Here is a 115,343-nt window from a genome sequence, read left to right as displayed (position 1 = left end):
TGGTCCGCAGGAAACCCTCGAAAAGCGTCAGCAGGCGGACCAACTTCGTCAGGCGATAGCCCAGTTAAGTCTGGAGCATCGAGAAATTATCGCGCTGAAAGATATGCTCGATTTCAACTACAGCCAGGTAGGTCAAATTCTCGGCTTAACACCGGGTACAGTAATGTCCCGGTTGCATCGGGCGCGCACCCAATTGCGAGAGCATTTCCTAACCATAGGAGGGCGTTTATGAATACGGATTGCGAGGTGCTATCCCCCTTAATTTCCGGACTGGTGGATGGCGAGTTAACCCAACAGCAAGGGCAGCGGATAAATCAGCATCTGGCAAAATGCAGTGCTTGCCGTGAGAGGTACGAGCAACTTAACACGCTAAAAAAACTGACTGGGGATTACTCCCTCATCAGCCAGGACGAACGGCAGCGGGAAATTTTGCGCACTGATCAGATGGCTAACTTGCTCGCCTGGGGTGGCTGGCTGTTGCTGCTCATTGTCGCGATGCTAATGGGTTACGCCGTTATTTTCACCGTTATTCAAAGCGATATGCTCTGGTGGCACAGGTGTCTGGTTGGTTCGCTCACTTTGGGTATTCTCTTGTTATTCGCCAGTGTGCTGCGTCAGCAGCTTAAAATTTTAAAAACGGATAAATTTCGCAAGGTGAATTTATGAGCAAGGCTTTACTGATTCCAGTTCTCACCACAGAAACGGTTCCCGGTCGGGAAATAGAGAGTGCTTTGGGTTTGGTGAGAGGTAATACGATCCGCGCTCGGCACCTGGGTAACGATATCTTAGCTGGCCTGCGGTCTCTAATCGGCGGTGAAATTACAGAGTACACAAAGCTCATTGCGGAAAGTCGCGAACAAGCGCTGGAGCGCATGCTAGTGGAAGCTCGTGAGCTGGGTGCAGACGCCGTTATCAATTTGCGTTTTACAACCAGCACCCTGGCAGCCGGCGCTGCGGAGTTACTGGCTTATGGCACGGCAGTTAAACTGCGAGCGGTCCAGTAAATAAGAAGGGCTGCGGGCAGACAGGCCCTATTAAATGGTCGGAGCGAGAGGATTCGAACCTCCGGCCCCTGCCTCCCGAAGGCAGTGCTCTACCAGGCTGAGCTACGCTCCGATGCGTGCATTGTTACATAAAATTGACGGCCGCAAAATACACTCAAATCAATTTCCTCTCTTCGAATAAGTCACTATTCACCTTGTGTCCCAGACACCACGCCGTTGTTTTGCGCGCTAAGCCTCTGCGCTTATTTCCGCCATGTAATACTTCTGTAAAAAAACCACAGGATATTGACCACGCGCTCTGCAACTGTCGATTTTTTTGTAAGCGGCTGACGTATGAAAAGTGTTTTCCAGGTCTGGGCGCAGCTGGCGTTTGCGGAGTTCGGTTGTAGTCTCTGTCAACTGCGCAAACAAAAGCAATTCAAACCAGTAAATCATCAAGTGGACTTGCGTAGGAGCCTCCATGAAACAAGGCGAGTTTGAATATTCTGTACAAACTGGCGAGAACCTCTTGGCGGTTGCACGGCGCTTTCGTGTAACGCTTAATGAGTTGCTGTCGGCAAACCCCCGATACCGGGCTGATCCTGACTGTGTGCGCGGTGGCGACCGCTTGATTATTCCGACAGCAAAATTGGATGACACCCTTGTACGATTTGGTGATGTTTCTGCGGCAAACCAGACCGATTGTTGCAACTTGCCGTTGGGTGACGTTGATTGGCTGGTGCCAAGCGAGGGGCGCTTGACCTTCGAGCTGGCAGGCAGCGAAATACGTGGGCGCTTTTTCAGCCGCAAACCCCATGTACCTGATGCCACATCGGGCGTTGTTATTGGTCGTGGCTACTGCTTGCGCGATCGCTCCGAGCAGGAAATATTCAATGATTTGCGAGAGGCGTGTGTGGATGCAGTGGATGCGCGCAGCCTGGCCAGTTGTCGGCATTTAACTGGAGCCAAAGCACGTAAGTTTTTGCAGGATATGGGCTACCACCGCATCGAAATCACCCCGGAATCTCAATACCGCTTATTTCATATCTTGTTCAACGAATTGATCGGAGCTGTTTTGCGCATTGCACGCCGCCTGGATGTGGTTGAGAAATACGGGTCAGTAGACTGGCATTCCCTGGACCAGCCAGTGAAGGATTTAGTCGTGGATTTACACTACACAGGTGATTACACCAACGCGACTTTCGAGCGCATTCAGCCTGCATTGGTGAGTGCTAATCGCAACGATCTGCTTCATGTCATCAGCGACCAGTATTACTGGGTCGAGTTGCGTAATACCCCGTTCGAGCGATTTGACGCTCGCAAACGCTATTTGATTAAAGCCGCAGAGGCGCAGACTACTACCGAGAGCACACCTTAATTGGAAAAAGCTATCACTGCGGAGTATCCTTGTCGCCCTTAGTAGCGAGGAGGTCTCAATATGCGTTTTTTACACACCATGATTCGGGTCGGCGACCTGGACAAATCCATTGCTTTTTACACTGACGTATTAGGTATGGAGCTTCTGAGCAAGGACGACTTTCCCGATGGACGTTTTACTCTGGCTTTCGTCGGTTACGGCGATGAAGCTGACAACACCGTGCTGGAGTTGACGCACAACTGGGATACACCCAGTTACGATCTTGGTAATGGTTTCGGTCATCTGGCGATTGGCGTTCCCGATGTTTATGACGCCTGTGACAAGATCAAAGCTGCCGGCGGCAAAGTTGTACGTGAACCTGGCCCGATGAAACATGGCACAACGGTGCTGGCGTTCGTGGAAGATCCCGACGGCTATAAAATCGAGTTATTGACCAGCAAATAGTTTTTGCGCAGCCGAGTGCCGGGTGTTGTGAAAACCCTTCTCATCGATAATTTCGATTCATTTACGTTTAATCTGTATCAGCTGATCGCAGAGGTTAACGGCCAGCCGCCAACCGTCGTACGCAACAACGCCGGCGATTGGGATGCGTTAAAAACGGCGGGATTCGATAACATCGTTATTTCCCCCGGACCTGGACGTGCCGACAGCGAGGTGGACTTTGGCATCTGCGCGCAGGTGATTCGCGAGGCGCAGGTACCGGTGCTAGGTGTGTGCCTCGGTCATCAAGGTTTGTGTCAGACCATGGGCGGGGAAGTGGAATATTTACGCCCGGTTATGCACGGCCGTATTAGCCAAGTATTTCATCAGCAAGACCCGCTATTTGGGCATATTCCCTCACCCTTTGCAGTCGTTCGCTACCATTCGCTGGTGGTGAGCAAAGTACCTTCCTCTCTGCAAGTCATCGCCCAAACAGCCGACGGTGCAAATATGGCCGTGCGACACCGGCATCGTCCGATGTGGGGGGTGCAGTTTCACCCCGAGTCCGTATGTACCGAGTATGGTCGCCAGTTGCTCGTCAATTTTCACAATTTAACCAAAGCCTGGTACGGCCCGGGCTTTGATGCGTCTGCGGCGGCCAGTAAGCCGGCTAAGCCAGCACCAGTCGCCCGATCTGGCAGGGCCCCTCTAAAAGTATTTTTTCGCCGTCTGGCCAGCTGCCTCCAGCCGAGTCTGTTTTTTAAAACCTGTTTCGCTGCAAGCAATACGAGTTTCTGGCTGGACAGTGAATGCTTCCGTTCGCCACAAGGGCGGTTTTCTTACATGGGTGATGCCGCAGGCCCGCAGGCGGAAATACTGGAGTACAGCCAGCAGTCGCAGCTGCTCAGGGTGCGAACTCACGAGGGCGAGAGTGTTGTCGCGACGCCGCTGTTTAGTTATCTCAATGAACAGCTAGCTGAACGTGAGTTACACAACAGTGAACTGCCATTTCCATTTAATCTCGGGTACGTGGGGTATTTGGGTTATGAGATGAAGGGCGACTGTGGCTACCCGGTTGTCCATAGGGCAGATACCCCAGACGCATGTTTATTGTTTGCTGACAGAATCTGTGTGTTTGATCATCAGGCCCAGGCGATTTATCTGGTCTGTGTCGATCTCGAAGAAGAGGGTGATCGCGCGAAACAGTGGCTTCACCAGATGGAGCAACACTTGGCTGCGCTGAGCAAGATTCCGGTTCCAGATGCACCTCACGCGGTAGATAAACACGTGGCTGCAGCAAACGCTCAGTCTGGGCTTTTCGTGCCTGCACACACGGATCAGGCGTACCTTGAACTGATTGCACGGGCGAAGGAAATGCTGCAACGCGGTGAGAGTTACGAAATTTGTCTTACCAACCAGCTTAGTGCTCCTTGTGAGTTTGAGCCCCTGGAGCTTTTCCTGCGGCTGCGTGCCGAGAATCCAGCGCCTTATGCGAGTTATTTGTGTTTTGACGATCTTCAGGTGGTGAGTTGTTCACCTGAGCGCTTTCTCACCATTGATCAATGTGGTCGAGTTGAAACCAAGCCGATTAAAGGGACCCGCCGTCGTGCGAGTACGGCAGCGGCCGACGCGCAGGTTATTGTCGAACTTACGGAAAATGAAAAAGAGCGCGCAGAAAACTTGATGATTGTTGATTTGCTGCGCAACGATCTTGGGCAGGTCTCGAAAGTGGGGAGTGTCTCTGTTCCTGCCCTGTTTACTGTTGAAACCTTTGAAACCGTCCATCAGATGGTGTCGACAGTGGTGAGCGAGCTGGAGGAAGAGCGCACCGCTGTTGATTGCGTTAGGGCCTGCTTTCCCGGCGGTTCTATGACCGGCGCCCCCAAAAAGCGAACGCTGGAGATTCTGGATCAATTGGAAGGACGCGCACGTGGTGTCTACTCCGGTGCGATTGGTTATTTTGCACTGAACGGTTCGGCCGACTGGAGCATCGTGATCCGCAGTCTGGTGTGCCTCCAAGGACGCTGCAGTCTCGGCGTGGGTGGCGCTATTACCGACCTCTCAGATCCTCGGGCCGAGCTTGAGGAAACCCGCATAAAGGCTGAAGCTATTTTGCGGGGCGTTGCGGGAATACTGGGCCGCTGAGCAAGCGAACTTCTTGCGTTCAAGGCATGCCAACGGGCGATTCTCTGCTATACCTTCTACGAGGTGCCGACAAAACTGGCCACGCAGGGACTTACCGTCACGCTTATGAACCAGATATTTATCGCCAACCCCAAAGGTGGTTGCGGCAAAACCACCATCTCCACGCAAATCGCCGGCTATTATGCGAACCTCGGGTACCGGGTGCTGTTGGTCGATCACGATGCACAAAAATCGAGTTCCGACTGGCTGGCCAGTCGACCCGCCCGGTGCTCCTCTATTCAATTGCGCGCCACCACTGTCGAGACTCCGGTATCCGACGGAGAGGCGGAGGTTGTTGTGCATGATATGCCTGCAGCCTGGTCACTGGACCATGTGGCCGATATCATTCACGCTGGCGACAAAGTACTGGTACCCGTGTTGTCCTCGCCAACGGACATAAAAGCCTGTCTGCGATTTTTGATGGAACTGTACCGTTCGGGTATTTTTGAGGCGGGCATTCGGATGGGGATGGTGGCTAACCGCTCGCGGGAGCACACGCGCTATTACAAGATACTCATCGAATTTCTGGAGCGCTTGGAATCGCCATTGGTGGCGAACCTGCGCGACACGCAGAATTATGTCCGCGCGATGGATCGCGGGCTCACAATCTTTGACCTACCGGAGTCCCGAGTAGCCGCTGATTTGGCTCAGTGGCAACCCATTTTCGACTGGCTCGACGTTGCGCCCCCGGCGAACCCTGTACACACCGCGGAGGCGTTAGCGGTCTAGCCTTGCTGCGAACGCGCTGGTCGTTGCGCCCCTAGGCGATTTGACCCGTAGTCCGTACCCGTTTACTGCCTTTGCTCACGACACTCTTGCGAGCAGCGGCGCGTTTTTCGAAGTGGCTATCGATCATATTTTTAATCGCGATCAGCAACCCGGCAATTAAAAATGCGCCCGGCGGCAATACCGCGACCAGAAACCCCGGGTAGCTATCGCCAAAAACATGAAGTGTCCAACTACGTGCTCCCTCGCCAAATAGCAAGTGCATATTCGCAAACAGCGTGCCCGCGCCCAGCACTTCTCGCAATGCGCCGATGACTACCAGCACACACAAAAAACCAGCGCCCATCATCAGTCCGTCCACAGCTGAAGGCAGCACTGGGTTTTTGCACGCAAATGCATCTGCGCGACCGAGTATCGAGCAGTTGGTGACAATCAGTGGAATAAAAATGCCGAGAATCTGGTACAGCTCGTAGGTGTAAGCTTGCATCAGTAGTTCGGTACAGGTGGTGAACGCAGCGATAATCATCACAAATGCGGGCAGCTTGACCGCGTCACTCACCGCATTGCGGATTAAGGATACGGCGATATTTGAACCCACGAGCACAAGCATAGTGGCGAGGCCAAGCCCCAGTGCGTTGACCACAGACCCGGTAACCGCTAATAGCGGGCAGAGACCCAATAACTGAACTAATGCGGGGTTATTTTTCCATAGGCCGTTGATGGTTAGCTCGCGGTAGCTTGCCATTATTTATCCTCCGCTGAGGGTGGTGTGGTGGGCAGTAATTCGGCTTTGTGCTTCTGAAACAGCTGAAGCGTTTGTTTTACTTGCTTCACCACGGCGCGCGGGGTGATCGTTGCGCCAGTAAACTGATCGAATTCACCGCCGTCTTTTTTCACCGCCCAATCGTCGACCGATGGATTGCCCAGTGACTTACCGTTGAATTCCAACACCCAGTCGCTTTTGCGCAAATCGACTTTATCTCCCAACCCTGGGGTTTCTTTATGACTGAGGGCGCGCACGCCGGCAATGGAGCCATCTGCGTTGATACCTACGATCAGTTTTATCGCCCCGCTATAACCGTCGGGGGCTATCGATGGCAGAATCACCGCGATGGGCGCACCCTTCTGGTAGGCGACATTCGCGAGTGTGCCCGGTGGTACGCCGAGGGCTAATGCCAGGTTGGCGGGAAGCGGCAGGCTATCAGCGAGCATGTCGTTGTCATGACGCTCGCGCGGCACGATTTCGAGTAAGGCAGATTCGGCTGCACGTTTTTCCGCTTCAGCAATTCTTGCCTCTGTCGCGGTATAGGTGGTTGCCAGTACACCGGCAGTCGCAAGTGCAAACAACGCCAGCACCAGGCTGTTTTTACTGATGGACTGCCCGATCACTCCTTGTTCCCCCCACGCTTACCGTGCCCGTAAGTTACTGGTTTGGTGTAATAGTCGATGAAGGGGGCGGCAAAATTCAATAGCAGCACAGAGAAGGCCACCGCGTCCGGATAATTACCCCAGTGCCGGATCACGAAAATTAATATGCCGATTAGTGCGCCGTACACCAATCGCCCGCGGTTGCTGACTGCGCTCGAAACCGGATCGGTAACAATAAAAAACGCGCCGAGCATGGTGGCGCCGGAGAACCAGTGAAACAAGGGAGACCCGCCGCTGGCTGAGCTGCCGCCATCATAGAATAGCGCCGCAGACACACCTAATGCCGCCAACATGGCCACGGGGGCATGCCAGGTAAACACTTTTTTATACAGCAGGAATACACCACCCGCCAAAAAGGCGAGGTTTACCCACTCCCAGCCTGCGCCAACGACTGTGCCGTGCTGAAAGGTCGGAGCCTGCTGGTAGACGGTTTCAAGCAGTTGACTGCTGTTTTGTTTTACCACATCCAGCGGTGTAGCCCCGCTGTAACCATCAATAAGGTTACCGAAGAATACTTGCTGTAGGGTTGCACCAATCGATGGAAGCGACTGCCCATCGGCCAGCGTAGACACTGCCGCGGGCCAACGACTCATCTCCAACGGGAAGGAGATCAGCAACACAATGTAGCCCACCATCGCCGGGTTAAACGGGTTGTAACCCAGTCCGCCATAAAGCTGTTTGGCAACGACTATGGCAAAAAAGCTACCAGTGGCCAACAGCCACCAGGGCGAGTAGGGGGGGAGTGCCAGCGCCAACAGGAATGCGGTCACAAGGGCACTAAAGTCACCGAGGTAAAAAGCCAGCGGCCGTTGACGCAATTTCAAAAATGCCGCCTCAAACGCGACACAGAATACGCTGGCCAGTAAAAGGTTGGTGAGTACGCCAACACCAAAATAGGCCACCATGACAGCAATACCCGGCAAAGTTGCCAGGAGTACGGTTTGCATCACCGCGCTGGTGCGACTGACAGCGTGAGTGTGCGGGGAAGTTACTCGGATAAATGCCATAAACTGTTTCAGTTACTCGTTACTGCTTAACTCGGCTGTTGCCTGTTCGAGCTTTTGTTCGAGCTTGGCAACACTGGTGGCAAACGCGTCCAGGTTTTCGTCGTTTTCTTGCTGGGCTTTTGCCAGCCGCGCGCGTGCTTTGGTCAGGCGCGTTTGAAGCGATTTCACCTGAGCAGCGTGCTTTTCTTCGTCACTCATGACGGCCTGCTCCGCAGCACGGGCCTTCGCTTTGGCGATGGCGGCTTGAGCTGCGTCTTGCTCATTGGTCTTTGCGGGGGCGGGTTCATCTGCTGGGGCTTGTTGCAGTTGTGCCAATTCCGCACGGCTGGTTTCCAGTTTTTGCTCCAGTTTCTCAACACCGAGTTTCAGCGCGGCTGCGCTGGCTGAACCGGTCGCCACTGCGTCCCGGTGTTTTTCTCGGGCTGTTTGCAGGCGCTTTTCAATTGAGCTAATGGATTTTTCGAGCTGTGCTGTCGGCGATAGCGCCAGCTTTTGGGTTACGGCGGTGGCGGTAGTATCAACAGTTGTTTGACTGCTGCTGAAGCCATCCAGTTTTTGTTGCGCTTCCTGTACTTTCTGTTCGGCTTGCTTAAGCCGAGCGCTCAGCGAATCTTCTCGGGACTGGTCTGCCCCTTCCGCTTTTGCCGCGTCGAGCGCATTTTGGGCGCGCTCCACGCGGCTTTTAGCACTGCTTAATGCGCGTTCGAGTTTCGCCAGCTCTTTATTGGGATCGACTGCGGTAGTTTTACTTTCAGTAACGGCGTCAGCGACCAGTGGCGGCGTCGTTTTTTCGGCGGTCGCTTTTTTGGCGGCTTCCGCTGCAGCTTTACGGGCTAAACGCTTGGCTTCTTTTTCCGCTTCCATTTGTGCGATTCGCTCTTTGCGCGCTTCAAAACGTAGGCGGGAGCGATCTGACTTTTCTTTCTCTTTATCGAGGCGGCGGATCTCGCCCTTGGACGCGCGGTAGTATTGCACTAATGGAATACTGCTCGGGCACACATAGGAGCATGCGCCGCACTCAATACAGTCGAACAAATTGTGTTCTTTGAGTTTGTCGAAATCTTCGCTTTGCGCATACCAGAACATCTGCTGCGGTAACAGGGACGCGGGACAAGCCTGAGCGCACATGCCGCACCGAATGCACGCTTGTGCTGGTGGCTGCGCAGGCATTTCTTCGTGGCTCGGCGCCAGCAAACAGTTGGTCGTTTTTACCACCGGCGCCAAGGCGTTTTCCATCGTGAAGCCCATCATCGGGCCACCGATGATCAGGCGCGCACAGGCTTCCGGGTTCCAACCATGGTGTTTGAGTACATGAACAATGGGTGTCCCAAGCGGGACTTCAATATTGCGCTGCTGAGCCAAAGAGCGCCCGACAACTGTCGTAATGCGGCTGATCAGAGGTTCTCCGTAGCGCACTGCCCGCCATGCGGCGCGCGCCGTACCAACGTTTTGCACCACGATTCCGATATTCGCCGGTAAGGCCCCGCTGGGCACCTGCCGACCGGTGACAATCTCAATCAGTTGTTTCTCGCCACCGGAGGGGTATTTAGTTGGGAACACCACAACGTTTGCGGAGGTACCCTCGGTGGCCTTGCGCATGGCATCAATGGCTTCCGGCTTATTGTCTTCGATGCCGATTAAGATGTTGGCGGGATCACCCAACAAGTGCGCGAGTAGAAGGGCTCCGGCAACGACTTCATCGGCCTTTTCACGCATGAGCATGTCATCTGCAGTGATGTAGGGCTCGCACTCAGTGCCGTTGAGGATAAGTGTATCTATGGGTTGGTTCGCGCGCGGGTTAAGCTTTACAGCAGCTGGAAAGCCTGCGCCGCCCATCCCGGCTACACCGCCGTTGCGAATTCGCGCGAGGCACTCTTCGCGACTGATCTGGCGATAATCTTCGCAGGGGCTAAGGTCTGCCCACCGGTCCTCGTGGTCGGGTTCGATCACAATGCAGGGGCCGTTCACGCCGGACGGGTGAGGGATCGGGTGGCTCTCAATGGCGACCACTTTGCCAGATGTTGAGGCGTGCACTGGCGCACTGATCAGACCATCTGCGCTGGCAATAATCTGACCCTTTAACACCCGGTCGCCCACTGCCACAATTGGCGTTGCCGGCGCACCCAAATGCTGGCTGAGCGGTAGCACAATCTCATTCGCTAAGGGAATTGTGCCAATAGGCTCTGCTGTAGATTGATGTTTATTCTCCGGGGGGTGTACACCACCGTGAATAGCGAAAATTTGGGATGCACTCATGCCGCGTGCTCCTTTTCTCGGTCGGTAGCGATAAGCTGAGCGGGTTTCGGCATTTCCCACTTCCACTCTGCCAGCCCCTGCTGTACTGGTCGCATTTCGATGCAATCTACCGGGCAGGGCTCCACACACAGATCGCAGCCAGTACATTCTGAGCCGATAACGGTGTGCATTTGTTTGGCCGCGCCCAAAATCGCATCGACAGGGCAGGCCTGAATACACTTGGTACAGCCGATACATTCATCTTCGCGGATAAACGCAACTTTTTTTACATCCGACGCTTCACCGTGCTCGGAATCAAGGTCGGGCGCGTCTACATCCAGCAGGTTTGCCAGGGCTGCAATCGTGGTATGCCCGCCTGGGGGGCACTTATTGATCGCATCGCCTCCAACAATTGCCTGGGCATAGGGCCGGCATCCCGGGTAGCCACACTGACCGCATTGAGTTTGTGGCAGCAGTTCGTCGATCTGGTCGACCAGCGGGTCGCCTTCCACTTTAAATTTAACGGCAGCAAAGCCGAGTACGCCGCCGAAGACTGCGGCCATAAGGCCGAGAGCGATCAGCGCCGCAATAATGGGATGTTGAATCAGAAGCTCGATCATGCGCGGTTATACCAATCCTGCGAAGCCCATAAACGCCAACGACATTAATCCTGCGGTGATCATACCGATGGCAGCGCCTTTAAATGCGACGGGCACGTCGGCGACCGCGAGGCGCTCGCGCATGGCTGCAAATAAGATCAACACCAGCGAGAAACCAACTGCTGCGCCAAAGCCATAAAAGGTGGATTCCAGGAAATTGTGATTCTTGTTGGTGTTTTGCAATGCCACACCCAATACCGCACAGTTGGTGGTGATCAGCGGCAGGAATACGCCGAGGACCCGGTAAAGCAGTGGGCTGGTTTTCTCGATGAACATTTTGGCGAACTGCACAACGGCGGCAATCACCAGAATGAACGAGATGGTCTTAAGGTAAGTGAGCTCGAGCGGCACCAGGACCCAACTGTGAACCATATAGCTACACACAGACGCCAGGGTGAGTACAAACGTGGTTGCGGTGCCCATGCCAATAGCTGTTTCGAGCTTGTTCGAAACCCCCATGAACGGACACAGGCCGAGAAACTGTACCAGCACAAAGTTGTTCACCAGCACGGTACTCAGCATGATCACTGCGAATTCTGTCATCGTAGTCGTGTCTCCGATAGGGGTTACATCACGCGCATACCAGATTCCGCGCCGTCATCGGGTGTCAGAACATAGATGTCTTTACCACCGGGGCCTGCGGCCAGAACCATACCTTCAGACATACCGAATTTCATTTTTCGCGGCTTCAGGTTGGCGACCATCACAGTGCGCTTGCCGATTAACTGGGCTGGGTCGTATGCGCTTTTAATTCCAGCAAATACATTGCGGGTTTCGCCACCCAGGTCGAGGGTGAGGCGCAGCAATTTATCGGCACCTTCTACATGTTCGGCGTTGGCGATAAGCGCAACGCGGAGGTCAACCTTGGCGAAGTCCGCGTATTCGATTTCGTCAGCAATGGGCTCCTTGGCGAGCCAACCTTCCGGTTCCGCTGGCTTGTGCGGCGCTTCTTCTTTACTGGCTTCAATCATGGCGGTGACGTTTTCCGCTAAGACTCGGGTCATTAACGGTTTAAAGGTTTGGATGGTGTGCTCACTCATAAAGGTCAGAGAGTCAGACCAGTCCAGCGTGGTGTTCAAAAATTCCTCGGCTTTTAGTGCTGTTGCAGGCAGTACCGGCTTGAGGAACGTCATCAGGGCCGCAAAGCAATTAACGCCCATGCTACAGACTTCAAGTACCTGCTGTTCTTTTCCGGCTTCTTTGGCCAACTGCCAGGGGGCTTGCTCGGCGATGTACTCGTTCGCCGCATCCGCGAGAGCCATAATTTCACGCATGGCTTTGCCGTACTCGCGATTTTCGTAATGGCTGGCGATGCTCTGCTCGGCAGCGGTAAACTTCTCCCACAGGGCCGGCTCTGCCACTACCGCAGAGAGAGTGCCGCCCGATTTGGCAACGAATTTAGCGGTACGGCTGGCGATGTTAACCACCTTGCCTACCAGATCCGAATTTACCCGGCTGATAAAATCTTCCAGGTTGAGGTCCAGATCGTCCACGCTGTTAGTGAGTTTGCTCGCGTAGTAGTAGCGAAGATATTCGGGGTCCAGGTGCTTGAGGTAGGTTCGCGCGTTGATAAAAGTACCGCGTGACTTGGACATTTTGGTTCCGTCGACGGTTAAAAACCCGTGCACGCAAACTTTGGTCGGCGTGCGGAATCCGGCATCGCTCAGCATCGCTGGCCAGAACAAAGCGTGGAAATTAATAATGTCTTTGCCGATGAAATGGTAAAGCTCGCAGTCGGAATCTTTTTTCCAATAGTCGTCGAATTCCAAACCTTCTGTTTTGTCGCAGAGATTTTTGAAACTGGCCATATAACCAATTGGCGCATCCAACCAAACATAAAAGTATTTGCCTGGGTGGCCGGGAATTTCAAATCCGAAGTAGGGCGCATCGCGAGAGATATCCCACTCCTGCAGACCACTGTCGAGCCACTCAGCCAATTTGTTAGCAACTTCATCCTGCAGGTGACCGGCTCGCGTCCAGTCTTTTAAAAAGTCGCTAAATTCCGGCAAAGTGAAAAAGTAGTGGTCGGAGTCCTTCGCTATGGGGGTAGCGCCGGAAATGACGGAAACAGGATTCAGCAACTCCATCGGCGAGTAGGTCGCACTACAATTTTCGCAGTTGTCACCATACTGGTCGGGTGTTTTACACTTCGGACAAGTGCCTTTAACGTAGCGGTCGGCCAAAAACAGCTGTTTTTCCGGATCGTACGCCTGAGTCACCGAACGTGTGGCAATATGGCCGTTGTTTTGCAGTTGGGTATAAATGTGGCTGGACAGCTCGCGATTTTCTTCCGAATGCGTTGAATGATAATTATCAAAGTCGATTAAAAAATCAGCGAAATCGGCTTGGTGATCAGCGCTTACTGCCGCGATTTGTTCTTCCGGTGTTACGCCAAGTTGCTCAGCTCGCAACATAATCGCTGTGCCATGGGCATCGTCTGCGCATACATAAATACATTGGTTACCACGCAGCTTTTGAAAACGTACCCAAATATCGGTTTGAATGGTTTCTACCATGTGGCCCAGGTGTATGGCGCCGTTTGCGTAGGGGAGCGCACTGGTAACCAGAATTTTTCTTGGGGAAATAGCAGAGTCAGCTGTCATGGGGATCAAATACTTCCGTCGGCACTGTTAAAGATACCCCGGCGGGTGCGCGGGGCGCGCAACTATAGCATTAATTGGCTGATGATTCTTTATTTTGCCCATGCGTGGGGCGAGTTTAACGACCCTCTGCGGCATTTAAAATTGCACACCCGAAGGCAGAGTGCTAATTTGCGCGGCTGCCGTCGGCGAGGCTACTGATACAGGATTCCAGAATGGGGACTATTATGACCAGCGACAAGCTGCAATCGATCTACAGTGAACTAGCCGAAACGTCCGTGCCAGATTTGGCGGGTGTGACTCTGGCGGATATTGTTCAGCTTCAGGAGACAAGCGCTGGCTTACAAGCGCTGCTGCGGTTGGGTGTTTACAATCCGGCATTGTGTGCAAACCTTGAACAGTGTCTCGCTGATATCGGCGCCCGCCATGAGGCCGAAGTCACTACAGCGTGGGTGGTCGATGTACCCGGCTCATCAAGGGCAACGGCGACTGCCAGCCTTGCAAACGTTAAGAACATTGTTGCAGTGGCATCGGGTAAGGGCGGCGTGGGGAAATCGACTACCTCGGTGAACCTGGCGCTGGCGCTAGCTGCAGATGGTGCGAAAGTTGGTTTACTCGATGCGGATATTTACGGCCCGAGCCAGCCGCACATGCTGGGTGTTGGCGATCAACGGCCGCAGATGCACGCGGCCAACGTGATGGCCCCCATTGAAGCGCATGGCATTAAGCTATTGTCTATGGGTAACCTGGTAACCGAAAAAACGCCGATGGTGTGGCGCGGCCCTATGGCCAGCGGTGCATTGCAGCAACTGCTAAACAATACCCATTGGGGGGAGCTCGACTATCTGGTGGTGGATATGCCGCCAGGTACCGGGGATATTCAATTGACGCTTTCGCAATCGGTACCACTGGCGGGTGCTGTGGTGGTAACAACCCCACAGGATATCGCTTTGCTGGATGCCAAAAAGGGCATAGAAATGTTCACCAAGGTGGATGTGCCGGTATTGGGTGTTGTTGAGAATATGTCGACCCATACCTGTTCTAACTGCGGCCACACGGAAGCGATTTTTGGTGAGCATGGTGGCGATCAACTGGCAGCGGAGTATGGTGTTGGTTTGTTGGGACGATTGCCACTGGCAATGAGCATCCGCGCGCAAACAGACAGTGGTCAGCCGCCAGTGGCCGCGGAGCCCGAGTCTGCCGTGGCGGCTGAGTATTTTTCCATTGCTCGTAAAGTTGCGTTGTCACTTTGGCAACTGGCAGCAAATGCCAGTAACGCGGGCCCAATGATTTCGATTACTGACGATTAGATAATATTAGAGAGACGTAGAATGAGCATTAAATCTGACAAGTGGATTCGCAGAATGGCCGAGCAGGAAGGCATGATCGAACCCTTCGAACCTGGCCAGATCCGCTACGATAGCAACAACCAAAAGCTGGTGTCTTATGGAACCTCCAGCTATGGCTACGATGTGCGTTGTGCACGTGAGTTCAAGATTTTTACCAATGTTCACTCTGCGGTGGTCGACCCCAAGAACTTTGACGAGCACAGTTTTGTGGATATCAGCAGTGATGTGTGCATCATCCCGCCCAACTCTTTTGCGCTGGCTCGCACCGTTGAATATTTTCGTATCCCCCGTTCAGTGCTGACGGTTTGTTTGGGTAAATCGACCTATGCGCGTTGCGGCATCATCGTAAATGTCACTCCACTGGAACCCGAGTGGGAAGGTCACGTGACACTGGAGTTTTCCAATACAACACCGTTGCCTGCGAAAATCTATGCGAATGAAGGTATCGCGCAGATGCTGTTTTTCGAAAGTGACGAAATCTGCGATACATCCTATCGCGATCGCGGTGGAAAATACCAAGGCCAAACCGGCGTAACTTTGCCAAAAACCTGATAGGTTTGTTTCTATTAACCTGACGATTGAAAAGATAATCCTATTTATTTAATCGCACACCCTTGAAACACTGGCAAAATGTGTGAATTTTCCAAAATTTCAAGGGTTTACATTGCCCGTCGGGCAATGGTGGTGGTGCCATGCTCCGCCTATTAACTTCGCAATTTTCATTGCCAGGTTAATAATTACAGGATAGTTTTCGACGATTTATTCGCCGTTAAATGACAGGGGCCAAGCCGAGATAAACGATCGACTTGGCCTGTGTACGATTGGGCTGCGCCTAATAAATAGAGGACGGAATAAATTTAGGCTTCGGTTACCCGATAATGGTCAGGAACATCTTCCAGTGAATCGACCACCGAGGTGATATTGCGTAGCAAGCCATCCTGAATACTGTATATCCACCCGTGGACGGCGAGTGACTGGCCGCTGGCCCAGGCGTTCTGCACCACGGGTATATGGCAAACATTGGCAACCTGCTGTTTTACGTTGATTTCACATAAGCGATCCACGCGCTCTTTGTCGTCGGTAATACCATCCAGTTTTTTGCGATTGTTGTAGTACACGTCGCGAATGTTCCTTACCCAGTGGTCGGCGAGACCGTATTGCTGATTTTGCAATGCAGCCTGCACGCCGCCACAGCCATAGTGGCCACAAACGATAATATGTTTTATTTTTAAAATTTCGATCGCGTAGTGGATAACAGATAAACAATTTAAATCGGTGTGCACCACGCAGTTGGCAATATTGCGGTGAACAAACAGTTCACCTGGTAACAGTCCAACAATTTCATTAGCTGGAACCCGGCTATCTGCGCAACCTATCCACAGGTATTCCGGGCTTTGTTGTTTGGCGAGTTTTTCAAAAAATTCTGGATCTTCCGCTTTTATGGCCTCAGCCCAGGCGCGGTTATTCTGGAAAAGCGTATCGAGTTGTTCCATAGTGAGCCCCAGTATAAATCGAATCTGACGCACCCATAATATGAGTAAAACAATCTGATGAGAACCTTTTATTGGCATGATTACGAGACCTGGGGCGCGAACCCAGCGGTTGATCGACCAAGCCAGTTTGCAGGTGTGCGCACTGATGAAAATCTGAACATCATTAGTGACCCGCTGGTGATTTATTGTCAGCCGCCAGAAGATATCTGGCCGCAACCGCAGGCGGTAATGGTAACCGGTATTTCTCCCCAAATCGCGCGGGACAAAGGGTTGCCGGAGCACGAATTTATTGCGCGTATTCACCGGGAGATGGCTGAGCCTCAAACCTGTACGGTGGGCTACAACAGTCTCCGCTTCGACGATGAAGTTACCCGCTACGCATTATTCCGCAATTATTTTGATCCTTACGAACGCGAGTGGCGTAACGGCAATTCCCGCTGGGATATTATCGACATGGTGCGCCTGACCTACGCTTTGCGGCCAGAGGGGATTGAGTGGCCTCTGGTTGAGGGTCGCCCGTCGTTTAAGCTTGAGAACCTGACACAAGCAAATGGCATTGCGCACCAGGCGGCGCACGACGCATTTTCCGATGTGGAAGCGACTATTGCGCTTGCAAAGCTGATCAAGGAAAAGCAGCCGCAGCTATACCAATATGTTCGCGATTACAGTGGTAAGCGCAAGCTGGCGGAGCTGATTGATGTTCAAAGCCGCAAACCCCTTTTGCATGTATCATCCCGGTTTTCTGCCGAGCACGGATGCAGTGCACTGGTAGCGCCTTTGGCGATGCACCCCGTGAACAAAAACGCAGTGATCGTATTTGATTTGTCGGTGGACCCGCAGCCTTTGATTGATGCCTCTGCCGAGGAAGTGTTGCAGCGTTTGTACGTCGCGGCAGATGATTTACCCGAGGGCGTGGAACGCATACCGCTCAAACTGGTTCATCTGAATAAGTGCCCTATATTGGCGACGCCCAAACTACTCGATGAAACAGCAGCAACCCGGTTGAAAATTGATAAATCTCTATCTGAGCAACACTGGCAAAAACTCCAGTGTGCCGATCTAAAATCCAAACTTACGGCGGTGTTCTCGCAAAATGATTTTCCACCGCGCCAGGACCCGGAGCAACAGTTGTACAACGGGTTTATTGGCGATGCGGACAAGCGAACTTCAGTGCAATTGCGGACCGCGACCGCAGCGCAGATACAGCAACACAATTTTGTATTCGAGGATGCGCGCCTGAGTGCGATGGTGTTGCGCTACAAAGCGCGCAACTTTCCCGAAACCCTGAGCGACGAGGAGGCTGCGGAGTGGTCTGAGCATGTTCGCCTGCGGTTGATGGACGGCGGCGACGGGTGCCTTTCCTACGCGGAATTTCAGAGTACGGTGGCAAACCTGCGCTGCGAACACGAGGGTTCCCCCGGCAAGCTGGCGCTGCTGGACGCGCTTGAAGACTACGCCGCCGAACAACTAAACGCCCTCGGTTTACGCGCTTAAGGGTGCGCTGAGGTAGAGGGGTAAAACCCTAAGCATAGATGGTTTTTTTGCTTGTTTGAGCCTGCGTAAAATTCTGTCGACTATTTCATGATTACGCTTTTGTGAAACCTCTGCGGGCAGTAGAATAGCGCGCGTTTGTCACCGCCCCTTCCATTCTCTAGCAGAGGTAATCAACGTGCAATTTCCTGGAGCTCACATTTTATCTGTCGAGCAGTTTGACCGTGCCGACATCGAACGTATTTTTGCGGTAGCGGATAGCATGGAACCTTACGCGTTGCGCAGGCGCGTTACCCGCGTATTGGAAGGCGCGATTTTAGGCAATATGTTTTTTGAACCAAGCACGCGGACCCGAGTAAGTTTTGGATGTGCGTTTAATTTGTTGGGTGGGGAAGTTCGTGAAACCACGGGTTTCAAAAGCTCAGCCATTGCCAAGGGCGAGTCGCTGTACGATACCGCGCGAGTGCTCTCAGGCTACAGTGATGTTATCTGCATGCGCCACCCGGAAGAAGGCTCAGTGGCGGAGTTTGCTTCCGCTAGCCGGGTTCCGGTGGTTAACGGTGGTGATGGTGCGAACGAGCACCCGAGCCAGGCGCTGCTGGATCTTTACACCATTCAGAAAGAGGTGCGGGCGAAAGGCGGGAGCATGGACAGCCTGCGCATTGCAATGATAGGCGACTTAAAATACGGCCGTACCGTACACTCACTCAGTAAGTTGTTGGCACTCTACGATCGAGTGGAAGTCGCTCTGGTATCGCCGCAGGAATTAGCGATGCCGGAAAAATATGTCGAAACCCTGCGCGCCGCCGGCCATAAAGTCACCGTGTCTTCCGAGTTGAGTCAAAGTATCTCCAGCGTCGACATTGTGTACTCCACCCGTATTCAAGAAGAGCGCTTTGCATCCAAAGCTGAGGCCGATCTTTACCGCGGCCGTTTCCGTCTGAACCAGGCGATTTACACCCAGTTCTGTCAGCCCAATACCGTCATTATGCACCCCTTGCCGCGAGATTCGCGGGCAGATGCTAACGAGCTCGATACCGATCTCAATCAGAATCCCAATCTGGCAATTTTCCGCCAGACAGATAACGGAATTCTGGTGCGTATGGCCCTGTTTGCCATGATCCTCGATGTGGTCGATCAGGTAGATAAGCACGCCAGAGACGTGAATTGGTATCACAATCGCGATTTGAATGAATTGGGTTGATTCTAAAGTATTAGGTTGTGAGTTGGGCGAGCTGCTGTGTTCGCCCTAATCATTTTTTGTTGTCGTGAATTTTCACCGCTTATCCCTCTCTTTCACCTTAAAATCACCTTTTTATAAGTTCTCCTTTCTTTTCGGCTAAATAATAGACATAATCGGACTATGTTTTAAGCAAAAAGTGTGAAGTGTGACACCTGCTTGTCACGCCAAGCTCACTAAACTGTTCGTAAATGTAATACGCCGGTCTCGCGCAGGTTGTTAACGCTGAAAGACCCTTAAATATCAAGAACTTGAGGTGAAAGTCATGATAGCCCTTCCAATCCGCCCGCTGTTGGCGACAGTCCTATGCTGTGGGTTCATGCTTTCAGGGAAGACAATTGCGGCGCCAGGACCGGTGGCAGACGATCAATGGTTATTGGCCAAGTATGATGAAAACGGCGATAACATTATTACGGTGGATGAAATATCCGAAAAACGTAAACAGATATTTGAGCGCATGGACGGTGATGGTACCGGCGATGTGTCTTTTGGCGAGTATCGCCAACTCGATCAGGCTAAACGCGAGATGCTGCTGAAAGCGCGATTCAACAAGCTCGACCTCGATCAGGACGGCGTATTGTCTGGTGAAGAATATGTCTCCTACCTGGGGAGCTTCGAACGCTTCGACCAGAATGGTGATGGCAGTATTACCAGCGAGGAAATTGCGTCCCCCGGTTCCGGAGATCGGAGCGGCTGGCTCAGTAAAAAAGTCAAAGAGGATGTCAGTTGTCTGCTGTGGTTTTGCGTGAGAGCCACGCCTAACTAGATCACTCTCGCACTAGCCCTGAGTATGAATATCAAATAAAAATCGCTAAAAGCCCTCAGCCTGAGGGCTTTTTTAGTTCTTCAGTGCTTTGCGCACATGGGCAATGAGTTTGTGCGTGTCCAGCGGCTTTTGAAAACACGCGCTGGCTTTAACCTGGCGGGCAAACTCTATCAGCTCCGACGTCTCAGACGATGACGACAGGAGTACAACCGGGATATGGGATGTATCTGGGTCCGCTTTAAGCTTGCGACAAATCTCAAAGCCGTTCACCCCTGGCAGGTAAACTTCCAACAAAATAATATCCGGGTACCTGTCGCGAGCAAAACGCAGGCATTCCGTCGCGTTGCGCGTAGTGATCAATGCACAGTGTCCCTCCAGCGCTTGATGGATCGTGTGGAGGCTCTGTTCGTCGTCGTCCACCACCAGGACCGTAGCTTCCGGCGAATGCAGAGTGACAGTAGCACGGTTGCGGCCATCGTTTTTGGCTTCGTAAAGTGCCCGGTCGGCCTGACTGATGAGGCGATTCAAGTCAATTGCAGTGGTGAAATTTGTCGTGGTTGAGCCGAGACTCACGGTGACCCGGTCCGACATTTTTGAGCCGCGGTGTTTAATGTGCATCTCTTCCACGGTTTCGCGGATAAGTTCAGTGAGATGCTGGGCGCCTTCAATAGGGGTGTTCGGCAGCAAGGCAATAAACTCTTCCCCGCCGTAGCGCGCGACAATATCGTTGGGCCGATTAAGGCAGCGGTGCAGGGCATTCGCAACCATACGAATACAGCGGTCGCCAGCCTGGTGCCCGTACTCATCGTTGTAAAGTTTAAAGTAGTCGATGTCCATCAGAATAACGGTCACCGGCTGCTGACTGCGGGTGGCGTGACGCCACACTTCGGTGGATTTTTCCTCAAAGGTGCGGCGGTTGAATAAACCGGTAAGGCTGTCACGCTGACTCAATTGCACCAGCTCTTCGTTCAGCCGGTTTAATTCGTTGCGCATGTTGAGGATGCGCTCCATCGCGCGGATTTTTGCGCTTAAAATAACCTGGTTTACCGGTTTGACCAGGTAATCGTCTCCCCCCACGTCGATACCTTCACGCAGGTTTGCGTCTTCAGAGAGTCCGGTGACGAAGATGATCGGCACCCAGTGTTCGCCAAGCCATTCGCGTATCAGCCGCGTGGTTTCAAAACCATCCAGCCCTGGCATTTCCACATCCATAATGATCATGTCGACGGGTGTGGTGTCGACGATCTGCAATGCTTCTTCACCGCTTTTCGCGAGAATGGGGTCGTGCCCGGCGTTGCGAATATAGGTGCTGGTAGCGTGTCGCAGGGTGGGGCTGTCTTCAACGAGCAAGATCTTCATGGGGCGGCGGATGGGCCTTTTGCAAATGTCTGTGTGGTTATCACGGGCTCAGGTGCCCAGTGTTTTCGCCGCCGTCAACGGTGCGCGGAAAGCCTGGCTCCAAAGACGACAGTGTGCCATGTCGGAGGGGCAGGAAACCGGTATAATCGCGCCTTTTGATCGTCGAACCCGTCCGGGTTTGGCTTTGTGATAAACAGTAAGTCTAGTAGTTTAGAAAGAGAGAGCCCGGTATGTCGCAGTTTGACGATATTCGCCCCTATAACGACGATGAAGTGCGTCCTATCCTTGACAAATTACTCGCGGATGGCGAATTTCTGGACACGGTCGCCCGGCTGAAATTACGCGGCGCAATCGGTGGTTTCGCGCGCCTCGCCCGGCCAATGGTCCGACGCCGTCTTGCTCGCGAAGTTTCCGGTGTGAGTAGTGTGCTGGAGTTTCAGCAGCGTGTCGAAGTGTATTTGGGCCAAATGCTTGAACGCACCACCAGCAGCCTGACCTGTTCGGGGCTGGACCAGCTCGATGCGAAGGCGCCGCACTTGTTTATTTCCAACCACCGGGATATCGCGATGGACCCGGCGCTGGTCAACTGGGTTATTTATCACAGTGGCTTCAGCACGTTGCGGATCGCTATCGGCGACAACTTGCTGACCAAGCCATTTGCATCCGACCTTATGCGCCTGAACAAGAGTTTTATCGTTCGGCGCGCGCTGACAAACCGACGCGATAAGCTGGTGGCGGCAAAAAATCTCTCCAGCTACATTCACCACAGTGTACTCAACGACCGCGAAAACGTTTGGATCGCTCAGCGCGAAGGCCGCGCCAAAGATGGGCTCGATCAGACCAATCCGGCACTTATCAATATGCTGGCGATGAGCAAAGACAAAGCGATGAGTTTTGGTGAATTTATTGAAGAAGCCCGTATCGTGCCTGTGGCGGTTTCCTACGAATACGACCCCTGCGACCAGGCTAAGGCACGAGAGCTTTACGAAAAGGCGACGCACGGCACTTACACCAAGGAGCAGCATGAAGATGTGGAGTCTATTGCGCGCGGTATCACCGGGTTTAAAGGGCACTGCCATGTCGCGTTTGGCACGCCACTGAGTGCGTCCTATGAGGACGCAGACCAGGTTGCAGAGGAGATCGACCGTCAAATCGAAGCCAACTATGTACTCCATCCCAGTAACTGTCTGGCGTTTGAAATGCTCGAGAAGCGCACGCCTAAAGTACGTGTGGGGGAGCAACAGCAAGCGTTCGATGGCATTGACTGGAACGCCGAGCGCAGCGAATTTCGCTCGCGCCTTGAAACCTGCAGCGAAAAATACAAAACAACCTTGTTAACGGCCTATGCCAATCCTGTATATAAACGCCTGGGTCTGAAGTAGTGCTGCAAGACGAGATAAAGCGCGAAATTCAACAGGCTTACAGCCGCTTCCTGGAGTCCAAACAGCTCAAGCCTCGCTATGGCCAGAAATTGATGATTGCCGAAATTGCACGCACCCTCGGCAACATTGAGCTGGACGGGGAGGGCGGTCGAGAAAGCGACAATCACGTATGTGTTATTGAAGCGGGTACGGGTACGGGTAAAACGGTGTCCTACTTTTTAGCGGCGTTGCCGATCGCAAAACTGCTGGACAAAAAGCTGGTCGTTGCAACGGCAACCGTAGCGCTCCAGGAGCAGGTTGTCTACAAAGATTTGCCCGAAATACTCCGCCACAGCCAGCTCGAATTCCAGTACCGGCTTGCCAAAGGTCGGGGTCGCTATTTGTGCCTGGCCAAGCTGGACCGGCTGTTGAGTGCCGAAGACGAGATTCAGTTTATTCCTCTCTATGAAGAGGAATCTCAAATGAGCGACAGCGAAGGTAAGCTCTACCAGCAAATGATGCAGGAGCTATCGACCGGTACCTGGGATGGTGATCGCGACAACTGGCAGGAAGAAATTGAACCGTCCACCTGGCAACGTGTGACGACAGATCACCGTCAATGCAGTGGGCGCAAATGCAGTTTCGTGCGCAACTGCAGCTTTTTTCGTGCCCGCGACGAGTTGGATGACGCGGACTGCATTGTTGCTAACCACGACCTGGTACTGGCGGATCTCGCGCTCGGTGGCGGTGCGATTCTGCCGCCGCCAGAGGATACCATTTATATTTTCGACGAAGGTCATCACCTGCCAGACAAGGCCATCAATCATTTCGCGGCCCATACCCGCTACCGCAGTACCATTCGCTGGCTAGGGCAGAGCGAAGGCCAGTGGCCAGGCCTGGTTTCGCCGTTGGCCGAAGCAACTTACTTTTGTAATCTGGCCGACCCTCTCGAATCCACGTTGCGTTCGGTGCGCCACATTATGGAGGGGAACCTCCATTTATTGCAGGCGCTAACTGCGGATATTGACCGCGAGCAATTCAGTCCGCGGTTGCGCTTTCCGCAAGGGGTTGTGCCGCGAGAGCTGGAAGCGGTGGCATGTGATCTGGTTGAAGGTTTCGCTGAGCTCGTACAGATTCTGCAGAAACTGAACAAAGAAATGGATGCGCTACTCGAGGATGACCACCCGTTGGTGCCGAAGGTTGATCTGGAAAACCTCTACCCCCTGTTGGGAACCTGGCTCAGCCGTGCCGAAGCTAACCATGAGTTGTGGGAGAGCTATGCGGATACCGAGCCCAACGAAAAATTTCCTTATGCGCGCTGGATTACGCTGCTTGAATTCAACGAAATTGTGGATTTTGAGATTGTTTCCAGCCCTATCCTCGCCTCGCGTGCATTAGAGCAGAGCTTGTGGTCTCGTTGCTTTGGTGCGGTAGTCACGTCGGCGACGCTTACCGCGCTGAACTCCTTTGACCGCTTCAAATATCGCGCTGGTACCTACGATTCCGCTAATTATGCGGTGGTTCCCAGTCCGTTTGATTACGCCAACCGCGCGCAACTGGTGGTGCCGGAAAAAGCGCTGGAGGCGAACGATCCCGCACATACCGAAAACGTAGCGGAAATGCTGGTGGATATCGTCGATAAAAACGCAGGAACGCTGGTTTTATTCTCGTCCCGTAAGCAGATGCTCGACACCAACGATTTAATTCCGCGTGAATTACGCAAACTGGTACTCATGCAGGGCATCGAAAGTAAGCAGGCTTTGGTGCGAAAGCACAAGAAGCGTATTGATGAAGGGGAGGGCAGCGTGTTGTTCGGGCTGGCCAGCTTTGCCGAGGGGGTGGACTTGCCGGGCAACTATTGCACCCATGTAATTATCGCCAAAATTCCTTTTGCCGTGCCTGATGACCCTATTGAAGCTTCGCTGGCGGAATGGGTGGAAGCAAAAGGTGGCAATGCGTTTATGCAAATCACCGTGCCCGATGCCGCTATAAAACTGGTTCAGGCGTGTGGTCGACTGTTGCGTACCGAAAGCGACACCGGCAAGGTGAGTATTCTTGATCGCCGGCTGCTCACCAAGCGATACGGCAAGGCGCTGCTCAATTCACTGCCGCCCTTCGGCGGTGGCTTGAGGTAATTCACTTTTGCAGATAAATATTTATGACAGACAAAAATACTCAGATTGCATCCCTATTAATGGACATAGAATACGAGCTGCGAACTCTTGGCGTATGGTCGTCTAAACCACCGACACCTGAGCAGTTGGCGAGTACGCAGCCATTTTGCATTGACACCATGACATTCGTTGAGTGGACGCAATTTGTGTTCATTCCCAAGATGCTCTTCATAGTGAACAACGGCGCACCTCTGCCAGACAAGTGCGGTGTTGCGCCTATGGCTGAAGAATACTTTCGCGGTCAGCAGCGGGACATCGCTGGGTTGTTGGGTAGCTTGAACAAATTGGATGAAGTACTCAGCGCCACTTGATCGAGCGCTGAGTATTATCGCTCTGGCTACATCCGTTCCATAACCTCAATGCCAAGAAGGTCCAGCCCGAGAGCAAGTGTTTTGGCAACGGAGGCACTTAACACCAAGCGACTGTTACGGGTATCTTCCGGCACGTCTGATTTGAGTATCGGGCAGGCTTCGTAGAAGGTCATAAACAGGCTGGACAAATCGTATAAGTAGTTACACAAAACATGTGGCAGCGCTTCGCTGGCAACCTGCTCCACGACCTCTGCGAATTGCAGTGTTTTAAGTGCCAGCGCTTTTTCCTGGGCTTCGTAAATATTCAAGTCCGCCGCAAAACTCTCCAGATCCAGGTCGGCCTTGCGGAAAATACTCTTGATTCGGGTATAGGCGTACTGCAGGTAAGGCCCGGTATTGCCTTCGAAGCTGAGCATCGCGTCCCAATTGAATACATAGTCATTGGTACGTGTTTTAGATAAATCGGCATATTTTATCGCGCCAATGCCCACCTTACGTGCAATATCCGCCGCTTCCTGTGCGTCCAGCTCGCTATTGGCGGCGACCACCTGGCTGGCGCGTTCGACCGCTTCTTCCAACAATTCTGCCAGCTTAACTGTACCGCCGCTGCGGGTTTTAAATGGTTTGCCATCTGCCCCCATCATGGTGCCAAACGGATGATGCTCCAGGCTGACCCATTCGTTGACGAAATTCGCCTTGCGAGCCACGGTAAACACCTGCTGCATGTGCAGGGACTGTCGCGCATCAATAAAATACAGAATACGGTCGGCCGCCAGCTCGCCTGTGCGGTAGCGCAACGCTGCGAGGTCGGTGGTGGAATACAAATACCCGCCGTCTTTTTTCTGCACGATAACCGGGCTAGGGTCGCCGTTTTTGTCGGCCAGTTCCTGCAAAAACACCACTTGTGCGCCGTCATCTTCCACTGCCAGGCCCTGGGCTTTCAATTCACTGACGACCGCTGCAAGGTCGTCGTTATAGGCACTTTCACCACGCACATCTTGTGGGCCCAGAGTGACATTCAGCAGGCTGTATATTTCTTCGCTGTGCTTGAGTGAAACCCGTTTAAAGGATTCCCACAAATTCAAAATATGCTGATCGCCAGATTGCAGGCGTACCACATAGTCGCGCGCTTTGGTGGCAAAGGCTGCGTCGGTATCGAAGTGTGCTTTGGCTTTTTGGTAGAAGCTTTCCAGGTCTTTAAGTGCGAAATCTGGTTTGTCGCCATCGCTGAGTTGCGTTTCCAGCTCGGCAATCAGCATCCCGAACTGGGTTCCCCAATCGCCGACGTGATTCTGGCGAATAACCTTATCGCCATTAAACTCCAAGATACGCGCCAGACAATCACCAATGATGGTGGAACGCAGATGGCCTACATGCATCTCTTTGGCGAGGTTGGGTGAGGAGTAGTCGACCACGACAGTCTGTGCTTCTTGCTCGGTTTGCGCCGCGAGGTTAGCGGTACTGGATGACTCCGCCAGTTGGCGCGCTAACCAGGCGTTTTCGAGATGGATATTGATAAATCCCGGGCCAGCGATTTCGACCTTTTCGGCGACACCGGAAAGATCCAGGCTATCGACAATCGATTGCGCCAGTTCTCGTGGATTGGTTTTCATCGCTTTCGCGGCAGCCATGGCCCCATTTGCCTGATAGTCGCCGAAGCCCGGCTTTTTGCTGATGGCCAGGTGAGGGCTGTAGTCGTTGGGTATGCCGACGTCTGACATGGCACTACGGACGCGATCAGCAAGGAACTTGCGAATATTCATAAGCTTGGTCTGGGTTCTTATCACGGAAGCGCGATTGTAACGGGCGTCACATCAGATGCAAGTTAGAGCGCCCGAAAAGCGTGGAAAACTCCTGAAGGGTCAATATATCCCGCTAAACTGAGGTAATATTCTTTGCGCCAGCCCCCCATGCAGGGGAGACCTTATGGGGAGTTCATGGCGAGATCATTATATCCAGGCTGAACGGAGACATTAATGGCTGCACGGAGAAACCATGACTGACTACATCGAGGCTTCATTCCTCAAAAATCACGTTTGCGAAGTGGTGATTAATCGGCCAGCGAAAAAGAACGCCATCAATCTTGCGATGTACGAAGCACTGCTGGAGGCACTCAAACAGGCGGAAGCCGACAACGATATTCGCGTGTTGCTACTCTACGGAGCTGAAGGTAATTTCACCGCGGGTAATGATCTGGCCGATCTCGCCAGTTTTGCCGCAGACCCGGGGAGTATCCTTTCCCCAAATAATCCGGTTGTCAGGTTCATGCGCGCCCTGGATCGCTTTCCGAAGCCCGTTGTGGCGGCGGTTGAAGGCGTGGCGGTGGGAATCGGGGTGACGCTGTTACTCCACTGCGATCTTGTTTACGCAGCAAACTCAGCGCGACTTTCTATGCCGTTTATCGATCTTGGGCTGTGCCCGGAATATGCGTCCTCTGTGCTGATTCCGCGTCTGGCGGGCTACCCGAAGGCGGCGGAATGGATGATGCTCGGTGACGCATTTGGTGGTGCGGAGGCGCAGTCGGCGGGGCTCGTCAACCGGGTGTGCAATGATGCGCTTGCCACCGCGCGACAGCAATGCGAACGCCTGGCACAGAAGCCACCAGCGGCGTTACGTGCAACCAAACGTCTGCTGCGCCAGTCTCATGGCGAGCTGGACGGCCCCATGCAGCGGGAGCTCACCGAATTTGGCGCAGCGCTCAAGGGGCCAGAGTTTGGCGAAGCACTTAAAGCTTTCTTTGAAAAGCGACCACCAGATTTCTCCGAGTTCAGCTAATCGTTCAATCTAAGGAAATTATAATGACGAATATGATGGATTTTAGCGGTAAAACCGTAGTGGTTGTGGGGGGCACCAGTGGGATAAACCTGGGGATAGCCCGCAGTTTTGCCGCCGCTGGCGCGCGTGTCGCGGTTGCCAGTCGCGATCAGCAAAAGGTCGATAATGCCGTCGCTGAATTGACCACGCTCGGTGTGGCTATGGGATTTGCGGCGGATGTCCGCGACGAAGCTGCCGTTGCCGAGGGTTTTCGTCAGGTCGCGGACAGCTGGGGTAGCTTCGATGTCCTGGTGAGCGGCGCTGCAGGCAACTTTCCCGCGCTCGCGAATGGCATGTCCGCGAACGGATTCAAATCGGTGGTGGAAATCGATTTGTTGGGTACTTTTCATGTGACCAAAGCCGCCTATCCTCACCTGCGTAAACCTGGCGCGAGTGTTATCAATATTTCCGCCCCGCAAGCTTTCCTGCCAATGGTGGCTCAGTCGCATGTGTGTGCTGCCAAAGCCGGGGTCGATATGCTGACGCGAACCCTGGCGATGGAATGGGGGCCGGAGGGAATTCGGGTTAACAGCGTTGTGCCCGGACCAATTGCCGGTACTGAGGGTATGAAGCGCTTGGCGCCGACGCAAGAGCTGATTACACAGGCGACTCACTCGGTTCCTTTGAAGCGGTTAGGGACGCCTGATGATGTCGGCAATCTTTGTCTCTTTCTTAGTTCAACCATGGCCAGCTACATCTCGGGTGCCGTCGTGCCTGTTGATGGCGGTTGGTCTCTCTCTGGCGCCTCAGGGCTTAGCGCCACCCTGGGCGATTTGATTCTGCAGATGTCTGCTGGCGCGCAATGACATCCCCTGAACCCCCTGCTATGATCCGCGCTTTGTTTTACTATTCACGTGGCAATTATCGTTGTTAGAAATAGGCGGTGCATAGAAGCGTCGCCACGCAGGGGACATCATGTCGCAAAAAGTAGAAGAGCTGATTTTAAAATTCAGTTGTGATGATCAACCGGGAATCGTCGCTTCCGTTGCGAGTTTATTCTCGTTGCAGGGGTTCAATATTCGCGAGTCCTCGCAGTTTGAGGACGTGACCACCAAGCGCTTCTTTATGCGCACCTTGCTGGAGTCTGTAGAAGGCCCTAAAAGTTTGCACGATGTGGAATCCGCATTTCACTCAATTGCTGATCGCTACCGAATGGATTGGTGTTTGTGCGACGGGCGCAAAAAGGCCAAAGTCCTGATTGCGGTTTCGCAGTGGGGGCACTGTCTCAATAACCTGCTGAACAGTTGGAAGCGCGGTACCCTGCCTGTCGAGATTGTGGGTGTTGTGTCCAACCACGAAGAAATGCGCTCGCTCACTGAATGGTACAGCGTTCCTTATCATTATTTGCCCGTTACCAAAGAAACCAAACGGGAGCAGGAAGCGCAAATTCTCAAAGTGATGGGCGATGCTGGTGCCGAATTACTCGTGCTCGCGCGCTATATGCAAATTCTCTCCGATGACTTGTGCCGCGCGCTCGCTGGGCGTGCCATTAATATTCATCACTCGTTCCTGCCAGGCTTTAAAGGTGCCAAGCCCTATCACCAGGCCTATGACCGTGGGGTGAAGCTGATTGGCGCTACCGCGCATTACGTCACTGCGGAGCTGGATGAGGGGCCGATTATCGAGCAGGCAGTTGAGCGTGTTACCCATGCAAATTCACCCGAAGAATTGGTAGAGCTTGGCAGAGATACAGAGGCCGTGGTGTTGCAACGGGCGGTGCGATGGCACGCTGAAAACCGTATTTTGTTGAATGGCGGTAAAACAGTGGTGTTTACCCGATAAAAGTTGTCGCTGCTGTAAGCTCACTGAATGTGTTAAGACTTAACCTGTTAAGGCTATAGCTTTTATGGCTACAGCTTTTAAGGCGCTATGTGTTAAGACGCTAGGTGTTAAGACGATAGGTGTTAAGACGATAGGTGTTAAGGCGATAGGTTTTAAAACTAGATATTTTGAATGAAAACGGCTGCTGCGGCAGCCGTTTTTTGTCCGAGTGAATTTGCTGTTATGCCGCCGGTACAAGTGCTGTTTTAGCCACACACCGTGCATCTTCCTGATGTCGGATGCGCAACGCACGCACCACCGCGGGCGCGTACTCGGATTTGTTTTGGATAGCGTTTTCCAGAGCGTTAACCGAACTCGACCGGCAGCCCACAGGGATAAACTTCTCGGCCAGCTTGCTCAAAAATATCGCTTCACGCTGCTCAGAAATCGCGGGCAGTGCGGCGAGAATATCCGGACCCGTTTCGGCCAACATGGCCCGCTGTTTGCCCGGGTAGAGGTTCTCCCACACCGCGCGCATTTCGCTTAAGGTCACCGCCGAGTCAGGGTCCAGTAAGGCGTCTACCCAGGGCTTTTTGGCGCTTTTTGTCGGTGCAATCGCGCGAGCAAGAAGGGAAGCCTGGCGGCCTGTTTCAGATGTATCTCTTTCCAACTCGGTATCTATGAGTGCTTGATAGCCCTTGACGTCATAGCGGCTGAGTTGCTGGATCGCTTGCCAGCGTAACCACTGGACTGTCAACGCACCACGCGCCGGCGGTCTGGCCGCAATCAGGTTTTTTAGCGCGTCCAGTCGCTCGCTGGTGTGGGTGGTGACAGTAACCAGTTCAAACAGTGCACGTCGGCGGAGTGAATCTTCAGGTGCTGTATTGAATTGGCTCCATGCGACAGTTTCCAGCGCTGCCAGCGCCGCCCGGGAGGCGTCCGATGGTGGCATCGCCTCCAGATCGTTAAACGCATGAGTAGCGGGCTCCATTAAAAAGGTCAGATTGTCGACGCTGGTCTCGGCGGGAAGATTGGCGACTATAAAATTGACATAGTCGGTGAGCGGCAGGCGCAGGCTGTTGACCATGTCACCCAGAATCTGCCAGATGGCGCTGCGCATATGTTCATCGCTGAAGCCCCCGATGCCTGTTTGCATCAGGGTCGCCATGGAGATTTCGTCCAGGGCCAGTTTTACGTAACCCCATTCTTCGTAGTTAGGGTATACAAAATCCGGGCAGCCTGCGGGCTCGGCCGCCAGGTCTACCGGAGTGCTTGCACCCTCGTAAACAACTGGCAATGTTTGGCTCAGTTTTAGTGTGCCACTGGCCTGGGTGTTGAACAGCCCCAGCTGCACCTTTTGGGTACGCAGTTGCGGCCACTGTGGTGGCGCCGTTTGCAGTAGGTTGAGCGAAACGAGTTTGCCTCCTTCACACTCGAACGACGCTTCAATGGTGTTTACCCCGGGTGTGTACAGCCATTGGACGGTCCAGGTCGACATATCGAGCCCGGTTTTCTCTGCGATTGCACCGGTAAAATCGGTAAGTTGAGTATTGCTGTATTGATTTTTTGCAATGTAATACGCAATGGCTTCGCGAAACTTCTCATTACCGGCAAGGTGGCTCAGCTGTTTCAACACAGCGGCACCCTTGGCGTAGGATATTTCATCGATCAGACCGAACACCTCTCCTGGGTGGGATACTGCCATGTCGATAGGGTGTGTGGTAACGAGCTGGTCGGCGTAGTAGCCCCGATTTTTGAAACTGAGAAATGCGAGTGCCGCGTCGCCGTATTGGGGGTTGGCCTCCATCGCCTTGTTGGCCATGAGGGTGGCGAAACTCTCGTTCAGCCAGAGCCCGTTCCACCAATTCATGGTAACCACGTTGCCGAACCACATGTGTGCCATTTCATGAGCGATTACACTGGCGAGGCGAAATTTGTCTTGCGGCGATGGGTCTGCATCTGAGCCGAAGCGCTCCTCGCTGAAGGTTACCGCCCCCACGTTTTCCATCGCACCAAAATTGAAATTGGGTACGATCAGTTGGTCGTATTTCTGGAACGGATAGGGGAAGTCGTAGTAAGCGTTGAAGAAAGCAAAACTGTCGCGTGTAACCTGGAACCAGTACGTGGGGTCGATCTGGTTGGCGATTTCGCGCCGTGCAAACAAGCGCAGAGGCACCAGAGGGTAGTCATCTTCCCAAACAGCATAGGGACCCGCATGCAGGGAAAATACGTAGGTTGGCAACTTAGCCGAAGTGGGAAAGTGCCAGCGCCGGGCTTCCGGCAGGTTTTCGATTTTTGTCTCTCGGGTGGTGGTAATGACGCTCCAGTCCTTGGGCGCGGTCACCGTGAATGATGTTTCTGCTTTTAAGTTGGGCTGATCAAAAACCGGTGCAAACTTATTGGCTTCGTAAGGTTCGAATTGGGTATAGAGGTAGTAGTTGCCGCTCTCCGGGTCCTGATATTGGTTAAGCCCCGCGCCGTCGGTGACATAGGGGCGGCGGTAATCCACCACCACCGTATTGCGCCCCAGCTTAAAATTGGCCGCGGGTAAGTTGATAAACCATTTCTCGTAGGTCGACGCCAATGGAGTTCCATTCACCGTAATGGTATTGATTTCTCCCGCATAAAAATCGAGCGAGACGTCATCACCTTGTTTGATAAGGTCAAAATCGATGGTTGCAATACCATGAAACTGCTCTCGCTCGGTGAGATCTATCGCAAAATGATAGACAATGTTGTCTATTTGACGTTTGCGAAAAGCCGCGTAGTTTTCACTGAGATAGCGCTGTTGCTCGCGTATCACTGAGTCGCTGCTTGCAGTATGGTTATCATCACTGGCCGTTTCCTTGTCGCAGCCGGAAAGACCGGCACATAAAGCCAGTGCAATCGCTGCCGTTGACGCAATCGAACGAATACGCAAATTAAGCATCCTTGGAGACCCTGAAAAGTTAACGAGAAGAATCGAAGTTGTGCGCAGCAAGCGATAGCAGAGCTTGAAGCGGATGGCGAATATGTTTCTGCGCTTCGCGTTTAACCTGGCTGCGGCAGGAGTAACCTGTGGCCAGAAGTTCGTCTGCTTCGTGCGCTTCAACGGAATTATGCCAGCTTAACTGATAAATTTTGCGAGAGGTATCTCTATTGCGTGCCTCGTGCCCATAAGTGCCGGACATACCACAGCACCCCAGCGATTGGGTGTCTAGCTGTTGCCCGGCCGCAGTAAAAATATCCGCCCACAGGTCTCGCGCTTTGGTTGCATGGGATTGCTCGATACAGTGCGGTAGCAGGGTAAACCGTTGCCCGCCCCTGAACTGTACGTGTTTAAGCGCCTCAATATTATCCGCAAGCCACTCCTGAATAAGTTGTACCTGAGGTGCCTCAGTGCCCTCAGGCAAAAACTTTTTGTACTCCATGCGGTAGGTGTGAGTCATCGAAGGGTCGACTCCCACCAGGGGCAGGCCCGCTTGGGCAATACTGTGCAACATGCGTGTATTGCGCTGGGCAACTCGCTGAAAACCTTTGAGAAAACCGTGCACATGTAAAGGTTTGCCGTTCGCTTTATAGGGTGCGAGCAGGGGGGTGAAACCCATGGTGCGTATCAGTTCCGCCAAATCTTGTACCAGCGGCGCTTCGAAGTAGCTGGTGAATGCATCCTGCACAATCACCACGGTTTTTTGTCGCTGCTCCGCACTTAACTTGTTAATTCGTCGCGCTGAGGCGATAGGAATATTGTGCAGACGATTTTTCGATAACAGCGGGCCATCAACAAAACCCACCCACTTCTCCAGCACTGTTTTGACCAGGCGCGCGCTCATCACGCCGTTGTATAGCGCAGGCACTTTGGCGCACCAAGGCAATACGAACTCCAAGGTGCCGACGAGGTAGTCTTTCAGCGGCCTTAGGTAGCGGGTGTGGTAAAGCGCAATAAACTTTGCGCGAAACTCAGGGACATCCACTTTGATCGGGCACTGGCTCGCGCAGGCCTTGCACGACAAACATCCCGCCATGGCGTCGTACACTTGATGGGAAAAGTCGTCGTTGCGCTTTTTATTCAGGCTCCGCAAAAACTTGCCGGGCGTCTGCAAAATACTGCTGCTCTTTAGCGCCTGGTCCGGGTCGACCTCTTGGTCGGAGAGCATTTTTAGCCAGCTGCGAACCAGTGATGCGCGGCCTTTGGGCGAGTGAATGCGGTCGCGCGTACCCTTGTATGACGGGCACATGGCGTCCGCTGGATTCCAGTTATAGCAAGCGCCGTTGCCATTGCAGTAAACCGCGTCTGAGAAGCTGTTCCAGGCGGCCTGGCTCACTTGCCGGTCGTGTTGCCCACGCGTCGGCACGCCATCGATTTTCAGCAGTTCTATCTCGGCGGATGGCGTGGCGATTTTTCCGGGGTTGAGCTGATTGTGCGGATCGAAAGCCGCTTTAATTTTTTGCAGTTGCGGGTACAAAGCGCCGAAAAACTTGGGGGCATACTCTGAACGTACGCCTTTGCCGTGTTCCCCCCAGAGCAAGCCACCGTATTGGTGGCACAAATCGGCGATGCGGTCTGATATTTCCCACGCGATATCTTCCTGTTTTGGATCTTTCATATCCAACGCCGGACGCACATGCAGTACACCTGCGTCGACGTGACCAAACATACCGTACTGCAATTGGTAGCTGTCGAGGATCTCGCGAAATTCCAGAATAAAGTCGGCCAGATTCTCCGGTGGCACCGCCGTATCTTCCACAAATGGAATCGGGCGTGCTTCGCCTGGGGCGTTGCCGAGCAAACCCACTGCGCGTTTGCGCATCGCCCATATCCGATTAACCGCGTCGCGGCCAAGGGCAATGGAATATCCGAGGCGACCGCTCGGGGTAAACGTATCAGCGTTAAAATCGGTTGTATTGCCCTGGTGGGCAATACCCGTCTCGAGCAGCGCGGTTAAACCGTCGATTTTTTGCTGGAGGCTGGTTTCATCTTCAGCGGTAAACTCCACTAAATTGATACCGCGCACAGCGTCGGTATTTTCTCCGACAAAAAACTCTTCCACCTGGTGCCAGATAAAATCCTGCATTGCGAGGCCGAGCACTTTAGAGTCGATGGTTTCGACCGATGTGGGGTTGGCCCGCATCAACTCAGTCGCATCCCGCAGTGAGCTGTTAAAGTCGGCGTATTTCACCAGTACAAGCGCTGAAAGGCGTGGGATGGGCAACACATTCAGTTTGGCTTCCGCGATAAGGCCCAAGGTACCTTCGCTGCCACAGAGCACATTGTTAAGATTGAGGCGACCCTCTTGATCGTGAATGTGGGCCAGATCGTAGCCCGTCATACAGCGGTTAAGCGGCGGAAAAACTTCGTCAATCAGCGCTTGGTTCGACACAAAGATGTCGTCAACCAACGCGTGCAATTGATCGCTGCGGCTGTCGCCGGCCAACACAGCGCTGCGCTCCTCGGGCTCCAGCGCACGCGTACTGAGTATGGTGCCGTCGGTGAGCACTGTTTCGAGTTCCAGCACATGATCACGGGTTTTGCCGTAGACACAACTTCCCTGACCGGACGCATCCGTATTAATCATACCGCCGATAGTTGCGCGGTTACTGGTGGATAGGTCTGGTGCAAAAAACAGGTTGAATGGTTTGAGCGCAGCGTTGAGCTGGTCCTTCACAACCCCGGTCTGAACGCGCACCCAGCGCTCTTCGGCATTTATTTCCAACACCTTGTTCATATGGCGGGATATATCCACCACCACACCATCGGTTAACGATTGGCCGTTGGTGCCTGTGCCGCCACCTCGAGGTGTGATTACAACGTCTTTGAATGTGTCTTCACCGGCGAGCTTTGCCAGGGTTACCAGGTCATCTTTGCTGGTGGGGTATACCACGCCCTGCGGTAAAACCTGATAGATGGAGTTGTCGGTAGACAAGGCGACACGATTGCTGAAATCGGATTTGATTTCCCCCTTAAACCCGCGCTGCGCAAGCTCTTGCAAGAAAGTCACGTAGAGTTGTTCAAGGTCGTGAAATGGGGCTAACTTGGGAATCATATCGCTTGGCTACCAACTAGAGTTAGATGAATTAGGTGGGCGTGGTCACGCAGTTACGGTCAACAGCTTATACGCGCTGGCAATCGCCACGAGATTTGTCGGCCTGTGTCTGAACTATAGTAATAGGTACAGTTGGAGGCACAGCGCAGGATTAAGGGTTCGACTCGTCAACTCAGTGGCGCGCACTAAAAACGCGCTATTTTAATGACTTTTCTGGCGTCCATATATATGAACACGGTAGCTTTATTCAACGACTCGTTCGAAAAGTGCCTGCACGGTCGCTATAGCACTTTTTTTGAGCGTTTTTATCGCAATTTCGAACAGCGGCAGCCCGAAGTGCGACGTATGTTCCAAGGTACAGATGTTCAGCGCCGCTACGATATGTTCGAAGAGTCCATTTTGATTCTGGTGGATTACTCGGCCAACGGTACTGCCAGCGAAAATCTCGAGCGGCTTGCAACCCTTCATACCAGCAAGGGTGCTACGCCAGAAATGTTCGATGAGTGGATGGATGCGCTGATCCAGACTCTGCGCGAAGTGGACCCGCAATTTGACGATAACGCGGAATTTGCTTGGCGCGATATTTTGTCTACTGGCTTGGAGTATCTTAAAAACTCGGCCCGGGTCGCCATTCAAAAAAGCAGCTGATCACTCCAGCAGCCAGGTCTCTCCCACCGAGATGCGCGTTACAGCAGCTACAGAGTGTTCCTCCAGAATAGCGTTAACGCCAAATGCCGGAGCCTTGGGCTTGCCAGGCATGCTGTTCAGTTCGGCCAGTGTTTTGAATGGAACAGCATTGGCGAGCCGCTCGCCGCGTACCGGGTCCACCGTAATAATCGAGCAGCGCTGACAGCGATCCACCAATGCTAACCGCGCTCCGGTAACCGGGTGGCGCAGGCTGGAATAATGGTGCTCCGCAAACGCGTCGACGCCTGTCACTACAATGTTAGGTCGGAAATGACGCATGTTCACCGGTGAGCAGCCTTGCTCTGCGAGTTTGGCGTTCAGCGCTGCTACCGAATCGCTATTGGTAACCAGGTAGGGTGCGGCGTCCGCAAACATTGTGCTGTGGGTGCCAAAGCGATCCGGCTGGCCGGGCGAGCGGGTTCCCTCCTGGAAGCGCACGAGACGCAGGGGTTCCGCTGCGCCAATGGCTTCTGTTATCCACTGATTGGTTTCATCATCTGCCGGTAAGGCTTCTGCTGTGTCTGCCCACACCTTGGTTGTTACGGGTTGCGCTTTTGCCTGCAGTGGTTTGGTTGTGCGGCTGACAACCTGGCTCCCTTTACGCAACTCAAGGAACACGCCGTCTGCCGTCGATGAAGGATATACGCATGCCATGCGCGGATATTTGCGCTGGCTGATAAACACGCCTTTGGCATCGATCACCATCCATGCGCGATCGCCCGGCATGCCGGTATTTAACAGCTCAGTACTTTTAACCTCTACACCGCCGCAGGATTTAATCGGATAGGCGTATAGCGCGGTAATGATCACTTCCATTGTTTTCAACCTTTTAAAATGAGCAACGCCAACGTTTTTGGCGGTCCTTTACTTGGCTCCAGGCGCTTACTACTTTTTCTCGAACGCAGCCAATTGTTCTGGCGTGGCCGGTGTCTGGTAGCGCGCTTTCCATTCGCTGTAAGGCATGCCGTACACAATTTCACGCGCATTCTCGTAGTCGATCTGCTGGCCACGTTCCTGTGCTTCTGCCGAATACCATTTAGCCAGGCAATTGCGACAAAAACCCGCCAGGTTCATCAGATCAATATTTTGGGCATCTTTTCTCTCGTCCAGATGGGCAAGCAAGCGGCGGAATACGGCAGCTTCTATCTCCGTTTTGTTTGTTTCCATATTGTTCTCCAAATGGCGTTTAGGACTGAATAAGGCCAAGTTTAACATTTTTCTCAGCTCGTCCGAGCCAAACATATGATCATAAATGGTGCGTTATTTGGTTGTTATTTATGCGTGTGTCGATATTTTTTATTGGTGTTTGAATTTTGTGTGTTTTATTTGTGTGCATAAATGCACGATAAAAGTGCCGTATGTGGGTGATTCTTGTACCGCATGAATGAGTTGTCGGTGGTTGAATGTTTATAACGTGTTGATTTTAAATAATAAAATTTTTTTATCGCGATAGTTTTGAGAGTGGCTTTGATTTTGCTCAGCTAGGGCAAGGCTATCGGCGGGGCTCTCCTCCCTCCCACGAAGTCTCTGGTGCAAAAACTAACAACGGTAACGAGCGCTATGCACGTGAACGACAACAACAAAACAAAATTACATACCGGCAAAGTCTGGTTAGTGGGCGCAGGCCCTGGCGACCCTGATTTGCTGACCGTGAAGGCGCTGCGCGTATTGCAGCAGGCCGATCTTATTCTGTTCGACAACCTGGTCAGCGAAGCAATTCGAGCGTTATTCCCAAAATCGGTTCCCGCGTTCTATGTGGGTAAGGTCAAAGACAACCACAGTATCGCTCAGCAAGACTTGAATGCGCTGCTGGTTAAAAAGGCGCGTCAAGGACTCAATATCGTGCGCATTAAAGGTGGTGATCCATTCGTGTTTGGCCGTGGCGGCGAAGAATTATTGAGCCTCGTCCAGGCGGGGATTGATGCTGAAGTGGTGCCCGGCGTGACGTCTGCGTCGGGTTGTACGACTGCGGCAGGCATTCCATTGACTCATCGCGGATTGTCGCAAGGCTGTACCTTTGTGACTGCTCACGGGGAAACAGAACTCACGCTCAACTGGGCGTCGCTGGCAGGTTTACGGCACACACTGGTGTTCTACATGGGTGTCAGTCGCTGCGGCATGATCGCTGAAAAGCTACTGAGCCATGGTTTGTCCCCCGAAACCCCTGTGGCTCTCATCGAAAACGGCTGTCGGCCAGAGCAGCGCGACATTATTGGTTCGCTGCACGAGCTGCCGACGTTGGTACAGACGTACCGGGTCCAGTCTCCGGCCCTTATCGTGGTGGGTGATGTGGTGCAGATGGCGAGTCAGCTGCGCGCAGGGCCAGCGCTGGACCTGCTGAACCAGAGTTGCGCTTAGCGACAGGTGGCGCGTGTTCTTGATTGCAATCGATCAGCACTCAATCTTCAAACCGTGTCTTCAATCCGTGAACCACGCGCTGGGCGTCTCAGGTTGATGACTTGTTCGCATTGCAATTTAAACCAATTTGTTTTTTAGCGGCGGCAAGCCGCGGCTATTTCCCGAGGGATAAATTATGAGCAAGCAAAAAGTTGTTGTAGTCGGCAATGGCATGGTCGGCCACAAATTTATCGATAACCTGATCAACCACGATCAGGCTGATCAATACGAGGTTATTACCTTTTCCGAGGAACCCCGGCTGGCATACGATCGGGTGCAGCTCAGCGCCTATTTTTCAGGTTCTACCGCCGACGATCTGATGCTGACCTCCGGTCAGTACTACGAAGAAAACGGCGTGAAATACGTTTTAAACGAAAAAGTTGTTGGTATTGATAAGGCAGAAAATAAAGTGATCACGGCCAGTGGCCGTGAGGAAGCGTACGACAAGCTGGTGCTGGCGACGGGTTCGTTTCCGTTCGTACCGCCAATTCCCGGTAAAGACCAGCCACACTGTCTGGTTTACCGAACCATCGAAGATCTGGAAGCCATTACCGCGTCAGCGAGCGAAAGTAAAGTTGGCGTCGTAGTCGGTGGCGGTCTGCTTGGACTGGAAGCGGCAAATGCACTGAAAAACCTTGGCCTGGAAGTGCACGTGGTTGAATTTGCCCCGCGCTTGATGGCGGTTCAGCTGGATGAGGGCGGCGGTCAGCTGTTGCGGCAGAAAATTGAAAGCCTCGGTGTACACGTACATACAGAAAAAAACACCAAAGAAATTGTCGCCGGTGAAGCACTGCGTTACAGCATGAACTTTGCCGACGGCACGCATTTAGAAACCGATATGATTTTGTTCTCTGCGGGTATCCGCCCGCAGGACGAGTTGGCCCGACAGTTCGATCTCGATATTGGTGAACGCGGTGGTATCACTATTAATAATTTCTGCCAGACCTCCACCAACAATATTTATGCAATCGGTGAATGCGCGCTGTGGAACAATCGAATTTACGGTTTGGTTGCGCCGGGCTACACCATGGCCAAAGTCGCGGTGTCTCATATCACTGGCGGTGACGAGTCGTTTACCGGTGCGGATATGAGCACCAAGCTGAAACTGCTGGGAGTGGATGTGGCCAGTGTCGGTGACGCGCAAGGGCGTACGCCGGGTTGTCTCAGTTATGTTTACCAGGATGGCGTGGCCCAGGTTTACAAGCGCATCGTCGTCTCAGAAGACAAAACTCGCCTGCTAGGCGCGGTGCTGGTCGGTGATGTAGATGCCTACGGCACACTGCAACAAATGTGTGTCAATGGCATGGACCTGCCGGAAAACCCGGAGGCGTTAATTCTGCCCGCGTTCGATGGCGCCGCTTCCGCAGGCATGGGTGTGGATGCGTTGCCGGAAGCGGCTGTGATCTGCTCCTGTAACGATGTGAGCAAAGGCCAGATTTGCTGCGCAGTGCAGGAAGGCGCGACCACCATTGGCGCGATTAAATCGGCCACCAAGGCCGGAACCAGCTGTGGCGGCTGTGTTGCTCTGGCCACCCAGGTGATGAACAGCGAACTGGAAAAGCTGGGGGTTGAGGTTAACACCGACCTTTGCGAGCACTTTGCCTATACCCGTCAGGAACTCTACCACCTGGTACGCGTGGAGCGAATTCAATCGTTTGACGAACTGCTCGCCAAACACGGAAAAGGCTTGGGTTGTGATATTTGCAAGCCAACGGCTGCGTCGATTCTGGCGAGCTGCTGGAACGATTATGTGCTGAAAGACGAACACGCGCCGCTGCAGGATACCAACGATTACTTCATGGCCAACATGCAGAAAAACGGCACTTACTCCATTGTGCCGCGCGTGGCCGGTGGTGAAATAACCCCGGATAAATTAATTGCTATCGGGCAGGTGGCGAAAACTTACAACCTTTATACAAAAATTACCGGCGGTCAGCGCATCGACCTGTTCGGCGCACAGCAACACGAGTTACCGTTGATCTGGAAAGAGTTAATTGACGCGGGTTTTGAAACCGGCCATGCCTACGGTAAATCGGTACGCACGGTTAAATCCTGCGTCGGCAGTACCTGGTGTCGTTACGGCATGCTCGACAGCGTGGGCATGGCCATTCGTATCGAGGATCGCTACAAAGGTTTGCGTTCACCGCACAAATTAAAATTTGCGGTCTCCGGCTGTACGCGTGAATGTGCCGAAGCGCAGAGTAAAGATATTGGTGTAATTGCGACCGAGAATGGCTGGAGTTTATATGTGTGCGGGAATGGCGGTATGAAGCCGCGCCACGCGGATTTATTCGCTACCGGTCTGAACGACGAAATGCTTATTAAGTATATTGATCGGTTGTTGATGTTCTACGTGCGCACCGCCGACCGCTTACAGCGTACTTCGGTATGGATGGACAACCTGGAAGGCGGGCTCGATTACCTCAAGTCAGTGGTCATCGACGACAAGCTGCAAATTGCCGGCGAGCTGGAGCAGGAGATGCAACACGTGGTTGGCACCTATCAGTGTGAGTGGAAAACCACCATCGAAGATCCGGAAAAACTGAAGCGCTTTCGTACCTTCGTTAACAGCGACGAGAAGGACACGACAATAAAATTTGTTGAAGAGCGCGCGCAGATTCGACCAGCGACTGACGAAGATATGGTGAAGTTTGTCGATGCTACTGAACCGGCTATGGCCTAAGGAGAACCGTAATGAGCGATTCAAATAAAAATTGGGTGCCTGTATGCGACGCTGTTGAACTGCAGCCCATGCTGGGCGTTCGGGCGCTGCTCGAGAATGAGCAAGTGGCTATTTTTCGCGTGCAAGATCAACTGTATGCACTGAACGCCATCGATCCGTTCAGCAATGCCGCCGTATTGTCCCGCGGGATTGTCGGGTCGTTGAAAGATCAGATAGTGGTGGCCTCGCCACTTTATAAACAGCACTTTAATCTTGCTACCGGCGTGTGTTTAGAAGACGACACAGTGTCAGTTAAAACTTACGCGGTGAGAGAAGAGGGTGGCAAGATTCAGTTAGCGACAAATTAAGAATTGTCACAAAACAACAATTTTTTGCACCAGTTAGGCGGCTTAGGCCGCCGTTTTTTCTAAATTGTCTACCCATTATTCAGCAATAGACGAATAGCGAATTTAAACCTTAAAAAATTGCGCGGTATTAAAAATCGTTGACTAAACTTTTGGCACTGATGGATTAAATGCCAGGAGTTATCGTGCAAAAATCGGCCATTCTTCTTCTCTCTTCATTCATTGCCGTTCCAGCGTTTGCAGGCAACGGTGGATCTTTTCTCGGTTCCAACGCCACCACTGGTAATGTTGCCAACAACCATTCCATATTTGTGGGAGCGACAAATCCGGCTCACATAGGGCTTGCGATTCGCGAGCAGGAAAATGTGCGTTTTAATTTTCTGCCCGCGCTGTCGGTGTATACCGAGGTGGGCGCGGTCGACAACTTTGTCGATGACCTTGATGAGCTGATCGATATCTTAGATGACCCTTCGACGACAGACGATTCTGTCGATGAGGTACTCGATCGGTTCAATGGGTTGCTGGTTACCATGGGTGAAGAGGGGTATCTCACCACGAAAGTGGGCCTGTCTGCGCCTTTGTTCCCATTTTATTTTCGCTCGCGACCGCTCGACATGGTGTTCTCCGCTGAACTGAGTTTCAACGGTTCTGTTGGTATGCGTGTACTGGACGATACTCTGCGATTTGATGATCAAAATAACAAATTTTCAACCAATACCTCTGCCTATGTAAAAAGCGGTCTCGAAACAAAGCTCGCATTCGGCGGCAGCCGAGCCTTTTATAACTTGTTGGACGGTATGGATGTTTATGCTGGCGCTAAGCTGAATATTATCCAAATGGAATTGAGCAAACAGGTGATTGCGCTTCAGCAAATGAATGGCGAGAGTATCGAGGATGTGGTTGAGGATGCATACGATGAAAATCTGAAATCCTCCACCAATATGAGCCTTGATCTCGGCGTGAGCCTGGTTGCGGAAAGCTTTCGGCTGGGAGCGACCCTCTCGGATATTAACGAGCCATCGTTCGATTATGGTGCCGTAGGTGTCAACTGCAGTGATTACGAAGAATCGTCTATTTCGCGCAGTAATTGCGACACCGCGACCTATTTCGTGCAGGAAGCGGGCGAGATCGTCAGCCAGGAAACCTACACCCGCCACGCATTGCTTACGCTCGACGGTATGTATCGTCTGGGCAGTAGCCTGTTCCTGAGTGGTGAGCTAGAGACTGCTAGCTACGATGATGTCATCGGGCGGGAAAATCAGTGGTACTCGGTGGCATTGGCTTACGAAAGCGGCCGTTATCTTGTGCCTTCTGTGCGCGTGGGTTACCGCGAAAATCTCGCGGGTTCCAAGCTTTCTCTTGCCAGTCTGGGCTTTACGTTTGCCGGCGTTTTGACGCTGGATCTTAACTACGGTTTGGAGTCGACTGATGTCGATGGAGACTCGGTGCCCCGCGCAGCGGGTATTTCTCTGTCCGTCCAGGAAAAATTTTAAAAGAGCGGTAGGAATTAAATATGTTCAGTAAAAAACTTATTTTTTCAGCGTTTGCCGTAGCGGCATCGCTGACAGGTTGTGGCGGAACAGGTCAGGACGAAGGTCGGTCTTACAATATTGAAGCAGAATTATCCGGTCGAGTGGTTGATGGGCACGTGGTGCGTACCACAGTGTTCGTCGATACCAACAACAATGGAACTCGCGATGCGTGGGAGCCAAAGGCGTTTACCGATAATCAGGGCTACTTCAGCTACAACCCGAAAACAGATACCAATTATTGTGCGGATACGGCGACGGCCTCGCAAGAAGAATTTTGTTTGGTGTTGCGTACAGACGCCACGCCAGTGGTCGTGCGGGTAGATAGTGGTTACGACCTGAGCACTGGCGAACCTTTTGTAGGTCAAATGGCGAGGAAGGTAGAAGTAAATTCCACAGGTCGTACCGAGATGCTGATTTCGCCACTCACGACCTTAGTGACTCTGCTGGATAATTCCGAAGATCGCGCGCGTTTATTAACAGTGCTGGGGCTGGAAGAAAGTGATTTGGACGTGGATTATCTGGATGAGGAAAATGTTGATCCAGAACTGATGAATATCGCGCTTAAAGTTCACAAAATTGTGACTCTTCTTGCAGATCGTTTAACCGACACGTATCAGAGTATTGGTGACGAGTTGGGCACGCCAAACGATGCTTCCCAGGAAGTGTATCGTAGCATGGGCCAATCGCTGTTAGTGTCGGATTCTACCGCGTCAAACTTCCTGGGAATCAGTGACAACCTGAATCGGGTTGTGCAAGGTGCGGAAGATGGCATCCGCGCTATTTACGATCGCCGGGAACTTACGCAACCGATCCCCGATGACACTCTGGACTCGACTCGTATTTCTGACGTTGCGGCGATGCTACCTTCTGCCGTAGACCGTATTATTCCCCCTCAGCCAAATAGTATTACCGGCGAGCAAGCGCGTGGCAGTGCACGTTTGCTCGAAAGTATCATTATTAAAGCGCTGCGGGACGATAACGGTAGCGATACCTCAATCACCAACGCATTCGACTTTCTGATGAATGCTTCATCGGAATTGGTCGATGCTTTGCGAGATGCGCTTTCCTCTGATTCAGCCTACGTCTCCGGGTTGGTCGCCAATGATTTTACGGGCGACGATTTCGATGAAAGCGGTGATTTTGAGGACGCGGTGACCCTACCGCAAGGTGCAATGCCTTTTAACGCAATTGCTGGGAAAAAAGTCCGCCTGTCGGATACCGACCTTGGCTCTGCGCCAAATAATCTGAAAGACATTGAAGTCATCTTTTATTTCGAAGGTAGTGGAGATCAAGTAGAAGGCGAATTGGTCGCTTGTGCCAAATATATCGATGGTGCAAATTCCAGCGGAACCCTCGGTGAGGGAAATACCCGCGGAACACTAATTAATGGGTTTTGGAGCATGCTTGGAGCGAGTGAAAGCGGTGAATCCTATTCAATCCTGACCACGATCACCTTTTTAGGGGCAACCTATCAGGCGATTATCAAGCCAGCAGGGTATCTTACCGTTGACGGGGAACCACGGTTTGCGTTGCGGTTCGACTTTGAGGGTGAGATTAGGGATTGGGTTACAGAAAACGGGTTGGAAACCTTTCTGGAACTTCCGCGTTCTGACGATGAATGTGTAGCCCGCCTGCCTTCCCGTGTCGGCATTTAATATTCAGTGGGATAAATACAAGCTCGATTAGCCGGTAGTTTTCGACTTCCGGCTATTTGCCCGGCGATTAACTGGCCTATTTATTTAATCGCGCTCCTTTCGGTCACGGGCGGCGCGTTTAAGCGCGCCCCTGTTCTCTCCCTGACACGCATTTTTGAAAGCTTGCTTCAGCATGCTCTCGCCAATCTGCGTGAGAGGCTATCGACGATTATATTCATGAACGCCGCGGTGGCGACCAGTAAAAGTGCCCGGTCGTAGCGAATTTCCTCGAACGCCGAATCAACATAAAAGCCCAGTGTGGTGACACCCAGAATACCGAGTATGGCGGTTTCACGCATGATGACTTCCCAGCGATACAGCAGTAACCCCATAAACGCCGGGTACAGCCTGGGGGTAACTTCGTAGCAATACAAATTTAAACCGCGCAGCGCATCCGGCCGCAGAGAAAGGTCGTTGCTGTGTCGAGCGATTAAATAGCTGATCAGGCCACTGTTATGGATGGCCAACGCGATAATTGCGGGCAATGCTGATGGCCCAAAAAGCAGAAGTAAAACGAATGCAAGCACGAATTCTGGCGTCGAGCGAAAAAAAAGTAAGACTGCGTGCCCTAAAAAAGTAAATCTGCCGGCGAATTTGTTGCTTGCTGCCGGGTAAAGTAGCAGCGTGAGCAAACCCGTGGCTACCAGCGCGATAATGGAAATAATTAAGGTGTAAGCCGCTGCCGGGAAAATCGTCTCTCGCAGTTCCACCCCATACCAGTGCAGGGCGCCGAGATAATCCCCCTGGATGAGTTCGACTGGCCAAATATCACGGCTGAAAAACTGCCAGACGTAGCTGTTAATTAACGGGGGACTTTCCGGGAGAATTAACCAGGCGGCGATGATGTACAGCGGGATTATTCGCCAGTGCAGCCAGTAGCGCAAACTCGCGATCACTAAATAAAAGCACCACAGTAGACAGGCTGCTTCTGAATACTGTCCCTGTTTAAACGCGGTTTCAAAATAAAATCCCAGTGTTGGTAGGCCGACAAAGCCGAGCAAAGTGCTGGAGCGCAACGCGCATTCGAAACGGTAGCGCGTGTAGCTGCGTATTTGCGGAAGTGCCTGTGCAAACTGGGTATATAGCCACGCGCTGAACGGGAGTTTATTGCTTTTCCCCGCAACACTAATTGCCGGGAGCACTGGCTGTTGACTGAATATTTCGCTAAAAACTTTAGCAAATATTCCGCTGTATGGCAGTGCAATGGCCAGTAACCCTGTTAACGCGGACAAGCCAAATACCTGCATAAAAATCAATGCCCAGAACAGCTCGTGCACCGCGCGTATACTGGCGCAAAACACGCGCACAATTCGCAGATGATAAAAACGGGTGAGTGCGAGACCAGCAATTACGGAACCGACGACACCGAGTAACGCAAAAGCGACCGTCTGTGCGATTGCCATGGCTAACTCGGTCAACGATTCCCAGCGAGGCGTTATTAGGCCGACACCCATTCGCCCAAATTCCTGCCAGGGGTTTGAAGCATAAATCTGGAGATCTGCCGCAGGCATCAACACTGCGGCCAAGAGCACGAACCCCACGCTTATTGCGCGTAGCGGTGCTGCTTTCAGTTGATTAAGAAATCTCTGCACTGTACAGGTCGTCGAGTTCGGCAGGGGATATATCAGTAGCAGCCTTATCAAACACAATACATCCAGCGCGCAAACCGATCACTCGCTGAAAATACCGGGTTGCCAATTCCGGCGCGTGGAGCGACATAATCACGGTGGGATGGCGGGCAAGGAGTTGCGCCAGTAGCCGCTCCCGCAGTTCTGGATCCAGACTGGAGAGTGGCTCATCGCCAATAAAGACAGGCTTGCTGGCGTAGCAGGCTCGGGCGAGAGCTACGCGCTGCTGCTCACCACCGGAAAGCTGCGAAACCGGTTGCCATATGCGGTCAGGTAGAGAGAACTCTCGGCACAGTTGTGCGATAGCGGTTTTGTGGTGGCGCCACGGGTGAACGAGATTCCAGAGATTGTACAGGGCGTTGTGGTGATCAAGCCGCCCCATGTAAATATTGTGGTACGTGGACAGGCTTTCGACCAAACCCAATTGTTGTGGGCACAAGGCAGCGTGAACATGTATGCGCTCGTAAAGGCAGTGCAACAGTGTGGATTTTCCTGCACCGCTCGGCCCGACCAACGCGACTTTGTCTTCGGGAGAGATGGTCAGTTCAATCTCCCGAAGCAGCGTTTGGTTGTTTGTGCGGTAGGAAAATTCTGAGAGCTGGATTAACGCTTCGCTCATCGAATCAATTGAATTGCGCGAGCAGTCTCTTCTATCGCGGTGTAATCACTGTTATCGGCCGGTACAAAAGATTTACGCGGAAAGCTCGCCAGTAGTTCCGGGTCGTTCATTTCCACGAGCGCGCGTTTTACCTTATTGGCAAAGCCTGCACCAAACTGCTTGTCGGCGTCGCCACGCAATGTCCATTGATAGTCGGGATAATCCGGGGTTTCCCAGATTACGCGGACTTTTTGCAGGTCAACTTTTCCGGCGGCAAGTTCCGATTCCCACACCAGATAATTGACTGCGCCCACGTCGAACGCGCCCGCCTGGACCTGCGCAATGGTCATGCTGTGATCACCGGAGAAGCCGACGCGAGAGAATACCCTTTGTGGAGGCTGCTCGAAAAATTCACGGATATAGTATTCCGGCATCAAGCGTCCAGAAGTGGATCCTTTCGAGCCAAAGGTAAAGGTTTTACCTTTTATCGCTGCCGGGAATTTTTTTGATCGGGTGAGCCCGGTACGGGTGTTTGCGATGAGATATGTTTTGAAAAACTGATCTTCATACCCCTGGGCTAAGGCCACCGATCCTGGCACCTGAAGCCGGGCTTGCACGCCAGAAAGGCCGCCAAACCAGGCCAGTTGTACCTGCCCGTTGCGAAATGCGGTAACCGCTGCTGCGTAAGACTTAACAGGGATGTAGTTAACCTCTACCCCCAACTCCTCAGACAGATAATCTGCTACCGCTCCGAAGCGCGCTACCAGGCGTGATTCGTCTTCATCTGGAATTGCAGTGAACGTAAAGGTGGTTGCGTTTGCGGCGAAGGCAAGCAGGCAGAAGCTGATTACCAGGAGATGTGTGCATAGTTTGTGTCGCGTCACCCTGAATTACTCCGTGTTTTTGTGTCAATTGGCGGAATTGTACACGCTTGCTGGATTCACGGGTAAGTTGCAGGGCTTTTACTTTTGCACCTGTGCTGCACGCCCATTGCGTACCTTTGCGTCGCTCAGCTCCCCGGGTGAAAACCAGAGCCGTTTGTCGCTGAGCGGTGTTTGCGGGGGCAAATGTTTGTTGGGAACCTTGAGTATGCGTCTGTCAGCGAGATTGGCCTTTAGAATTGGCTCACCATAGGTACGAAAGAACAACTCTTGAAACGACCCATCTGCAATGGCTTTTTCGAAGCCTCTCTCGAGTAGTTGCGCTAGTTCTTCATTGGTGCGGCTTACGTAAAAGTAAAATGCCGTAGGGTAGCGCAGTGCCAGCGTTTGCTCCATTACCAGCCCCGATGCCTCGGCCGATGGCAGCTCAGACCAGATTTCATAGATTCCACGAGGGAAAAAATCGATTCGCCCGTGGTCCAGCATTTTGAGGAGGTTGTCGCGATGGGGGGCGGTTTGCACAGTAAAACCGGCGTCTTGCAGGGTCAAGGTGTCTGGCCAGTCATTGCCCATACCTGCGACCAGCGACTCGAGCTGCGGCAGTGTTCTAATGTTCGCAAACCGTGATTGCGCATCGGAGCGAATCAATAACAACCGCCAACCACTCAAACCGCGATACACCGGGTAGCGAATTGGCCGCAACTCGCGCTCTTTTTGCGCATCTGTGTGGATGGCGACAATATTGAACAAATTGGAATCGAGGTATCGTGCGACGCGGCTCGCCGGTAGCGCGGGTATAGAAATTGGTGTAATCGTGAACGGGCGTCCGGTTTTTTCCAGGATTAGCCGGATCACCGCTTTGTGGTAGACATCGTGTTCGCTATAGACCGCATCGGAAGGAGCAATAGGGAGTTTTATATGGAGCGGCTCTTGTTGGCTGCCGTATACCGTACAGGACCAGAATAGAGCGACAGCCAGCCATCGCCAGTGCCGGAGGACGTGCGTAGTTAGGAGAGAAAAAGAATTAAACAAAGTACGCGGTCAGTTCCAATTCGGTTGCCTTCCCACTAGTTTAGTGAAAAAGATACCGATTCGGAAAATAAATTGCGCGCCAAAATGATGAATTGTGGCGCGTATTACAAAGTTCGGCGCGGTAAAGCGTTCTTGATCAGAGGCTTACCCGTGCCACAGCCTCCTCCTGACCGAGATGGAATTCGAATAGCCAGCCCTGTCGTTCAGTGATGGTTTTCACCAGCGCCAGGCCCAGGCCAAAGCTGCCGGTGGCGATCGCTTCTGCAATATCCTGGTTTTTATCAGTTGCACTGTAAGCGTGATGGGGGTTAATGACTTCCAGAGTGGAGGCATTGAGTGCGCGTATTTGAATTTCGCCATCGGTACAGTGCTGGAATGCATTGCGGATCAGATTATCCAACACAATATGCGCCAACGAGCTCTGTATATGGCGCGGCTCCAGCTGGTTGAGCTCCGTGCTGACCGTGACCTGCTTGCCGGCATTGAGGTTCTCGTTGGCTGCGACAATCTCTTCAACGAGGCGTCGCAGGTTGGTATTTTCGCTGGTTGGTGGCGCGTAGTCTTCTACTGCCAGCCACAAGATCGCCTCTGTGACCGACTTCATTGTGTCACCGGCGCGGCGTATCCGCTGCAGCAGGCAATCAATATTGTCGTTGCCTAACTTGCGTTTGTGTTCGAGAACATCCATCGCGTTGCGAATAATCGCGATTGGTGTGCGCAATTCATGGCTGGCGTTGCGCAAAAATTTACGTTCGCGTTCGTTGTACTGATGGATGCGCTGCAAGGCACTGTAGAGGCTGCCAGCCATTTGCCCAATTTCGTCTGCCTGGATGTCACGGGGTAAATCGTGCGGGGGGTTTTTCTGGTCCAGGTTTTCAATCCAGCGTGACAAACTGCTGATCGGGCGAAGAGAACGCGCAATTGTTGCGCGAAATACCACCAGCATGGCCACTACGAGGATGCCGCCAACGAACGCGAGTATTTTGAATTTGTGCCATACCTTGGCGGCTATCTCATCTGCCACGGTGATGTTGTAGTACACGAAAAACCGCTTATCAGTATTTGGCAGCGGAGAAATCAGCAAATGGTAGTGGGACTCCGCGCCTTCATTTTTCTGGAATCGATACAGTAGTCCTTCTTCTTTAGGGCTCCAGTTTTTCCATTTGCTGGGTGGAAACCAGCGGGTGACCTCTTCCGGCAGGTTCTCTTCACCAATGAATCCGCGAATAGAGCGGGTATGGGGCAGGGGGGCATTCGGGTCTTTCGCGTAAGCCTGCTGAAACAAATGAGCTTCCTGCCACACGATGCCGTGGGTCGCGTCGGCGAGACCCCATTCGTACAACATGGCTAGCATGGTGGTGTAGAAGGAAACCAATAAAATCGAGAATATGAGTACGATCTTACCAATTCGAGCGCGCAAAGAGGTTTGGCACTTAGGTGTTATCACGTAGCGCCACTCCGACACCGCGCAGGGTATGGATCAAAGGGTTTTCAAAGGGCTTGTCTACCAGCTTGCGCAGGGTGTACAGGTGAGATTTCAAGGCTTCAGAGTCGGGCGGGCTGTCTTTCCAGAGCACATTTTCCAGCTCAAACCTCGACAGTACACGTGGGCTCGCCTGAATTAGTGCGACCAGCAGTTTCCAGCAGGCCGGGGACAGGTCAATCAACTTGCCCTGGCGGGTCACTTGGTGATTATCCAGATTGACCTCCAGGTCTGCGACTTTAAGCGACGAGCCACTGGAAACTTTACGCTTGGTGATCGCACGCAGGCGAGCGGCGAGCTCAGGTAGGTCGAAAGGTTTTACCAGGTAGTCGTCCGCTCCAGCATCGAAACCGGCGAGTTTGTCATCGAGTGTGTCTCGAGCAGTCAACATAATGACCGGTGCGTTGTTGCCGTGCTCGCGCAGAGTTTTACATAAACTGAGCCCATCGATTCCAGGCATCATAATGTCCAGAATCATCGCATCGTAGGTGTTATCTCTACACAACTCCAGCGCGTGATCACCGCGTTCGGCATAGTCACAGTCGAAGTCTTGTAGCTCCAGGTAATCCAGTACACTGGCCGCGAGATCGCGATTGTCTTCCACGAGAAGCACTATCATTTTGGGTTCCTAACGGGGCAGTCAAAAAAGTTCGGCAGGTGGTGGTTTGCGGTCTTGCGCTTTCGGTCGACCGGAAAGCGTCACAAAATCAGGCACTGAGCTCCCAAAGGCGTCCACTTCATCTATACCAACCTGTTCGGTGGCGCAGTATAACTTAGAGCGAAGTGCCATTGTTTACCTGAGATTGACGTGATGCAGGAGAATTTGCCAAACGTAAAACCGGGGGCGAATAGCCCCCGGTTTGTGCTCACCTGTGAGTGCGCGGTAACCATCGAAATGATTGGAGCTAGGTATTCCACGGCATGCGCGCCAGCAGAAATGCCAGCCCGCAGCGGTCGGTAATACCGGCGAATATCAAGCCCGCACCCACTGCACCGGAAACAGCATAGAGTGCTGGATTGAGTGCATACCCCAGCGCGACACCGCTAACAATGACCAGGCCCGCGGCGATGCGCACCTGGCGCTCCAGTGGCAGGGTGTTGCGCTCGCCTCGGGTAACGGCACCGCCAGCGTTTTTGATGCCATTAAGCCCTCCGTCCACAATCACCCACTCAATGCCAGATAACTGGCCGAGCTGTCTCACGGCCATATCGGCGCGCATCCCACTCTGGCACAAAAGATAGACTTTACAGCTGTTCTCGGCCGCGACTTGTGCCCGCAAAGAGGCTTCGTCGAGCTGCTGTAGAGGAAGGCAAACACAGCCCCCGATGGATTCACGCTGGACTTCAGCGGGGCTACGAATATCAAGTACTACGGAATCACCCAGTTGGTTGGCGTTGTGAAGCGACAGAAAATTTGTCGCAGAGATACGTTGTGCGGTCATGCCCGAGCTCCCAGTGCATAGCTTAAAGTTCGTCGGGGCAGTAGATTGATTTGAGCGTCGCGATAAGCTTGAGTGCGTTTGTGCCCTGCAAGCGGTAATAGACTGTTTGCCCTTCTTTTCGAGTCGCGACCAAATCCGCTTCCCGCAAGCGCGCCAGGTGTTGTGAAAGCGCCGATTGGCTCAGTGGCACCATTTGGTTTAGCTCACCTACGGAAAGTTCTTTATCACCTAAACAGCAACAAACCATGAGTCGGCTTTCATTTCCGAGTTCTTTTAACAACGCCGCTGCGTTTTTGGCGTGCGCGGCTAGTGCTTCCTGTGGGTTTGTCACAGTTCCCCCTTTACAGTGATGCTGGTGAGAGTACATTAGGTTTAGCTAATTAAACAAGGGCTTAAATCAAAAAAAAGCCGGTGATGCCAAGCATAACCGGCTTTGGGATTCTGGTTAAGCTAGCTTTTGAAGAAAGCGACCATTTGGTCTAATTGATGCGCCATATCCGCCATGCTTTCACTGGTTGCGGAGGCTTGTTCGACAAGGGCTGCGTTTTGTTGCGTCATTTGGTCCATATGAGCGACGGCTGTGTTGACCTGCTCAATTCCGGTTGTTTGCTCGCGGGCAGAATTAAATATCTGCTCCATCATGTTGCCTACTTTTTCGATCTCTAGCACGATGGATTTTAATGTGGTGCCAGAAGCCTCCACCAGCGAAGTGCCATCTTCGACTTTTCGCACGGAGTCCTGAATCAGTTCTTTAATTTCTTTGGCCGCCGATGCTGAACGTTGCGCAAGGTTGCGGACTTCTCCAGCAACTACAGCGAAACCGCGCCCTTGTTCACCTGCACGTGCTGCTTCTACTGCGGCATTAAGTGCGAGTAGGTTGGTTTGGAAGGCTATTTCATCGATTACGCCAATAATATTGGCGATTTTAGAACTGGATTCTGAGATCTCGCGCATCGCGTCTGTTGTCGCCTGCACCGATGCGTTTCCTTCCCTGGCGATGTCCACCGAGCTGGCAGCAAGCTGATTTGCCTCGCGTGCGTTGGCTTCACTTGTTCGCACGATGTTGATCATTTCTTCCATGCTGGACGCGGTTTCCTCCAGCGACGAGGCTTGCTCTTCGGTGCGCTGGCTGAGGTCGGCATTGCCCATGGAAATTTCGTTCGTGCCGCGCGCAATGTTCGCCGACGCCTCGCCGATCTCGCTCATGACTTTGCGAAGTTTGTCCACTGTCGCGTTGGCGTCCTCTTTTAATTTGGCAAATTCACCCATGTAATTGCGGTCGATTTTCTGGCTTAAGTCTCCCTTCGCAAGCGCAGAAAAAATACGAATGATGTCTTCCAGAGCAATGTTGGTGGTTTTGAGCAGGCGGTTTAGTCCATCGCTGACTTTAAGGAAAAAGCCCTGCTTGTTGGCGACGCTGAGTGAGCGGCTGAAATCGCCCGACGCGGCAGCGGATATCAGTTCATCAATTTCATTTTCAACGGCGATTTCGGCGGTGCGATCGAGCCATTCCATGACGACCCCAATGCGATCGCCTACGCTATTGATAATAGGTGTTGAGGCGAGAGCAAAGGTGCGCTTGCCGGCGCTGATTTCCAAGCGCCGAGTCTCCGACGACTGCATCAACAGGGACTGGTGATTACGTAATTCATGGTGAAAACTGTCCATGCTCTTGCCCAGAATGTTTCCCGCCGCGAAACCTGGTGTTGTGGCGCGAAAATCAGATTCTGCTCTCCTTAAGGCATCTCCCAGGGCGCGGTTGGCGTAGATCACTTTGAATTCGCCATCGGCGATTAAGGTGCTGGTGGAGGAGTTGTCCAATGCCTGACGTATGCGCGCGTTTTCATCGGCGATTCGTTTATCTTCCTGCTCGCGGGCCAGGCGTTCGGTGATGTTGTCCCATTCGATAACGGAACCCAGGAACTCGCCTTGCTCGCCATGAATAGGCGTGGCGGACACATTAAACGTGAGCTTGCCAATGGGCAGGCTCAGTTTATGGCTGCCCTTGAGTTGACGCATCATGGTGCGCTGGTGATTGGCGGATTTATGAAACTGATCCGCATTGGCCCCCATTAATTTGTCAGCGTTAAAGCTTGGAATGACCTCGCGTATTTCTCCATTCGCTTCGCGCATCATGAGTTCCAGCGATTGGTTCATGTAAATAATTTTGAAATCTTCGTCGGCAATCATGACTGCTGTCGCTGAGACATCGAGTGCCTGCTTGATCACCAATGTGCGGGTTGCTTGCTCTTTAGCTTCTTGTGCAGCGGCAGCGGCCTTTTCGGCATTGGACTGCGCAATGGCTTGTTGTTCCAGTTGCGCGTTGTTGGCGTCGCGCACCTGTACCACCGCTTGATTGACACCTTTAACAATGGCACCCAACTGACCGGGAAATTGACCCTTAACCTGGCCTGAGAAATCACCAGACGCGAGACCTTTTAAAATGTCGCCGGTGCCGGTTAACGCAACAGATAAGTTGCGCAGCAGCGAATTAAACGCGCGGCTGGTGTCACCGACTTCATCACGGAAGGTGGTGGCCGCAGATTCGTAAAAGTTGCCATCGCGCTCAACTTGTTTAATGTGTTCACTCAGTTCGACGATTGGGCGGCTGATAAGTCGCGCAATTGAAACAGCCAGTAAAGAAATCAGCGTAGTAAATATCAAGGCGATTACGATTAGCGACCATTTCATTATCGTCACGCCGGAAAATGCCTCCGCTTTCCCCATTTCGGCGATGACTGCCCAGCGAAAATCATCAATTTGAAATACGCCAAACGACGAAAGTACCGAGTCGCCTTTAAAGTCGCGTGTCACTGCCTCACCAGATTCACCGCCGAAAGCCCTGCGTGTGGCTAAGGTATCTACCCGTCCGGATTCTGGGTTGCGAAACGAAACGGTTACTCCATGATTTGCTAAATCATGGACGGCATCAGACCTCATCAACAAGTCTTCTCCCACCAAATAGGCTTCACCTGTTTCTCCCATGCCGGCGCGCTCGGCCATTATTTCGTTGATCGGGTCTAGCGCCAGCTGAAAAATCAATACGCTGATGAGTTCGTTGTTGTAGTAAATGGGGGTACTGATAAACCCGGCTGGAGCATTGTAAGACGGCAGGTAACTACTGAAATCGGTAATTGATGATTCCCCAGGTTGCAAGTTCAGCGCCCGATTGAAGGCTCTTGCTAGCGAAGAATTTGCGTAGGGGCCACTTTTCAGCGATGTTGCGAAATCGAGTTCTTTAAATACGGAATAAACTACATTACCCGATTCCGGGTCTACCAGAAAAAAATCGTAAAAACCGAATTTCTCAAGATAGGCGCGAAAGCCGGCGTGGTACTTGGTGTGGGTACGATGGTAAACACTACGGCCTTCGACGGCATCAAGTTTGTTTTTTTCTCCAATGGGGTAGGGGTTGCGCACAATATACTCGTATTGCATAGCGATAGCTGCTGGAGACAACTGCTCAAGGAGTGCTTCGACGTCTGCCATTTTTCCATTGTTTTGCGAGCTGAACACGGAGTTAAAATCATTGCTGTAAAAGGTTTTTACGGCGGTCTTTCTCTCTTCCAATTCTGCCGGAGATAGGTCGTCTGAACTGATGACACGCTTAAATGAACGGGTGAAAGCCCCCGCAGCATTGATCAGCATCGGGCTTTCAGCAATGCTCAAAATAATATTGCGATTGTTTTGGAAATAGCGCTCCATCTCGTTAATTTTCATTTGGCGAATGGCGTGGAGCTTGTTAGTGGCCTCATCGTGGAGCTGGCTGTCTGCCACCATAGAGGCGAGAAGAGAGACAATAAGCATTGGCCCCAGCCCCACTAACAACAGGGTATAAATTTGCTTTTTCGCCAACGACAAATTCATGAACCAGTTTTTCATGCGAATTCCCTGTGAGTGGTCTCTTGTGACGAGGCGCAGGTGAGAACAGTACGCGCGATGGATATAAATGCGCGATTTTCATAACCAAAAGGATAGTGGATTGCTTGTAGCCGGTTAGATCTATGTGTTATAGCCGGTCTTATTCTCAACAGTGTTCGTCTTTCTAGTCGTCGTCGGACAGCGTTACAATACCGCACATAACACGGACGCGCGTGTGGTTATTCGCTTCGGCGATGGCGGGGAGTCACTCCCGTGGTGACAAAGCCCCAGCGTCTGTGTTGAAATTCGTGGCACTTTGATCGCCAAGGGTGGGCGATCAACCAGCCTAATGTTTTATTTTGGGGGACAAATGCAAACCACAAATAACAAGCTTCGCTGGGGTATTCTCAGCACCGCCAATATCGCGCGGGAGAAAGTGATTCCTGCTATTCAGGCCTCAGCGCATAACGAGGTCGTTGCAATCTGCTCGCGCAGCCAGTCTGTTGCCGAGCAGGCTGCGGCACAACTGAATATTCCCTTTGCGTTCGGCGACTATGAGCAGCTGCTCAACGCTGATCAGGTGGATATTATCTATAACCCGCTGCCTAACCATTTGCATGTGCCCTGGAGTATTCGCGCGCTCGAAGCTGGCAAGCATGTGTTGTGTGAAAAGCCGATTGGCCTGGATGTCGCAGATACGCAAAAACTGTTGGATGCGGCAGCGCAGTTTCCCCAGCTAAAAGTGATGGAGGCCTTTATGTACCGCTTCCACCCACAATGGGCGATCGCGAGGCAACTTATCGAAGAGGGACGCATTGGTAAAGTACACGGCATTGAGGCCATGTTTACCTATTTCAATCGCGATCCGGCAAATGTCCGCAACATGCCAGGCATCGGTGGTGGTGGTTTGCTGGATATTGGTTGCTATTGTATTTCTGCCAGTCGCTACTTATTGGCCAAAGAGCCAGTAGCGGTTACCGGTAAATTGGTGATGGACGACCAGTTCGGGGTCGATATTCACGCGCAGGGGCTGCTGGATTTTGGCGACGTGAGAGCCAGCTTCTATTGCTCCACTCAGAGCGAGCCTTCGCAGCGTGTTTATGTGAGCGGCGAGAAAGGCAGCCTGTTGATCGATTTTCCGTTCTACCAGCCGGATGATTGTCCGGCGCAGGTCACGCTGTTTAAAGATCGGGTTCCTGAAGTGTTTACCTTGCCAGTGTGTAACCATTACACCCTGCAGGCGGATGCATTGGCGCAGAGCATTCGTGAAGATACTCCCGTGCCGACGCCCTTGAGTGACGCGCTAGCCAATATGAAAGTGATCGATGCGGTGTTCGCGAGTGGCTCTGCAGGCGGTTGGGTAGAAGTCTAAAAGCGGGGCCAATCACAACAGGCCCTAGGTTAAACGCGGAGCTTATTCAGCAGGCTCCGCGTTACGTTCTACCTAGGGTCTATTTTTGCCCGGGGTCTGTGTAGCAGCGGCGCATTTTGCCTAGGATCTGTTTAGCGGCGGCGCAGCCAGCCGGCTGCCGCTAACATCGCCAGTATGGCCAAAGGCATGCTGCCACCACCGCCACCGCCGGATGAAGGCGCAGGGGTAGGCTGTGCGGTAATGAGGGTGTTTTTTGCTGGAGATAGGTCGCCGAGGGTATTGGTGGCCGCATCTGTTACCGTGATTGCATAGATGGTAATGAAGTTGTCGGCTTCCACCTCGACTCCGTTACTCGCGTCTTCGCTGGTGTAGTCCACCAAAGGGACTGTGGTGAATGAACCTCCCATGTTAAAGATGGTTTGGTCCGCCATCGCGTCCACAATATCCATCCCGTCATCTTTTACCTGGCCAAACACGGTGAAGCCGCCGTTTTGAAGGTCCAGGTTTGCGCTATTGTTGCCGAGGTTGAAGTACCACTGGTTGGTGGCGCTATCCGGATTACCCCCCAGCTTCGCCATCGCAATAGTTCCCCGCAGGTTGGAGTATTCGGGCTCGTTGACTACGGCTGGGCGGCTTTCTATGGACTCCAGCTTAGCTTCATCATTGAAGATAAAGCCACCGCCCTGGACAACGAAATTCGGCGCCAGACGATGGATTACCGAATCGGTGTACGCGCCATCTGAGACGTATTGCAGGAAGTTCTCTACGGTTTTGGGTGTGTTTTCATCAAACAGAATAACTTCAAAGTCACCCAGCGAGGTTTGAAATTGGACCGTTGTGGCGTTGGCAAAATTGCCTGCTGCCAGGGTGGCAGCCACAAAAAGGGCCTTTCGGCAGTAGCGCGTTAACACATTCATTTTCATTATGTTGTTTACCTTTGGTATGGCCGGATTCAGAGCAAACGGCCATTTTACCGACAATAACCGGTTTTGCGGGGTAAACATTTGTAATTTGTGGCGGAAGGTGGGTCGCTTGACGCGCTTTCTGCCAGCACCGAAAATGCCGTCTGTTGAACGCCCAATAGAATTTTAAGGATAAGCCTATGTTCCCTTCCATTGTTGCCGACATCGGCGGCACAAATGCTCGTTTCGCGTTGGTAACTGGTACAGAAAATGGCCAGTTTGTTATCGAAAATATTCAGATCCTCAATGGTGCTGAATACGAAGGCTTTGCTGACGCACTGCGGGCATACATGGATTCGCTCGGTTCACTCAAGCCCTTTTCTGCCTGTGTTGCCATCGCGGGCCCCATTGCTGGGGATAGCGTACAAATGACCAACCTGAGCTGGTCGTTTACCCAATCTGGCATCCGCAAAGCGTTCGGCTTCGAAAAATTTGCCGTGATTAACGATTTCGGCGCGCTTGCGGTGGCGACCAGCGCACTTAACCCCACCGATCTAGTTTCTGTTAAAGGCGGCTCAAGGAACCCGGAAGGCAACAAGGCTATTATGGGCCCAGGCACTGGACTCGGTGTGGCGGGGCTGGCGTATACCGGTTCTAACTGGCTGCCAATACCCAGCGAGGGGGGGCATGTGAATATTGCACCTGCATCCGCGCTGGAATGCGAGGTTATTAAAGCGGCTATCGCCACCCATGGCCACGTGTCTGCAGAAACGTTTATTTCGGGCCCAGGGCTGGTGAATTTATATCGCGCCCTGTGCGAGGTTAACGGTGTGTCTCCTCGCGAGCTGCAACCGAAAGATATCACCGCCGATGCGATGTCAGCTGCGGACCAAACCTGCGTGTATACGCTTAACCTGTTCTGTAGCTTTTTGGGTACGGTGGCGGGTAATCTGGCATTAACCTATGGCGCTAGCGGTGGCGTTTATCTGGCGGGAGGCATTTTGCCGAGGATGCTGGATTTTCTGAAAGACAGCGATTTTAAATCGCGCTTCTCCAATAAGGGGGTAATGTCTCACTACGTGGATGATATTCCCGTGGATATTATCGCCCATCCACAAACCGCATTTTTGGGTGCTGCAACCTGGCTCGCACAGCTGTAGTTTACCGATTTTGCCAGTGCCTGCACTGAGCTGGTACCTGCATCGATCCAGTGCTTGTATTGCGCCACTGCTTGTATTGAGCCAGTGCTTGCATTGAATAGTCCAAAGATGTTTTTCCTGAACTCTTTGGTGCTCAACCTGTGCTGCTCAACGTGTTATTCCGCTAATGTTCCTGTTCGATGATGGGTTGCAAATGGGGCATGCCGGGCGGGGCTGGAGTTGAGCAGTAAATGTGGCCGAGCCAGAGGACTGGTTTTGGCAACATAGGGGTTGCGCAGCAGGATAAGCTTTTTATGCTGCTGCAGCTCGCTGATGACAGTGGCAAATTGCTGCCTGAAAAACTGATCAAAACGCCCATTCGCCTCCAGTTTTTTAAGCCCTTTCATTACCCGTTTTGCCAGTTCGGGATATGTGGGGCTCACCTGATAAACCACCGGGAACGGGTAGTACAGCAGTAAGTCCTGGTCGATAACGATATTCGGGTGCAGATCTTTTTGTGCCTCTACCGCTTGCACAATTTCGTGCGCTCCCAACAACAAGTAATCGAAGCGACCGCGGTCCAGCATTTCGAATAGACTTTTGTATTCGCCAGAAGCGTTTACCTGTATCCCGTTGTGCTGCAAGATGGCTACATCCAGCCAGCCGCGCCCCTGACCTGCGACAAAACGTGATAACCCGGCAACACTGTTAACCGAGGAAAAGTCATTCTGTCGTGATTTTAGAATCGCCAGTCTTCGATACCCTAACAGCCCCTGCAGGATCGGAAAGTCTACTTCCAGCAAATGGGTGTACATATTCTGATTGTCTGGCCGCGATGCACTCACATAAATATTCACCACTATGCCCTCGCCGAGTAGCCGGCGGCCGCGGTTTACGCCCAGTACATCGGCCACCAATTCCAGTTGATATTCGCCATACTCCTCGACGGTTTCGTCGAGAGCCATGGCGAGCAATTGTGCATCGTAGGTGTCGCGCCCTGGTCCCCCTGCCCAAAATTTGACAAGGTCTTTGCCATTGGCGGTGGGTATCGCAAAAAGCAGGCAGGCGGCGAAGCTGCGAATCAGAATGGACAGCATTGTGTGATTTGCTTTGGTCATGATCTTTGAGTTTAGCGGAATGCGATTTGGCTCGCACTTTCACTGCTCGTATCACAGGTGCAACGAAACTAGTGGAAGTCGCGAGATCTCAGGGCCAGCGATTCCAGGCGGTCAGAATAATCCAGCAACTGGCCCGCGACGACGTGAATCACGGGCGTCGCGTCAGTGGTAGCTGTGGGTGTGCTGCGCTCGAGGTGGCCCTTCACGATGAGCAATTTGCTGGTGAGCAACGCTTTGCGGTAGCGTTCCTGTGTACTTTTCCATACCACTACATTGATATTGCCGGTTTCATCTTCCAGGGTGAGAAACAAGGTGCCTTTGGCAGTACCCGGCCGTTGACGCCCGGTTACCAGGCCAGCCACCTGGACAAAGCGCCCGTGCGATAAACCAGAGAGTTGGCGCTGTTGTTTGCAGCGGCTAAAGGGGTATTCCTGGCGCAAAATGCCCATGGGGTGCACCCGCAACGACAATCCCGTGGTGTTGTAATCGCTGGTGAGGTCTTTTTCCAGGCTCGGTGGCGCGGTTAGCAGGGCGTCACCCGGCGGCGGTTCATCGTCGAACAAGCCTGCCTGGGCTTCCACCGAGGCGGCCTGCCAATGGGCCAAATGGCGGTTGCCTGCGAGAGAGTGAAGCGCGTCGGCGGCGGCGAGTTTTTGCAAATCGGCGCGGCTGAGTCCACTGCGCCGGGCAAGTTGCTGAATATCCCGGTAGGGCTGCTGGGCGCGATTATCCGCAATGCGCTGCGCGGCTTCGCTATCCAGCCCTTTAATTCGCGTGAAACCCAGGCGTATGGCCCAGGGTGTTCGGTAGCTGTTTGCGGGTTCCAGGGCAGATTCTGCTTCGCTGTGGTTCACATCCACCGGGAGTACTGGAATACCGTGACGACGGGCATCCTGTATTAATTGCGACGGCGAATAGAAGCCCATTGGCTGGCTGTTGAGCAGGGCACAGTAAAACGCGGCCGGGTGGTGGCATTTCAGCCAAGACGAGGCGTAACAGAGAATGGCAAAGCTGGCAGAGTGGGATTCGGGAAAACCGTAGCCGCCAAACCCTTTGATTTGCTCAAACAGGCGATGGGCAAAATCCAGTTCGTACCCGTTATTCAGCATGCCTTGAATAAAGGTTTCCTCAAACTGCAGAAGGTTGCCGTTTTTACCCCAGCTGGCCATGGCGCGCCGCAAGCGATCGGCCTCGCCGCCACTGAAGCCGGCGGCAACCATCGCCAGGCGGATCGCCTGCTCCTGAAAAATAGGAACGCCCAGGGTGGGCTTGAGTACATCTGCAATATCTGGGCTCTGGTAGCTAACAGGTTCGAGGCCGTCGCGGCGGCGCAGGTAGGGGTGCACCATGTCCCCTTGAATGGGGCCGGGGCGCACAATGGCGATTTCGATCACCAGATCGTAAAACGTGCGTGGCCGCAGGCGGGGCAGCATCGACATTTGGGCGCGGGACTCAATCTGAAATACGCCTACGGTATCGGCGGCACAGAGCATATCGTAAGTGTGCGGGTCTTCCGGGGGGATATCTGCCAGGCTGGCAATGGCCGGTTCGTAGCGGTTCACCATCGCCAGGGTTTTGCGCAGGGCGGTGAGCATGCCCAGCGCCAGGATGTCCACTTTTAACAGGCCCATCGCTTCCAGGTCTTCCTTATCCCACTGAATAACGGTGCGTCCTGGCATGCTGGCGTTTTCCACGGGCACCAGGTCACTGACTTTATCCTGAGTTATCACAAAGCCGCCCACATGCTGCGATAAATGGCGGGGAAAGCCAATGATCTGCTGTACCAGAGCGAAAAACTGCTGCACCAGCTGACGTTCTGTTTGTACCCCGGCGGCCTCAATACGCTTTACCAGATCGCCTGTTCTGTCCCACCAGGCGAGAGATTTTGCCAGGTGGTCGACCAATGCCGGGTCTAATCCAAGGGCTTTACCGACATCGCGAATAGCACTGCGTGAGCGATAGCTGATAACCGTCGCAGCCAGGGCTGCGCGCTGACGGGAATACTTGGTGTAGATATATTGAATAACGTCTTCGCGCCGCTGGTGCTCAAAGTCCACATCAATATCGGGTGGTTCATCGCGCTCTTTGGAAATAAAACGTTCGAATAAAACATTGATCTGCCCTGGCGCGATTTCGGTAATAAACAGGCAATAGCACACTACAGAGTTAGCTGCAGAGCCACGCCCCTGGCACAAAATATTCTGTTGTCTGGCGAAAGCGACAATGTCGTAGACCGTTAAAAAATAATATTCGTAGTGGAGTTCTTCGATCAGCGCCAGCTCTTTGGCCAGAATGGCTTCTGCCTGAGCGGGTACCCCACCTGGCCAGCGCCTGGCTTTGCCGCTATCGACGAGTGCGCGTAAATGCGCGATTGGACTGAGACCTTTGGGTACCAGTTCTTGTGGGTACTGGTATTTGAGTTCATTCAGCGAGAAGTTGCAGCGCTCGGCTATGAGCAGGGTTTGCTTTATTAGCCCTGGAGGATAGAGATAAAACACTTCATCAATGGCCTTCAGGTAATTTTCGCCGTTACTTTGCAAACGGGTGCCGAGCTGGCTTACCGAGGTGTTGTGATTGATGGCAGTGAGAACATCCTGCAGGGGCTTGCGCTCTGCGCTGTGCATGAGCGCCAGATGGCTCGCGACCATGGGAAGCTGGTAGGTTGCAGCCAGATTTTGCCACTGTTGAAACAGGCGCTGTTCTCCGCCGGCCAACTGGTGACCAACACCCAGCCAGAGGCGCTGTTTAAAGGCGGCAGAGAAAATACGGGCATTGTCTTCAGTGGCGGTATTGGCGGTTGGCAGCCATATAATCAAACAGGTTTGCAGGCGAAAACGCAGGTCATCCATATGGGCGGTGTACTCGCCCTTGTCTGCACGGCGGCGGGCGAGGGTAATAAAACCGGAAAGCTCCGCATATGCTGCCCGATCAGGCGCCAGAGCAATGAGCTCGCAGTTGTTGGACAGCTTAAAATAACTGCCAACAATAAGTTTAATACCACACTCTTCAGCCATAACATGGGCTTTAACTGCGCCCGCGAGAGAGCATTCGTCGGTGAGTGCGATGGCGTCGTAGCCCAGGCGATATGCCTGCTCAACCATTTCGGCCGGGTGCGAGGCGCCGCGCAGAAACGTGAAATTGCTGAAGGTGAAAAGGTGTGCGTAAGCCATGCGTCAAGTATGCTGTTTAAATATACAGTTATCTATCGCAGGTGCACATCATCGACGGGAGGGTTTGAAGGCCAATTGGGGACGGTTTACTGTGTTGCTTTTTGGCCACAAGATTGGGGTAATGCATGGCCTGCTGGCCAAACCGGCGCAAACTGACAAATTTGAACAGATCTGTATAGTTTGCGCGGCTTGACTTGACTGCGGTGATTTAACAGGCCCTAAACCCTATTGCTTAGTACGAGCTGATTAACTCTGGATTATTGAGTATTTTTTCAATATTTGCATCTGAGTCATCAACAAACTGCTGTGATTCCACCAGAGCTTCCTGAGCGGATTTTTTATCGATGGCGATCAACCAGTTATAACTTGCGCGGTGGAGCCGTGTCGCAGCCTGGTAGCGGTAGTTTTGTTGCTCTACCTGTGCCAGGTTGTGCGCTTTATTGAGAATGTCGGCGCTGCTGTCGGCGGCTTTTTTCCAGGCGTGCGCCGACATTTTGTGGCGAATACCCTTGGCGTAGCCGTAGCCAGCATGTTCGTAGATATTCCCTGCCGCTTGCAGCAGGGCAATGGCCGTGCTGTTTGCGTTTTCGCTGTCTGCGCTGTCCAGTAGTTTGTTGCCCATACTGGCGAGCTTGTCACTGACAGCTTCGGTATCTTCTGCGAAGTTGCGCCAGGACTGCTCTGTTTTTGCCCGGTTACCGCTGTCCTCCAAAATCGACACCATATTTTTTTGCAAATCGAACAGGGTATCCAGGTTAGCTTGTACGCGGTTAATCCGCTGTTGGGCGGGAGAATATTTTTGTTGCTTGATGTAACGCTCGGTTATTTCAATGTCCTGGTGCATTGACCAGTATATTGCTGCAAACTTATTGTTCAGCGTGCTAACAGAGTTGCTTTGTTCGACACTGGTACGGCTGAGATCCAGCGATAGCGCTACGCGATTTGCGGCCGGGCCATGTACCGAGCAGTATCCCAAAACCTTGCCTTGTTTGTCCCGGCAGGTGGCTTGTAAATTCTGTTGTTTGATTCTGCACACGTCTTGCCACGCTGTGGACGGCAGTTTTGTGCAGTCGCAGTTAATGGTTTCGCAATTCAGTGTTTCGGCCCGAATGGATTGCGATAAGGTAATTGCCAATATTGCAGCGGGTAATGCGGCCAGTAATTTCTTCATAATTAAATGCCCCGAAGTTTCGTTGCACATCTTGTCTGGTCGTTCCCCCTAAGTTTACGTGCCCTTGTTGATACAGCAATGTGTCACGGGTATATCTTTTTTTCAGTAGCGGTTTTCTACTCATAACCAAAGCGATGTTTGCTGTCTATTTATCAGGAAAAAATACCCTGCACCAACCACTGGCGGTGGTGTAAATCGTAAAAAATCCACAATCGCAGGCCGTCTTCTCTGGCGGCAATAAAATAATCCCGCGCTGTTTGTTGCTGCCACCAATTGCCCTCAATACGTTCTGGCCCCTGCAGTAATGTGATGGTTCCTCGCCAGTGCAGGCGCTGCTGTTTTTCCTGAATCGTCTGAGGTTTATCAAACAGCCAACTGGGGCGTGGAGCGTGCGGTAAATAGGAGGTAGATGTTCCCTGTTCCAAAGGCGCTTTCGCACTGCTCAGCTCTGGAATATGGGTGTCTTTATATGCGACTTTAAACAGCGCCTGGTCTCCCAGGCGGGCCTTTAATTTTGCGGTCACGATGGCAAAATCGTGAGCCATTTCCCGGGCGTTGCTCTCGTGTTGAGTAAACCCCAGCGGGTCTGTGTTCGGTGTATGTTTGAAGGTGTCACGGCAGATCAGTTCTACAGTGTCTACCTCAAAACTCAGTGACTGAGTTTCCAGCTGAATGCGGCTTAGCTCAAGCAGTAGCGCTGCGTCGTTCTGGGCGTGGCTGCTGTGTACCTTGAATGTTTGTTTGTTGTGATAAATATCGAACAGTAGCCACTCAACTTTCTGACACTGTAACTGCTGGTTGTTGAGATAGCGCTGCAAGTTATTCAGCAAATATTCCATGGGTTGCAGCAATTGCTCAACGGTTTGCAAGGGATAGTCGAACTGAATGCTGTCGTAAAAAAACTGCTCCGGCTGGTACTGTGGCAAGGGTGTCGCGAACAGGCGTGTTTGCTGCAAACTGTGCTCAATACCCAGCACCTGGCTAAGAAGGCCGCAGAACTCGCCGCCCCAACGGCGGCGGAGGCTGGATGTGTTTTGGTTGCCAATTTGCCGGGTTAAATCCGCTATCGTATTAAATCCGGATTTTTCCAGGTCATCGATTCGATTTTGCAGTTGTGTGTAAGGCAGTTGCGCACAGTGGCACTCACCTAGCTGACGCACCGGCATAACGTCCAGTTGCGCAATAAATTGCGACTGGGTGTAGTGTTGAATGGGTTGTGGTGTTGGCGACCAGCTCAGCAGCCAGGCACATAAATCGGTGTGACCCAAACCGAGCGCTAATTCGTACCCTGTGTCTGCGAGATTCTCCTTCAATTGCTCGACCAGTGTTGTCAGGCCTTTAAATAACGCCAGACTGCGGGATATTTCCGCCAAAATACCGGCTTGTAAGTGGGCTGCCGGTTGCAGAGGCGTCAGGTGCGGAGTAAACATATACAGGCGATCAGCAAGGGCGTTAAGCGCGGTTGTTTCCAATGCGAAGTCGCGCTCAACCTGCTGATGTTGACCGAGCAGTTGTGCGGTGGCTGCGGGCATGCCAGCACGGATACCATCGGCAACTGCCGGTTTTGACGCACACAGAACCCGCTGTTTTTGCGTTATCAGCGCGTGGTCAGTCTGGTGTTTAAAACCAAACACTTCCAGAGGCAGACAGGGAAGGCGAACCGCCAACCATAGACTTTTTGACGATAGGGCCATGGGCGTCACCGAACAGTTTCAGGTATCAGGCCTAGCCCGCGCTGCGCTTAACTTTGAGCGGTCGCCCGCGATTAATACGCAATGCCAGTACATTGCGACGGGGTTGATAAGGCGCAAATACCTGATCGTTGGCCACATTGGGAGAAGTCGGTGTGTCTTCCAACTGGCGGTGTGGTTTGTAAGTTTGTGCGTAGTCTGGCAGCGGCAAATCGATGGCCGCAGAACCAGGCCTTAGCTGGCCCCGCTGCTTGAGGATATGCACTTGTAGATGCTGTGAGTTCAGCTGTGTTGTCAGGCGCAATGAAGCGGGCGAGCTTTCCAGGCGTTGCCGGTTGTGACGAAAAAGCAGGTAAACGCCTGAGCCATCGGCCGTCGCCAGCTGACATTTGCGCAATTCGGTGTAGGTTAACGCCTGTTTGGGTTGCCAGGCCATAAGCAGCGCACAACTAGAGGCGCGTGCCAGTTCTACGAAACTGGCGATAAAATCATTTTTTGCCGTAATTTGTACCACCACTAACTGCTCCAGGGGGATACCGCTGAAGAGCATGCCCTGAGAAAAGGGCAGCGCAGGTGGGTTAAGTAGCACAATATAACCGTGCGGTTGCTTCTGTAATAGGTGTTGGGCACAAGGGGCTGTAAGCAGCCAGTCGCCGTGCCCGGCAGAGGGCTGGCATATTTCAATAAGGCTGGACAGGGGCCAGCCGTTGTTGAGCAACGCGCTATTTAGCGGCGGGTAGCCAGTATCGACAGCATCCTGTGAGATAAAGTATTGCGAATGTCCCCGCCACACGTCCCCGCGCTGAAGCAGTTGCTCCAATGTCGCTGGTGGTGGGGTTGTGCGGTCTGTAGACATGGATGGCTCAAAACAAAAACTGTATTAATATACAGTATACCGATGGGCAGTTTATGGCAAGGTGGAATTTTGCCTGGCCGGGTGAAATATAATGGTTGCCATATTAGGCCTGTGTTCTCGCATACGGAGCCAGGGTCAGCGCCAGTATCAGTATAGGAATAACACATGACAAAACTCCTCGGAGGGGTGGAAGCGGGCGGTACTAAGTTTGTTTGCGCCGTAGGTACTGGGCCGTCCGATATACACGAGACCCGGTTCGCAACAACCAGCCCTGAGGAGACGCTACAACGCGTATTGGCATTTTTTTCGCCTTATAAGCCGGAGTTGGCAGCGCTGGGAATAGGCGCATTTGGCCCGTTAGATCTACGCCAGGAGTCGCCAACCTACGGTTTTATTACATCTACGCCCAAGCCTGGATGGCAGAATACGGATATTGCCGGTGTGATAGCCCGTGAACTCCAGGTACCTGTGGCGCTGGATACCGATGTGAACGCGGCGGCGCTCGCAGAGGGGCGCTGGGGTGCTGCCAGAGGGTTGAGTGATTATTTGTATATTACGGTTGGCACTGGCATTGGCGGAGGTATTGTGAGTGGCGGTCGCTTGGTGCATGGCCTGGTACATCCCGAATTGGGGCACTGTCTATTGCCAAAGCATCCCGATGATACTTTTGCAGGCAGTTGTCCGTACCACGGTGACCGCTGCTTTGAAGGCTTGGCCAGTGGGCCTGCGCTCGCCGCCCGCTGGGGGTGTGATCCTGCAGCATTGCCTGCCGATCACCATGCCTGGGATATACAAGCGTTTTACATGGGAGTCGCGATAGCGAACTGTGTGTGCACCTTATCGCCTCAGCGCGTTATTTTGGGGGGCGGTGTAATGGCTCAGTCACAGATGTTGGGCAAGGTGCAAACGGCGACGGCTGGCTACTTAAACGGTTATGTGCGGCACCCGGCGATTGAAGAAAATATTGAAAGTTATATTGTATTGCCGGCGTTGGGCAGTCAGGCTGGCGTGGCAGGTGCGCTCGCGCTTGCCGGGCAAAAAATTGAGGAAGTGTGATGTCCCGAATTCAAATAGATCATTATTCCGATGTACTGTGCATTTGGGCATATGCTTCGCAGGTACGCGTTGATGAGTTGATAGCGGATTTTGGTGACCGTGTTAGTGTGCGCTTTCATTTTTTCCCTGTGTTTGGTGATGTGCCAGGCAAAATGGCGAAAAGCTGGGATCACCGCGGTGGTTTGGCAGCTTATGGCAAACATGTGTTGTCGGTGGCAGAAAAATTTGAGCACATACGCGTGAATGAAAACGTGTGGCTTGAAAATACGCCGCAGTCTTCAGTGCCTGCGCATCTATTTCTCGCGGCTGCGCAATTGTTGGAAGAGGCTGGTCAGCTAACCGCAGGAGCAATGCAGCGTTATATGTGTGCGCTGCGCCGCGCGTTTTTTGTCGATATACGGGATATTTCGCGTCGCGAGACGTTAATTGCGGTAGCAGAAGCCGAAAATTTACCCGTGGCGGCATTGCTGGCTGCAGTCGACGATGGCCGTGCTCATGCTCTTATTAGTCGCAATCACCATCAGGCGATAGAGCAGGGTATAAACTCCAGTCCAACGCTGATATTCAACGAAGGCCGGCAAAAGCTCTCGGGTAACGTGGGTTATCGTATTATTGAAGCCAATATTCGCGAGCTACTGGAGAACCCCGCCGGACAGTTATCCTGGTGTTAAATCGTATATTCAGACATAATCTAACGTTGTAATAGTTTTGTCATATTTGTCTCATATACCTGTCATTGTTGGGGGATAACCTCGGTGCAAATGGAGGGTGCCGTATGCGTTTGCTGCAAAATATACATCAATTCGATCTAGTTACGTTTGACTGGTGCTTACGCCGCAAGCGACGCGATCTGGCTGTGCGTTTGAGCCGGTACATATCCTTTACCGCCGATGGCCCAATGTATGTGGTGATTGGCGTTCTGTTTATGCTTCAGCAAGACTGGCATATGGCAAAACTGCTTGCCATGGCATTTTTGATTGAGCGCAGTTTGTATTTCATATTCAAGTCTCTCTTCCGCCGCAACCGTCCTGCTGCGGCGATTCCCGGGTTTGAAAGCGCTATTGTTCCATCGGATCAATTCAGTTTTCCCTCCGGACACACTTCTGCGGCTTTTCTCATGGCTTGCGCGATGTCGTTTGCGTTTCCCTGGATGGCGTGGTTTGTTTACCCTTGGGCTGCCAGTGTTGGCGCCGCGCGCGTGATGTTGGGAGTGCATTTCCCTACCGATGTTATGGCCGGTGCACTTTTAGGCCACACTATCTGCCTGGTGCTGATAGATCTTATTTGAGAAAACTGAACATAAAAGAGCAACAACATAAATGAAAATTCTTTTTGGTGTCCAGGGAACTGGTAACGGCCATATAAGCCGTGCGCGCGCTCTGAACAAATACTTAAAGGCCGATGGTATAAGCGTTGATTACATCTTTTCCGGCCGCGAGCGCGACAAGTATTTTGACATGGAAGAGTTTGGTGACTGGCGGTGTTATCGCGGGCTCACCTTTGTTCACGATTCCGGCAACGTAAAAATATTCCGTACTTTTCAAGAAGCCAGCCTGCGCCAGCTGATGCGGGATATTCGCACGCTGGACGTTGAGCAATACGATCTGGTTATAACCGATTTCGAGCCGGTGACTGCCTGGGCTGCGCGGCGCGCAGGAAAAACCTGCCTTGGTATTGGCCATCAGTACGCGTTTAAATACGATGTGCCCCGCCGTGGCGATAACTTCGTCGGCAAGAAAATTATGGAGTATTTTGCTCCGGTGGAAGAAAGTTTAGGGCTACATTGGCACCACTTTAATCAGCCGATACTGCCCCCCATTGTCGATATCGACCATATTTCCGACCCGGTTGATGAAAAGAAAATTCTCGTTTATCTGGGGTTTGAAGAAACTCACGACGTTATTCAGCTGCTTGAGCCGTTCAAGGATTTCACGTTTGTCTATTATGGGCCTTTCGATCAATATGAGAGCTTGGGACACATTAAATTAAAACCACTTTCGCGCGATGGCTTTAAATACGACCTCGCCACATCTGCGGGTGTGATTTGCAATGCTGGGTTTGAATTATCAAGTGAAGCCCTGCATATGGGGAAAAAGTTGCTGGTGAAACCGCTGCTGGGGCAGTTGGAGCAGCTATCTAACGCAGAAGCCATGAGTCGCTTGAACCTGGCTATGACGATGGATTATCTTGATGGCAACATCGTTTCTCAATGGTTGCATAATTTTTCCGGCCGCCATGTGGTTTACCCGAATGTGGCGAAGGCTATAGCGCAGTGGATTGGCAATAAAGGCTGGGAGCACCCGGGTTCAAAAGCGGACCTGGTTGAGAGCTTGTGGCAAGCGGTAGACGCAAACGGCCTGGAGAGTTTCAGTACTAACCCTACACCTGTTCCCCTCGCCGAAACCGCGTGAGGTTCCTGGGGTTAACTGGCCCTAAAAAAGTTCTGCTTCGTTTGGTGTAAATAAATTACTCTTTTCTTCGTGATGGTAAGTGGTGATATCGGCTTCAATTTTTGACAGTCGATCGAGCACTTCGTCACTGGCCTTCTCCATCTCTTCCAGCGATAGAAACGCACTTTCAAGCTCTTTGGCTTCCGCTTGGCGAAGTGCTCTGATACCCGCTTGATGAACACGTTTGTGAGGGGTTTCCAGGGTTTTGAACGAGCCAAAATTGCGATAAAACTTTCCGCCATCGCCTTCGTAATACCACTTACCCAAACGACATTGGGTGTGATCTGCAAAGGTCTCCAGCGGTGCGTCCGACTTCCCCCAAATGCATTTATACACTTCAGTTTTCCACACTAGGTGATCCAGTTTAACGGTTTGAATAAATGCGCGTTCAGCAGAAATGGAGATAGTGGTCGCCATGTTTTGCGCGTGTTGAGTGAATTCATCAACGATATTCGAAATGTCCGCTGTTGAGGCGTTAGTGTTGCTTACAGTCTCGCTTGTTTCGCTGATACAGGTGGCGACAAATGTCGTTTTGTTGGCAATGGTGTGGATCAGCTCTGATATTTCTTCCGAGGCTTGGGCAGATTTTTTTGCAAGGTTACGTACCTCGTCAGCCACCACGGCGAAACCGCGACCTTGTTCGCCTGCACGAGCGGCTTCAATTGCAGCGTTAAGTGCGAGCAGGTTGGTTTGGTCGGAAATGGCACGAATCTGCTCAACGAAGCTGTTGATCTGCGCCCCGACAGCGGTGAGTTCGTTGACGCCTTTGGTAACTCTTACTGTTTTTTCATCAATGGTTTGCAGCGCGTGGGTAATGCCGTTAAGAATCGATTTAATCTGCTGATAATTAACCGATGATTCCGCCAGTTTGCGCCTCTGGTCTTGAGCGGAATTTGTCGTCTCTGACATGCTGTAGCGAACCAGGTCGAGCGCCATGGAGCTGCCAATCCACATGTTTCGCAAGCGTTCCTGTTCTTTGTGTGCTTTTTCCAGATTAACGAGCCGCATATCCGCGACGACTTTAATTTTTTTGTACAGCTCAATATCTTTCTGCAATTTAGTATTTTCCAGACGCAACTTTTCAAGCTCCGAATCGCTGTGGCTCGAAGGTCGGGAAAAGAGTACGTTGAAAAAGTTGAGCATGATCTGTCGCCTGAGAGGGTCTTTTTCGAGTATAGCAAAGCCCTCTGACGCCACGAGCCTGGATCAGCGCCTATGGAATAACATCGCCAGCGCCAGGGCCCAGCCTGCGGCAGCAAGCAGTTGCCATACCCGCAGAGGGTTGCGCTGCAACAAGGGTTTTTGGCTGGGGGTGAGCCAAGCTGTATTGGGGCGCTGCAAATCCAGTAGCCATTCTGAAAGTGCATCGTAGCGTTGCTCGGGCTGAATGCTCAGGGCTTTTTCCAGCGCTTGGTCCAACCAGTGGGGTACCAGAGGGTTGTGGTTGGCGGCAGGGATATAACGCAGTTTGGTAAAGGACTTTAACGTGTTGGCTTGCGTGTACTTTTCGCCATAGGGCAGCTTGCCAGTCAGCATTTCGTATACCAGAACAGCGAGGGAAAACTGGTCGCTGCGGTGGCCAATCGTGCCACCAAAACGGTATTCGGGGGCAGAGTAACTCAATGTTCCCAGAGGAATTTCGCGTTGAAATGCGGAGCGAACTTCGTGGATGCCGGCAACCCAGCAGGAGCCAAAATCTACAATGACGGCGCCGTTGGCACCAATCACAATATTGCCGGGCTTGATATCCTGATGCAGTGTGTCTTTGCGATGAAATGCCCGAATCCCTTTGATTATCTGCTCAATTAACTCAATGGCATCGGGTATTGCGAAGGGCGCGCGCTGCTGAATTAGCTGCTCCAGGGTCGGCCCGGGAATGAATTCGGTCAGGTAGTAAAGTGCGTTGCGGGAACCCGGCGGGGTGACGACTCTGGCGACGTGGGCGTTATGAATGCGGGAGCCAATCCAGGATTCCAATACAAAGCGTTCAATGTACGCCGGGTCGTCTGAATAGTTAACCGAAGGTGTTTTCATCACCAGCGACTGGCCGGTACTGGTGCGCACCTTATACACTTGGCTGCGTTCGGACTCATACAAAACCTTGTCCACTTGCAGGCCGTCCAGCGTCTGTCCTGGCGAAAGTAACGGCGGAAAGGGGAGTCGCGAAAGCACGGTTACTGCATCATCCTGGCTCGGCGTTCCTGTCTGTTCAATACGCGCGACCTGTACGCTGATATTGTCCTGGCTGTTGTGTGCGAGCGCTTCTGCGACCAGCGCGTCTACCAAGGCCTGGGGGGATATCTCAGCGCTGCGGGCGAGGGTGCTGAATTTCGCCGGTGGTACGGCGTCGTGAATACCATCGGTGGAAAGAATAAACAGGTCGCCTGGTTGCAGTTCATCGCTGAACATGTCCACTTCTACGGCGGTATCCGCGCCGAGAGCGCGACTCAAATAGGTGGTGTTGCGGTCAATTTTTTGGGTGTGATCGCGCGTAAGCTGTTCCAGCAGACCGTCGCGTACCCGGTAGATCCGGCTGTCGCCAACGTGGAAGCTAAACACCTTATCGCCCTTAAGAACCAGCGCGCTAAATGTGGTGAGGTAGCCTTCGTCCCGAATACTGTTACGACTTTGACCCCAAAGGTATTGATTGAGTGAGCGAATCACCTGCATGGCTGACTGCTGGGTACGCCAGGTATCCGGCGTTGCATAATAGTCGGTGAGAAATCCACTGACGGCAGCCTGACTGGCTTGCCGGGCTGCTGCGCTAGAACTGACGCCGTCGGCGATTGCCAGTGCAATGCCTTTAGTGGCGAGTAGTGCGGTTTGCTCTGGCGCAGGAATTCGGGCGCCCAGCGTGTCCTGGTTTTCGGCCTTGCGGCCCCGGTCGCTGAATTGCGCGAGGGTAATGTCCAAACGGGATAACAGATGATTCATGGGGGCCTTTCAGAGCACCAAATTATATTGGCTCATGTAGCCAAATAGATGGGGCCATCAATGTAAAACAGCCCCGGAGGGGGCTGTTATGTATGAGGCTGTATCGAATAAAGTTTAGGTTAACTCGATGCGCTGCACCGTACCATCGGCCAGGGTTTCTGTCATGTGGCCTTCTGGTTCTTCCAGCATTTGAATAATTAAAAATACCAGCGCAGCACAAGCGGCGATCACCATAAAGAATGTACTGGCGTCCACGAAGCTGTAGATGGTCAGAAATGTCACGCCACCGACATTGCCATATGCGCCAACCATACCGGCGATTTGGCCGGTCATGCGGCGTTTGACCAGCGGCACCATCGCAAATACTGCGCCTTCACCGGCTTGCACGAAAAATGAGCACACCATAACTGCCGCAACCGCCAGCGCTATTGGCCAGCTGCCGGATATTTGGGACAGCATGAAATAGCCGGCGGCGAGACCGGCAATGAAAATTGACAGCGACTTACGACGCCCAAATTTATCGCTGATAAAACCACCGCCGGGGCGAGCAACCAGATTCATAAACGCGAAAGCTGCACCCAGCGCACCTGCCTGAACCAGAGACAAGCTGGTAAATGTTTCCAGGAAGAAAGCCGGCAGCATAGATACAACCGCGAGCTCAGACCCGAAGGTAACGAAGTAAGCCCAATCGAGAATGGCGACTTGCTTGAACGAGTATTTGTCATGCTCAGGGGCGCCATCGGCGAGCATCTCTTTGTTGACCTTCAGGATCTGCGAAAACTGAATTGCGCCGAGGACAACAAGTACGCCGTATAACAGGTAGGTGGTGGTTTGACTCAGCAGGCCGACACCTGCGGGTGACAGTTTCCACGCCAGCACTGCGAGAATCAGGTACATCGGAATATTCATCGCCAGATAGAAATAGAAGTCCTTGCGGCTGGTAACTTCCAGTCCACCCGATTTTTTCGGTTTGAAATACGTTGAACCTTTCGGGGTGTTGCGCGCGCGAAGGTAGAAGAAAACGCCGTAAACCATAGCGATTAGGCCGGTGGTTGCGATGGCATAACGCCAGCCGTCATCGCCGCCGTAGATCAAGGCCAAAGAAGGCAAGGTAAATGCCGCGGCAGCAGAGCCGAAATTACCCCAGCCGCCATATACGCCCTCGGCCAAACCCACCTGGCGTGCGGGAAACCATTCGCCCACCATACGGATACCAATCACAAAGCCCGCCCCGGCGAAGCCCATGGCAAAACGCATAATCGCCAACTGCTCGTAACTCTGCGCAAAAGCGAAGCCCACACACAAAACACCGGAAATCACCAACAGGGTGCTGTACACAGTGCGTGGTCCGAACTTGTCTACCAGGATTCCAATGACAATGCGGGCCGGAATAGTGAGTGCGACATTCAATATAAGAAGCGCTTTCCACTGCGGCACGCTGAGGTCGAATGCCGCCATAATCAGCGGCTTCATGGGCGCATGGGAAAACCACATAACAAACGTTAAAAAGAAGGCGAACCATGTGAGGTGCAGGGTTCGTATGTTGGCTTGCGAAAAGTCCACAAGGTTCAGTTTATGGCTCATAAGAAGACCTGATTGGGGTAGAGGGCAAAAATAGTCAAAATCCCTACGCAATGGTTATGCCAGCACTATATAAATGCAAAAATCGTTTATTTTGTGGCTTTTTGGGGAGTTTTTGTGCGCCGCTATTCGTATTTGTGGTTCCAATAGAGTGCCTATCTACCCATAAATGCACTATATTAAGACCATAATTTCACTATACCGATAAAAGAGCGCTGATTGGGTTTGGCTAAGGGGTCAATATCACGGCTTAGCTGAGAGTGTGTTTGAAAGAAGAGGGCGCGATACTTTCTCAGGGTGTTTCTGAGGGTCGACGATGAGGCGTGAAGGTATACCCTCGGGAAGATTGGGGAATAACCGCTTTGTCTTTGTTCCAGGTTTGTCTCTGGATTATTTTCCGCAGAATAACAACGATGCCATCGGTTTTTAGAGGAGGTGCCAGCATAAGGAGGCTGTATGCTGTGGAACCCATACTGGCCTATGGGTAGATTACGCGGTGAAACTGGGGTGGGCGCAGTTCACAATTTTAAAAACTATCTGCGCGAGTCGGGGAACTAGCCTGAGCGTACTATTATGTTGAATGAGACGTCTGTCACCTTTTTCAGCAATTAGAATATGTGCGCCAAATCACGCTGGGGCTGAATTTTGTAAAACAAGCTGACATCGAAGGTGAATGCAACCTTTAAATATCTGTGATAAACCTTAATACATTCCGCATTTTGTGCTGCAATAATTTACATCCGCCAAGACTAAGTGTTTTTTTAACTCAATTTTAATCGATTCCGCATGAGTGAAAATAAGTCAGTTTTTGCTTTTATTGATTAATTGCGTGATCGACTTCAAAAAGAGAATTCTATTCTTTTCAAAAATACTGCGAATAATTGCCTGGCAGAGGTTCGCTTATAAAATTTTTTGCATCTTTTTATTTTTTTGATGTAAACATCCTCGACAACTGCAAAATTAACAAAAAATGTTTTTTACTTATGTGTGAACTTGTTGGCAGTTTTGTCCGGGTATTTTGAAAAATACCGAATGAGAACTTCATCAATACCCTTAATTACCCGCCTCGTTAGCATATTTTGGAGTGATTAACTTGTTTTGTTTTTCGTGGGATTGCGAAAAGCATTTTGCTATGTGGTGGGATGTACATGAGAAGTTTGCGGCGTTATTTGGTTGCTGTTAGTTGGTTGGCTTCGTTTTTACTGTTAAGTGCGTGTGGTGGGGCGGGAGCTCCTCAGTTTGATAACACACCCTTGCCGGAGGTGGACCCACCATCGACAGATACCGGTGGGGGCGCAAGCAGCACCAGCAGCAGTAGTTCGAGTGGCGGGGAGCCGGTAGTGGATACACCACATCCCGGCGAGGCCCTTTACGAGGCCCAGTGCGCAAGTTGCCACGGGAAAGACGGAAAGGGTGGCCTGGCAGGCGGCGAATTACTGGGGTGCGATGTATGTGGCGATTTCAGCTTGCTGGCGCTGCGAATCGAGCAGACCATGCCCTTGGGTAATCCTGAGCAATGCGATACCCAGTGCAGTTCGCAGATTGCGGGCTATATGTTGGAAAATTTTGCTGGCTTACCACCAACCGACAATGGTTCAGGCAGCAGCAGTTCCAGTGCGAGCAGTTCAAACAGTTCGAGTTCGTCTTCCAGCACATCGAGTAGCACATCAAGTTCCAGTTCGAGTAGCAGCTCCAGCGGCGGTGTGATTGTTGGTGGTAGCAGCTCGTCAAGCGCATCCAGCTCAAGTGGCTCAGGTACCCCTAACACGTCTTCATCGAGTTCTTCGAGTTCATCAAGCTCATCTTCTGGATATGTGGGTAACGCAGCAAATGGTCAGTTGCTTTACGCCAACGCCACCTTAAATTGTACGACCTGTCACGGTGCTATGGGTGAGGGCTTATACAAAATCGACCCGCATGCGACGGTGTTTGGTCAAAACAATAAAACGCTGGAAAACATTATTGCCGAGGATATGCCACAGATTAATCCCGCGAGCTGCGGCGCGGAGTGCGCCGCAGATATTGCTGCTTACATTCGCACATGGGCAGGCAGCTCTTCCAGTAGCAGTTCATCCAGCAGTAGTTCCTCGTCCAGTTCCAGCTCATCGAGCTCCTCAAGCTCATCTTCGAGCAGTTCGAGCGGAATGGCGGGTGGCTCCAGCAGTTCTAGCGGAAGTGGCTTTTTTGTGAGTGACGATTTCGAAAGCAGTTCCGTAAGCCAGCAGCCTGCAGGTTGGGATAATTTCGTTGGCTGGCAGTCCAATAACCCCAACAATAATTCAGGGCAGGCAGTGTACGCAGTTGTCGATAATTCCCGAGCGTATTCCGGCAGCAAGTCGGTGCATTTTAAGGGCGGTGCCGCGCCTGCACAGATAGTAAAAGCGCTGCCACAAGGTTTGGATCGCGTTTATCTAAAGGCCATGGTGTACATGAGTAAAAAGCTCGGTAACGAAGCCAATGATAATCACGAGCATATTATGGGTGTAAGGGCAAATGCCTCGGGCGCCGACAACGAAATTCGCTTTGGTCAGATTAAAGGGCACGTGGGCACCAACGAAGTACCCAGCGATGACATTGCTCCGCCGCAAAGTCAGTGGTATAGCGGCCCGGAAATTACCGCCAACGACTGGCACTGTGTGGTAGTGGAAATGCTGGCTGGTGATCTCGCTTATCATCAATTGAATGCCTATGTTGATGGCGAACTCCTGCATAGCATTGATGCGGCCAATGACTGGAATAATGGCGGTGTTAACGGCAACGCCCATTGGTTGGACGGTAAGTTTAACTATGCATTTTTTGGTTGGCACAGCTTCAGTAATAATGATGCGGACGTGTGGATGGACGATATTGAAATGTCCGATGCGCCTCTGACGTGCGATGGCAGCTCAGGCAATGGCAGCAGTTCGTCCAGCTCAAGTTCTTCTTCAAGTTCATCGAGTTCCAGTTCGTCCTCAAGTTCGAGCAGTTCTGGTGGTGTCGATCTGGTGGCGCTGGGTAAAACCTATTACGAGCAAAACAGTTTAGGCTGCGTAGGTTGCCACGGTGCGAAAGGGGATGGACTCACTCCAATTGATCCTACAAAGTCCGAATACAAGCTTTCCAGTCTGGCAACCTACCTGGCTACGTCCATGCCGTTTAATCAGCCAGAAAAATGTATCGGTGAGTGTTCAGATTCTATCGCGGCCTATATTCGCAGTTGGAATGGTAATGCGTCTTCGAGTTCCAGCAGCTCGAGCAGCTCATCCAGCTCAAGCAGCACATCCAGCGGAGGCAATACATCTAGCAGCTCTTCCAGTTCGAGCAGTAGCTCCAGCAGCAGTTCGTCCAGCTCCGGCGGTGAGCCGGTTGCTTGTGGTGTTACTTATGGACCGCGGTTGTTACGAGTGCTTACCCGCAACGAGTTCAGCAATGCGATTGAAGATCTTACCGGCGTTAACTTAATTAACGATCTGGGGCAGAGCACTTATGATGCAATCCCTGCCGACAATAAGCTCAACGGGTTTTCCAACAATATCATGACCAATATCGACAGCGGCGCGTTGCAGTCGTACGGTTTGGTGGTAGCAAAAGTTGTCGATTTAATGGCACAAAACAATTTCTCTGGGTTTGTAGATTGTGCGGGCTTAAGTAGTCAGAACTGTGGTGACCGCTTAATTTCCACTCAAGGTAAGCGTATTTTCCGCCGACCACTCACCGACGAAGAAACAACAAGTTATTTGAGTATTTTCACAAATGATTACACAGGTGGCGAAAATAAAGAGGGCATCGCTCTGGCCTTACGCGCCATGCTGACGTCGCCGCAGTTTTTGTATCGCGACGAGACCGGCATTTCCATCATTGATATCGAAACCGGAATTTCCGACGAGCAAGATTATGAACAAACGGGCAATGTACAAACGTACATCTCAGAAGCTGATCCAAAACGCCTCGAGCTATACAACCAGTTTGGCGTAAATGCCAATTTCACCGGGGCCGACCTGATAACGGTAACGGTGAAAGGCGAACAGTCAGCGGCAAATGGTTTGTGGCCGATGATGCAGATTGTGTCCAACGGCTTAACGATCGCTGAATTTGAAATTACCCACACATACAACAAAACCTACAAGTTCTATACCGAGGAATTAAGTGGAACTCAGTATTTTGCAGTAGTGGATAAAGATGCCGGACGACCAAATGAATATATGCAAGGGCAAAATCTGGTTATTTCTCGCCTGGAGGTGTCGGCCGGTGTGCCTGCATTGCCTTCTGCACCGGAAGTCGAACTGGATGCGGATGCCTATGTGTTAACACCTTATCAGCTGGCGGCGTTCCTCAGCTTTACGTTTACGGGCACTACCCCGGACGACACTTTACTGACTGCTGCGGATGAGGATGCACTGCAAACCAAGGCACAAATTAATGCACAGGTTCAGCGTTTGTTGAATACGCCCAGGGCACGTGAACACTTCGGTAACTTTGCCGCCCAGTGGCTGCGTACAGACCGAGTGTTGGATATGGTGAAAAACGAATCAATTTATCCAACATTCACCTCGGACGTGCGCCGTGCAATGGCACAAGAGGTACGTGAGGTGTTCAACCATGTCGTACTGGATGAAGGCGAGCCGTTCACGTCCTTGTTTGACGGTGGTTTTACCTTTGCGAATGGGGCGCTGGCGGATTTCTACGGCATCACTGGTATTTCAGGGCCGACGATGCAGAAGGTTACGGGTATTTCATCGCGCGCAGGTTTGGTTACTTCGGGTGCATTCTTAACTGTGAACGCACACGAGCAGGAAACCGGCCCTATCCTGCGTGCGACCTACTTGCGCCGCTTATTCCTGTGTCACGACGTGCCCGCGCCTCCGACTGGTGTTGCGCTTAACGGCGATGACTTTGATGAAGCTCGTGAAGAGGCACGCAAAGAGTGGGAAGAGTACCTTGCACAGAACAATGGCCTGGCGACTGCGCGTAAGAAGTACGAATTCCAGACGTCAGCGGGGCTGTGCCAAACCTGTCATGAAAAAATGATCAATCCGTTAGGCGGTGGTTTTGAAGATTTCAATGCAGTGGGTCTGCCTCAAACACAGGACTACAACGGTTTAACTGTAGAGTTTGATGGCACCTTGTTTGGCGTAAACAGTATCAACGACGGCAATAGTATTGAATTTAATGGTGCTAAAGATATTGCTCACGCGATTGCAGGCCTGGATGTAACCCGACGCTGTTTTATCGACAATACCTTCCGTCTGGCGATGGGTACTGGCTCGACGTATCTTGATCGCGCGATTGATATTGCTTTGTCTCAAGACGAAATTGATAACTACAGTTGTGAGGTCGATAAGCTTGATGCACAAATGCAGTCAAACGACTACAGCACTCGGGAATTGTTAAAAGCGATTGGTTCAATGGACAGCGTGCGTTATCGCAAAGACGTACAGCGGTAAACGGGAAAATGCGAGGTAGAAATAAAATGAGTCATACAAAAGAAACTGCGCTGTTAAAACGTCGTGAATTCCTTAAGTTTATCGGCAAGGCGGGCTTAAGCTTGCCGGTGCTGCAAGCCTCGGGGTTGGGCGCCGGGTTGTTGCTCGGCCGCCAGGCGATGGCTGCGGCCGTGGATATGCGCCGGGTAATTTTTCTGTATGTGCCAGATGGCACGCCATTGGCTGCTAGTTACTCTTACACGCCAAGTGACGACCTCACGCTTAAAACGTGTTCTGCGCCGTTGGAAGATGTAAAAAACCACTGCGTTTTTCTGCGTGATGTGGAAATTGTTGGTGGCGGTGGTCACGGTCTCACCCAGCGCGTGCTCGGTGCTTTTGCCGATGGTGTCACAGGTACTATCGATCTCGCTCTGGGCGAAACTGTCGGTTCCACATCACCTGTGGCATCGTTGCGCCTCGGTATTCGAACCCGTGGCCTGGACCCAATTTCTGCGCGGGGTTTTGCTGCAGTAACGGATTATCAGGACAATCCGCAAACCGCATTCGAAAAATTATTTGGCGGCGCCATTGATGCGAGCCCGATCGGCGCTAAACGTGATAAAAAAATGTTGGAAATTAATCGCGCGGCGTTGGAAAAAATTAAAACCCGACTTGGCAATTATGAATTGCACCGGTTGGAAGAGCATCAGGATGCAATTGCCAAATTACAGTCAGACATAGATGCCGCCTCACAGGGTTCTGCACCAGCGGGTTGTAGCGACCCACTATTTAATCCGCAAGGGCTTTCTGCGCAGCAGGTCGATACGGAATTCACCAATTTATTTGCACTGCAGTCAGAAAATGCCATTCTCGCATTGAAGTGTAATCTCACGCGCGTTGTCACTATGCAGCTCGGTACCCATCAATCGGATTTTGCCGTGACGGGGCTTTCTGGTGATTATCACACCTCCATCCACAGCGGAAACCTGGATTACTACGCTTCCTACCGCACCTACTTTTCCGAGCGGGTTGCACACCTTATTCGCCGGCTTGCCGAAGAGGACGATCCTGCTGGTGGCAAAATGATCGACTCCACGCTGGTCGTGCAGGTAACTGATATGGCGGATGGCAATGCGCACACAGGGTCGGATGCGCCATATATGCTGGCCGGTGGTGGTAGCGCGGTAAATCGTGGCCGCGTGATTTCGGTGGGCAACCATCACCAGCTGCTGGATACCGCTGCCGAGTACATGGGCGTGTACGGCAATATTGGTGGCTACGCGCCCGCAGGGCCTGCGAGCAACATATTGTTCTGACCTGCAGAATTTTTTTCTTAAGATGTTTACGAGAGAACTGAGTATGTTAAGTGGTAAAAACGTTTTTCGCGCGTTGAGTGGAATTGTTGCTGGCTGTTTTTTGAGCGCAAGTGTGGCAGCAGTGGAAATTGGCAAGCCTGCGCCTGGGTTGGTGTTAACAACCCTGTCAAATCACGACGACGCAGGCTTTACACTGGCCGATTATCGCGGCAAAGTGGTCTATCTGGATTTCTGGGCATCCTGGTGCGGGCCTTGCCGCGCGTCTTTTCCTGTACTGAATGAATTGCGAACCAAGTATCAGGCTGAGGGGTTTGAAGTGGTTGGTGTAAACCTGGATGAAAATACGGCGGATGCAAACGGATTCCTCAAAAAGTTTCCGGTATCGTTTCCGTTAGCGACAGACCCAAAAGGTGCTGCGGCCCAGATTTTTCAAATTAAAGGCATGCCCAGCGCCGTGATTATTGATAAAAAAGGCGTTGCTCGTGCAGAAATCGTGGGTTTTCATAAAGATGAACCCCAAAAAATTGAACAACTGGTGAGCCAATTATTGAAGGAGCCTTCGTGATAATTCGGTTTATAGTCGCGGTGCTTGTTGCTATCGCAGCAACAGGATGCACCCAAGTTAAAGTGTGGGAGCGCGGTAATTTAGCGCGCAATGAAATGGCATTTACGCCAGACCCGCTGGAGCAAAAGATTCAGGACCATATTTACCACAGTAAAGAAGCGTCCCAATCCGTAGCCGCCGGCGCGGGCGGTGGTTGCGGTTGTAACTGAGTCCGGTTGTTGATAACGCTGACGTTAGAGCAGCATTGTCGATAACAAATTTGGCGGTAACAGAGAGTTAACCATGCAGGAAAAAAAATCGACCCTGGCGGCACTGAGTTCGGCGGCCATGATGCTTTCGGGGCTTGCGCAACCCGCGCTGGCCAATCCACCCGATCAAAAAACGCAAATTGCCTATCGCTTTACCAATTACAGCGAAGGTGAAATGGATGCAAAAGATGTCGCTGAAGGCAGTCTCGAGCGATACCAAATACAAGTACATCAACTGAGTGTGAAAACTCCTGTATCGGAAGATACGGAAATTTCGCTCAGTGTTGTCAACGAAACTATGTCGGGCGCGTCGCCCTGGTATGTGGTACCTAATGCTGAGGGAGAAGCGGTACAGGTAATGAGTGGTGCCACGATTGACGAAGCGCGCAACGAGCTGGGCATGGACTTTCGCAGTTACAACGCGTCTTCGGAGACGACCTTATCGCTAAGTGTGTCTGCAGAGAACGATTATGAGTCGCTGGCGTTTGGCTATAGCGGCCAGTGGCGGACACTGCAACAACGCGGCACCTTGAGTTGGGGAATTAGCGGCAGTCGCGATTTTATCAATGCCACAGATGCCGATATTTATGCGGGGCGTCCTGTAGAAGAAATTAAAAACCGCCTGCGGGGATATTTGGGGTATTCCATCGTAATGACCCGCAACCGATTGTTCGGTATGAATATTGGCGTTACTTCGCTGGATGGTTATTTGTCTGATGCCTACAAACTGGCGTGGGTAGATAACGAAATTGTGCGCGACAACCGCCCGGATGTGCAGAATCAAGTTGGCGGGTCGCTGATGCTGCGCCAGTTTTTTCCAGAGGCGCAAGCTGCGCTGCACACAGATATCAAACTCTACCAAAACGATTGGGAAGTAACGTCGGAAAGCCTCGACCTAGCCTGGTACCAAAATCTCGGTAGTAAATGGCAGCTAGTGCCATCGCTGCGTTATTACCATCAGTCGGCGGCAACCTTCTATGAGCCGTTTTATGAGAACCGCCGTGCAGATGGGTTTTATTCCAGTGACTATCGTCTGTCCGAGTTTTCTGCGGTAAGTGCGCGCTTTAAAGTGATTCGCCAATGGAATACGGTCTCTGTAAATTTACAGTACGAAAACTATTCCGCTAGCGGTGACCACCCGGCATTGCTAAGTTACAGCGCGATTTCCCTGGGAGTGGGGACGTCGTTCTAATGCTCTCTTTGCACAAACACAGTTTTAAGGCGATGGGCAGCCGCTGCGAGATCCAGTTCTACGCGAGCGAAGCTGCCGCTTCTGGGATAATTCACAATGCTGTGGCACGTCTCGAAGCACTGGAAGCCAAGTACACGCGGTACCGGCCAAAAAGTGTAACATCGCAAATAAATCGTGCCGCAGGTGGAGGCGAGCCGGTTGAAGTCGATTCCGAGACTGCCGGGTTGCTCAATTACGCTCAAGTGCTGTTCGAGCAGAGTGATGGCTTGTTTGATATCACTTCTGGAATTCTACGTCGTGTGTGGAATTTCCGTTCGGGCAAGCTTCCAGAGGCGGAACGCCTGCAGCAGCTTCTACCGAGAATAGGGTGGCAGCAGGTGCGCTGGGAGGCGCCCTATTTTTATTTGCCGACCGTCGGGATGGAAATTGATTTTGGCGGGTTCGTAAAAGAATATGCGGCGGACCAACTGGTAGCGCTGCTCAAAGCCGAGGGCGTGGAACACGGGCTGGTTAATTTAGGTGGCGATATCGCAGTTGTCGGTCCGCACCCGGATAACGCGCCCTGGCAGGTGGGTATTCAACATCCGCGCAAGCAGGAGCAGGCGATTGCACGTATTCCAATGTCCCGTGGCGCTATAGCCACAAGCGGCGACTACGAGCGTTTTATGCTGATTGACGGTGAGCGCTATTGCCACCTGCTAAATCCGCGCAATGGTTTTTCCATTCGGCCACAGCGGATTTCGGTAACAGTCATCGCCGATCAGTGTTTGTTGGCCGGGTCTTTCGCCAGTGTGGCGATGCTAAAAAGTGAAACCGATACTAACTGGTTGGCAGACTCCGGTGTGCACTACCTGCAAATTGATCAAAACCTCAGTATGGACGGAAATTTGGTTAACTGATTTCTCCTGCCCGAATTTTGCCTTTCTGGGCGCATATCTCTACCATGCCAGCTCTCATTTCTGAAGTACGGTCTGTGAGGGGACTATGGCAAAGCATACCGCGCGCAATTCGAACGTCAGCACATTGTTTAGACGATGTGTCCTTGCCGGGGGCTATGCATTGCTGTCGTTTGTTACAGCGCTCTCTATCAGCTGGTTTGTTCTTGCGCTGAGCAATTTCGGCTATGGTCTCTGGCATGACATCGGAGGGATCGAAGAGGGCATTGAGAAGTACGGGCCGCTAAACCGGTTTAAACCGGGTTTTGCCGATACCACGCGTGCACAGCGTATCGATCTGTTTCAGCAGATTAACTACAGCGTACATCACGGTGGCGAGGGTCTCGCGCAAATACACTACCAAACCCCCAGCAGTGGCGGCGTGCAATTGTTGCTGCGGGCACCCGAGATAGAACACCTCCAGGATGTAGCAAATTTAATCGACTTTTTACGCGTGGTTGCACTGGGCGCAATACTCGTCTGGGGGATTGCTTCTGTGTTGCTTTGGCGCAAACGTGCACTGCCGCGTTTGCTTGACCAATGTGCCGGGCTGGCAATCTGGCTGCTGCCCGCAGTGTTTGCTGTTTTGATTATTGGCCCGGAAACGGTCTTTAATTTTATGCATGTGCAGGTGTTTCCACCGGGGCACCAGTGGTTTTTCTACTATCAGGAATCCCTGATGTCGACAATGATGCTAGCGCCAGTGTTATTTGGCTGGATAGCGGCGGCAATGCTGCTCTTGAGTCTCATGTTGTTTTTCGTTTTTCAAGGCATGATTGCGAGTCGGAGTCGCCCCTGACGCGTCACTTTATCTCCGTGTTGTTTAGCTAGCGGAGCCCATCTCAACACAAGATTTGTTACCCGCGAATGTTGCACGGGAAGCTCATATCCACTATATTAGATAAATCTAAATTAGATATCTCTAGGTTGGCTGGCGCTACTGGAAAGCCTGTGAGTGTATCTATGGTTTGTAATGCCGGAAGCGCTGTGCGGTAAGGCAAGGTGCGGTAAGGCAAGGTACGGTAAAAGGGCATTCTGTGCTGGGTGGAGTTCGACTCGCGGCCTGGGTGCATCCCCAGCAGTGAAGCGCCGTGCGACAAATACTGTGGGAGACGAGCATGGCTGATCTGAGCAAGGTATTAAGCGAAGTTACCGAAATAGCACAGGTGTCAGCCAATGCAGACTCCGCTGCCACACTGCTTAAAAGCCTCGCCAATCCCCATCGTCTTATGGTGCTGTGTGTTCTCGCGGGCGCTGGTGGGGAGTTTACTGTGTCGCAACTTAATCAACGGGTGCCATTGTCTCAGTCGGCCCTGTCGCAGCACCTTGCCATCATGCGTAAAGAGCATCTGGTGCGGACGCGGCGGGATTGCCAGCATATCTACTACGCTATTGCTGAAGGCCCCGCATTACAGATCATTCAAATTCTGCAGCAGCACTATTGCGGCGTGCAGCACGACAATTCTGTAACCGGAGAGCACAAACATGACGCACATGAATGAAGGCACCAACATAGATACCTGGGTATTTCGTATTGCTGGAATATTCGTACTGCTAAGCTTGGCATTGGCGCATTTTCACAGTCCTTACTGGCTTTGGTTCACCGCGTTTGTTGGCGCCAATTTGCTGCAGGCCTCGTTCACCGGCTTCTGCCCGCTGGTGATTATTCTGAATAAACTGGGCGTGAACCCAGGTGCGGCGTTCAAGTGCAGTGCCAACTAATCATAATAAGGAAAGCTACCATGGAGAAAACTTCATCGCTTGACCCGTTCGCAAGATTCATATTACGTCGACGAGGTCTGTCGATCGCGGGCGTCACAGCGCTTTTGTTCATGTTTTTGGGATGTTCGAGTGAGCATGCGCCAGTGCCGCAGAAGCAGATTGCCACCACGTTGGCGGGTATTCCAAAGGTGCAGGTTACCCGCGCCAGTGTACCGCGTGAAATGGACTTTGATGGGGTGGTAGAGGCGGTCAATCAGGCGGTGGTGTCTGCGCAGACCAGCGGACGGATAGTCGAGTTACCCTTCGACGTGGGCGATTTTGTTGCGAAAGGCGATGTGGTTGCACGGTTTACCGATACGGAACAGCAAGCGGCGCTGGCGGCTGCGAAAGCGGGTTTGGAAGAAGCTCGGGCACGGGCTGCAGAAGCCAGCCAACAGTATGCGCGCATCAGCGACGTCTTTAAAAAAGGGCTGGTGGCAAAAGCGGCATTTGATCAAGCGGAAGCTGCCAATCAGGCAGCGCTGGCCCGCGTCGAATCGGCAACCGCAGCGGTGAAAGATGCGCAGGAAAGGGTGTCGCATACTCGTGTGATCGCGCCTTACAGCGGTATCGTGGTGGCGCGGCTGACCGATGTGGGCGCAACAGTCGCGCCTGGAACACCTTTAATTGAAGGCTTGTCGCTGGACCATTTACGGGTTCGCGTTGCAATTCCTCAGCAGCATATTGGGCCGTTGCGCCAGCACAAAAAAGCGCGGGTCATTCTGGCTTCCGGTCAGTCGGTTGCGGTGGATGAGATGCGGATACCGCCCAGCGCTAATGCCGCCAGCCAAAGTTTTTCTGTGTTGTTGACCTTGCCTTCGGGCGCTATTCAAACACCGGTATTCCCTGGAACATTGGTGAAAGTCGCTTTTGTGACGGAGCAAACCGAAGCGCTGCTGGTGCCCGCGGCGGCGGTTGCGCATCGCGGCGAAGTCACAGCCGCTTATGTAGTCGCAGATAACCGGGTTAGCTTCCGTTATCTGCGTTTGGGTAAAGCGGTGGGCGCGGACGATTACGTGGTGCTTGCAGGTCTGGAGCCAGGCGAGCACGTATTGCTCGATACGGTCGCTGCGGCCTCGGCATATAAAAGCCAAACATTCAGCCCCGGGGAGCATTGATTATGTCCGATCATGCAGGCCCGTCGCTGGGTATTTCCGGGCGAATTGCCCGCGCATTCCTCACCTCCGAAATTACGCCGCTGCTCGCGCTCACCGGGTTATTGCTCGGGTTGTTCGCCGTAATGATTACCCCGCGAGAAGAAGAGCCGCAAATTAATGTGACCTTCGCCAATGTATTTATTCCGTTTCCTGGCGCAACGGCTGAGGAAGTGGAATCTTTGGTGACAACACCTGCAGAGCAGGTGGTCTCTGAAATTTCCGGTGTTAAGCATATCTACTCGGCGTCCTCTCCTGGTATGGCCGTGCTGACGGTACGCTTTACCGTCGGTGAGCCCCGCACCGACGCGATTGTGCGGTTATACAACGCGTTCTACTCAAATCAGGACGCGCTGCCACACAATCTCGGCGTTGGCCAACCGTTAATCAAACCCAAGGGGATTGATGATGTGCCGGTTGTGACTGGCACCCTGTGGAGTAAAAACCCGGCATTGACCGCCAGTGACCTGTTGCGGATTGCCCATGCCATGGAAGCAGAATTACAGCGTGTGCCGGGAACGCGGGACATCGAAACTATTGGGGGCCCTGAGCGGGTATTAAAAGTGAGCTTCGATCCGGCCAGGCTGGCGGCCTATGGTTTGTCGCTGGCGGATATTCGCAACAGTCTCGCCGCCGCTAATGCCTCGGCCAATGCCGGGGAGCTGGTGAGTGATAACCGAACGGTGCAGGTGCAAGCGGGTACCTTTCTGATCTCTGCCGATGAAGTGGGTGATTTGGTTGTTGGAGTGAGCAATGGCGCTCCGGTTTTTCTGCGCGATATCGCTCAGCTGTCGCTCGGGGCGGAAACACCTTCAAGCTATGTTACCCACGGCCTCGGGCCTGCGAATGCGGAAAATTCCGGCGGTCGCTATCCGGCAGTGACTTTGTCGGTGGCAAAAAAGCCGGGTGAAAATGCAGTGGATGTCGCGGATGCGGTTATCGCCCGTTTTGAACAAATGAAAGGTGTGTATTTCCCGGATGGTGTAGAAGCAACCGTGACGCGTAATTACGGTGCGACCGCCGCGGAAAAAGCGCAAACGCTGATTAAAAAGCTGATATTCGCCACGCTGTCGGTCATTGTGCTGGTGATGTTCGCACTCGGCAGGCGCGAAGCCATCGTCGTCGGTGTTGCGGTCGTGGTGACTTTGGCGATTACCCTGTTTGCGTCCTGGGCGTGGGGTTTTACATTAAATCGGGTCTCGTTGTTTGCACTGATTTTTTCAATCGGCATTTTGGTCGACGATGCAATTGTGGTAGTAGAAAATATTCACCGCCACATGGGGCTGGGCGGTAAAACGCTACGCGAAGCCATTCCTGTGGCTGTGGATGAAGTTGGCGGGCCAACCATATTGGCGACCTTCACGGTGATCGCAGCACTGTTGCCCATGGCTTTTGTTACCGGGTTGATGGGGCCCTACATGCGGCCGATTCCAATCAATGCCTCAACGGGGATGTTAATTTCTTTGGCGGTCGCTTTTGTGGTAACACCCTGGCTGTTTTTCCGGATGTTTAAAACGAGTTCCTCTGGGGGGCACGGCCATAGCGAAACGCAGGTGAAAACCCGTCTCCACCACACCTTTGAAAAAATAATGACGCCTTTCCTCAATCGCGCCGAGGGCAAACGCAATCGCATATTTTTGTTGCTGACGATTATTGGGTTGATCGCGTTGTCGTTGAGTTTGGTGGCAAGTCAATCGGTCATCATGAAAATGCTGCCTTTTGACAACAAAAGCGAATTTCAGCTGGTCGTGGATATGCCGGAAGGGACTCCGCTTGAGCAAACACAACGGGTATTGCAGGCATTGGCAGACGACCTTGAACAGCTACCCGAACTGGACAATTACCAGACCTACGCCGGCACCGCCGCACCGATCAATTTTAATGGCTTGGTGCGCCAGTATTATTTGCGGCATGGCTCGCATGAAGGCGATATTCAAGTCAATCTGGTGCATAAGAAAAAAAGACACCGCAAAAGTCACGATATCGCGCTCGAGGCGCGTGCACTGGTGCAAGCAACCGCGAAAAAATTTGGTGCGAATGTAAAGGTTGTTGAGATGCCGCCAGGGCCGCCGGTCATGGCACCGTTAGTTGCTGAAATTTACGGCTTGGATTATCGGCGCCAGTTGGATGTGGCGGCAAAGATCGGCGAGATTTTCCGAGCAACGCCAGATGTGGTTGACGTCGACGATACGCGCGAGCACGCGCAGGAGAAATGGGTGCTTGTTGTCGACAGAGCCCGTGCATCCCAGTTAGGCGTCAGTCAGCAGGCGATTGTCGCGGATATCAATGCAGCGCTGCAGGGAGAGGATGTTTCCTACCTGCACGATAGCCACGCCAAAGTCCCGGTTCCTGTACGTCTGGAGCTGCCCTCTGCAGCACAGAGCGATTTACAGACATTGCAGCAACTTCAGGTTAAATCCCGCACTGGCGAGATGGTTGCACTTAGCGAAGTGACTTTTTTGCGGCAACAGCGGCGCGATCAAACCATCTACCACAAAGATTTATTGCCGGTCGTTTATGTAATGGGAGACGCAGCGGGCGAGACGGACAGCCCGCTGTATGGGCTGGCGTCTATCGCATCTACATTGTCCAACGAACCAATCAACGGTGCCCCAGTAGAGCAGTTTTATACCTCGCAGCCAGAAAATCCTTACGCCTGGAGTCTCAAGTGGGATGGCGAGTGGCAAGTGACGTTCGAAACCTTTCGGGATATGGGAATTGCCTATTCCGTTGGCCTTATCATGATCTATTTGCTTGTCGTCGCACAATTCAGGTCGTACTCCACGCCATTAATAATTATGGCTCCGATTCCCTTGACTATAATCGGAATAATGCCAGGCCATGCTTTGCTTGGGCAGCAATTTACTGCGCCATCAATGATCGGCATGATTGCTCTGGCAGGAATTATCGTAAGAAACTCGATTTTGTTGGTGGATTTTATTCAGCAGCAGCAGGCCGCAGGGAAAAACCTGCAACAGGCCACCATCGAAGCTGCAGCGGTTCGGTCAGTGCCGATTGCGCTGACGGCGATTGCGGCGATGATGGGTGGGTTCTTTATCCTGGACGACCCGATATTTGGTGGTTTGGCAGTGTCTTTGATATTTGGTTTGCTGGTGTCGACAGTGCTCACGCTGTTAGTAATACCCGTTGTGTATTACGCCTATGAGTACGATTCTGCTGAAAAACCGGAGGTCGACTAGCTGCTGGTGCGTCCGTTTGGAGTGCCGGGCTGGGCTCGACACTCCAAGGATACAGGGCTGTGGTCATGCAACGGACATCACAATTCGCCATCGGTATTTGCGCGGCGTGTTTGTTTTCTGTACCCGCGCAAGCGCGAGAGCTATTTGAGCTTTCGTTAAAAGACCTGATGGACACGCCTATTACCTCGGCGTCCAAGTCTGAAGATACGCTTGCAGATATTCCCAATTCTGTGACGATTGTCCAGCGTGACGATATTGCGCTTATGGGCTACGACTCGCTCGCAGAGCTTCTGATGAACCTTCCCGGTGTGTATCACATTGATAGTTATGAAGATTTTCTCATCGGGATGCGAGGCGTTGTCGGCGGCTCTTTCGCATTTTTAATCAATGGCGTACAACAGCATCCATCTCGTATCAAGGGATTGACCTTACCTGATCGCAGCCGCATTAATATACCCATCGACAGTATTGATCGTATTGAATTTGTACGTGGCCCATCGTCGGTGATATACGGAAACAATGCGTTTCTTGGCAGTATAAACGTCATTACTAATGACGCCGGTAGCGCGAACGGGAAAGTTGTTGGCGCATACGGAGGCAACGGATACAACAAAGGATTTTTGCGATTAAGCAAGGAGCTGGAGGAGGGTGAAGTAGTGTTTAATCTGGGGGCAGACCGCACCTATGGCATTGGTGGAAGCATAGATGATCTTACCAGCCCAGAGCAGCAAGATGCGCTTGAAGCAAACTATCCGCAATATAATCATGATTTGGATGGTACTCTGAACCAGGACAATGCCAATCTTGATATTAGCGCGCGCCGAAGCAACTTCACCGTGGGCGCACGCTATTCTGACATGCGCTACGGTTTCTATCCCGTTGTGCCCGCACATCGTTTGGGGACCAAACTGAAACTCACGAACTGGGATGTACATGCCCAATACGACTACACCTTAAGCGAAGTGGTTGAAGGTAGCCTGACAGGTATTTTTAGCGAGTTGAATTATCACACCGAGCCGGATTTCACGACTGTGGATAACGAGGGCTATCAGAAGCAGGGCTCTAAACGCTACGAAATTGAAGGGCTGCTTCGTGCTCACGGCTGGCTGGGTGCGCGGTGGGTTGGTGGAATCAACTACCGACAGTTGTCGAGTATCGAAAGCGATGTCGATATCCAGATCTCGGCTGACGGCGCAAGATACCGGGACCTTAGACAGTCTTCAGACGTTGACAGTGTCAGCGGGTTTGCAAACGTCAATTTTCCCCTCACTCAGTCAGTCACGCTTGTTGCCGGTTATCGACTGAGTTCAATCAGTAATTACCAGTTGCGTGTACGGGAAAATCGTACGTCAGCATTGAGTTACGAGGTTGACGTCGACAGTCGAGATGATCGGGCGGCGAAGCTGGCAACTATATTTAAACTAAACGACGCACATTCCATACGCCTGAGTTACAGTACTGGAACGCAAGATAACCGTTCCTGGATATTATTCGAGCCTGAGAAGATTACTTCTTTGGAAGCCAGTTATACCTATTTGCAAGGGGCATGGAGTATTAATTCAGCTTTTTTCTGGAATGAGACAGAGAATTTGTTACGTACTTTTCAGACCGTTGTTAGTGGGCGTTTTGTACCTTCACTTGTCAATGACGGAGAGTGGTCTACCCAGGGCGCCGAGCTTATTGTGAAGTATCGGCCGAAATCGGCATTCTTTGCAGATTTTAGTACCGTTGTCCAACGCACGAAAGACGAGGCTTTAGCCGAGAGTGTCGATATTGGAAACTCACCACACGTTATCTTAAAACTTCAGTCAGGTTATGGATTTTCTGATTGGCGAATCAGTGGATCGATGATCTATGTGGACGAAATGCTCGCGGATTATCAAATCGATTCGGATGATCAATCGGTTTATCGAAAGGGCGACAAAGTCGATGGCTATTTTCTCTTAAACGCCAATATCCGCTATCAAAAAAGCGGTGAAAAATGGTATCTCAACTTTCATGCGTTTAATTTTCTCAATGACGATATTCGTTACCCTGCCAACGAACTGGTAAACTTTCAATACGGGAGCTATGGGCCTGAGCAGAGGGTTTCAGTTGGTGTTGGTGTAGACTTCTAGCCGATGGTTTGTTAAATCCATCAATTACTTATGGTCAATTTTACTCATTCTTAAGATTTAATCGAACGATTATATTTGATGCTTAAGTGTGATGCGTACGTATTCTTCCCTGTATTTTTTATCGTTTGAGTTTGCCCTTTGGTGGTGACTTTGTTTTACAATAGGGCGAAAAGCAGGAAATGATATTCACGCTTGGCGCGTGATGAAAAACTCCAGCTTAAATAATAATAACAATCAACGCTACGTTGAACTGCTTGGTGTGGGGCTTGTTCGATGAATCTCGTTCTATTCAATACGCATGACGTCGTTCTATTATTTACGATATTTCTGTGTGCGATTTTGGGTTTTGCGTTAGTTGAAAACGCGAAATCTGCTGTGCTGGGAAATAGTTTACTGATCGGCTTTCTGCTATCGCTGGCCGCTGTGCCACTGGATACCCTGATTAGCTTTGGCGCAGCGGTACGTGCATGGGCTATTGATAATCTACCCGATTGGTTTTACGTTTTCGAAATAGGCTATTGGTTGCAGGGCCCATTTCTACTGTTGTATTTACGTTATCGGCTCTACGAAAATTATCGTCTGCGCGGGGTTGATTTTTTCTACCTGGTGCCATTTTTAGTTTTCTTGTTTCACCAGACACTTGCATATCACATGTTGCCAACGGATGTGAAAGCCGAAATTCAACGTGGCTATAGCATGAGTTCGGAAACCTTCACGATATTTTTTATTACTCTCGCTCGGGAGCTTTTACGTCTGTATTTTGGTGTTCTCTGTATTTTGGAGTTACGCTATTACACACACAGTCTGGATAAAAAAGTACTCGTTAATAACAAGTCGCTGGTGTCTGGCTTGCATTTCGTCGCGTTTGGATTTGCGGCTCTTTGGGCATGGGCGAGTATTATCGCGATATTTCTAGTATTAAACCGACATTTCGATACGCATCTGCCTGCGGACGCAATGGGGCTTATTTCGAATTACGGCACTTGTTTTTTACTGTTGGGGATGGTCGCGGGATGTGCACGCCTGTCGCTGCGGGGGAATGACTGGCCTCGACTTCCGCTTAGAATCGCCATAGCTCAGCCCCATTTAGCTTCAATAGAGGACGAAAAGCCCGCTCCGACAGTTAATCCTGCGTACATTGAACGCCTGGATTATCTGATGGACGAAAAAAAGATGTACCTGCAATCGACACTGACGCTCGAAGTGTTGGCGACTGAAATGTCAATATCGCCGCGTACCTTGTCGACTATTTTGAACCGGCATTACGAATGTAATTTTTTTGAATTCATAAATACTCGCCGCATTGAGTATGCGAAAAAGCTATTGCTGCAGGATGATCATCAAAACGCGACTATGCTTGACATCATGTATGAAGTCGGTTTTAACAGCAAAGCGACATTTAATAATTTTTTCAAAAAAATGGAAGGCGTGACGCCACGAGAGTACAAAAAACGTCACCTTCCTGCATTGCAAGCTTAACCTTAATTCTTTGACGCTATCAAAGCGGCCTCTCATCAAGTTGATTTTGTGAGGCTATGTCGTTATGTGTACGTCGAGTATGTGTGCTCAAGTTACGCTACGCTCCCGTTCTGGGTTTTAAATCATATGCCGCACACTGATTATGTTTCGGTGGGGCGGCCTCTCAACGTGTTTCAAATTGCTATCTGCCTGTGTCCATTCGCTCTTGGCCCCTCGCAGGTTGCGGCTAAACCCCGCTCTCAGCGTTGTTTGTCGCTCATTTGGAATAACCACTAAAACGCCAGGAGCGTTTTAGCGTGTAACACCGAAGGGGTGAGGCACAGGGGAATGCCGAACAATCTACACTCTAAACGTCGGGGTGCCGCATCACTTGATAGCGAAATTTTAGCCGCAACAGAATGAGTCGAATTAGTGTCAACAGGTCCTAGCCTTAGCTTGTTTTTACATGCAGGCGATGTATCTTGAGGTGCCGTTGTTTTCTCTGGGTGGTTCGCGCGTTGGCTGCCGGAGTTTTACTCACGGCCGCACCTTCCCTTTTAAAGTAGTAAAGGTGAACAACGCAAAATACGTGTTGATCGCTACTGGAATCACGACGAAAGCAGCTGTTGTTTCTGAGAGGATAAAAAAACCGCGCCTTATGGGCGCGGTTTTGAGCGGACTAAACGTTCGCTATCGCTTAGAGGGGAGGGTAAGCGTTTTCCACCAGAAGCTGGAAGGCTTCAGGGAACCAGCGACCAGCGTGCGGAGCATTTGGCATAGCGCCGGTGCCGTATGCACTGTTGGACGAGTTGCTGGCGAACGGATCACACATTGGGTCGTGCTGTTTGTTCGGGTCGTTAGGATCGATCTCGAAGTTAGGATCGGAAACACCGTCAGACTCACCCTGTGGTTTCACCCAAACGTAGGCATCAATACCTGGAGAAGGCGCAGCGGTTGGACGGTAGCCGACACCACCAGGCTGGTTACACCAGTTGCCGCGGTGCTCACGACGGTCGATACGTGATTCGTTAACGAAGGTGTTCAGGTTGTTGGAAGTAGACTGCGCAGTTGGACGCTCAGGGCCACCCCAGCCGTTACGTGCGGTATCGATCAGCATACCGATGGAGCTTGGCATACCTTTCGAGATCATGGCAGAACGCCAATCGGTCACGAAGGGTTTCTCAGCCAGGTAGCTGTTCCACTCATAGAAATCGGAAGAGCGAACGGGCTGACCACCGACCTGCAGGTTGGCGTCTGGCAAGAAGGGTTCTTCCACAGGCGTGTAGTTAGCGGAGTTACTGACGAAACCGGCGATTGGGTTAATGCCGGAACCGAGGTTGGCAACCACTTCATAAATCAGGTTAACGCCTTGCGCGAAGTTGTCGCTCCAGCCCAGCCAGCCTGAGTGTGCAATATCCACGTAGGAGTATACGTTGGGGATTTTGCCCAGTTCAGTAATGGCGTGACGAATGCCGTCGCGGTAGCCGCCAGGACCATTTGCTTCCTGACAGTCAGGTTCGCTCAGATTGGTAACCAGGTTAGGCAGTGAGTCCACCTCGATAACCGCAGCGATTTTGATACCTGCGTATGCAGGGTCGCTGATGATTTCAACGATAGGTGCGATGTAGTCGGACTTGTAGATGTTGAAGCCATCTTCGGAGATGCGCAGTTCACCATTGGAGGCGAGTGCAGCACAGTCACGGTTTGGCAGGTCGTACACAACAAACATGAACAGGTCAGCGCCTTGTGCAAGGGCTTCGTTCAAGTGGTCGCGCAGGCCCATGCCGTCAGCAGGTCCTTCGATTGCGCCGATACGGTCCATCCAGACAAATGATGGTTCGTTGGCAATGACAGAGCCGCCGGGTTCGTTTGCAGCACTCGCTGACCACATTGGGTTTACGTACCACTTCTGCGCAGCGGCGAAGGGGTTGTCCACGCGTGGTCCAGGCATACCAGAAGAGCTGGTGCTGGAGGAGCTGGAGCTGCTGGAAGAGCTGCTGCTTGATGAGCTGCTGGACGTGCTGCTTCCCATACCAGAGGAGCTGGACGACGAGCTGCTTGAAGAGCTTGAGCTGCTAGAGGAAGAGGAGCTGCTAGACGAAGAAGAGCTAGTGCTGCCGTTACCACAGCTGTTGACTACGCCACCGTTGCCACCGTTTTGTGACTCACAGGTTTGACGGCCAATACAGCTTTGACCATTTTCCCAACCCCAGCCGCTGGTGTTGCTACACAGTGGGTATGTGCCCTGGCCATACCAGCTACACACTTCAGTGCATGAGCCGCCAGAGCTGCTGGAACTGGATGAAGAGGAGGATGAGGACGACGAACTGTTGCTCGAAGAACTGCTTGATGAGCTGCTGGAACTGGAAGAGGTTGAGCTACCAGTACCGTCACATGCGCCCAGGCTAGTCCATGAACCATCGCTTCCGGGCGTGCTGTTGGTATACCAGTTTGCCTGGTAAAGTGCATTTTGGTACACCATCTGATCGCCGGCATTGGCGTGGTTGTAAGCGCCGCCGGACCAATCGCGTGCGGTCCAGTTCGGGTAAACATTAACCCCGCTGCACGATGCCGCATTTACCGCAGGAACTGCGGCAAACAGGCCCGCCGTTACGGCAAATGCCAGGGCTTTTAATTTGTTGGTTGTCATATGTCAGAATCTCCAAGGAGTGTTTTATTGTGATAATTCACCACTTGTGTTGTCGGCAACTCAAGGGTGTGATACGCGACCAACATGCACTTGGTCTCGTGTAAGCTCGAACTGAGTCGAGGTGGATATCGTGTGAACCTGTAACGTTGTTCTTTGAGTAGCTGGATGAGCCAGTACTGCACAAGAAGTAAAGTCGTCACGGGTACCACTCGCACGATAGGGCTCTGGAACGCCAAATCAGCTATGTTCGAAATCTGTGCTCAGCGTGAGCCTTCGTAAGCTGCGCTTCGCGTAAAATCTAATCTTCTTGCCTTAGAACTATTATTTTCGGAGATTTTTTATTCTCGGAACTTTATTATTCTCTGAACTTTTATTCCCTGAACTGTGCTTGTCGAAACTATTATTCTTGCTTAGGACTATGAACCGCAGTCTGTGTATTCGCTGGCTTTTTCAGGCGATAGAAAAAAACAGAAGGTGCTGCGATTACCTTTACCTTAAGTTAGCCAAGTACGCTTCGAACACAATGTAATTGGCAGATTCTTGCACAGCAACGTCTCTCGCTGTCGCCCACTGCCGGCTCGAAATCCGCCTTCTACCGCTTACAGAGCGACAATTCTGTTTATTCCTCTAGACCTGTTTGCTTCACCAGGAAAAGTGTAGATGGACTGCCAGCCTGGTGCGCAGCTATCACGCACGTTGCGATTTGTTACGTGCAGCGGTGGTGAATTCGCTGCTTTGGCAGTATGACTTGGATACTGCTTTATTTTTATGGGCGAAATTGTCGCCGATTTTTTAGCGTTGCGCTACCCAGCGTTTCTCATAAATTACATGATTTTAATGCCGTTTTCGCTTTATAGGGCGCCGAAAACGCGTAGACTCATGTTTCTTTTTCTGGCTGAAGAAAAGGACTCATTCATTCGTATTAGAGTTTTCTCAATTTCCCGCCTAATGGCCTTGTGTTGCTTCGCGATTCAAATAACGATAAACATGTTATGTAAGTAAATGCTGGTCTATGTAACTGCCGTTTTATTAAATGTCTCTCTTCGCCAAATTTACTCTTCGCCAATATTCGAGTGCCAGATCAGGCTGGACATGGGCGATACATCATTAAACACCTCGACAGGGTTGGAACCGTCTCGTGCCATGCGAAACAACTGATATTCACGGGCACCAAGCTCTTCCGCGTAGAGGTAGGCAATTTGTTGTTCGTCTGGCGAGTAAGTGGGGTTTTTAAACATATGATCGTGCTTGGTCAGTTGTTTACTATTGCCACCTACCTGGTATTCAAAAATATGCATCCCACCTTCGTAGATCTTGCGCTGACTTGCTTCATCCCAATAGAACTTGTAACCGAGTAGTGCGGAGTAGAGTAGATGATCTCCCGCCGAGTTCCAGCTTATGCCATCTTGCACTTGAGCTTCTGGTGGGCTAATTAACTGTGGTTCACCATTGAGGGGCATCACCCATAACTGACGAGTACCTCGATGGCGCGGGTGACGAATAAAAGCAATTTTGTCGGCGGCGGGCGACCAGCTGACATAGGCGAACTGTTTCTGGAAATTGTCAGTATCGGTGGCGGGTGCGCTGTCTGCCGGGCCTTCAAGAAGAATTCGTTGCAGTGTTTTGCGGCTTTGATCAGCTGTCTGAACCACATCAATATATGAGTGAGTCTCATCGTTGTACGCAATTGCGAGTTGAGAGCTATCTGGAGACCATGCATAACTCGTTATCTCTTTGCTGCTGAGTACCACCAGTGGTTCTTCTCTGCCTGGTACTAAAAAGGATAACTGTTGATTGTCGCGGTTACGACTAACGTACGAAATAATTTTTCCGTTCGGACTAAATTTCGGCTGAACTTCCAGTCCGGGGTTTTCATAAATTTTTGTGGGAAACGGCTGGCCTTTCATTTGTAAAAAGAGATCGTAATTTTCACTACGTTTGGCCATGTCAATTTTCGGGTTTTCAGTTCTATTGGAAACAAATATCAGGTCGCCATTTCCTGAAACATCCAGCTCCAGATCTCTCCAGCGTTCATCATCGGTCCGTTTTGTGATTTGATCGTTGCTGTCTGCTGAGTAAATGTTGACAGATGGTCCAATAGTTTTTGCAGAAAAATAAAGTGTACTCGGCCCGTGCGAGACCTTCTCGCATGCGAGTGTCGCGCTGCACAAAGTAATGATCAATAATTTTTGCAAAGAATACTTGGGGAAATTGGTTTGTTGGCGCGGCATAGTCATGTGGTAATTATTATCTATTTTATTATTTATTCTTCGGTTAATCGTTGCTCAAAAAACGGGGTTTGCTCGCAGGTAGTTTACTCTTCCACGCCTACAGATTCATCAGACTTAAGTAATAAATGCGAGCGGTACACGTATTAAATTGCAAAAAAAAAGCCGCACCTGAAAAGGCGCGGCTTCTGGGATTGACTACAACCAGTTAGTTGAGTTTAGTGAAACGCCTAGTTAATTGGTGGGTAAGCGTTTTCAAGCAGTAACTGGAAGGCTTCAGGGAACCAGCGACCAGCGTGCGGAGCATTTGGCATAGCGCCGGTGCCGTATGCACTGTTGGACGAGTTGCTGGCGAACGGATCACACATTGGGTCGTGCTGTTTGTTCGGGTCGTTAGGATCGATCTCGAAGTTAGGATCGGAAACACCGTCAGACTCACCCTGTGGTTTCACCCAAACGTAGGCATCAATACCTGGAGAAGGTGCAGCGGTTGGACGGTAGCCGACACCACCAGGCTGGTTACACCAGTTGCCGCGGTGCTCACGACGGTCGATACGTGATTCGTTAACGAAGGTGTTCAGGTTGTTGGAGGTAGACTGCGCAGTTGGACGCTCAGGGCCACCCCAGCCGTTACGTGCGGTATCGATCAGCATACCGATGGAGCTTGGCATACCTTTCGAGATCATGGCAGAACGCCAATCGGTCACGAAGGGTTTCTCTGCCAGGTAGCTGTTCCACTCATAGAAATCGGAAGAGCGAACGGGCTGACCACCGACCTGCAGGTTGGCGTCTGGCAAGAAGGGTTCTTCCACAGGCGTGTAGTTAGCGGAGTTACTGACGAAACCGGCGATTGGGTTAATGCCGGAACCGAGGTTGGCAACCACTTCATAAATCAGGTTAACGCCTTGCGCGAAGTTGTCGCTCCAGCCCAGCCAGCCTGAGTGTGCAATATCCACGTAGGAGTATACGTTGGGGATTTTGCCCAGTTCAGTGATAGCGTGACGAATGCCGTCGCGGTAGCCGCCAGGACCATTTGCTTCCTGACAGTCAGGTTCGCTCAGATTGGTAACCAGGTTAGGCAGTGAGTCCACCTCGATAACCGCAGCGATTTTGATACCTGCGTATGCAGGGTCGCTGATGATTTCAACGATAGGTGCGATGTAGTCGGACTTGTAGATGTTGAAGCCATCTTCGGAGATGCGCAGTTCACCGTTGGAGGCGAGTGCAGCACAGTCACGGTTTGGCAGGTCGTACACAACAAACATGAACAGGTCGGCGCCTTGTGCAAGGGCTTCGTTCAAGTGGTCGCGCAGGCCCATACCGTCAGCAGGCCCTTCGATTGCGCCGATACGGTCCATCCATACAAACGAGGGTTCGTTGGCAATGACAGAGCCGCCGGGTTCGTTTGCAGCACTCGCTGACCACATTGGGTTTATGTACCACTTCTGCGCAGCGGCGAAGGGGTTGTCCACGCGTGGTCCAGGCATACCGGAGGAACCGGTACTTGAGCTGGAGCTGCTGGAAGAGCTGCTGCTGGAAGATGTACTGCTACCAGTGCCAGATGAAGAGCTGCTGGATGAACTGGAGCTGCTACTTGAGGAAGAACTACTGCTGGAAGAGGAGCTGCTGGATGTACTCGAACCGGTGCAGTTGCTCACCACGCCGCCAGCGCCACCGTTCTGTGACTCACAGGTTTGACGGCCGATACAGCTCTGATTGTTTTCCCAACCCCAACCACTGGTGTTGTTACACAGTGGGTAGGTTCCCTGACCGTACCAGTTGCACACTTCGGTACATTGACCGCCACCAGTGCTGCTAGAGCTGCTGGAAGACGACGATGAAGAAGATGAACTGCTGGAGGAGCTGGAGCCACCGCCAGTAGACGAGGAGCTGCTGGAAGAAGAGCTGCTGCTTGACGAGGAGCTGCTTGAGCTGGATGAGGTCGTACTTCCGTTGCCTCCGCAGGCGCCAAGGCTAGTCCAGGAGGCGTCGCTGCCAGGCACGCTGTTGGTGTACCAGTTGGCACGATACAGGCTGTTTTGATAGACCATTTGGTCGCCAGCGTTCGCATGGTTGTAGGCGCCGCCAGACCAGTCACGCGCGGTCCAGTTCGGGTACACATTCACTCCAGCACAGTTGCCGCCACCAGTTGATCCGGAGCTGCTTGACGAGGAAGAGCTGCTGGAGGAGGAACTGCTCGAAGAAGAACTGCTTGAAGAGCTGGAAGAGGAGCTGGATGAACTTGAGGAGCTGCCGTTACCGATTGTGGTGCCCCAGTTGGAAACGATGTTCTTAACCAGTGTGCCGGAGGCCGTAAGGTCAGAAGCGTTCCAGCCGCTAATGGGCGTGCCAGGTTGTACGATAGACGCACCTTCCAATTTATCACTCACGGACCAGTTCAAGTGAGAGATATTGTTCTGCTTGAGGAAGTCCATCCATTGCTGAGTTTCGTTAACTGCAGGCGCACCATCGCCATCTGCATTAACGGTGCCCCACTCAGTCACAAACAGCGCAATACCACTGTTCATAGCGTTACGCGCTTTATCGCGCAACCATGAACCGTGAGTGCCTGCGTAAAAGTGCAGGGTGTACGCAATATTGCTGTAGCTGGTGATTGGATTGCGCGCAGCGGCGTCCACGTCCTGTGACCAAGTGGGCGTGCCGACGATAATCAGGTTGTCCGGGTCGATTGCGCGGATAGCGCCAATCACCGATTCTGCATAAGGTTTAATAACATTGTCCCAGCTGATTTGCAGGGGCTCGTTATAGATTTCATAAATAACATTGTCGTACCCACCGTACAGTGTGGCCATTTCTTCGAAGAACTCGATAGATTCGGCTTGGTAATCTTCTGCGTGGTGAGTGTGAAAATCGATAATCACGTACATGTCTTCTGCGATGGCTGCATCCACCAATGCACGTACGCGAGCGACGTTACCCTCGGGGTCGGCGTCTTCATGCTCGGGGATATAGCTGCCATCAAAGTCTACGCCCATAGCGGCGCGGACAATGGTTGCGTTCCAGTCGTCTTTCAACCAACGCACAGTTTCTGCGTTGTAAAAACGTTCCTGGCCCCATCCGGTATTGCTCCAAAAGAAGCTGTTACCAGCGAAGCTTTTTGCTTCACCGCCACTTAAAACCTGATTTCCGCTCACTGTCAACGGAGGTACATCCGCGAAAGCTGCAGAGGTGGTGAAAACTGCGGCGGCAACAGCAGTAATCATACCTGTCAGTGTAGATTTGATCATAAGAGATGTTCCCATGACTTATTAACGTTATTTTTCTTTGGGGTTTAGTAGGTTGAGTGTTGCCCTGGGTGAAATACCTCGCACTCGCAAAGCGATGGCCATTCTAGGGAAAGCAATTATTTATTGAAAGTGTTGAAAAATAAGGGGTTTTGGATAGTTTTGATTAAGTCTTAACCATGAAATTTTCAGCGAAAAATGTAACCTTTTTATGAGATGGGAGAGGAAATGGAGATTCGAAGATAGGATTTGCTACCGCTTAAACCGAGTAGCGCGTCACTGTTTAACATGTAAAAGGAGTTGAGTTTCCGTCTTACTGTGAATAAGTGCTGATTTTCCAGACGTTCGACGGAAATAGGCTGGATGAAAGCATGAAATACGCTTGTTCCAAGGTGTGAGAAATAAAAGTAAAAATTTCATGCTTATTGTTTAATTAATTTTGCAAAAAGAAGGTAAATTCTCTCGAAATGCGTTTTACTGAACTATTTTTGCGGAAAATAAAACTTAAATTTGCACAGATCGGTATAAAGATAAGCAGCGGCTACGCTGAATATTAAAAAATAATCATAAAAAATGTTATTTTTGCGAACTTGAACAGGCGCACCTTTGGTGGTGCGCGCTGTTTTTACAGGTTTTGATTGCGAATATTGCTATAGCTGTACAGGGGGTTATTCAATTATGTTTGTGCAAGTGCTAGCGCCAACACAGGTCTGGCCATTTTCGTTGCCCCAACCTTGATCGCTAAATGCGCAAACAGGCACAATCCAACCGTACCAATTGCACTGCTGTCCGCCGCCAGAACTGGAACTACTCGTGGACGAACTACTGCTCGAACTTGTCGATGATGAGGTCGTGCTAGAACTCGAAGAACTCGATGAATTCGAAGAGCTGGACGAACTGGACGAACTGGACGAACTGGACGAACTGGACGAGCTGGAGCTGCTACTTCCAGTACAGTTGGAAACAATCCCGCCGGAACCACTCTGGCTTGCACAGGTGGTTCGGCCGATACAGCTCTGATTGTTTTCCCATCCCCAGCCTGAATCCTGCTGAGTGCAAAGAGGTCGCAGCGGGTCTTGATACCACTGGCACATTTCGACGCAACTGCCACCCGAGCTGCTTGATGACGAGCTCGACGAACTGGAGCTGTTAGACGAGCTACTGTTAGACGAGCTACTGTTAGACGAGCTACTGTTAGACGAGCTACTGCTAGACGAGCTACTGCTAGATGAGTTGCTGGATGAGCTGGAACTGTTACTCGAGCTTGAGCTGGATGAAGAGCTGGTGCTCGTCGGCGTGAACCCAGCATCCGCGCAGATATAGTTGTTTAGGCGATAATAGGCAGGTTGAAGAGCGAGGCCTCCGGCTTTGCTGATTTGATAGTCCAGAGTGGCAGCTGCGCCTGGCGCCAAGGTGCCGTTGAAATGACCGGCTGCAACATGCGCCGTAATGGTATTTCCGGTTTGGCTGTAACTTGTAGCGTTATAACCCCCACTCAAGGTTTCACTGGGAGCGACGTCCCAGCTGAGGTCGTAGCCGGCAATGCTCGCGGCGCCATTATTGTTAAGTATTAGCTGTAAATGCGAGCCTTTGTCCCACTCTTCCACTCGGACGAACTCTACGTCGCACAGCGGAGCGCCATTGGCTCCGCCAGCATCCGCAACTATCACGGTGCCAGTTGCTGAATTCGATTCGAGCCCTGCGTTGTCGGTCAGGGTGTAGGTAAACGGGTCGAGACCCGAGTAGCCTCCGGCGGGTAAATAAGTCAGTTCAACGCCTGAGCCGAGCAGCGTGCCATTTAAAGGTGCGTTGGTAATGGTGCTGTCAGTGATTACGCCATCCAGGTCGGTTCCAGAAAGAACAATCTGCGCAGCTGTATCAGCGAGAGTGGTGATATTAAAATCAATCGCTTTGGGGGCATAGCTGATCTGTCCGTTAGTGAACACCGAGGCTGTTTGCGCCGTGTTGCGAATACCGTACGCACTGTTGATAAGAAAATCACCCCAGGGACTGAGATCGTTTACATCGTAGTTAAGGGTGATATCGAGCGACTCAACGCCGCCACTGTTGCCAGACCAGGACCAGCCGAGATAGCCGAGGTTGTACAGCTCGCAGAGTTCGAGGATTGATGCTTCATCGACGTCCTCGCCACCATGATCCGCGCCAAACTCACCCACTACCAGTGGTAGCTTGTAATCCTCGACAAAAGTTTTCAGGTAGCTGTCGACTGCTTGTCGATTGTTGAATATCTGATACATGTGAATACTGAAAACAATATTGGCGAGCGGGTCGTGAGCAAAAATTTCCTGCGCGTGATCCCGCATGACGTATTGCCAGTCCTGACCCCAGTTGGCGGCATCGACCATCAAAGTGTGGGTGAGGCCGGCGGCGCGAAGCCGGGTGATGGCCTCTTTGTGCGCATCTATCCAGTCATCCGCACTGGCAGTATTGCCGAACGGCTCGTTGGCGATATTGATAATGACGTAATCTTCCTCGCCAATCAGAGCATCTTTTATGTCGAGCCAGTAATCGACTGCTGTTGACATTGGTGCCGCGCCAGCTTTTTCAGGATAGCCAGTGGAATCGTGTACTTCGACGATACTGATCATTTCAAGGGCTTTCATCTGGGCGATGATTCCGGCAACTGCCTGTTCACTGTCGCGGCCCCAACCTTCGCCGTGCGCGCCATTGCTCAGCACAATGCGCACCGCATTTGCGCCAACGCTTTCTATATCAATAAGCGCTTGCTGGGTACGGGCTTCATACCATGTGTGCGCGTGGTTTACCCCTCGCATCACAAAAGGTTTGTCGTTGGCATCCAACAGCAAACCGTTTTCTACGTGAAAACCCGCGTTTGCGGCAGTGCTCAGGCACACGGCAGCGATTGTTGCTGCAACCGAGGACAATAATTTGAATGGTTTCATGGGTTTATCCTTCAACCGGTTCACGAGAAGTAAGCAAATAGAAAGAATGATACCGGTTACATTGGGTGTGATAAAAAAAGCCCATTGGCGGGGCCGCAACTTATTGCTCAGTTGGCGGCGGCTCAGATGGGCCGTTTGGACTTTGCTACCCGCAGCAATTGCTTGTGTTGCGGGTAGCAGGCGAATCATCTTCGCCTGTAGTTAGTGGTTTGCTAGTTGACGACCTCTTGGCAAGTATCGGGGCCGACACATGTTTGGCCATTTTCGTTGCCCCAGCCAGATGGGGTGTCTTCACAAATAGGTACTTGCCAGCCATACCAGTTACACATGGCGCCGCCACCAGAAGACGAACTCGAAGAGCTGCTGCTCGAACTTGACGAGGACGAACTGCTCGAGCTGGAGGATGAACCGGACGCACCACTGGACGAGCTTGAGCTGCTGCTGGACGAAGAGCTGCTTGAGCTGGATGATGAGCTGCTGGAGCTGGATCCGCCGCCGGCACATAACCCTTGGTTGGTCCAGGATGCATCACTGCCAGGCACACTGTTGGTGTACCAATTAGCTTGGTAGACAGTACCTTGGTAAACCATCAAATCACCGGCTTCCGCGTGGTTCGGTACTCCACCGGCCCAGTCACGTGCGGTCCAGTTGGGGTATACGTTCACGTCCGCACAGGTGCCGCCCGAACTCGACGAACTGGAACTGCTCGATGAGCTTGAGCTGGACGAGGAACTGCTGTTAGACGACGAAGAATTCGACGAAGAGCTGGACGAGCTAGAGGACGAATTACTCGAGGACGAACTGCTCGAGGAGCTGCTCGACGATGAACTGCTGGATGAGCTAGAGGACGAACTGCTCGACGATGAGCTGGAGGAAGTTCCGCCACGGGGTGGCTCCTCGCCCCAGAGCAGGCCGTTGGCGTCGTAGAGTGGAATTTTCGGCGCGTCGATACCGTAAGTCAGACTACTATCGACCGTTAAATAACTTGGATCAAACGAGGGGTCGTTCGTGTTGTCCCACTCGGCAAGATTGGATGTGGTTGGCAGGGACACGCGAAATTGTACTTCCCGTCGGTGCGCGGACTGACCACCGGGAAATACCACATCGTCATAGAACTGGGCTTCCACATAGTAGACGTTGCCATCCCAATGTTGCAGGCCAGTCACATCCGAGGCTTGGTTGTATCCGGACGCCACCGTTAGATCATTCAAACTGTAGCCTGCGGCAAATACTTCGCTCAGATCATAGAAATAGCGCATGTAAAGGTCGTCTTTACCTTGGGCGGGTGTTGTGCTGTGGTTTTGAATAACGGCTTTCATTTCCACGAAGCGGTTGCCAGAGGAATTGATCTTGGCCCCCACCAGATACTCCACCGACTCTGGCTCGGGAGGCGGGAAGTTCGCCAGGGGCGCGCCACCATAGTGATCATAAAGTGCAGCGACGGCACTGGTGAAGCCTGAGTTGTAGTCTGTTGCGACCTCATTCTGCACATAGTCATTGCGGTCTTCTTCATAGCCTGTATCGCCCTGCGGACCACCGGCAACTGCGCCGTATAGCACATGGCGTTGATTAACCGGGTTGGAAATGCTGTCGGACCAGGAACCGTGGGAGCCACGGTGGTGAACATTGATTGGGAAATTATCGCCAAAGCCGACGACGTAGCTTTGGTTGTCAGGGTTGTCGCCCAGGATATGATCGATCTGCTTCTTACCAAAATTGTGGTAACGATCATAAAGGGGGTGGTCACTGCCAATCGCATCTGCATAAAAGAGTGCGAGATAACCCGCGTTGGCCGCATAGCGGTTTACCCCCCAGGAGTCGACCAGAATCAGCCCATTGGGTGTGCGGTTACCCTCGCCGACGCTCCAGTGATCCAGGTAGCGCTGTGCATCTGCGTGGTAAACCTCGTCACCTACAAGTGCGGCCATAAGTACATAAACGGCATACGCTTTATCGTTCCAGCCAAGCGACCAGGTATATACCGGAGTTGTCGTCTGGTTTTCAAAGCCCATCAAACCGTAGTAATGCTTGGCTTGTTCCAGGTAGAAGTCTTCTCCAGTTGCGCGCCATAACCAGAGAGCACCCCAGGCAAGTTCATCGTAGTAAACGCCATACGTCGACGTATAAAAGCCCTGTGCACCTGTTATGCAATTGGAATAGGCTGTATCTGTACCGGTTGTGCCTTTGGTTGAATCAGCAAATTGCCACAGCTGTTTGGCGTGAGTGATCAGGGTTGCTGCGTAAGCATCGTCCTCACCCTGAAAAACCATCGCAGACGCGGCCATCGCTGCTGCGGTCTCTGCGGCCAGATCGGTACCCGGGCAGCTTTCGTCAATCTTCATAGAAATGCGCGAGCCGGGGATCTTGTGGTGCAGAACCTCAGCGGGACCCCAGAAGGTATGGTCTGCACTGCCATCGCCAACCTGCCCGTAAAGCACGTTCGGAGCGGGGTGCGCGCTGATAAAGTAGTCATTGACGAAGCGCAGGTTGTTGCGCAGATGTTCCATTTGCCCCGACTGTTCGTACGCGTCTTTGTAATCGACGCCTCCCCAGGCGACGAGTGTCGCTGACGCGGCCATTGGAAAGCCAAACTTAACGTGGTCGCCCGCATCGAACCAGCCACCGCGTAAATCCAGTCCGACGTCGGCACCGTCATCAGGAACTGAGTCGCCACGCCAGGCAACGCGGTTCCATTCCGGGAGTGGGCCGGCCTGTTGAGCCTCATAAAAATAGATGGATTTTTGCAGAGCTTCGCCGTACGCGAACGTCTGCCCATGGGAACCGGATGCAGCCAGTGTTGCTGCTGCGATCCCGGCTGCTAAAGCCAGTTTTTTCAACATGAGTTTCTCCACGGAGGATGGGAGCCTGGAGTTACTCGCGCAATTGCGCTGGGTGTGGTTGACGTATTAGCGAGAACGAAGGAATCGAACAGCCAATACTTTTATCGCGCAGCCACTATTGCGCAACCACGTTACAGCCAATCTGCGAGTGAGCTAGAGGTTCCGTCAGTTTGGGTTTTCACCTGTTTAACTTGATCAGTTCTTAAAACGAGTTATTGTTTTTTTTCACTTTTTGAAACAGATCAAATGTCGACGTTTTTTATTTTTATGTTGCCTAGTGCCTTGTTAACTCTAATTCAACGCCCGAAAGGGCGAGAGCGCAACAACTCTTATTGAGCGTTAAATATGTTGCTCAATAAAAGTTCCTCTATTGCGCTATGAGTGAGTTTAACTAAGCCGGCCAAGAATTGTTATGAGGCTAAATGCTGAATTTGTGTAGCCATAATTTCAATATTCTTAGTTAAAGGTATTAAAAAGCGGGCCACTTGATTTTGTGTGGGTCGAGGTTGTTACTTTTTGACGCAAACTATTGATTTTTGATATTGAGTTTAGGTAATTGTCACTTTGGCCATAACCTAATATGGGTCTGGGTCAGAACGCGTCGGGTAGGCGTGTCCAGCACGCGAAGACTACCCCCCCAATGCGCAGCTGTATGTCCAGCTAATACAATTAAGTTCCGCTGATCAAAGCAGCACGTTGGCGACGCTAGCAGGTTGTTTTTGCTTCTGGCCGAGCGCGCTCGGGATCTCTACTGTTGCGGGAAAAGCCAGAAGCCGACTTCCACGCGAAACTGCGTAGGTCAATACAACTTCTATCCAGATGCGCGCGACATCAATAGGGTGTTGGAGTTACATTTTTTGCTTAGTATGAAATTGTTCTGCACAAAGTCCCGTCACGACCGTGGTTTTTTGGGGAAAATATCTAAACCGCAGTTTTTTAGAGCGTGAGCTTTTGGTTATAGGCGTTGTGATTTTAGTCTTTGAAGACGTTGGCAGGCATTTCGATGGTTTGAAATTAATTGATCAAAGTGCGCTGAATTCTCGTGTTGAAGAAAGCGATTGTCGACTATAGGACCAGCATTGCGCAACGGTGTGGTCACCCGCGGATCGTTTATTTTTCTCGATCGTATAGAACTCAATAACGCCAAGGTTGTTGTAATTATATTGAGCTACCAGATCCGTGCTAGCCAAGCACGGGTTGTCGCTTCCGGATTTTCGGATTTCATCAATGTCAAAATGTTGACAGCGCCGCTCGCCAGGTCGATTGAAGTGACCGGAAATCTTTACGGAATTCGCTGACTTTACATACGAAAATACCCAGTATTCTGGTGTTTCGATAAAATCGCGAAAAAACATAGCGGATATTTCCCCTTCATTCGCAAGCGTTAACCCGGCTAATGCGAACATAGGGCGAAATGTCGCGTCTAAATAGGTATCCACATTTTCCAAAATTGCGTGGTTGGTTCTCTCCAGAGATGCTTCAAATTCTTGCAGCAAGACTTTTCGTTGTGATATAGGCATTTTCATCTGGGATTTGACCAGTTCTCCGCGACGATTATTGAACTCGATAGCGCGCTGAGCAATTTGTTCCCGGTTTGCATACGTACGAAAGGCGCCTGTCGAAGCGAACAGTAAATTAGCCGATTTATACAGTTGGATTTCCGTGCGTGTATTGGCATGGGGCCTCGGCTTTTTGCTGTGTGTAATCTCTGCGACAATGCCGCTCCTGTTAGCGTGAGACTTATAAGAGAAACGATCTTCATCGCGGAATTTTGATGGGCTGGATATACTGCAGGGGACAAAGTCGTGGTATGTATCTATTGTGCCCCGATCGCCTGCGGAGAATGCCCTGAGTGTTGTTGTCTCATTGGATGCAGCTGCGCTTAAGCAGAAAAAAACAATGAGAAATAATGCCATAGTGCATTTTTTGACAATTCGCATGGCGGGCTCCCCGTTGTCGGCGTCCCCCGGTAAATTTACCCCGGGGGATCGCAGGGCCTAATCAGAAATGAAGCAAAGGGAATCGTTTACTTACGGGATAACGCAGTTGGGGGCTGTTGGTGCATTGACAGTGAGGTGGCCACTGCTGATACGATCCTGAGTTTCCAGATCGATGATCTCCAGGCAGCCTTTATTTCCGCCCAGTTGATCAACGTTAATGGTTGCGCTGGTGACTGAAATATGACCTGCTGCACCTTCTTTAAACTTGAGCGCCTCATCTGTCCCGGTAGAGACGAAGCTGAAGTTTGTTATCGTGGGCTCTGAAAACGGAAGTGCATCAAAATCATTGGGATTACCGGATGCTTCAACTACATGATCCGCAAGGACAATTGCAGTGCCGGATCCATCGAAGCCAACGTTATCGCATTGCTCAACGTAGGCGTTATCGATTGAACCGCTCCAACCCAGATCGTAGTCGATCGAGTCATCGGAGATGCAATAGATACTGATAGTATCAACTTCGGCTGCACCACCGAAAAACTCGATGCCGTCATCCAGACCATTTTTTATCGTAATATTTTCCAAAATGGTGTTAGCGCCCACACCAACAAGCGTTAACGCATTAATTTCGTTGCCAGAACGTTCCGCGTCCAGAGAGCCTGCAACATCAAAACCAGACTCGTAAATTTCCAGATAAGTGATAGAACCAGAAGAATCGTTATTATCGAATCCGCCAAAATAGCTGATATTGCCAGCGGTGGAGACGCCTTCTGCTTCGACGTTACAAACACTGCCTGTGGTACCGCAGTCGTTGACAATTCCGTAGCCTTGCAGAACCAGGCCTCCCCACTCGCCGATACCAGTGAAGTTATTGTCTTTAGAAGCCATAACAACAGGCTCAGCGGCCGTACCTTCAATGTGAATCTCTGAACCACGTGTAACAACTAAGGCTGATGCGTCCAAAGAGCGGAACTGGACTCCTTTTTCAACATATAAAGCGACCGTTGTCGGTGTCTGACCCGCAGATAACGCTTGGTCGCCATTGCCGACTTTTACGATGCCTCGGATGGTCCAAACAACGTCGATGCCATAATAGGCAGCGCGCAAAGTGTCGCCGTCTGCAATCGGTGTATTAGTGTTCAGTTCGCACACGATAGGGTATTGGCCGTTCACCTCAATGATTTCAGGAGAAATTTCACCAATGTCTCCACAGAGTGGAGAGGTTTGGGCTGACACGTAACCGCTTAGAGACACGAGCGCTAATAACGCTGAAAGTTTATTTATCGTATTCATGGCTATCACCTTTGTTTAGGGTAAGTGTGTATTAAACGTTTTACATCGCGGTAAACAAAAACCCGTTGAGCTTGTTGCTCAATTGCAAAGATAAATAAAAATTGTGAACTATTTTCGAATAAAAATTTACGAGATTGTCTTTGTGGAAGTTGTTGTGAATGGTTGCTTAAAATCGAATAAAATCAATGTAGAGTTGTCTGGTAAAAAAAATAAATTAGTTCATGGTCGGTATGGGTAAACGTATTTTTATGAACTAAAAATAACTTTTTGCCCACCAAAAAAAATATTTTTTGATCGTCGTTTTCTAATAAAAAAATACTTGCTGTTTTGTGGTTATTGTTGTTTTTTGACTTATTTTTATCATAAATATGTCACTGGCGTAAAATATATTTTGTTTGTCGGATCTCCGTTGATCCGGCTAAACGAAGGAGTGTTTTTTAAACTTAACCAAGAGGTTTTCACGATGATCGAAAAAATGACTATCGCCGGAGTGGCTGCGATCGCGTTGATGTCGCAAAGTGTTTGGGGGTTGGATCTTGCCATTGAGCTTGATACGGAAGTTAGTGGTGAGTATGTTGCAGGTATTGGATACGCACAGGGAATTACGTCAAATGTTGCCAATGATTTGTCCAACGCTTTTATTGGTTGTGAAATCGAAGCGGATGTTGTTGATGGCACAATTGGCCGATGCGCAGCGAAGCTATCCGATACCAACGAAGAGGTGAACTGCATTACCTCTGACGAGGGCCAGCTCACTGCAATTGCCGGGCTGACAGACAGTTCGTTTATCCGGTTTGAGGTGCTTGGCGCGTTGTGTAAAAAAATTATTGTTGAAAATGGATCGCAGTTTGGCGCCAAGCGTATTTTTGTCTTCTAAAAAATACTAAGGCTGACGCCAGTAACATTTTGGTTCTGGAGTATCAACTGCTCCAGAGTCAGGGAGGCGTAAAATGAAAAGTGTTGGATGGGCAGTATTTGCGGCCTTTTTCCTTGGTGCGTCCGTGGGGGCTTATGTCGCCCTGGTGATGGATTGGAGTCGAACAGAAGTTGCTAACAAAGTGAGTCCGACGATTCTCTCGACGGAAATGGCGGCTGGTGAGCGGGGAATGCTGAGTAATGCGCGCGTTCAAACGGAGGAAAAAATTGCTTTCGTAGAGCGAGTGGAGACACTCGAGGGATTGCAAAAAACGACGATCGATGAGCTTGGTCGGTTGCGTCAGATCGTCACGAAACTTGAAGCATCATTAAACTCTACCGTAGCATCGGTGACTGGCTTTCGCCAGGAGGCTAGCGAAGCGTTGCTCAATCAAGCAAACAGTCTTGAGGCGTCGCCTGATTCAGCGCTGGTGTACCAGGATCTCGACTATATGCTCGATGGCGTTTTGGATGGCAATACGTCCCCTCCCGCAGCGTCGGGTGAGCTTAAACGCAAAATGGCGGTACTCAATGCTGAGCAGCGAATGCAGATCCGCATTAAAGTTACCAACGCTATAAATGAAGGTCGGGTGGATAGCAATTTCTACTACAAGCTCTTTTAAGTTTTAGCGGTCCATCGCTGTTCAATATACTTTTTTGATTAATCAAAAAAACTGTCGGGTAAGTTACTAATAATTCGTTCAATTTTCGCGTGATGAAAGGAAAGGCGCCAGAAGAGGATGTAGTAGCTGTGCTTGTGTTGAAATATTGCGTTCCATAAAACACCCTTTGGCTGGCCCGGTAAGTGAGCGCTTAGTTGATGGCGGGCTCATTTTCATTAGTGCCGCATCTACTGTTGGTACTGTTTTGGCGTAATTCGTTGTAAAGTTGGCCTGTAAATCATCATTATTTTTCGTTTTTTTCTCCCGATATTTTTTCGTCCATAAAAATGGCTTAGTATTTTTTTGATGAAAATAATTTGGGGGGTGGCTATGGCACGGTGCGTTATACAGAGAGTGTTGATTGCTTTTCTACGGGTTGGCGATGTCGGGACAACAAATGCTGGCTCAGGCTGCGGCAAATACCAAATACCTTTCGTTGGTTGAGCGCCGGGCTCCAATGGAATTCGATAAACAGCTGATCGTGCGTCTTCAGGCCTATATAGCTAGGAGAATCTCAGACCACTCGGAGCAGGATGACGTTTTGCAGGAAACTCTCGCCAGAGTTATAGCGCGTGTGCGCTATTATCATTTGGACGCCGCGGCGATTGAACCCTACGCCTATAGGGTCGCGGCGAATTTAATGATCGATCAAAACCGTAAGTCCCTGCGGGCAGCGGCTAGTCTTGTTGCAGAGTCGTGTATCGGTGAATTGGAGTCTCTTCAAGAGCCGGACAACAACCCTGAAAAGATAGCGGTAGCGGAACAGGAGTTGTCTATCTATCGTGGAGTCATTCAGTCGATGCCAAAAAAACGGCGTGAGGTCTTCACGCTTGTGCGGGTAAAACAGTACAGTTATAGGGAGGTGTCAGTCGCCATGGGTTTATCGACGAAGGCTGTGGAAAAGCATATGTCCCGTGCCATAGCCGATCTGGTTAAAGCGCGAAGAAAGCTGGAATGTCAAAAGTCAGATAATGGAGCCTTAACGCGTGTCAAAATTAGTCAATAGTGCAGGCGAGCCATTCATTGGCGGAAGTGAGTTTGAGCAAGCGATGACTTGGGTAGCGAAAGAAAGCCTGGGTTCGCTAACGCCGGAAGAGAGACTGCTGATGAGGCGGTGGTGCATGGCAGGCGCTCGTCGTGAAAAGTTGGTAGAAGAAGCTCGCGCGATTATGACTAGCGATTGCGTGCTTCAGGTCGCGTCTGAGTTTTATGTTAAAGAACAAAGCCCTGAACTACATCTTAAGTACCGTTGGCTGGGGCTAGCATTATGCGCGTGCTTTGTATTAATCGGTTTTTTTTTGCCTATACTACGCAAACTCGGCAGGCAGAAGCCCTGTTTCATGCACCGCCTGACACTCTGGCAGAGTTCAGCCTTTCTGATGGCAGCGAATTGAAGCTGGATCGTGGCTCAAAAATTCGTGCTCACTATAGTACTAATGAAAGAAATATCGAGCTGATTGAAGGTGAGGCTCATTTTGAAGTGGCAAAAGATCCTGGCAGACGTTTTATTGTCGATATCGATAACAGCAAAGTGATTGCGATTGGTACGGCGTTTAATGTGAACTCCTGGCCAGGAGGTTTTTCGGTTGATGTCACCGAGGGCGTTGTCGAAATTTCTTCAGCCTTGGAAAAACAACATTACCGTGTAAGTGCTGGTGAAGGCTTTTCCTACTTGGGAGCGGATAAAATCAATCGCTGGACGTTTGAAGTTGATGAGTATAAAGACTGGCGTCAGGGTGTGATCGATGCTAAGTCGATGAGTTTCGCAGAGGTGGTATCCAAATTAACACGTTATTCCGACGTCCCAATAAAAATTATTGACCCACCTATAAAA

At 51.7% G+C, this 115,343-nt stretch carries 86 protein-coding genes and 1 tRNA gene (2 of these 87 cut by a window edge); 47 read left to right on the top strand and 40 right to left on the bottom strand.

What is annotated here, in order from left to right; genetic code table 11:
* The 3 genes in view from TERTU_RS13200 to TERTU_RS13190 are tightly spaced (each overlapping or abutting the next) and all read left to right on the top strand, a layout consistent with a single transcriptional unit that may run on beyond the window.
* A protein-coding gene (locus TERTU_RS13200) for an RNA polymerase sigma factor (RefSeq protein WP_015817149.1) crosses the window boundary here: on the top strand, positions 1 to 232 show its 3' end. Its footprint begins 260 nt before the window's first position; only the last 232 of its 492 coding nucleotides appear in the window; its start codon lies beyond the left edge, outside the window; the stop codon is at positions 230 to 232.
* On the top strand, positions 229 to 666 hold the full coding sequence (locus tag TERTU_RS13195; protein WP_015820597.1) for an anti-sigma factor family protein: 438 nt from the start codon (positions 229 to 231) through the stop codon (positions 664 to 666). Before TERTU_RS13200 ends, TERTU_RS13195 begins: the two co-directional genes overlap by 4 nt.
* Positions 663 to 1,004 (top strand): YbjQ family protein, encoded by a 342-nt coding sequence (locus TERTU_RS13190; RefSeq protein WP_015817269.1) that lies wholly within the window; start codon positions 663 to 665, stop codon positions 1,002 to 1,004. Before TERTU_RS13195 ends, TERTU_RS13190 begins: the two co-directional genes overlap by 4 nt.
* 35 nt (positions 1,005 to 1,039) lie before the next feature.
* Here the strand turns inward: TERTU_RS13190 and TERTU_RS13185 are convergent.
* A tRNA-Pro gene (locus TERTU_RS13185) sits at positions 1,040 to 1,116 on the bottom strand.
* Positions 1,117 to 1,464: 348 nt separating this feature from the next.
* On the opposite strand from TERTU_RS13185, the gene TERTU_RS13175 reads away from it, so the two are divergent.
* The 4 genes from TERTU_RS13175 (at position 1,465) to TERTU_RS13160 (ending at position 5,694) form a co-directional block, all read left to right on the top strand.
* The gene (locus tag TERTU_RS13175) at positions 1,465 to 2,361 is read left to right on the top strand and encodes a LysM peptidoglycan-binding domain-containing protein (protein ID WP_015817449.1); all 897 of its coding nucleotides are present in this window, start codon (positions 1,465 to 1,467) and stop codon (positions 2,359 to 2,361) included.
* 60 nt (positions 2,362 to 2,421) lie between these two features.
* Complete coding sequence (gene gloA / locus TERTU_RS13170; protein WP_015816921.1) at positions 2,422 to 2,805, top strand: lactoylglutathione lyase; 384 nt, start codon at positions 2,422 to 2,424, stop codon at positions 2,803 to 2,805.
* Positions 2,806 to 2,820: 15 nt separating this feature from the next.
* Complete coding sequence (gene pabB, locus TERTU_RS13165; protein ID WP_041590244.1) at positions 2,821 to 4,926, top strand: aminodeoxychorismate synthase component I; 2,106 nt, start codon at positions 2,821 to 2,823, stop codon at positions 4,924 to 4,926.
* Positions 4,927 to 5,031: 105 nt separating this feature from the next.
* A complete protein-coding gene (locus TERTU_RS13160) occupies positions 5,032 to 5,694 on the top strand; it encodes a ParA family protein (RefSeq protein ID WP_015820253.1) in 663 nt (220 codons plus the stop codon).
* 31 nt (positions 5,695 to 5,725) lie between these two features.
* Here the strand turns inward: TERTU_RS13160 and TERTU_RS13155 are convergent, their stop codons facing one another.
* The 7 genes from TERTU_RS13155 to metG are packed head-to-tail and all read right to left on the bottom strand — an operon-like array spanning position 5,726 to position 13,623.
* A complete protein-coding gene (locus tag TERTU_RS13155; protein ID WP_015819786.1) occupies positions 5,726 to 6,436 on the bottom strand; it encodes an electron transport complex subunit E in 711 nt (236 codons plus the stop codon).
* A complete protein-coding gene (rsxG, locus tag TERTU_RS13150; RefSeq protein WP_015820570.1) occupies positions 6,436 to 7,080 on the bottom strand; it encodes an electron transport complex subunit RsxG in 645 nt (214 codons plus the stop codon). Before rsxG ends, TERTU_RS13155 begins: the two co-directional genes overlap by 1 nt.
* On the bottom strand, positions 7,077 to 8,126 hold the full coding sequence (gene rsxD, locus TERTU_RS13145) for an electron transport complex subunit RsxD (protein ID WP_015820690.1): 1,050 nt from the start codon (positions 8,124 to 8,126) through the stop codon (positions 7,077 to 7,079). The genes rsxG and rsxD overlap by 4 nt, the downstream gene beginning before the upstream one ends.
* Positions 8,127 to 8,138: 12 nt before the next feature.
* Entirely contained in the window at positions 8,139 to 10,382 is a 2,244-nt protein-coding gene (gene rsxC / locus TERTU_RS13140; RefSeq protein WP_015819564.1) for an electron transport complex subunit RsxC, read from the bottom strand.
* Positions 10,379 to 10,981, bottom strand: a complete 603-nt coding sequence (gene rsxB / locus TERTU_RS13135; protein ID WP_015818926.1) for an electron transport complex subunit RsxB — start codon at positions 10,979 to 10,981, stop codon at positions 10,379 to 10,381. Before rsxB ends, rsxC begins: the two co-directional genes overlap by 4 nt.
* A gap of 6 nt (positions 10,982 to 10,987) precedes the next feature.
* A complete protein-coding gene (gene rsxA, locus TERTU_RS13130; RefSeq protein WP_015818353.1) occupies positions 10,988 to 11,563 on the bottom strand; it encodes an electron transport complex subunit RsxA in 576 nt (191 codons plus the stop codon).
* A 23-nt stretch (positions 11,564 to 11,586) separates the two neighbouring features.
* Complete coding sequence (metG, locus tag TERTU_RS13125; protein ID WP_015818293.1) at positions 11,587 to 13,623, bottom strand: methionine--tRNA ligase; 2,037 nt, start codon at positions 13,621 to 13,623, stop codon at positions 11,587 to 11,589.
* A 212-nt stretch (positions 13,624 to 13,835) separates the two neighbouring features.
* Here metG and apbC point away from each other — a divergent pair, with 212 nt between their 5' ends.
* Together apbC and dcd are read left to right on the top strand one after the other, a co-directional pair.
* Positions 13,836 to 14,930, top strand: coding sequence for an iron-sulfur cluster carrier protein ApbC (gene apbC, locus TERTU_RS13120; RefSeq protein ID WP_015817047.1), 1,095 nt, complete (start codon positions 13,836 to 13,838; stop codon positions 14,928 to 14,930).
* 21 nt (positions 14,931 to 14,951) lie between these two features.
* Positions 14,952 to 15,521 (top strand): dCTP deaminase, encoded by a 570-nt coding sequence (gene dcd, locus TERTU_RS13115; RefSeq protein WP_015817641.1) that lies wholly within the window; start codon positions 14,952 to 14,954, stop codon positions 15,519 to 15,521.
* A gap of 305 nt (positions 15,522 to 15,826) precedes the next feature.
* Here the strand turns inward: dcd and can are convergent, their stop codons facing one another.
* Entirely contained in the window at positions 15,827 to 16,462 is a 636-nt protein-coding gene (can, locus tag TERTU_RS13110; protein WP_015817027.1) for a carbonate dehydratase, read from the bottom strand.
* A gap of 57 nt (positions 16,463 to 16,519) precedes the next feature.
* Here can and sbcB point away from each other — a divergent pair, with 57 nt between their 5' ends.
* From sbcB to TERTU_RS13095, 3 genes are all read left to right on the top strand, one after another.
* Positions 16,520 to 17,956: an exodeoxyribonuclease I gene (gene sbcB, locus TERTU_RS13105; protein ID WP_015819524.1), complete on the top strand. Its 1,437-nt coding sequence runs from the start codon at positions 16,520 to 16,522 to the stop codon at positions 17,954 to 17,956.
* Positions 17,957 to 18,131: 175 nt separating this feature from the next.
* Entirely contained in the window at positions 18,132 to 19,157 is a 1,026-nt protein-coding gene (locus TERTU_RS13100; protein ID WP_015817862.1) for an aspartate carbamoyltransferase, read from the top strand.
* Positions 19,158 to 19,512: 355 nt separating this feature from the next.
* Positions 19,513 to 19,959, top strand: coding sequence for an EF-hand domain-containing protein (locus TERTU_RS13095; RefSeq protein WP_018015307.1), 447 nt, complete (start codon positions 19,513 to 19,515; stop codon positions 19,957 to 19,959).
* A gap of 72 nt (positions 19,960 to 20,031) precedes the next feature.
* Here the strand turns inward: TERTU_RS13095 and TERTU_RS13090 are convergent, their stop codons facing one another.
* Positions 20,032 to 21,318: a diguanylate cyclase domain-containing protein gene (locus TERTU_RS13090; protein ID WP_015817678.1), complete on the bottom strand. Its 1,287-nt coding sequence runs from the start codon at positions 21,316 to 21,318 to the stop codon at positions 20,032 to 20,034.
* A gap of 230 nt (positions 21,319 to 21,548) precedes the next feature.
* Between TERTU_RS13090 and TERTU_RS13080 the strand changes: the two genes are divergently transcribed.
* Genes TERTU_RS13080 through TERTU_RS13070 form a run of 3 tightly spaced genes read left to right on the top strand, consistent with a single transcriptional unit; the run spans position 21,549 to position 25,164 of the window.
* Positions 21,549 to 22,700 (top strand): 1-acyl-sn-glycerol-3-phosphate acyltransferase, encoded by a 1,152-nt coding sequence (locus TERTU_RS13080; protein ID WP_015820086.1) that lies wholly within the window; start codon positions 21,549 to 21,551, stop codon positions 22,698 to 22,700.
* Positions 22,700 to 24,814 (top strand): ATP-dependent DNA helicase DinG, encoded by a 2,115-nt coding sequence (dinG, locus tag TERTU_RS13075; protein ID WP_015820673.1) that lies wholly within the window; start codon positions 22,700 to 22,702, stop codon positions 24,812 to 24,814. The genes TERTU_RS13080 and dinG overlap by 1 nt, the downstream gene beginning before the upstream one ends.
* Before the next feature lie 23 nt (positions 24,815 to 24,837).
* Positions 24,838 to 25,164: a YqcC family protein gene (locus tag TERTU_RS13070; RefSeq protein ID WP_018015311.1), complete on the top strand. Its 327-nt coding sequence runs from the start codon at positions 24,838 to 24,840 to the stop codon at positions 25,162 to 25,164.
* Positions 25,165 to 25,190: 26 nt separating this feature from the next.
* Here the strand turns inward: TERTU_RS13070 and argS are convergent, their stop codons facing one another.
* Positions 25,191 to 26,927: an arginine--tRNA ligase gene (argS, locus tag TERTU_RS13065; RefSeq protein ID WP_015820644.1), complete on the bottom strand. Its 1,737-nt coding sequence runs from the start codon at positions 26,925 to 26,927 to the stop codon at positions 25,191 to 25,193.
* A gap of 232 nt (positions 26,928 to 27,159) precedes the next feature.
* Between argS and TERTU_RS13060 the strand changes: the two genes are divergently transcribed.
* The 3 genes from TERTU_RS13060 to purU all read left to right on the top strand — a co-directional run bounded on the left by TERTU_RS13060 (position 27,160) and on the right by purU (position 29,760).
* On the top strand, positions 27,160 to 27,939 hold the full coding sequence (locus TERTU_RS13060) for an enoyl-CoA hydratase (protein ID WP_015818864.1): 780 nt from the start codon (positions 27,160 to 27,162) through the stop codon (positions 27,937 to 27,939).
* Between the two features lie 23 nt (positions 27,940 to 27,962).
* Complete coding sequence (locus TERTU_RS13055; protein ID WP_015819428.1) at positions 27,963 to 28,784, top strand: SDR family oxidoreductase; 822 nt, start codon at positions 27,963 to 27,965, stop codon at positions 28,782 to 28,784.
* A 109-nt stretch (positions 28,785 to 28,893) separates the two neighbouring features.
* Positions 28,894 to 29,760: a formyltetrahydrofolate deformylase gene (gene purU / locus TERTU_RS13050; RefSeq protein ID WP_015817146.1), complete on the top strand. Its 867-nt coding sequence runs from the start codon at positions 28,894 to 28,896 to the stop codon at positions 29,758 to 29,760.
* Between the two features lie 220 nt (positions 29,761 to 29,980).
* On the opposite strand, the gene pepN is transcribed toward purU, so the two are convergent.
* Together pepN and ydiJ are read right to left on the bottom strand one after the other, a co-directional pair.
* The gene (gene pepN, locus TERTU_RS13045) at positions 29,981 to 32,668 is read right to left on the bottom strand and encodes an aminopeptidase N (protein WP_015817349.1); all 2,688 of its coding nucleotides are present in this window, start codon (positions 32,666 to 32,668) and stop codon (positions 29,981 to 29,983) included.
* Positions 32,669 to 32,687: 19 nt separating this feature from the next.
* Positions 32,688 to 35,762, bottom strand: a complete 3,075-nt coding sequence (gene ydiJ / locus TERTU_RS13040; protein WP_015818061.1) for a D-2-hydroxyglutarate dehydrogenase YdiJ — start codon at positions 35,760 to 35,762, stop codon at positions 32,688 to 32,690.
* 228 nt (positions 35,763 to 35,990) lie between these two features.
* Here ydiJ and TERTU_RS13035 point away from each other — a divergent pair, with 228 nt between their 5' ends.
* Positions 35,991 to 36,410 carry a globin gene (locus tag TERTU_RS13035; protein ID WP_015818505.1) on the top strand — a complete coding sequence of 140 codons (420 nt, stop codon included), beginning with the start codon at positions 35,991 to 35,993 and terminating at the stop codon, positions 36,408 to 36,410.
* Here TERTU_RS13035 and TERTU_RS13030 read toward each other — a convergent pair whose 3' ends face one another.
* Both TERTU_RS13030 and TERTU_RS13025 read right to left on the bottom strand, forming a co-directional pair.
* Positions 36,411 to 37,265 carry an MOSC domain-containing protein gene (locus TERTU_RS13030; protein ID WP_015819550.1) on the bottom strand — a complete coding sequence of 285 codons (855 nt, stop codon included), beginning with the start codon at positions 37,263 to 37,265 and terminating at the stop codon, positions 36,411 to 36,413.
* A 69-nt stretch (positions 37,266 to 37,334) separates the two neighbouring features.
* On the bottom strand, positions 37,335 to 37,616 hold the full coding sequence (locus TERTU_RS13025; RefSeq protein ID WP_015819728.1) for a DUF1244 domain-containing protein: 282 nt from the start codon (positions 37,614 to 37,616) through the stop codon (positions 37,335 to 37,337).
* A gap of 393 nt (positions 37,617 to 38,009) precedes the next feature.
* Between TERTU_RS13025 and cobA the strand changes: the two genes are divergently transcribed.
* From cobA to TERTU_RS13000, 5 genes are all read left to right on the top strand, one after another.
* Positions 38,010 to 38,807 carry a uroporphyrinogen-III C-methyltransferase gene (gene cobA / locus TERTU_RS13020; protein WP_015820880.1) on the top strand — a complete coding sequence of 266 codons (798 nt, stop codon included), beginning with the start codon at positions 38,010 to 38,012 and terminating at the stop codon, positions 38,805 to 38,807.
* A 175-nt stretch (positions 38,808 to 38,982) separates the two neighbouring features.
* Positions 38,983 to 41,529, top strand: a complete 2,547-nt coding sequence (gene nirB / locus TERTU_RS13015) for a nitrite reductase large subunit NirB (RefSeq protein WP_015818633.1) — start codon at positions 38,983 to 38,985, stop codon at positions 41,527 to 41,529.
* A gap of 11 nt (positions 41,530 to 41,540) precedes the next feature.
* The gene (gene nirD, locus TERTU_RS13010) at positions 41,541 to 41,876 is read left to right on the top strand and encodes a nitrite reductase small subunit NirD (protein WP_015820969.1); all 336 of its coding nucleotides are present in this window, start codon (positions 41,541 to 41,543) and stop codon (positions 41,874 to 41,876) included.
* 182 nt (positions 41,877 to 42,058) lie between these two features.
* On the top strand, positions 42,059 to 43,366 hold the full coding sequence (locus TERTU_RS13005; protein ID WP_015819298.1) for a conjugal transfer protein TraF: 1,308 nt from the start codon (positions 42,059 to 42,061) through the stop codon (positions 43,364 to 43,366).
* A gap of 20 nt (positions 43,367 to 43,386) precedes the next feature.
* A complete protein-coding gene (locus tag TERTU_RS13000; RefSeq protein WP_015818362.1) occupies positions 43,387 to 45,060 on the top strand; it encodes a lipoprotein in 1,674 nt (557 codons plus the stop codon).
* A 167-nt stretch (positions 45,061 to 45,227) separates the two neighbouring features.
* Here the strand turns inward: TERTU_RS13000 and TERTU_RS12995 are convergent, their stop codons facing one another.
* From TERTU_RS12995 to TERTU_RS12955, 9 genes are all read right to left on the bottom strand, one after another.
* The gene (locus TERTU_RS12995) at positions 45,228 to 46,691 is read right to left on the bottom strand and encodes a PhnE/PtxC family ABC transporter permease (RefSeq protein WP_228378154.1); all 1,464 of its coding nucleotides are present in this window, start codon (positions 46,689 to 46,691) and stop codon (positions 45,228 to 45,230) included.
* Positions 46,675 to 47,346: an ATP-binding cassette domain-containing protein gene (locus TERTU_RS12990; RefSeq protein WP_015819509.1), complete on the bottom strand. Its 672-nt coding sequence runs from the start codon at positions 47,344 to 47,346 to the stop codon at positions 46,675 to 46,677. The genes TERTU_RS12995 and TERTU_RS12990 overlap by 17 nt, the downstream gene beginning before the upstream one ends.
* Positions 47,343 to 48,209 (bottom strand): putative selenate ABC transporter substrate-binding protein, encoded by an 867-nt coding sequence (locus TERTU_RS12985; protein WP_015819930.1) that lies wholly within the window; start codon positions 48,207 to 48,209, stop codon positions 47,343 to 47,345. The genes TERTU_RS12990 and TERTU_RS12985 overlap by 4 nt, the downstream gene beginning before the upstream one ends.
* Before the next feature lie 78 nt (positions 48,210 to 48,287).
* Positions 48,288 to 49,238 carry a transporter substrate-binding domain-containing protein gene (locus tag TERTU_RS12980; protein ID WP_228378153.1) on the bottom strand — a complete coding sequence of 317 codons (951 nt, stop codon included), beginning with the start codon at positions 49,236 to 49,238 and terminating at the stop codon, positions 48,288 to 48,290.
* 136 nt (positions 49,239 to 49,374) lie between these two features.
* Positions 49,375 to 50,685: a sensor histidine kinase gene (locus TERTU_RS12975; RefSeq protein ID WP_041590242.1), complete on the bottom strand. Its 1,311-nt coding sequence runs from the start codon at positions 50,683 to 50,685 to the stop codon at positions 49,375 to 49,377.
* On the bottom strand, positions 50,672 to 51,340 hold the full coding sequence (locus tag TERTU_RS12970; protein ID WP_015818215.1) for a response regulator transcription factor: 669 nt from the start codon (positions 51,338 to 51,340) through the stop codon (positions 50,672 to 50,674). Before TERTU_RS12970 ends, TERTU_RS12975 begins: the two co-directional genes overlap by 14 nt.
* A 286-nt stretch (positions 51,341 to 51,626) precedes the next feature.
* Positions 51,627 to 52,163, bottom strand: coding sequence for a rhodanese-like domain-containing protein (locus tag TERTU_RS12965; RefSeq protein WP_015818225.1), 537 nt, complete (start codon positions 52,161 to 52,163; stop codon positions 51,627 to 51,629).
* A 22-nt stretch (positions 52,164 to 52,185) separates the two neighbouring features.
* Positions 52,186 to 52,494, bottom strand: a complete 309-nt coding sequence (locus tag TERTU_RS12960; RefSeq protein ID WP_015820134.1) for an ArsR/SmtB family transcription factor — start codon at positions 52,492 to 52,494, stop codon at positions 52,186 to 52,188.
* A gap of 119 nt (positions 52,495 to 52,613) precedes the next feature.
* Positions 52,614 to 56,045: a methyl-accepting chemotaxis protein gene (locus tag TERTU_RS12955; RefSeq protein ID WP_015820574.1), complete on the bottom strand. Its 3,432-nt coding sequence runs from the start codon at positions 56,043 to 56,045 to the stop codon at positions 52,614 to 52,616.
* 328 nt (positions 56,046 to 56,373) lie between these two features.
* Here TERTU_RS12955 and TERTU_RS12950 point away from each other — a divergent pair, with 328 nt between their 5' ends.
* Positions 56,374 to 57,396 (top strand): Gfo/Idh/MocA family protein, encoded by a 1,023-nt coding sequence (locus TERTU_RS12950; RefSeq protein WP_015818987.1) that lies wholly within the window; start codon positions 56,374 to 56,376, stop codon positions 57,394 to 57,396.
* 131 nt (positions 57,397 to 57,527) lie between these two features.
* On the opposite strand, the gene TERTU_RS12945 is transcribed toward TERTU_RS12950, so the two are convergent.
* Positions 57,528 to 58,319 carry a peptidylprolyl isomerase gene (locus TERTU_RS12945; protein ID WP_015820655.1) on the bottom strand — a complete coding sequence of 264 codons (792 nt, stop codon included), beginning with the start codon at positions 58,317 to 58,319 and terminating at the stop codon, positions 57,528 to 57,530.
* Positions 58,320 to 58,498: 179 nt separating this feature from the next.
* On the opposite strand from TERTU_RS12945, the gene glk reads away from it, so the two are divergent.
* Positions 58,499 to 59,458, top strand: a complete 960-nt coding sequence (gene glk / locus TERTU_RS12940) for a glucokinase (protein ID WP_015819474.1) — start codon at positions 58,499 to 58,501, stop codon at positions 59,456 to 59,458.
* Positions 59,459 to 59,613: 155 nt separating this feature from the next.
* Here glk and TERTU_RS12935 read toward each other — a convergent pair whose 3' ends face one another.
* The 5 genes from TERTU_RS12935 to imuA form a co-directional block, all read right to left on the bottom strand.
* Positions 59,614 to 60,534: a type 2 periplasmic-binding domain-containing protein gene (locus tag TERTU_RS12935; protein ID WP_015818806.1), complete on the bottom strand. Its 921-nt coding sequence runs from the start codon at positions 60,532 to 60,534 to the stop codon at positions 59,614 to 59,616.
* Positions 60,535 to 60,623: 89 nt separating this feature from the next.
* Complete coding sequence (locus TERTU_RS12930) at positions 60,624 to 63,725, bottom strand: error-prone DNA polymerase (protein ID WP_015817250.1); 3,102 nt, start codon at positions 63,723 to 63,725, stop codon at positions 60,624 to 60,626.
* A gap of 232 nt (positions 63,726 to 63,957) precedes the next feature.
* Complete coding sequence (locus TERTU_RS12925) at positions 63,958 to 64,896, bottom strand: hypothetical protein (protein ID WP_018015808.1); 939 nt, start codon at positions 64,894 to 64,896, stop codon at positions 63,958 to 63,960.
* Between the two features lie 152 nt (positions 64,897 to 65,048).
* The gene (locus TERTU_RS12920; protein ID WP_015818794.1) at positions 65,049 to 66,590 is read right to left on the bottom strand and encodes a Y-family DNA polymerase; all 1,542 of its coding nucleotides are present in this window, start codon (positions 66,588 to 66,590) and stop codon (positions 65,049 to 65,051) included.
* A 31-nt stretch (positions 66,591 to 66,621) separates the two neighbouring features.
* A complete protein-coding gene (gene imuA, locus TERTU_RS12915; RefSeq protein WP_015817127.1) occupies positions 66,622 to 67,443 on the bottom strand; it encodes a translesion DNA synthesis-associated protein ImuA in 822 nt (273 codons plus the stop codon).
* A 165-nt stretch (positions 67,444 to 67,608) separates the two neighbouring features.
* On the opposite strand from imuA, the gene TERTU_RS12910 reads away from it, so the two are divergent.
* The 4 genes from TERTU_RS12910 to TERTU_RS12895 all read left to right on the top strand — a co-directional run bounded on the left by TERTU_RS12910 (position 67,609) and on the right by TERTU_RS12895 (position 70,910).
* On the top strand, positions 67,609 to 68,499 hold the full coding sequence (locus TERTU_RS12910; RefSeq protein WP_015820817.1) for an ROK family protein: 891 nt from the start codon (positions 67,609 to 67,611) through the stop codon (positions 68,497 to 68,499).
* Positions 68,499 to 69,170, top strand: a complete 672-nt coding sequence (locus TERTU_RS12905; protein ID WP_041590240.1) for a DsbA family oxidoreductase — start codon at positions 68,499 to 68,501, stop codon at positions 69,168 to 69,170. Before TERTU_RS12910 ends, TERTU_RS12905 begins: the two co-directional genes overlap by 1 nt.
* A 104-nt stretch (positions 69,171 to 69,274) precedes the next feature.
* Entirely contained in the window at positions 69,275 to 69,787 is a 513-nt protein-coding gene (locus TERTU_RS12900) for a phosphatase PAP2 family protein (RefSeq protein ID WP_015819380.1), read from the top strand.
* 31 nt (positions 69,788 to 69,818) lie between these two features.
* On the top strand, positions 69,819 to 70,910 hold the full coding sequence (locus TERTU_RS12895) for an MJ1255/VC2487 family glycosyltransferase (RefSeq protein WP_015818949.1): 1,092 nt from the start codon (positions 69,819 to 69,821) through the stop codon (positions 70,908 to 70,910).
* 21 nt (positions 70,911 to 70,931) lie between these two features.
* On the opposite strand, the gene TERTU_RS22390 is transcribed toward TERTU_RS12895, so the two are convergent.
* From TERTU_RS22390 to TERTU_RS12880, 3 genes are all read right to left on the bottom strand, one after another.
* The gene (locus TERTU_RS22390) at positions 70,932 to 72,092 is read right to left on the bottom strand and encodes a methyl-accepting chemotaxis protein (protein ID WP_015818591.1); all 1,161 of its coding nucleotides are present in this window, start codon (positions 72,090 to 72,092) and stop codon (positions 70,932 to 70,934) included.
* A 63-nt stretch (positions 72,093 to 72,155) separates the two neighbouring features.
* On the bottom strand, positions 72,156 to 73,883 hold the full coding sequence (locus TERTU_RS12885; RefSeq protein WP_015818631.1) for a bifunctional protein-serine/threonine kinase/phosphatase: 1,728 nt from the start codon (positions 73,881 to 73,883) through the stop codon (positions 72,156 to 72,158).
* Positions 73,884 to 73,997: 114 nt separating this feature from the next.
* Positions 73,998 to 75,467 carry a NarK family nitrate/nitrite MFS transporter gene (locus tag TERTU_RS12880; protein WP_015818145.1) on the bottom strand — a complete coding sequence of 490 codons (1,470 nt, stop codon included), beginning with the start codon at positions 75,465 to 75,467 and terminating at the stop codon, positions 73,998 to 74,000.
* Between the two features lie 1,145 nt (positions 75,468 to 76,612).
* Between TERTU_RS12880 and TERTU_RS12875 the strand changes: the two genes are divergently transcribed.
* The 13 genes from TERTU_RS12875 (at position 76,613) to TERTU_RS12815 (ending at position 94,833) form a co-directional block, all read left to right on the top strand.
* Entirely contained in the window at positions 76,613 to 80,887 is a 4,275-nt protein-coding gene (locus tag TERTU_RS12875; protein ID WP_015817040.1) for a DUF1592 domain-containing protein, read from the top strand.
* 26 nt (positions 80,888 to 80,913) lie between these two features.
* A complete protein-coding gene (locus TERTU_RS12870; protein WP_015820910.1) occupies positions 80,914 to 82,182 on the top strand; it encodes a DUF1552 domain-containing protein in 1,269 nt (422 codons plus the stop codon).
* Between the two features lie 43 nt (positions 82,183 to 82,225).
* Positions 82,226 to 82,747, top strand: a complete 522-nt coding sequence (locus tag TERTU_RS12865) for a TlpA family protein disulfide reductase (protein WP_015817478.1) — start codon at positions 82,226 to 82,228, stop codon at positions 82,745 to 82,747.
* On the top strand, positions 82,744 to 82,956 hold the full coding sequence (locus TERTU_RS12860) for a DUF4266 domain-containing protein (protein ID WP_015817658.1): 213 nt from the start codon (positions 82,744 to 82,746) through the stop codon (positions 82,954 to 82,956). Before TERTU_RS12865 ends, TERTU_RS12860 begins: the two co-directional genes overlap by 4 nt.
* Before the next feature lie 73 nt (positions 82,957 to 83,029).
* Complete coding sequence (locus tag TERTU_RS12855) at positions 83,030 to 84,187, top strand: DUF3570 domain-containing protein (protein WP_015818516.1); 1,158 nt, start codon at positions 83,030 to 83,032, stop codon at positions 84,185 to 84,187.
* Complete coding sequence (locus TERTU_RS12850) at positions 84,187 to 85,086, top strand: FAD:protein FMN transferase (protein ID WP_015817829.1); 900 nt, start codon at positions 84,187 to 84,189, stop codon at positions 85,084 to 85,086. The genes TERTU_RS12855 and TERTU_RS12850 overlap by 1 nt, the downstream gene beginning before the upstream one ends.
* Positions 85,087 to 85,171: 85 nt before the next feature.
* Positions 85,172 to 85,921, top strand: coding sequence for a lipoprotein intramolecular transacylase Lit (locus TERTU_RS12845; RefSeq protein ID WP_015819651.1), 750 nt, complete (start codon positions 85,172 to 85,174; stop codon positions 85,919 to 85,921).
* Between the two features lie 319 nt (positions 85,922 to 86,240).
* Positions 86,241 to 86,624: an ArsR/SmtB family transcription factor gene (locus TERTU_RS12840; protein ID WP_015820429.1), complete on the top strand. Its 384-nt coding sequence runs from the start codon at positions 86,241 to 86,243 to the stop codon at positions 86,622 to 86,624.
* Positions 86,608 to 86,844 carry a YgaP family membrane protein gene (locus TERTU_RS12835; RefSeq protein WP_015817772.1) on the top strand — a complete coding sequence of 79 codons (237 nt, stop codon included), beginning with the start codon at positions 86,608 to 86,610 and terminating at the stop codon, positions 86,842 to 86,844. The genes TERTU_RS12840 and TERTU_RS12835 overlap by 17 nt, the downstream gene beginning before the upstream one ends.
* 110 nt (positions 86,845 to 86,954) lie before the next feature.
* Positions 86,955 to 88,001: an efflux RND transporter periplasmic adaptor subunit gene (locus TERTU_RS12830; RefSeq protein ID WP_015819497.1), complete on the top strand. Its 1,047-nt coding sequence runs from the start codon at positions 86,955 to 86,957 to the stop codon at positions 87,999 to 88,001.
* A 2-nt stretch (positions 88,002 to 88,003) separates the two neighbouring features.
* Positions 88,004 to 91,237, top strand: coding sequence for an efflux RND transporter permease subunit (locus tag TERTU_RS12825; RefSeq protein ID WP_015818948.1), 3,234 nt, complete (start codon positions 88,004 to 88,006; stop codon positions 91,235 to 91,237).
* Between the two features lie 65 nt (positions 91,238 to 91,302).
* Positions 91,303 to 93,354 (top strand): TonB-dependent receptor plug domain-containing protein, encoded by a 2,052-nt coding sequence (locus tag TERTU_RS12820; RefSeq protein ID WP_228378151.1) that lies wholly within the window; start codon positions 91,303 to 91,305, stop codon positions 93,352 to 93,354.
* A gap of 273 nt (positions 93,355 to 93,627) precedes the next feature.
* Positions 93,628 to 94,833 (top strand): AraC family transcriptional regulator, encoded by a 1,206-nt coding sequence (locus tag TERTU_RS12815; RefSeq protein ID WP_015819773.1) that lies wholly within the window; start codon positions 93,628 to 93,630, stop codon positions 94,831 to 94,833.
* Between the two features lie 676 nt (positions 94,834 to 95,509).
* Here the strand turns inward: TERTU_RS12815 and TERTU_RS22025 are convergent.
* The 7 genes from TERTU_RS22025 to TERTU_RS12760 form a co-directional block, all read right to left on the bottom strand.
* The gene (locus TERTU_RS22025; protein WP_420834828.1) at positions 95,510 to 97,438 is read right to left on the bottom strand and encodes a glycoside hydrolase family 6 protein; all 1,929 of its coding nucleotides are present in this window, start codon (positions 97,436 to 97,438) and stop codon (positions 95,510 to 95,512) included.
* A 1,076-nt stretch (positions 97,439 to 98,514) separates the two neighbouring features.
* Positions 98,515 to 99,408, bottom strand: coding sequence for a TolB family protein (locus TERTU_RS12790; protein WP_228378150.1), 894 nt, complete (start codon positions 99,406 to 99,408; stop codon positions 98,515 to 98,517).
* A gap of 512 nt (positions 99,409 to 99,920) precedes the next feature.
* Entirely contained in the window at positions 99,921 to 102,938 is a 3,018-nt protein-coding gene (locus TERTU_RS21420) for a glycoside hydrolase family 6 protein (protein WP_080516713.1), read from the bottom strand.
* 665 nt (positions 102,939 to 103,603) lie between these two features.
* Positions 103,604 to 105,859, bottom strand: a complete 2,256-nt coding sequence (locus tag TERTU_RS12775) for a cellulase family glycosylhydrolase (protein ID WP_041590431.1) — start codon at positions 105,857 to 105,859, stop codon at positions 103,604 to 103,606.
* A gap of 212 nt (positions 105,860 to 106,071) precedes the next feature.
* Positions 106,072 to 108,699, bottom strand: a complete 2,628-nt coding sequence (locus TERTU_RS12770; RefSeq protein ID WP_015817352.1) for a glycoside hydrolase family 9 protein — start codon at positions 108,697 to 108,699, stop codon at positions 106,072 to 106,074.
* A 1,022-nt stretch (positions 108,700 to 109,721) separates the two neighbouring features.
* Positions 109,722 to 110,639, bottom strand: a complete 918-nt coding sequence (locus TERTU_RS12765) for a hypothetical protein (RefSeq protein ID WP_015819774.1) — start codon at positions 110,637 to 110,639, stop codon at positions 109,722 to 109,724.
* A gap of 90 nt (positions 110,640 to 110,729) precedes the next feature.
* Positions 110,730 to 111,932, bottom strand: a complete 1,203-nt coding sequence (locus TERTU_RS12760; RefSeq protein ID WP_015819280.1) for a hypothetical protein — start codon at positions 111,930 to 111,932, stop codon at positions 110,730 to 110,732.
* A gap of 463 nt (positions 111,933 to 112,395) precedes the next feature.
* Here TERTU_RS12760 and TERTU_RS12755 point away from each other — a divergent pair, with 463 nt between their 5' ends.
* The 4 genes from TERTU_RS12755 to TERTU_RS12740 form a co-directional block, all read left to right on the top strand.
* A complete protein-coding gene (locus tag TERTU_RS12755; RefSeq protein ID WP_015817867.1) occupies positions 112,396 to 112,809 on the top strand; it encodes a hypothetical protein in 414 nt (137 codons plus the stop codon).
* 73 nt (positions 112,810 to 112,882) lie between these two features.
* Entirely contained in the window at positions 112,883 to 113,470 is a 588-nt protein-coding gene (locus TERTU_RS12750) for a hypothetical protein (RefSeq protein WP_015818425.1), read from the top strand.
* Positions 113,471 to 113,891: 421 nt separating this feature from the next.
* Entirely contained in the window at positions 113,892 to 114,515 is a 624-nt protein-coding gene (locus tag TERTU_RS12745; RefSeq protein WP_228378149.1) for an RNA polymerase sigma factor, read from the top strand.
* Between the two features lie 261 nt (positions 114,516 to 114,776).
* Positions 114,777 to 115,343, top strand: partial view of a FecR family protein gene (locus tag TERTU_RS12740; protein WP_038003075.1) — the 5' portion only. Its footprint extends 138 nt past the window's final position; the window shows 567 of its 705 coding nt (coding positions 1-567); its start codon is at positions 114,777 to 114,779; its stop codon lies off the right edge, out of view.

It is taken from the genome of Teredinibacter turnerae T7901, from assembly GCF_000023025.1.
GTDB classification, from domain to species: domain Bacteria; phylum Pseudomonadota; class Gammaproteobacteria; order Pseudomonadales; family Cellvibrionaceae; genus Teredinibacter; species Teredinibacter turnerae_B.
The sequence above is the reverse complement of the archived record's forward strand: the minus strand, read 5'-3'. Positions and strand labels throughout refer to the sequence as shown.

Excerpts from the sequence above, each read along its gene's own strand:
- TERTU_RS12910 (WP_015820817.1), top strand. The coding sequence starts at position 67,609 with ATGACAAAACTCCTCGGAGGGGTGGAAGCGGGCGGTACTAAGTTTGTT.
- argS (WP_015820644.1), bottom strand. The coding sequence starts at position 26,927 with ATGAATATTCGCAAGTTCCTTGCTGATCGCGTCCGTAGTGCCATGTCA.
- TERTU_RS13195 (WP_015820597.1), top strand. The coding sequence starts at position 229 with ATGAATACGGATTGCGAGGTGCTATCCCCCTTAATTTCCGGACTGGTG.
- TERTU_RS12845 (WP_015819651.1), top strand. The coding sequence starts at position 85,172 with ATGGCAAAGCATACCGCGCGCAATTCGAACGTCAGCACATTGTTTAGA.
- TERTU_RS12855 (WP_015818516.1), top strand. The coding sequence starts at position 83,030 with ATGCAGGAAAAAAAATCGACCCTGGCGGCACTGAGTTCGGCGGCCATG.
- TERTU_RS12965 (WP_015818225.1), bottom strand. The coding sequence starts at position 52,163 with ATGACCGCACAACGTATCTCTGCGACAAATTTTCTGTCGCTTCACAAC.
- nirD (WP_015820969.1), top strand. The coding sequence starts at position 41,541 with ATGAGCGATTCAAATAAAAATTGGGTGCCTGTATGCGACGCTGTTGAA.
- rsxD (WP_015820690.1), bottom strand. The coding sequence starts at position 8,126 with ATGGCATTTATCCGAGTAACTTCCCCGCACACTCACGCTGTCAGTCGC.
- TERTU_RS13070 (WP_018015311.1), top strand. The coding sequence starts at position 24,838 with ATGACAGACAAAAATACTCAGATTGCATCCCTATTAATGGACATAGAA.
- TERTU_RS12775 (WP_041590431.1), bottom strand. The coding sequence starts at position 105,859 with ATGAAACCATTCAAATTATTGTCCTCGGTTGCAGCAACAATCGCTGCC.
- rsxA (WP_015818353.1), bottom strand. The coding sequence starts at position 11,563 with ATGACAGAATTCGCAGTGATCATGCTGAGTACCGTGCTGGTGAACAAC.
- TERTU_RS12920 (WP_015818794.1), bottom strand. The coding sequence starts at position 66,590 with ATGGCCCTATCGTCAAAAAGTCTATGGTTGGCGGTTCGCCTTCCCTGT.
- gloA (WP_015816921.1), top strand. The coding sequence starts at position 2,422 with ATGCGTTTTTTACACACCATGATTCGGGTCGGCGACCTGGACAAATCC.
- TERTU_RS12870 (WP_015820910.1), top strand. The coding sequence starts at position 80,914 with ATGAGTCATACAAAAGAAACTGCGCTGTTAAAACGTCGTGAATTCCTT.
- TERTU_RS13095 (WP_018015307.1), top strand. The coding sequence starts at position 19,513 with ATGCTTTCAGGGAAGACAATTGCGGCGCCAGGACCGGTGGCAGACGAT.
- dcd (WP_015817641.1), top strand. The coding sequence starts at position 14,952 with ATGAGCATTAAATCTGACAAGTGGATTCGCAGAATGGCCGAGCAGGAA.
- TERTU_RS12885 (WP_015818631.1), bottom strand. The coding sequence starts at position 73,883 with ATGAATCATCTGTTATCCCGTTTGGACATTACCCTCGCGCAATTCAGC.
- TERTU_RS12945 (WP_015820655.1), bottom strand. The coding sequence starts at position 58,319 with ATGAAAATGAATGTGTTAACGCGCTACTGCCGAAAGGCCCTTTTTGTG.
- imuA (WP_015817127.1), bottom strand. The coding sequence starts at position 67,443 with ATGTCTACAGACCGCACAACCCCACCACCAGCGACATTGGAGCAACTG.
- TERTU_RS13090 (WP_015817678.1), bottom strand. The coding sequence starts at position 21,318 with ATGAAGATCTTGCTCGTTGAAGACAGCCCCACCCTGCGACACGCTACC.
- pepN (WP_015817349.1), bottom strand. The coding sequence starts at position 32,668 with ATGCTTAATTTGCGTATTCGTTCGATTGCGTCAACGGCAGCGATTGCA.
- apbC (WP_015817047.1), top strand. The coding sequence starts at position 13,836 with ATGGGGACTATTATGACCAGCGACAAGCTGCAATCGATCTACAGTGAA.
- TERTU_RS13030 (WP_015819550.1), bottom strand. The coding sequence starts at position 37,265 with ATGGAAGTGATCATTACCGCGCTATACGCCTATCCGATTAAATCCTGC.
- TERTU_RS13055 (WP_015819428.1), top strand. The coding sequence starts at position 27,963 with ATGACGAATATGATGGATTTTAGCGGTAAAACCGTAGTGGTTGTGGGG.
- TERTU_RS13080 (WP_015820086.1), top strand. The coding sequence starts at position 21,549 with ATGTCGCAGTTTGACGATATTCGCCCCTATAACGACGATGAAGTGCGT.
- TERTU_RS12930 (WP_015817250.1), bottom strand. The coding sequence starts at position 63,725 with ATGGCTTACGCACACCTTTTCACCTTCAGCAATTTCACGTTTCTGCGC.
- TERTU_RS13190 (WP_015817269.1), top strand. The coding sequence starts at position 663 with ATGAGCAAGGCTTTACTGATTCCAGTTCTCACCACAGAAACGGTTCCC.
- TERTU_RS12815 (WP_015819773.1), top strand. The coding sequence starts at position 93,628 with ATGAATCTCGTTCTATTCAATACGCATGACGTCGTTCTATTATTTACG.
- TERTU_RS13025 (WP_015819728.1), bottom strand. The coding sequence starts at position 37,616 with ATGGAAACAAACAAAACGGAGATAGAAGCTGCCGTATTCCGCCGCTTG.
- TERTU_RS12925 (WP_018015808.1), bottom strand. The coding sequence starts at position 64,896 with ATGAAGAAATTACTGGCCGCATTACCCGCTGCAATATTGGCAATTACC.
- TERTU_RS12760 (WP_015819280.1), bottom strand. The coding sequence starts at position 111,932 with ATGAATACGATAAATAAACTTTCAGCGTTATTAGCGCTCGTGTCTCTA.
- TERTU_RS12745 (WP_228378149.1), top strand. The coding sequence starts at position 113,892 with ATGTCGGGACAACAAATGCTGGCTCAGGCTGCGGCAAATACCAAATAC.
- glk (WP_015819474.1), top strand. The coding sequence starts at position 58,499 with ATGTTCCCTTCCATTGTTGCCGACATCGGCGGCACAAATGCTCGTTTC.
- sbcB (WP_015819524.1), top strand. The coding sequence starts at position 16,520 with ATGAGAACCTTTTATTGGCATGATTACGAGACCTGGGGCGCGAACCCA.
- TERTU_RS12880 (WP_015818145.1), bottom strand. The coding sequence starts at position 75,467 with ATGAGCCATAAACTGAACCTTGTGGACTTTTCGCAAGCCAACATACGA.
- TERTU_RS12830 (WP_015819497.1), top strand. The coding sequence starts at position 86,955 with ATGTTTTTGGGATGTTCGAGTGAGCATGCGCCAGTGCCGCAGAAGCAG.
- TERTU_RS13060 (WP_015818864.1), top strand. The coding sequence starts at position 27,160 with ATGACTGACTACATCGAGGCTTCATTCCTCAAAAATCACGTTTGCGAA.
- metG (WP_015818293.1), bottom strand. The coding sequence starts at position 13,623 with ATGACAGCTGACTCTGCTATTTCCCCAAGAAAAATTCTGGTTACCAGT.
- rsxC (WP_015819564.1), bottom strand. The coding sequence starts at position 10,382 with ATGAGTGCATCCCAAATTTTCGCTATTCACGGTGGTGTACACCCCCCG.
- ydiJ (WP_015818061.1), bottom strand. The coding sequence starts at position 35,762 with ATGATTCCCAAGTTAGCCCCATTTCACGACCTTGAACAACTCTACGTG.
- TERTU_RS12750 (WP_015818425.1), top strand. The coding sequence starts at position 112,883 with ATGAAAAGTGTTGGATGGGCAGTATTTGCGGCCTTTTTCCTTGGTGCG.
- can (WP_015817027.1), bottom strand. The coding sequence starts at position 16,462 with ATGGAACAACTCGATACGCTTTTCCAGAATAACCGCGCCTGGGCTGAG.
- purU (WP_015817146.1), top strand. The coding sequence starts at position 28,894 with ATGTCGCAAAAAGTAGAAGAGCTGATTTTAAAATTCAGTTGTGATGAT.
- TERTU_RS13160 (WP_015820253.1), top strand. The coding sequence starts at position 5,032 with ATGAACCAGATATTTATCGCCAACCCCAAAGGTGGTTGCGGCAAAACC.
- TERTU_RS12875 (WP_015817040.1), top strand. The coding sequence starts at position 76,613 with ATGAGAAGTTTGCGGCGTTATTTGGTTGCTGTTAGTTGGTTGGCTTCG.
- TERTU_RS12900 (WP_015819380.1), top strand. The coding sequence starts at position 69,275 with ATGCGTTTGCTGCAAAATATACATCAATTCGATCTAGTTACGTTTGAC.
- TERTU_RS12935 (WP_015818806.1), bottom strand. The coding sequence starts at position 60,534 with ATGCTGTCCATTCTGATTCGCAGCTTCGCCGCCTGCCTGCTTTTTGCG.
- TERTU_RS12895 (WP_015818949.1), top strand. The coding sequence starts at position 69,819 with ATGAAAATTCTTTTTGGTGTCCAGGGAACTGGTAACGGCCATATAAGC.
- TERTU_RS12955 (WP_015820574.1), bottom strand. The coding sequence starts at position 56,045 with ATGAAAAACTGGTTCATGAATTTGTCGTTGGCGAAAAAGCAAATTTAT.
- TERTU_RS12755 (WP_015817867.1), top strand. The coding sequence starts at position 112,396 with ATGATCGAAAAAATGACTATCGCCGGAGTGGCTGCGATCGCGTTGATG.
- TERTU_RS12850 (WP_015817829.1), top strand. The coding sequence starts at position 84,187 with ATGCTCTCTTTGCACAAACACAGTTTTAAGGCGATGGGCAGCCGCTGC.
- TERTU_RS12765 (WP_015819774.1), bottom strand. The coding sequence starts at position 110,639 with ATGCGAATTGTCAAAAAATGCACTATGGCATTATTTCTCATTGTTTTT.
- TERTU_RS12820 (WP_228378151.1), top strand. The coding sequence starts at position 91,303 with ATGCAACGGACATCACAATTCGCCATCGGTATTTGCGCGGCGTGTTTG.
- nirB (WP_015818633.1), top strand. The coding sequence starts at position 38,983 with ATGAGCAAGCAAAAAGTTGTTGTAGTCGGCAATGGCATGGTCGGCCAC.
- TERTU_RS21420 (WP_080516713.1), bottom strand. The coding sequence starts at position 102,938 with ATGATCAAATCTACACTGACAGGTATGATTACTGCTGTTGCCGCCGCA.
- TERTU_RS13000 (WP_015818362.1), top strand. The coding sequence starts at position 43,387 with ATGTTCAGTAAAAAACTTATTTTTTCAGCGTTTGCCGTAGCGGCATCG.
- TERTU_RS12770 (WP_015817352.1), bottom strand. The coding sequence starts at position 108,699 with ATGTTGAAAAAACTGGCTTTAGCAGCCGGGATCGCAGCAGCAACACTG.
- TERTU_RS12825 (WP_015818948.1), top strand. The coding sequence starts at position 88,004 with ATGTCCGATCATGCAGGCCCGTCGCTGGGTATTTCCGGGCGAATTGCC.
- TERTU_RS22390 (WP_015818591.1), bottom strand. The coding sequence starts at position 72,092 with ATGCTCAACTTTTTCAACGTACTCTTTTCCCGACCTTCGAGCCACAGC.
- rsxB (WP_015818926.1), bottom strand. The coding sequence starts at position 10,981 with ATGATCGAGCTTCTGATTCAACATCCCATTATTGCGGCGCTGATCGCT.
- TERTU_RS13035 (WP_015818505.1), top strand. The coding sequence starts at position 35,991 with ATGAACACGGTAGCTTTATTCAACGACTCGTTCGAAAAGTGCCTGCAC.
- TERTU_RS12950 (WP_015818987.1), top strand. The coding sequence starts at position 56,374 with ATGTTTTATTTTGGGGGACAAATGCAAACCACAAATAACAAGCTTCGC.
- TERTU_RS12905 (WP_041590240.1), top strand. The coding sequence starts at position 68,499 with ATGTCCCGAATTCAAATAGATCATTATTCCGATGTACTGTGCATTTGG.
- TERTU_RS12865 (WP_015817478.1), top strand. The coding sequence starts at position 82,226 with ATGTTAAGTGGTAAAAACGTTTTTCGCGCGTTGAGTGGAATTGTTGCT.
- cobA (WP_015820880.1), top strand. The coding sequence starts at position 38,010 with ATGCACGTGAACGACAACAACAAAACAAAATTACATACCGGCAAAGTC.
- TERTU_RS12790 (WP_228378150.1), bottom strand. The coding sequence starts at position 99,408 with ATGGCCAAACGTAGTGAAAATTACGATCTCTTTTTACAAATGAAAGGC.
- TERTU_RS12990 (WP_015819509.1), bottom strand. The coding sequence starts at position 47,346 with ATGAGCGAAGCGTTAATCCAGCTCTCAGAATTTTCCTACCGCACAAAC.
- TERTU_RS12835 (WP_015817772.1), top strand. The coding sequence starts at position 86,608 with ATGACGCACATGAATGAAGGCACCAACATAGATACCTGGGTATTTCGT.
- TERTU_RS13175 (WP_015817449.1), top strand. The coding sequence starts at position 1,465 with ATGAAACAAGGCGAGTTTGAATATTCTGTACAAACTGGCGAGAACCTC.
- TERTU_RS12840 (WP_015820429.1), top strand. The coding sequence starts at position 86,241 with ATGGCTGATCTGAGCAAGGTATTAAGCGAAGTTACCGAAATAGCACAG.
- TERTU_RS13155 (WP_015819786.1), bottom strand. The coding sequence starts at position 6,436 with ATGGCAAGCTACCGCGAGCTAACCATCAACGGCCTATGGAAAAATAAC.
- TERTU_RS12970 (WP_015818215.1), bottom strand. The coding sequence starts at position 51,340 with ATGATAGTGCTTCTCGTGGAAGACAATCGCGATCTCGCGGCCAGTGTA.